The 102,400-nt window shown below is 47.7% G+C and carries 90 protein-coding genes (1 of these 90 cut by a window edge); 45 read left to right on the top strand and 45 right to left on the bottom strand.

The features are described from left to right. Window positions 1-301 precede the first annotated feature (301 nt). Window positions 302-850, top strand: coding sequence for a cytochrome b (locus tag L8G48_RS09835; protein ID WP_248264435.1), 549 nt, complete (start codon window positions 302-304; stop codon window positions 848-850). Between the two features lie 2 nt (window positions 851-852). Further along, window positions 853-1,434, top strand: a complete 582-nt coding sequence (locus L8G48_RS09830; protein ID WP_248264439.1) for a YceI family protein — start codon at window positions 853-855, stop codon at window positions 1,432-1,434. A gap of 18 nt (window positions 1,435-1,452) precedes the next feature. Here L8G48_RS09830 and L8G48_RS09825 read toward each other — a convergent pair whose 3' ends face one another. The 4 genes from L8G48_RS09825 to hemC are packed head-to-tail and all read right to left on the bottom strand — an operon-like array spanning window position 1,453 to window position 5,416. Then, complete coding sequence (locus tag L8G48_RS09825) at window positions 1,453-2,616, bottom strand: heme biosynthesis HemY N-terminal domain-containing protein (protein ID WP_248264434.1); 1,164 nt, start codon at window positions 2,614-2,616, stop codon at window positions 1,453-1,455. After that, entirely contained in the window at window positions 2,613-3,749 is a 1,137-nt protein-coding gene (locus tag L8G48_RS09820) for a uroporphyrinogen-III C-methyltransferase (RefSeq protein ID WP_248264433.1), read from the bottom strand. The genes L8G48_RS09825 and L8G48_RS09820 overlap by 4 nt, the downstream gene beginning before the upstream one ends. Then, window positions 3,742-4,500 (bottom strand): uroporphyrinogen-III synthase, encoded by a 759-nt coding sequence (locus L8G48_RS09815; protein ID WP_248264432.1) that lies wholly within the window; start codon window positions 4,498-4,500, stop codon window positions 3,742-3,744. The genes L8G48_RS09820 and L8G48_RS09815 overlap by 8 nt, the downstream gene beginning before the upstream one ends. Continuing rightward, window positions 4,475-5,416 (bottom strand): hydroxymethylbilane synthase, encoded by a 942-nt coding sequence (gene hemC, locus L8G48_RS09810; protein ID WP_248264431.1) that lies wholly within the window; start codon window positions 5,414-5,416, stop codon window positions 4,475-4,477. The genes L8G48_RS09815 and hemC overlap by 26 nt, the downstream gene beginning before the upstream one ends. Window positions 5,417-5,507: 91 nt before the next feature. On the opposite strand from hemC, the gene lptM reads away from it, so the two are divergent. The 8 genes from lptM (at window position 5,508) to L8G48_RS09770 (ending at window position 12,828) form a co-directional block, all read left to right on the top strand. After that, window positions 5,508-5,654 carry an LPS translocon maturation chaperone LptM gene (lptM, locus tag L8G48_RS09805; RefSeq protein WP_126783178.1) on the top strand — a complete coding sequence of 49 codons (147 nt, stop codon included), beginning with the start codon at window positions 5,508-5,510 and terminating at the stop codon, window positions 5,652-5,654. Beyond that, window positions 5,651-6,910 carry a diaminopimelate decarboxylase gene (gene lysA, locus L8G48_RS09800; protein ID WP_248264430.1) on the top strand — a complete coding sequence of 420 codons (1,260 nt, stop codon included), beginning with the start codon at window positions 5,651-5,653 and terminating at the stop codon, window positions 6,908-6,910. Before lptM ends, lysA begins: the two co-directional genes overlap by 4 nt. 5 nt (window positions 6,911-6,915) lie before the next feature. Then, window positions 6,916-7,743, top strand: coding sequence for a diaminopimelate epimerase (gene dapF / locus L8G48_RS09795; RefSeq protein ID WP_248264429.1), 828 nt, complete (start codon window positions 6,916-6,918; stop codon window positions 7,741-7,743). After that, the gene (locus tag L8G48_RS09790) at window positions 7,740-8,435 is read left to right on the top strand and encodes a DUF484 family protein (protein ID WP_248264428.1); all 696 of its coding nucleotides are present in this window, start codon (window positions 7,740-7,742) and stop codon (window positions 8,433-8,435) included. The genes dapF and L8G48_RS09790 overlap by 4 nt, the downstream gene beginning before the upstream one ends. Further along, window positions 8,422-9,324: a tyrosine recombinase XerC gene (locus L8G48_RS09785; protein ID WP_248264427.1), complete on the top strand. Its 903-nt coding sequence runs from the start codon at window positions 8,422-8,424 to the stop codon at window positions 9,322-9,324. Before L8G48_RS09790 ends, L8G48_RS09785 begins: the two co-directional genes overlap by 14 nt. A gap of 26 nt (window positions 9,325-9,350) precedes the next feature. Next, window positions 9,351-10,061, top strand: coding sequence for an HAD-IA family hydrolase (locus tag L8G48_RS09780; protein WP_248264426.1), 711 nt, complete (start codon window positions 9,351-9,353; stop codon window positions 10,059-10,061). A gap of 97 nt (window positions 10,062-10,158) precedes the next feature. Then, a complete protein-coding gene (uvrD, locus tag L8G48_RS09775; protein WP_248264425.1) occupies window positions 10,159-12,330 on the top strand; it encodes a DNA helicase II in 2,172 nt (723 codons plus the stop codon). A gap of 75 nt (window positions 12,331-12,405) precedes the next feature. After that, window positions 12,406-12,828, top strand: a complete 423-nt coding sequence (locus tag L8G48_RS09770) for an OsmC family protein (RefSeq protein ID WP_248264424.1) — start codon at window positions 12,406-12,408, stop codon at window positions 12,826-12,828. Here L8G48_RS09770 and rarD read toward each other — a convergent pair. Both rarD and L8G48_RS09760 read right to left on the bottom strand, forming a co-directional pair. Continuing rightward, entirely contained in the window at window positions 12,805-13,740 is a 936-nt protein-coding gene (gene rarD / locus L8G48_RS09765; protein WP_248264423.1) for an EamA family transporter RarD, read from the bottom strand. The genes L8G48_RS09770 and rarD overlap by 24 nt on opposite strands. A 24-nt stretch (window positions 13,741-13,764) precedes the next feature. Then, entirely contained in the window at window positions 13,765-14,229 is a 465-nt protein-coding gene (locus L8G48_RS09760; RefSeq protein ID WP_443986722.1) for a thioesterase family protein, read from the bottom strand. A gap of 60 nt (window positions 14,230-14,289) precedes the next feature. Here L8G48_RS09760 and recQ point away from each other — a divergent pair, with 60 nt between their 5' ends. Genes recQ through L8G48_RS09745 form a run of 3 tightly spaced genes read left to right on the top strand, consistent with a single transcriptional unit; the run spans window position 14,290 to window position 19,189 of the window. Further along, a complete protein-coding gene (recQ, locus tag L8G48_RS09755; RefSeq protein ID WP_248264421.1) occupies window positions 14,290-16,134 on the top strand; it encodes a DNA helicase RecQ in 1,845 nt (614 codons plus the stop codon). A gap of 9 nt (window positions 16,135-16,143) precedes the next feature. Beyond that, the gene (locus L8G48_RS09750; RefSeq protein ID WP_248264420.1) at window positions 16,144-16,404 is read left to right on the top strand and encodes a DUF3630 family protein; all 261 of its coding nucleotides are present in this window, start codon (window positions 16,144-16,146) and stop codon (window positions 16,402-16,404) included. Further along, window positions 16,397-19,189, top strand: a complete 2,793-nt coding sequence (locus tag L8G48_RS09745; RefSeq protein ID WP_248264419.1) for an EAL domain-containing protein — start codon at window positions 16,397-16,399, stop codon at window positions 19,187-19,189. The genes L8G48_RS09750 and L8G48_RS09745 overlap by 8 nt, the downstream gene beginning before the upstream one ends. A gap of 27 nt (window positions 19,190-19,216) precedes the next feature. On the opposite strand, the gene L8G48_RS09740 is transcribed toward L8G48_RS09745, so the two are convergent. Together L8G48_RS09740 and L8G48_RS09735 are read right to left on the bottom strand one after the other, a co-directional pair. Further along, window positions 19,217-19,690: an Hsp20 family protein gene (locus L8G48_RS09740; RefSeq protein ID WP_248264418.1), complete on the bottom strand. Its 474-nt coding sequence runs from the start codon at window positions 19,688-19,690 to the stop codon at window positions 19,217-19,219. Between the two features lie 189 nt (window positions 19,691-19,879). Next, on the bottom strand, window positions 19,880-21,712 hold the full coding sequence (locus tag L8G48_RS09735) for an ABC transporter ATP-binding protein (RefSeq protein ID WP_248264417.1): 1,833 nt from the start codon (window positions 21,710-21,712) through the stop codon (window positions 19,880-19,882). Between the two features lie 114 nt (window positions 21,713-21,826). Between L8G48_RS09735 and L8G48_RS09730 the strand changes: the two genes are divergently transcribed. After that, window positions 21,827-22,243, top strand: coding sequence for a DUF6746 family protein (locus tag L8G48_RS09730; RefSeq protein WP_248264416.1), 417 nt, complete (start codon window positions 21,827-21,829; stop codon window positions 22,241-22,243). Window positions 22,244-22,247: 4 nt separating this feature from the next. On the opposite strand, the gene L8G48_RS09725 is transcribed toward L8G48_RS09730, so the two are convergent. Continuing rightward, window positions 22,248-23,354 (bottom strand): threonine aldolase family protein, encoded by a 1,107-nt coding sequence (locus tag L8G48_RS09725; RefSeq protein ID WP_248264415.1) that lies wholly within the window; start codon window positions 23,352-23,354, stop codon window positions 22,248-22,250. A 7-nt stretch (window positions 23,355-23,361) separates the two neighbouring features. Then, window positions 23,362-23,613, bottom strand: a complete 252-nt coding sequence (locus L8G48_RS09720) for a hypothetical protein (protein ID WP_248264414.1) — start codon at window positions 23,611-23,613, stop codon at window positions 23,362-23,364. Between the two features lie 94 nt (window positions 23,614-23,707). Between L8G48_RS09720 and L8G48_RS09715 the strand changes: the two genes are divergently transcribed. Together L8G48_RS09715 and L8G48_RS09710 are read left to right on the top strand one after the other, a co-directional pair. After that, on the top strand, window positions 23,708-23,965 hold the full coding sequence (locus tag L8G48_RS09715; RefSeq protein ID WP_248264413.1) for a hypothetical protein: 258 nt from the start codon (window positions 23,708-23,710) through the stop codon (window positions 23,963-23,965). A 15-nt stretch (window positions 23,966-23,980) separates the two neighbouring features. Then, on the top strand, window positions 23,981-24,847 hold the full coding sequence (locus L8G48_RS09710; RefSeq protein ID WP_248264412.1) for a tetratricopeptide repeat protein: 867 nt from the start codon (window positions 23,981-23,983) through the stop codon (window positions 24,845-24,847). Here the strand turns inward: L8G48_RS09710 and L8G48_RS09705 are convergent. Next, window positions 24,844-25,953, bottom strand: a complete 1,110-nt coding sequence (locus tag L8G48_RS09705; protein WP_248264411.1) for a sensor domain-containing diguanylate cyclase — start codon at window positions 25,951-25,953, stop codon at window positions 24,844-24,846. The two genes, L8G48_RS09710 and L8G48_RS09705, sit on opposite strands and share 4 nt — an antisense overlap. 88 nt (window positions 25,954-26,041) lie before the next feature. After that, the gene (locus tag L8G48_RS09700) at window positions 26,042-26,656 is read right to left on the bottom strand and encodes a LysE family translocator (protein WP_248264410.1); all 615 of its coding nucleotides are present in this window, start codon (window positions 26,654-26,656) and stop codon (window positions 26,042-26,044) included. 186 nt (window positions 26,657-26,842) lie between these two features. Between L8G48_RS09700 and L8G48_RS09695 the strand changes: the two genes are divergently transcribed. The 6 genes from L8G48_RS09695 (at window position 26,843) to L8G48_RS09670 (ending at window position 41,389) form a co-directional block, all read left to right on the top strand. After that, window positions 26,843-27,739 (top strand): glycosyltransferase, encoded by an 897-nt coding sequence (locus L8G48_RS09695; protein ID WP_248264409.1) that lies wholly within the window; start codon window positions 26,843-26,845, stop codon window positions 27,737-27,739. 93 nt (window positions 27,740-27,832) lie between these two features. Further along, entirely contained in the window at window positions 27,833-31,327 is a 3,495-nt protein-coding gene (gene recC, locus L8G48_RS09690) for an exodeoxyribonuclease V subunit gamma (RefSeq protein ID WP_248264408.1), read from the top strand. Continuing rightward, complete coding sequence (gene recB, locus L8G48_RS09685) at window positions 31,324-35,043, top strand: exodeoxyribonuclease V subunit beta (RefSeq protein ID WP_248264407.1); 3,720 nt, start codon at window positions 31,324-31,326, stop codon at window positions 35,041-35,043. The genes recC and recB overlap by 4 nt, the downstream gene beginning before the upstream one ends. Then, window positions 35,040-36,983, top strand: coding sequence for an exodeoxyribonuclease V subunit alpha (gene recD, locus L8G48_RS09680; RefSeq protein WP_248264406.1), 1,944 nt, complete (start codon window positions 35,040-35,042; stop codon window positions 36,981-36,983). Before recB ends, recD begins: the two co-directional genes overlap by 4 nt. Continuing rightward, window positions 36,976-40,134, top strand: a complete 3,159-nt coding sequence (locus L8G48_RS09675; RefSeq protein WP_248264405.1) for a DUF3427 domain-containing protein — start codon at window positions 36,976-36,978, stop codon at window positions 40,132-40,134. Before recD ends, L8G48_RS09675 begins: the two co-directional genes overlap by 8 nt. A 187-nt stretch (window positions 40,135-40,321) precedes the next feature. Continuing rightward, on the top strand, window positions 40,322-41,389 hold the full coding sequence (locus L8G48_RS09670) for an alpha/beta hydrolase (RefSeq protein ID WP_248264404.1): 1,068 nt from the start codon (window positions 40,322-40,324) through the stop codon (window positions 41,387-41,389). Here L8G48_RS09670 and L8G48_RS09665 read toward each other — a convergent pair. The 5 genes from L8G48_RS09665 to L8G48_RS09645 form a co-directional block, all read right to left on the bottom strand. Beyond that, on the bottom strand, window positions 41,386-41,700 hold the full coding sequence (locus tag L8G48_RS09665) for a helix-turn-helix domain-containing protein (RefSeq protein ID WP_248264403.1): 315 nt from the start codon (window positions 41,698-41,700) through the stop codon (window positions 41,386-41,388). The two genes, L8G48_RS09670 and L8G48_RS09665, sit on opposite strands and share 4 nt — an antisense overlap. Before the next feature lie 66 nt (window positions 41,701-41,766). Next, window positions 41,767-42,138: a type II toxin-antitoxin system RelE/ParE family toxin gene (locus L8G48_RS09660; RefSeq protein WP_248264402.1), complete on the bottom strand. Its 372-nt coding sequence runs from the start codon at window positions 42,136-42,138 to the stop codon at window positions 41,767-41,769. 108 nt (window positions 42,139-42,246) lie between these two features. Beyond that, complete coding sequence (locus L8G48_RS09655; RefSeq protein ID WP_248264401.1) at window positions 42,247-42,894, bottom strand: hypothetical protein; 648 nt, start codon at window positions 42,892-42,894, stop codon at window positions 42,247-42,249. A gap of 235 nt (window positions 42,895-43,129) precedes the next feature. Next, window positions 43,130-43,453: a HigA family addiction module antitoxin gene (locus L8G48_RS09650; protein WP_248264400.1), complete on the bottom strand. Its 324-nt coding sequence runs from the start codon at window positions 43,451-43,453 to the stop codon at window positions 43,130-43,132. Between the two features lie 11 nt (window positions 43,454-43,464). Continuing rightward, window positions 43,465-43,758: a type II toxin-antitoxin system RelE/ParE family toxin gene (locus L8G48_RS09645; protein WP_248264399.1), complete on the bottom strand. Its 294-nt coding sequence runs from the start codon at window positions 43,756-43,758 to the stop codon at window positions 43,465-43,467. Between the two features lie 202 nt (window positions 43,759-43,960). Here L8G48_RS09645 and L8G48_RS09640 point away from each other — a divergent pair, with 202 nt between their 5' ends. The 3 genes from L8G48_RS09640 (at window position 43,961) to L8G48_RS09630 (ending at window position 45,913) form a co-directional block, all read left to right on the top strand. Then, window positions 43,961-45,241 (top strand): anti-phage deoxyguanosine triphosphatase, encoded by a 1,281-nt coding sequence (locus L8G48_RS09640; protein WP_248264398.1) that lies wholly within the window; start codon window positions 43,961-43,963, stop codon window positions 45,239-45,241. A 71-nt stretch (window positions 45,242-45,312) separates the two neighbouring features. Further along, window positions 45,313-45,585: a type II toxin-antitoxin system Phd/YefM family antitoxin gene (locus tag L8G48_RS09635; RefSeq protein WP_248264397.1), complete on the top strand. Its 273-nt coding sequence runs from the start codon at window positions 45,313-45,315 to the stop codon at window positions 45,583-45,585. After that, entirely contained in the window at window positions 45,572-45,913 is a 342-nt protein-coding gene (locus tag L8G48_RS09630; RefSeq protein WP_248264396.1) for a hypothetical protein, read from the top strand. Before L8G48_RS09635 ends, L8G48_RS09630 begins: the two co-directional genes overlap by 14 nt. A gap of 137 nt (window positions 45,914-46,050) precedes the next feature. On the opposite strand, the gene L8G48_RS09625 is transcribed toward L8G48_RS09630, so the two are convergent. Beyond that, window positions 46,051-47,991: a S8 family serine peptidase gene (locus tag L8G48_RS09625; RefSeq protein ID WP_282444816.1), complete on the bottom strand. Its 1,941-nt coding sequence runs from the start codon at window positions 47,989-47,991 to the stop codon at window positions 46,051-46,053. 462 nt (window positions 47,992-48,453) lie between these two features. Between L8G48_RS09625 and L8G48_RS09620 the strand changes: the two genes are divergently transcribed. From L8G48_RS09620 to L8G48_RS09605, 4 genes are all read left to right on the top strand, one after another. Beyond that, complete coding sequence (locus tag L8G48_RS09620) at window positions 48,454-50,874, top strand: TonB-dependent receptor (protein WP_443986721.1); 2,421 nt, start codon at window positions 48,454-48,456, stop codon at window positions 50,872-50,874. Between the two features lie 92 nt (window positions 50,875-50,966). After that, the gene (locus L8G48_RS09615) at window positions 50,967-51,446 is read left to right on the top strand and encodes a nucleoside deaminase (protein ID WP_248264395.1); all 480 of its coding nucleotides are present in this window, start codon (window positions 50,967-50,969) and stop codon (window positions 51,444-51,446) included. A gap of 86 nt (window positions 51,447-51,532) precedes the next feature. Beyond that, complete coding sequence (locus L8G48_RS09610; RefSeq protein ID WP_248264394.1) at window positions 51,533-52,189, top strand: epoxyqueuosine reductase QueH; 657 nt, start codon at window positions 51,533-51,535, stop codon at window positions 52,187-52,189. Between the two features lie 90 nt (window positions 52,190-52,279). Continuing rightward, window positions 52,280-53,254, top strand: a complete 975-nt coding sequence (locus L8G48_RS09605; RefSeq protein WP_248264393.1) for an aspartyl/asparaginyl beta-hydroxylase domain-containing protein — start codon at window positions 52,280-52,282, stop codon at window positions 53,252-53,254. A gap of 72 nt (window positions 53,255-53,326) precedes the next feature. Here the strand turns inward: L8G48_RS09605 and L8G48_RS09600 are convergent, their stop codons facing one another. The 3 genes from L8G48_RS09600 to L8G48_RS09590 form a co-directional block, all read right to left on the bottom strand. Further along, a complete protein-coding gene (locus L8G48_RS09600; protein WP_248264392.1) occupies window positions 53,327-55,462 on the bottom strand; it encodes a TonB-dependent siderophore receptor in 2,136 nt (711 codons plus the stop codon). A gap of 81 nt (window positions 55,463-55,543) precedes the next feature. Next, entirely contained in the window at window positions 55,544-56,005 is a 462-nt protein-coding gene (locus tag L8G48_RS09595; protein WP_248264391.1) for a PA2404 family protein, read from the bottom strand. Continuing rightward, window positions 56,005-57,150, bottom strand: a complete 1,146-nt coding sequence (locus tag L8G48_RS09590) for a PepSY-associated TM helix domain-containing protein (protein ID WP_248264390.1) — start codon at window positions 57,148-57,150, stop codon at window positions 56,005-56,007. Before L8G48_RS09590 ends, L8G48_RS09595 begins: the two co-directional genes overlap by 1 nt. 109 nt (window positions 57,151-57,259) lie before the next feature. Between L8G48_RS09590 and L8G48_RS09585 the strand changes: the two genes are divergently transcribed. The 5 genes from L8G48_RS09585 (at window position 57,260) to L8G48_RS09565 (ending at window position 64,396) form a co-directional block, all read left to right on the top strand. Then, complete coding sequence (locus L8G48_RS09585; protein WP_248264389.1) at window positions 57,260-59,404, top strand: TonB-dependent siderophore receptor; 2,145 nt, start codon at window positions 57,260-57,262, stop codon at window positions 59,402-59,404. Between the two features lie 195 nt (window positions 59,405-59,599). Next, window positions 59,600-61,768: a S46 family peptidase gene (locus L8G48_RS09580; RefSeq protein ID WP_248264388.1), complete on the top strand. Its 2,169-nt coding sequence runs from the start codon at window positions 59,600-59,602 to the stop codon at window positions 61,766-61,768. A 317-nt stretch (window positions 61,769-62,085) separates the two neighbouring features. Further along, the gene (locus L8G48_RS09575; RefSeq protein WP_248264387.1) at window positions 62,086-62,295 is read left to right on the top strand and encodes a cold-shock protein; all 210 of its coding nucleotides are present in this window, start codon (window positions 62,086-62,088) and stop codon (window positions 62,293-62,295) included. A 130-nt stretch (window positions 62,296-62,425) separates the two neighbouring features. Beyond that, complete coding sequence (locus L8G48_RS09570) at window positions 62,426-63,259, top strand: putative RNA methyltransferase (RefSeq protein WP_248264386.1); 834 nt, start codon at window positions 62,426-62,428, stop codon at window positions 63,257-63,259. A gap of 3 nt (window positions 63,260-63,262) precedes the next feature. After that, on the top strand, window positions 63,263-64,396 hold the full coding sequence (locus L8G48_RS09565; protein ID WP_248264385.1) for a GNAT family N-acetyltransferase: 1,134 nt from the start codon (window positions 63,263-63,265) through the stop codon (window positions 64,394-64,396). Between the two features lie 188 nt (window positions 64,397-64,584). On the opposite strand, the gene L8G48_RS09560 is transcribed toward L8G48_RS09565, so the two are convergent. Continuing rightward, window positions 64,585-65,415, bottom strand: a complete 831-nt coding sequence (locus L8G48_RS09560; RefSeq protein ID WP_248264384.1) for a DUF4198 domain-containing protein — start codon at window positions 65,413-65,415, stop codon at window positions 64,585-64,587. 2 nt (window positions 65,416-65,417) lie between these two features. After that, window positions 65,418-66,485: a PepSY-associated TM helix domain-containing protein gene (locus tag L8G48_RS09555; RefSeq protein ID WP_248264383.1), complete on the bottom strand. Its 1,068-nt coding sequence runs from the start codon at window positions 66,483-66,485 to the stop codon at window positions 65,418-65,420. Between the two features lie 143 nt (window positions 66,486-66,628). On the opposite strand from L8G48_RS09555, the gene L8G48_RS09550 reads away from it, so the two are divergent. Then, window positions 66,629-67,411 carry a ferredoxin--NADP reductase gene (locus tag L8G48_RS09550; protein ID WP_248264382.1) on the top strand — a complete coding sequence of 261 codons (783 nt, stop codon included), beginning with the start codon at window positions 66,629-66,631 and terminating at the stop codon, window positions 67,409-67,411. Between the two features lie 50 nt (window positions 67,412-67,461). After that, a complete protein-coding gene (locus L8G48_RS09545; RefSeq protein WP_348983652.1) occupies window positions 67,462-67,593 on the top strand; it encodes a uracil-DNA glycosylase family protein in 132 nt (43 codons plus the stop codon). A 243-nt stretch (window positions 67,594-67,836) separates the two neighbouring features. On the opposite strand, the gene L8G48_RS09540 is transcribed toward L8G48_RS09545, so the two are convergent. Further along, entirely contained in the window at window positions 67,837-68,298 is a 462-nt protein-coding gene (locus tag L8G48_RS09540) for a methyltransferase family protein (RefSeq protein WP_248264381.1), read from the bottom strand. 39 nt (window positions 68,299-68,337) lie between these two features. Between L8G48_RS09540 and L8G48_RS09535 the strand changes: the two genes are divergently transcribed. Both L8G48_RS09535 and L8G48_RS09530 read left to right on the top strand, forming a co-directional pair. Then, complete coding sequence (locus L8G48_RS09535; RefSeq protein WP_248264380.1) at window positions 68,338-68,865, top strand: DUF1415 domain-containing protein; 528 nt, start codon at window positions 68,338-68,340, stop codon at window positions 68,863-68,865. A 243-nt stretch (window positions 68,866-69,108) separates the two neighbouring features. Next, a complete protein-coding gene (locus L8G48_RS09530) occupies window positions 69,109-69,318 on the top strand; it encodes a cold-shock protein (RefSeq protein WP_248264379.1) in 210 nt (69 codons plus the stop codon). Between the two features lie 65 nt (window positions 69,319-69,383). Here the strand turns inward: L8G48_RS09530 and L8G48_RS09525 are convergent, their stop codons facing one another. Both L8G48_RS09525 and L8G48_RS09520 read right to left on the bottom strand, forming a co-directional pair. After that, window positions 69,384-69,716, bottom strand: a complete 333-nt coding sequence (locus L8G48_RS09525) for a helix-turn-helix transcriptional regulator (RefSeq protein WP_248264378.1) — start codon at window positions 69,714-69,716, stop codon at window positions 69,384-69,386. A 3-nt stretch (window positions 69,717-69,719) separates the two neighbouring features. Further along, complete coding sequence (locus L8G48_RS09520; protein WP_248264377.1) at window positions 69,720-70,115, bottom strand: hypothetical protein; 396 nt, start codon at window positions 70,113-70,115, stop codon at window positions 69,720-69,722. 222 nt (window positions 70,116-70,337) lie between these two features. Here L8G48_RS09520 and L8G48_RS09515 point away from each other — a divergent pair, with 222 nt between their 5' ends. After that, window positions 70,338-70,997, top strand: coding sequence for an SDR family oxidoreductase (locus L8G48_RS09515; protein WP_248264376.1), 660 nt, complete (start codon window positions 70,338-70,340; stop codon window positions 70,995-70,997). Here L8G48_RS09515 and L8G48_RS09510 read toward each other — a convergent pair. Next, entirely contained in the window at window positions 70,971-71,828 is an 858-nt protein-coding gene (locus L8G48_RS09510) for a LysR family transcriptional regulator (protein ID WP_248264375.1), read from the bottom strand. The genes L8G48_RS09515 and L8G48_RS09510 overlap by 27 nt on opposite strands. 113 nt (window positions 71,829-71,941) lie before the next feature. Here L8G48_RS09510 and L8G48_RS09505 point away from each other — a divergent pair, with 113 nt between their 5' ends. Continuing rightward, window positions 71,942-73,951: a ligand-gated channel protein gene (locus L8G48_RS09505; RefSeq protein ID WP_248264374.1), complete on the top strand. Its 2,010-nt coding sequence runs from the start codon at window positions 71,942-71,944 to the stop codon at window positions 73,949-73,951. Window positions 73,952-73,955: 4 nt separating this feature from the next. On the opposite strand, the gene L8G48_RS09500 is transcribed toward L8G48_RS09505, so the two are convergent. The 15 genes from L8G48_RS09500 to L8G48_RS09430 form a co-directional block, all read right to left on the bottom strand. After that, the gene (locus L8G48_RS09500; RefSeq protein WP_248264373.1) at window positions 73,956-74,984 is read right to left on the bottom strand and encodes a phospholipase A; all 1,029 of its coding nucleotides are present in this window, start codon (window positions 74,982-74,984) and stop codon (window positions 73,956-73,958) included. 117 nt (window positions 74,985-75,101) lie between these two features. After that, on the bottom strand, window positions 75,102-77,714 hold the full coding sequence (locus L8G48_RS09495; RefSeq protein ID WP_248264372.1) for a TonB-dependent receptor plug domain-containing protein: 2,613 nt from the start codon (window positions 77,712-77,714) through the stop codon (window positions 75,102-75,104). Between the two features lie 689 nt (window positions 77,715-78,403). Next, window positions 78,404-80,074, bottom strand: coding sequence for a sensor domain-containing diguanylate cyclase (locus L8G48_RS09490; RefSeq protein ID WP_248264371.1), 1,671 nt, complete (start codon window positions 80,072-80,074; stop codon window positions 78,404-78,406). Next, entirely contained in the window at window positions 80,071-81,252 is a 1,182-nt protein-coding gene (locus L8G48_RS09485) for a BaiN/RdsA family NAD(P)/FAD-dependent oxidoreductase (protein ID WP_248264370.1), read from the bottom strand. Before L8G48_RS09485 ends, L8G48_RS09490 begins: the two co-directional genes overlap by 4 nt. Then, window positions 81,252-81,743 (bottom strand): peroxiredoxin, encoded by a 492-nt coding sequence (locus tag L8G48_RS09480; protein ID WP_248264369.1) that lies wholly within the window; start codon window positions 81,741-81,743, stop codon window positions 81,252-81,254. Before L8G48_RS09480 ends, L8G48_RS09485 begins: the two co-directional genes overlap by 1 nt. Beyond that, the gene (locus L8G48_RS09475; protein ID WP_248264368.1) at window positions 81,727-82,518 is read right to left on the bottom strand and encodes a class I SAM-dependent methyltransferase; all 792 of its coding nucleotides are present in this window, start codon (window positions 82,516-82,518) and stop codon (window positions 81,727-81,729) included. The genes L8G48_RS09480 and L8G48_RS09475 overlap by 17 nt, the downstream gene beginning before the upstream one ends. Continuing rightward, entirely contained in the window at window positions 82,515-82,967 is a 453-nt protein-coding gene (locus tag L8G48_RS09470) for a GNAT family N-acetyltransferase (protein WP_248264367.1), read from the bottom strand. The genes L8G48_RS09475 and L8G48_RS09470 overlap by 4 nt, the downstream gene beginning before the upstream one ends. Continuing rightward, window positions 82,964-83,836, bottom strand: coding sequence for a Dam family site-specific DNA-(adenine-N6)-methyltransferase (locus L8G48_RS09465; protein WP_248264366.1), 873 nt, complete (start codon window positions 83,834-83,836; stop codon window positions 82,964-82,966). The genes L8G48_RS09470 and L8G48_RS09465 overlap by 4 nt, the downstream gene beginning before the upstream one ends. An 81-nt stretch (window positions 83,837-83,917) precedes the next feature. Beyond that, window positions 83,918-85,501, bottom strand: coding sequence for an AAA family ATPase (locus L8G48_RS09460; protein WP_248264365.1), 1,584 nt, complete (start codon window positions 85,499-85,501; stop codon window positions 83,918-83,920). Between the two features lie 45 nt (window positions 85,502-85,546). After that, a complete protein-coding gene (aroB, locus tag L8G48_RS09455; RefSeq protein WP_248264364.1) occupies window positions 85,547-86,620 on the bottom strand; it encodes a 3-dehydroquinate synthase in 1,074 nt (357 codons plus the stop codon). A gap of 18 nt (window positions 86,621-86,638) precedes the next feature. Beyond that, window positions 86,639-87,172, bottom strand: coding sequence for a shikimate kinase AroK (gene aroK / locus L8G48_RS09450; RefSeq protein ID WP_248264363.1), 534 nt, complete (start codon window positions 87,170-87,172; stop codon window positions 86,639-86,641). A 143-nt stretch (window positions 87,173-87,315) separates the two neighbouring features. After that, entirely contained in the window at window positions 87,316-88,584 is a 1,269-nt protein-coding gene (locus L8G48_RS09445) for a type IV pilus secretin PilQ (protein WP_248264362.1), read from the bottom strand. After that, window positions 88,581-89,408, bottom strand: a complete 828-nt coding sequence (locus L8G48_RS09440; RefSeq protein WP_248264361.1) for a hypothetical protein — start codon at window positions 89,406-89,408, stop codon at window positions 88,581-88,583. Before L8G48_RS09440 ends, L8G48_RS09445 begins: the two co-directional genes overlap by 4 nt. Next, window positions 89,401-89,925 (bottom strand): PilN family protein, encoded by a 525-nt coding sequence (locus tag L8G48_RS09435; protein WP_248264360.1) that lies wholly within the window; start codon window positions 89,923-89,925, stop codon window positions 89,401-89,403. Before L8G48_RS09435 ends, L8G48_RS09440 begins: the two co-directional genes overlap by 8 nt. Then, window positions 89,913-90,737, bottom strand: coding sequence for a hypothetical protein (locus L8G48_RS09430; RefSeq protein WP_248264359.1), 825 nt, complete (start codon window positions 90,735-90,737; stop codon window positions 89,913-89,915). The genes L8G48_RS09435 and L8G48_RS09430 overlap by 13 nt, the downstream gene beginning before the upstream one ends. Window positions 90,738-90,892: 155 nt before the next feature. Between L8G48_RS09430 and L8G48_RS09425 the strand changes: the two genes are divergently transcribed. Continuing rightward, window positions 90,893-93,355, top strand: coding sequence for a penicillin-binding protein 1A (locus L8G48_RS09425; protein ID WP_248264358.1), 2,463 nt, complete (start codon window positions 90,893-90,895; stop codon window positions 93,353-93,355). 22 nt (window positions 93,356-93,377) lie between these two features. On the opposite strand, the gene L8G48_RS09420 is transcribed toward L8G48_RS09425, so the two are convergent. Continuing rightward, window positions 93,378-95,819 (bottom strand): bifunctional aspartate kinase/homoserine dehydrogenase II, encoded by a 2,442-nt coding sequence (locus L8G48_RS09420; protein ID WP_248264357.1) that lies wholly within the window; start codon window positions 95,817-95,819, stop codon window positions 93,378-93,380. Window positions 95,820-95,993: 174 nt separating this feature from the next. On the opposite strand from L8G48_RS09420, the gene metJ reads away from it, so the two are divergent. Further along, window positions 95,994-96,317 (top strand): met regulon transcriptional regulator MetJ, encoded by a 324-nt coding sequence (gene metJ, locus L8G48_RS09415; protein ID WP_248264356.1) that lies wholly within the window; start codon window positions 95,994-95,996, stop codon window positions 96,315-96,317. Here metJ and L8G48_RS09410 read toward each other — a convergent pair. Together L8G48_RS09410 and rpmE are read right to left on the bottom strand one after the other, a co-directional pair. Next, window positions 96,314-97,558 (bottom strand): malic enzyme-like NAD(P)-binding protein, encoded by a 1,245-nt coding sequence (locus tag L8G48_RS09410; RefSeq protein ID WP_248264355.1) that lies wholly within the window; start codon window positions 97,556-97,558, stop codon window positions 96,314-96,316. The two genes, metJ and L8G48_RS09410, sit on opposite strands and share 4 nt — an antisense overlap. Window positions 97,559-97,799: 241 nt before the next feature. Then, a complete protein-coding gene (rpmE, locus tag L8G48_RS09405; RefSeq protein WP_248264354.1) occupies window positions 97,800-98,018 on the bottom strand; it encodes a 50S ribosomal protein L31 in 219 nt (72 codons plus the stop codon). Between the two features lie 164 nt (window positions 98,019-98,182). Between rpmE and priA the strand changes: the two genes are divergently transcribed. The 3 genes from priA to L8G48_RS09390 form a co-directional block, all read left to right on the top strand. Further along, on the top strand, window positions 98,183-100,393 hold the full coding sequence (priA, locus tag L8G48_RS09400) for a primosomal protein N' (RefSeq protein WP_248264353.1): 2,211 nt from the start codon (window positions 98,183-98,185) through the stop codon (window positions 100,391-100,393). A 92-nt stretch (window positions 100,394-100,485) separates the two neighbouring features. After that, window positions 100,486-102,228 carry an arginine--tRNA ligase gene (argS, locus tag L8G48_RS09395; RefSeq protein WP_248264352.1) on the top strand — a complete coding sequence of 581 codons (1,743 nt, stop codon included), beginning with the start codon at window positions 100,486-100,488 and terminating at the stop codon, window positions 102,226-102,228. 6 nt (window positions 102,229-102,234) lie between these two features. After that, window positions 102,235-102,400 carry the beginning of an SPOR domain-containing protein gene (locus tag L8G48_RS09390; RefSeq protein ID WP_248264351.1) on the top strand. 401 nt of this gene lie beyond the right edge of the window, so the window shows 166 of its 567 coding nt (coding positions 1-166); the start codon lies at window positions 102,235-102,237; its stop codon lies off the right edge, out of view.

Genomic DNA, 102,400 nt, shown 5'->3' with positions numbered 1-102,400 from the left:
TGAAACACACCAGCGCCGATGGTAGTGTGGGGTCTCCCCATGCGAGAGTAGGTCACCGCCAGACTTTAATTCTAAGAAGCCCTCAGCTGACGCTGGGGGCTTTTTTATGCGTGCGCGGAAATAACGCGCCTCTGACACTTTTCATTACGGGACATCGTATCTTCCTCCGGCACCCCACCTGATGTGAACATCAGGCTAAGATTTACATTCCAATTAATAGAAATTATTGTCCTATATATACATTTTTTTATTCTATTAAGATGAACTAATATAGAAGAGTCTAAGATTCGGGAACACATTTATGTGGCGAAATACTTCAGAAAAATATGGTTTAACCGCGGTATTAATCCATTGGCTATCGGCTTTGGTGATAATTGGACTGTTTGCGCTGGGCTGGTGGATGCTCACTCTGACCTATTACGATGAGTGGTATCGGTTGGGTCCCTGGTGGCATAAATCGTTTGGTATTACATTGCTTATCCTAACGCTTTTACGAGTTCTCTGGACTTTAGTAAATACTAAGCCTAAACCTTTAGGCAATAAGCTTGAAAAAATAGGTGCTAAAACAGGTCATCTATTGCTTTATTTACTGCTTTTCACCGTAATGGTAAGCGGGTTTTTAATTTCTAGCGCCGATGGCAGTTCCATTAGCGTATTTGGTTGGTTCTCGGTACCGGCCGTATTAACCGACTTACCAAAGCAGGCTGATATTGCCGGTGACGTACATTGGTATTCAGCATTGGCTTTAGTGATTATAGCCGGCGGTCATGCTCTGGCGGCATTAAAGCATCACTTTATTAATAAAGACAGTACCCTTATTCGAATGTTTGGAAAAACTAAGAGGAAATAATGATGAAGAAGACATTAATCGCAGCCGCTCTGGCGGGTAGTGCATTATTTACGTCAGCCGCTATGGCTGAAGACTATAAAATTGATATCGAGGGCCAGCATGCCTTCATTCAATTTAAGATCAGTCATTTAGGTTATAGCTGGTTATATGGCCGCTTCAATGATTTTGAGGGTGAGTTCAGTTACGACGAAGACGCCCCGGAAAAGGCGTCTGTTAACGTAACTATTGATACGTCCAGTGTTGATACCAATCACGCTGAGCGCGATAAACATTTGCGTGGCGATGACTTTTTAAGTGTTTCAGAGCATCCTACGGCCACTTTTAAAAGCACCCAATACGTACCGGATGATGACGATAAAGGTGAAGGGACTCTGCACGGTAACTTCACGCTTAATGGTGTAACTAAAGAAATTGCTATCGACGTTGAGCACGTCGGCGCTGGTGAAGACCCCTGGGGTGGATTCCGCCGTGGTTTTGAAGGTGAAGTTGATTTAACCTTAGCCGATTACGGCATCGACTATAACTTAGGCCCTGCCGCTAAAGAAGTTCAGCTGACGCTGTCAATTGAAGGCGTACGTCAATAATTACAGCGCCAACGTTATCTAGTGAGCTAACGCCTCTTTATAGGCGTTAGCTGCTAGCTGGCTGTCACCAAGCGCATGATAGGCATCGCCTAATAAACGATAAACATGACTACTTGGCTCTATCTCCGTTAATTTCTTTAACGCTCTCTGCGCTAACGAAAAGTCCTGATTATCCATAGCAATTTGTGCCAGAGCGTATAAATAGTCTCTGCTTTCAGGGTTCTGTTTCAACTGAGCTTGCACAAACTCCAGTAACTTTTCTGATTTGGCAGTAAATAAACGCAGTGAGTTAACGGCAGCGGGTTCTAAGTCACCCCGTTTAAGCCCTTTTAAAATGACTCCTGCGGATATTTCATGATCCCCCAAATGTTTTAGCGCAGCTGCATAACTCAAACGAATAGTTGCATCAGCGCGCTTTTTGCCGGGTAAGCTGCGCCATTCGTTGTATAGCATCTCGTTACTTTTGCGACCTTCGGCGACAAAGCGTTCAAAATAAACCTGATATTCAAGACGCTCAAACTCGGCAGGCGCCAAATCGGTCACTTTACGCAATTCCGGCAGTAAGTCTTTTAACTGTTGCCAATCGCCTGAGGCCTTAAATACTCTGTAAGCCAACTTAAGAACGCTAGCAGAATGCGGCTTGCTATCCAGTAGGCTCCGCATCTTCTTATCGGCTTTTGCCGGGTCTGTCTTAACGTGTTGCTCAATGACAACCAATTGCAGCAATGTATCTGCGTTCTCATAAAACTTATCAGCCTCTTCCTGCCAGTAAGTTGCTTTGGCGGCGTCTTTATTAAGACATGAGGCAAGAGTTGTTAACGCAGCAAGGTTATTGTCGGGTGACTTTTTATAAGCTTTAGAGAAGCTTTCAGCGGCTTTATTGGGCTCATCATTCAGCAGCTCACGTATGCCCTGCTGAAATATTGTCTGGGCTTTACGTTCGCTACGATTAGCCAGCCATTTTCTGCCCTGTCGGGTTTTACTGAGCAGCCTTTGCAGTATAGACACAACAATAGAAAGCACCGCAACTGCGACAATAGTAACGACAAACAGGCTAACCACGGTTGTTTCAATTGCTACGCCGGCAAACTGAACTAAAACATAACCTGCGTTACCCGATGCTAAAGGGCCAACAATGGCTCCCAAAATGATGATAACGACCAGCGCGATAATCCACTTCATGAGGCATCTCCCTGCTCAATAGCCTGAGCAATGAAGTCCAGCGATTCGAGTCGCTCTAAACTTTGTTGCTCAAAGTCGTCTGTGCTGAGTGACTGAATACGAGAGATAACATCTTGCGTGGCAACTTTATCCCCTTTTACTTGTAAGATGAGTTCAGAAAGCTGCTGCAGGTAGCGCTGCCATAAAGCTTCATTATTTTTTACCGCGGCTTGCTGAGCCAGAGTGAAAATTAACTGAATACGTTCATTGATTGCCGTGCGCTGAGTATGGTTTAACAACGGCTCGGGGTCACTTTCTGCCGGTTGAATACGGATAAAGTTATCAAGAAAAGACTGCCAGTTAGCATTTAAATTTGTTTGCCAGTCGCCAGCATCAGCGCTTACGTCCTGAGTGTCAGAGCTTAATCGTTGCTGGGTGTTGTTCACCTTGTCCGGCAGGTCAGAAACACGCTGCTGCAGTCCTGCCAATTGTAAAGCGAGGTCAGTGTTATCTGCTTTAACAACGGCGTCAACCCGCTCAATATCACCCGCCAGTTTCTCACGGGTACGAAGAGCATCGCGGCTGTTGATACCAACTAACTGTTGGTCTGCCAGCCTTAAAAGCTGCAGAGCCGCTGGGTAATCGTTTTGGCTCCACATCATCCGTGCGGCTGCAGATAAGGTTTGCTTTACCTCAACTAAACGCCAGTACGCCGCTTTTTCGGCCGGGGTTTTACGCATATCGTTGCGCAAATCTTCGAGACTCTGACGCAAATTTGTCAGTTTGCGCTGTAACTGTTGGTCGGTGTTACTGAATTTATCGAGCTCGCGAGCCTGAACGGTGCTCTGCAGTTGTTGTTCTAAACTTGCCAGAGAACGGTCTAATTGATTAAAACGGGTTTCAACCGGATCTTCTTTGGGTTGTTCCGCAACCGGTTTGGCGCCACTGTTAAACAAGGCCGGAAAGCGGGTATAGCCCCAGTAGGCGGCAGCGACTATAGCGACGAGGATAATAAGCCATATTAAGCGCTTAAAGAATCGCCCACTACTTTTCTGTGCAGTGATAGTTTCTTCTTCAGGTTGATCGTTGCTCTGGTCATTATTGTGGCCATCATTTTGCAACTCATCGTTCTTTACTTTATTTTCTTCAGTCATGAGTTTTTCCATCCGCTATTAGCGCATTCATTAATATGGCGTCCGTTGCACTGCCTGTTACTTTGATATTGTCTGATTGTCCAAAAGGAATCAAACCTTTCAGGCGGTGACTTGGCACTATCCATTGACAGTTATCCAGCCATGTCCGTGTCGAGTTTGGCATGGATGACAAAAAATATCCGAGTTGTTCAGCGCTGGTCACAACAACAGTGTCAACCGATTTTATCCACTGCTGAATCAATTCCGGGTCGTTCATTGTGAGTTGTTTGCGGCGATAAACTTCCCAGTAGTCAACCGATGCTCCGCGGGCACGCAAGGCATCAGCGAGTAACTCACGCCCCCCTTTTCCGCGAATAATCAACCAGTTTTGCTGTTCCGGTTTTTGCAGTTCTGATAACTCCAGCAGCCCTTCAGACTGATGCGTAAAGGTTGGGCAGCTCACCGGCACGTTTAAGTTTTTTGCAGCAAAAGAAGCGGTACCCGGGCCAACAGCATAATATTTAGAAGGAACAGGGTTAAAGCCAGCCGCCGCAGCATAATGTGCGGCGTTTTTACTGACAATAACAATACCATCCCAATGTTTTTGTTTAAGCTTTTTTAACTGCTCTTTATTCACAGTTAAAGGTTCAATTTCAATAAAACTGTGAACAAAGCATTCTTTGCCAGCTTGTTGTAGCCGCTGGGTGAATGCGTCTGGAGTATTCGGACGTAGCAGTAAAACCGCCTTATGAGAGATTCGATTCACTGTCATAGACTGCGCTCAGAATTTCTGCTGCCCCTTGTTTAAGTAACCGCTCAGCAAGCTCTGAACCTAACTTCTCAGCTTCAGAGGCGGGACCGAGAACTTCATCACGAAGCACTTTTCCGCCATCGGGCTCACCCACCAAACCGCGCAAATAAAGCTGGTCGCCTTCAAGTTCGGCATAGGCACCAATAGGCACCTGACAACCACCATCAAGCCCACGGTTCATTGCGCGTTCGGCCAGAACCCGAGTGCGTGTTTCCTGGCACTGCAAGGGAGCCAGTAACGCTTTCATTTTGTCGTCGTCGCTGCGGCACTCAATGCCCAGCGCACCTTGACCGTTAGCCGGTAAAGACTGCTCCACCGGAATAAAGGAAGTAATACGATCGCCCAGCTCCAGACGAATTAACCCTGAAGCTGCCAGAATAATGGCATCAAACTCACCGTCGTCCAGTTTGCGTAACCGAGTTTGCACATTGCCGCGTAAATCCTTTATCACTAAATGCGGAAACTGTTCTTTCACCTGACAGCGACGGCGTAAACTACAGGTTCCGACCACCGCACCTTCCGGTAGCTCATTCAAGTTTTTATAATTATTCGACACAAACGCATCGCGCGGATCTTCGCGCTCGCAAATAGTGTGTAGCTCAAGCCCCGGCGGGAACTCAACCGGTAAATCTTTCATGCTGTGTACGGCGATATCGGCACGCCCTTCCAACATCGCGACTTCCAGTTCTTTGACGAATAAACCTTTACCGCCAATTTTCGCCAGCGGTGTATCCAGAATGACGTCACCTTTGGTCGACATGGGAACCAACTCAACTGAAAGCCCCGGATGCAGTTGTTCCAGGCGTTGTTGAATGTGTTCAGCCTGCCATAAAGCCAGCTTGCTTTTGCGTGTTGCAATTCTAACGCGTTGGGTCATTCGTTTTCCTTACGACGATTAATGACTTTTTAGGTATCTGGTGCGATGATAGGCACCAGAGAAACCCAAACGGAATACCTATAGTTTAGCGATGTTTAGTCGAATTGTAATCAAGACGCTGGTGCTATCAGCCATTTTAATGACTTTAGTTGGCTGTGGTCAGAAAGGACCACTGACGCCTGAGCCTATGCCAGAGCAAAACACACCGGCAGAGCCGCCGGCGGAAGACAAAGAATGAGTGAGTTAATTGACTATAAAAACGGCCAGTTTCATATTGAAAACTGCGACGCCGAGAGTCTTATTGAGCGTTTTAGCTCGCCTTTGTACGTTTATTCCAAAGGGCAGATTCTAAAAAACTGGCGTGAGTTTCAGCAATACTGGCCCGCACCTCACAAGCTGTGTTACGCGGTAAAGGCCAACAGCAACTTAGCTATTCTGCAATTGCTGGCTGAGCACGGAGCCGGTTTCGATATTGTCTCCGGTGGTGAACTGCAACGAGTATTGCTGGCTGGCGGTAAAGCCAAAGACGTAGTTTTTTCCGGCGTGGCTAAGTCAAAAGAAGAAATCATAATGGCGCTGGAAGCGGGCATCGGCTGTTTTAACGTGGAGTCTGAAGCGGAACTTGAACGTATTCAGGACATAGCCGCCGCCATGGACAAACAGGCACCGGTGTCGTTAAGAGTGAACCCGGATGTTGATGCCAAGACGCATCCATACATTGCTACAGGGATGAAAGCCAACAAGTTCGGTATTAGCATGTCATTGGCCAAGCCGGTTTTCCTGAAAGCGCACAGCCTGCCTAACATTAATCTGATAGGTGCTGACTGCCACATTGGTTCGCAAATAATGACGGCGGAACCCTTCCTTGATGCTGCGCAGCGCATGTTTAATGTGGTTTCGGAACTGGAAAAAGATGGGATCAAATTAACGCATCTGGATTTAGGTGGCGGCTTTGGGGTGGCGTATCAACCGGAAGAACCGCTGGATAAAGCCTTTTATTTAAAAGCGTTGGTTAAGTTAGCCGAGAATTATCCGCAAATTACATTAGTGCTTGAGCCTGGGCGGGCAATTACGGCCGATGCAGGCGTTTTACTGACAACGGTGGAATACATTAAGCCCTCAGAGGATAAGAACTTTGTGTTGGTTGATGCCGGTATGAACGACTTATTGCGTCCGTCTTTGTATCAGGCCTGGCATGATATTCTGCCGGCACACGAGAACAAATGTGGCGGCGACCAATTGAATGATGTGGTCGGTCCAGTGTGCGAAACCGGTGACTTTTTCGGACACGCCCGACATTTAAATGTGAAGCAAGGCGATGTATTGGCAGTTAAACATGCCGGTGCTTATGGTTTTACCATGGCGTCCAATTACAACAGTCGTGGTCGTCCGCCCGAGGTTTTGGTTTCGGGTGATAATGCGACACTTATCCGCGAACGTGAAAGCTTTAACGACCTCGTCCGTGGCGAGCATTTGTTATATCAGGAAGGCTAATAAAGATGTTATTACATTTTTCCAAAATGCACGGGCTCGGCAACGACTTTATGATGGTGGATAACGTCACTCAGAACCTTTATGTAAACCCTGAGCAGATACGTCGCTGGGCTGACCGGCATACCGGTATTGGTTTCGATCAAATGCTGTTAGTTGAGCCACCCTATGACCCCGATCTGGATTTTCACTACCGCATTTTTAACGCAGACGGCAGCGAAGTTGCGCAATGCGGTAATGGTGCCCGTTGTTTCGCGAAGTTTGTAAAAACCAAAGGTCTGAGTAATAAAAACCACCTTAAAGTTAGTACCAAAGTGGGTAAAATGGTTTTGCATTTGGAAAAAGACGGACAAGTGACGGTTGATATGGGTGAGCCCTTATTCGAGCCGGCAGCCGTGCCCTTTAAAGCACAAAAAGCGGAACAGACTTACGTGCTGCGAGTAAAGGACGAAACGGTTTTGTGCGGCGTTCTGGGGTTAGGAAATCCACATTGTGTCGTTGCTGTCGATAATGTTGACACAGCCCCTGTAGCAACATTAGGGGCTGACTTAGCGGCACACGAACGCTTTCCCGAGAGTGTAAATGTTGGCTTTATGCAGAAAGTCTCTGCGGACGAAATTAAACTGCGTGTATTTGAACGCGGGGTTGGTGAAACCAGAGCCTGTGGTAGTGGTGCTTGTGCGGCAGCTGTGGCTGGTATTCAACAAGGGTTATTGAATGAACGAGTAAAAGTCAGTTTACCGGGCGGGGACTTAATTATTCGTTGGCAGCAGGGGCAGCCTGTAAAAATGACCGGCCCTGCGGAATTGGTTTACGATGGACAAATGGTGTTATGAGTAGCGAATCAAAAGTGATAGCAAACGAGCGGTTGGACGACAGTTTGATCCGAGAATATTTACAGGAAAATCCGGATTTTTTCACAAGAAATGACGACTTACTGACTCAGCTGCAGTTTCAACACAGCGAAAAAGGCGCGGTGTCGTTAATTGAACGTCAGCAACAAAAACTGCGTTTACGTGTGCATCAGCTGGAAGAAGAAATTACCGAACTGATGATCAACGCAAGGCGTAACGAGACAATATTCTCTGCTTACAGTAACTTATACGTTAGCCTGTTGCGTTGCCAAAGCCTGACTCAGATATTGGAAGCGCTACGAAAGACCTTTGAGAACGAACTGGAAATGCCAGCTTTATCCGTTAAATTTTTTGACAGTCCGGTAGAGCTCGACGATCAATACAGCTTTGCTTCCGATACTCATAAAAAGCTACTCAGCAAGCGTTTTAATGAAAGCTCGATTTATCTTGGACGTTTAACCGAGCAGGAGCATAAGCTGCTGTTTCAGGATGAGAAAATTGCCTCAGTGGCATTGCTGTTGCTGGGCGAAAACGGTGAGCTGGGCATGCTGGCGGTGGGTAATACCAATGCCAGTCATTTTGAGCCGGCCATGGATAAGTTACTGATCAATCAGTTGCAGGCGTTGTTAAGCGCTTTGTTACCGGGGTTATTGAAACAACATGACGCTGCATGAGTGGCAGCAAAAATGGATGCAACAATTGCAGGGAGAGCGAGGTCTGGCAGAGCTGACGCTGAAAAACTATCAGCGTCTTATTGCTGCCGACCTCGCTGCTCTTGAACAGCAAAAAATAACCGAACCCAAAGCATTGCGTATACCTGTTATTGAACGCTTGCTGGTAGGCTGGCGCCGCAACGGACTGGGTGAACGCAGTATTGCTTTAAAATTGTCGGCATGGCGTACCTTTTGCCAGTTCATGGTGGAATCCAATACCATGGACGATAACCCCGCCATGTCGGTATCGGCGCCTAAAATTCCCAAACGTTTACCCAAAAATCTCGATGTGGACAGTATTTCTCATTTGCTGGATTTACCCACAGACGACGACTTAGCGATTCGCGATGCGGCTATGATGGAGCTGCTCTATGCCAGTGGTATTCGTCTGACCGAGCTGGTCAGTCTTGATCTGGACCAGATTGAACATCGTATGATGCAATTAAGAGTGACAGGTAAAGGTAACAAGACTCGCATTGTTCCCTATGGTCGTTGTGCTGCAAAAGCGTTAAAGAAATGGCTGCCGGTACGTCAGGCATGGCTTAATGAAAAGCCAGAGCTGGCGCTGTTTGTCAGTAAAAGGCTGCAACGCATCAGCCCCAGAACGGTGCAGCAACGGTTGAATTACTGGGGCAAGCAGCAAGGTGTGGTCGGTGACTTGCATCCGCATAAGTTACGACACTCTTTTGCGTCTCATATGCTGGAATCCAGTGGTGATTTACGTGCTGTGCAGGAAATGCTCGGGCACGCCAACTTATCCACAACGCAGGTGTATACGCATCTGGACTTTAAGCGCTTAGCCAGCGTTTACGACAGCGCTCATCCGCGTGCCCGAAAAAAATCGACCTAAATTTAACCCAATAAGAGTAACGCTTTATGCAGTTTCATCGCCGTTGGCATGTACCCAAAGTCATCAGTTTTGATTTAGACGACACGCTTTATGACAACGTGCCGGTTATTCAGCGTACGGAAGAAGTCGCCCATAACTATATCGCTGAGCACTACCCGCAAACCGCAGAGTGGGATATGCACCACTGGCGGCGCTTCCGTGAGGAGGTTAGTCGTGCCGATGAAACTCTCGCCAGTGACATGACCAAGCTGCGTTTAAAGTCTCTGGAATTGGGATTAAAAAAATTCGGTGTTGATAATTCGGCGCGGGCAGCGAACACCATCATGGATGTGTTCTTGTCTGAACGCAGTAACTTTGAAGTGCCACAAGAAAGCATAAACTTGCTGGAGGCTCTGTCGCAGCAATACAAACTAATAGCACTTAGCAATGGCAATGTTAATGCCGATAAAATTGGTCTGGCTCAATATTTCGACCGGGTTATTCAGCCCGGCGACGGCATTCGCGGTAAGCCTTTACCTGATATGTTTGCTGCCGCCCATCAGCAAATACCCGGGTTAGAGCCGTATGAATTTCTGCACGTTGGCGACCACCCTTATTCGGATATCCTTGGCGCACAGCGTCATGGTTGGCAGTCGGCCTGGCTGACATCGGGTCTTGGAACTAAAGAGCACTTGTCGGTATTGCCAACCGTTACCCTGCACAACCTTTATCAGCTGCAACAGCTGTTATTGGATTAAAGCACACAAATAACTACTGGTTGCTTATACAGTGATGCACTATTACACTGGCGCAATAACGCAACACAGTTCCCAATAATGAGTTAGGTGACCACAGATGAGTACACACCCGCTTCTGGCAGATTTAAACGAACGACAGCAGCAAGCCGTGTCCGCAACCGACGGTCATATGCTGGTTCTGGCGGGGGCTGGTAGTGGTAAAACCCGGGTGTTAGTGCATCGCATTGCCTGGCTTATTCAGGAGCGGCAATATTCGCCCTTTAGTATTTTGGCTGTTACTTTTACCAATAAAGCGGCGGCTGAAATGCGCGGGCGGGTTGAACAGCTGGTGGGCAGTTCGGTGCGCGGCATGTGGATTGGTACCTTCCATGGTCTGGCACATCGCCTGTTACGCGCTCATTATATGGATGTGGGACTGCCGCAAAACTTTCAGATTATTGACAGTGACGACCAGCAACGGTTAGTTAAACGTTTAATTAAGAGTTTAAACCTGGATGATAAACGCTGGCCCGCCAAGCAAGCGCAGTGGTACATCAACGGCAAGAAAGATGAAGGTTTGCGTCCGCGGCACATTGAAACCTATGACCCTACCGAACAGACCTTAAAAGAGATTTATACCCTGTATCAGGAGAGTTGTGACCGGGCTGGTTTGGTCGACTTTGCGGAATTGTTGCTGCGCGCGCATGAATTGCTGCGCAATAACCGTATTGTCCGCGAGCATTACCAAAACCGTTTCCGGCATATTCTGGTCGACGAATTTCAGGACACCAACTCCATTCAGTACGCCTGGGTTCGGCTGTTAGCCGGTGAGCAAAACAGTGTGACCATTGTCGGTGACGATGACCAGTCTATTTATGGCTGGCGTGGTGCTAAAGTCGAGAATATTCATCAGTTTTTGTCAGATTTTGAAGGCTCTGAAACCATTCGTCTGGAGCAAAACTACCGTTCCACCAATACCATTTTGCAGGCTGCGAACTCGGTTATTTCGAATAACTCAGGGCGTTTGGGTAAGGATTTATGGACCGATGGCAACGACGGTGAGCTGATTAGTCTGTATGCAGGCTTCAATGAAATGGACGAAGCCCGCTATATTGTGGCGCGTATTGAAGAATGGCGAGATCAGGGTGGTTCATTGCAAGATACCGCTATTTTGTACCGAAGTAATGCACAGTCGCGTATTTTAGAAGAAGCTTTCCTACATGCGCGCGTCCCCTACCGTATTTATGGCGGCTTACGCTTCTTCGACCGCCAGGAAATAAAAGACGCACTGGCTTACCTGCGAATTTTGGGTAACCGTGATGATGACGCCGCCATTGAACGAGTAATAAATACTCCGACCCGGGGTATCGGTAACCGCACCATGGATATGATCCGCCAGGCCGCTCGTGAACGCAGCGAGTCTTTATGGCAGGCGTCAAAATATATGGTTAACGAAAAGCAATTGGCCGGTCGGGCACGCAATGCCGTGGGCTCGTTTCTGGATTTTATCGAAAATTTAGACGACGAAACCGAAGAGTTTTCGTTAGGCCGCCTGAGCGACGAAGTGATTAAGAAAAGCGGCCTGATGGCCATGTACGAAGCGGAAAAAGGTGAGAAGGCCGAAACCCGAGTGGAAAACTTAAAGGAGCTGGTTACTGCTTGTGAAAACTTTACTCTGGACGATGCAGAAGAAGACATGACACCACTGAATGCTTTTCTTGCGCACGCCTCGCTTGAAGCCGGTGAAGAGCAAGCTGACGAGTATCAGGACGCGGTGCAGTTAATGACCCTGCATAGTGCCAAAGGCCTGGAATTTCCGTTGGTGTTTATGACCGGTGTGGAAGAAGGTTTGTTTCCGTCGCAGCAGTCGATGGATGAGCCGGGAAGGCTGGAGGAAGAACGCCGGCTTTGTTACGTAGGCATGACTCGTGCAATGCAAAAATTAGTGATGACTTACGCTGAGCAGCGCCGAATTTATGGTCAGGAACTGTTTCACAAGGTGAGTCGTTTTATCGGTGAAATTCCCGCGGACACTCTGCATGAGGTTCGGTTGCAAACCAAAGTTGAAAAGCCTGCCAGTTACGGCCGGTTCAATAATGCCGCCAGCCATGAAGCCTTTGAGCAAACCGGTTATTCACTTGGACAACGCGTTAGGCATCCAAAGTTTGGCGAGGGTACCGTGCTGAATTATGAAGGTACCGGTCCGCAATCCAGAATTCAGATTAATTTCGATAATGTTGGCAGCAAGTGGCTGGTGGTTGGTTATGCGCGCCTGGATCCCGTTTTCTGAAGTGTAAATTGTTGATCAAAAATTGCGTTTATCGACTATGTTTAAGGTACATACAGACAATGTCGGAGGCATTTTATGAAACGCACGGCAAATGCACAGTGGAAAGGCAGTATTAAAGAAGGTTCAGGCGTTTTATCAACCAATAGTGGTGTTTTAGATAGTACTCAGTACTCCTTTAAAAGTCGGTTTGAAGACGGTAAAGGCACCAACCCTGAAGAGCTTTTGGGTTCGGCGCACGCTGGCTGTTACGCCATGGCGTTTTCGTTGATGCTGGGTGAGTCAGGCTATGAGCCCGACAGCATTGACGCTAAAGCTGAGGTCTCTTTAGAAGAAGAGGGCGATGGCTTCAGCATTGCTAAAATTCATTTAACGGTTAAAGCCAGCATTCCGGATATTGAAGAGAACACATTCCAGAAACTGGCAGAAAAAGCCAAAGAAGGCTGCCCTGTCAGCAAAGTGCTCAACGCTGACATTTCAATGGATGCCAGCCTCAGCTGAAGCTAACTTTTTCTTCGCTTTACGATCACGCTGGCGCTGTAGCATAGAATCGAAACTGTACAGTGCCAGCGCACTCCAGATAATAATGAAAGTGACCAGCTTACTTTCTTCTAAAGGCTCACCGTAAACTGCTACCGCAAGCGTAAACATTAGCGTGGGTGCTATGTACTGGAAAAAGCCCAATGTCGCGTAACGTAACCGTTGTGCTGCTGCAGTAAAACACAGCAATGGAATGGTGGTTACCAGCCCGGCTGCAAGCAGTAATAGGTTTAGCGTCCATGGGTTAGCGGTTAAATCACTACTGGCTGATTCCGCAAAGCCAAATAAGTAAATCAGCATGACCGGTAACAGAATAGTCGTTTCCAGCCATAACCCGCTAATGGAATCCACCAGCAGACGTTTACGAATAGCGCCATAAATGGCAAAGCTGGACGCTAGACCCAGTGCAACCCAGGGCACAGCGCCAAAGGTAACAATCTGAATGGAAACGCCGACTACCGCCATACCAATGGCAACCAATTGCAGCCGACGCATACGCTCGGCAAAAAAGGCCATACCAATCGCTACATTCAGGAGTGGGTTAATGTAGTAGCCGAGGCTGGCATCCAGCATATGGTCGCTGTTCACCGCCCAAATAAATAAAAACCAGTTACCGCCTAATAGGCAGGTGGCAAAAGTAAGACGCAGCATCATTTTGCGGCTTTTCAAAATGGGGCGAATACGATTCAGTCGCTTCATAGCAACTATCAGTACAAACACCATTAAGAAGGCCCAGATAATTCGGTGGGAGAGTATCTCTAATGCAGGCACCTGCTTTACCAGTTTGAAATAAACCGGTGCAATGCCCCAAAAGGTATAGGCAGCAAGCGCGAAAAAAACGCCATGTCGCGTCCGGACTGCTTCATCGGACATAGTAGAATCCTTATTTTATCTGCGCTAACCGACCAGGTAAGTCCCGGTGCCGAACGCTATGTGCGTGCCGTCTTGGTTATGTAGCTCCATACGCGCTACCGCCACTTTGTTGCCTGAACGAATAATGGTTGCGCTGGCAATGAATTCAGTACCGCGGCCGGGACGGAGGTAATCAACCCTAAGGTCAATGGTACCACAACGGCTTAGACGCTCCATTAAATAAGCTTCGGATGGTGCCTCCAGCCTGTCGACCATGCCGGCAATAGCGACCAGGCCGCCGGCGGTATCCAGTGCCGTAGCAGTAACCCCGCCATGTAAAATGCGTTGTGGCACATTACCCAGTAGCTGATCCTGCCATTTAAATCGAATTTCACCACGGTCAGGGCTAAACTCCGTAATTTCCAGACCAAGCAGTGCCTGGAACGGAACCTGAGTGTTCATAAATTCGGAAACTTTTGTCAGTATTGTTTGTGTATTCATTTTCGGCATGGTGATTAGCGAATAGGACGCTTACAATAAGAGCATGTTACTCGGGAAGTCAATATAACCATGCAAAGCAGTACCGCCGAAAAAACACAATTCGATCCACTTCAGCAGCAGCTTGAGTCTACTTTTGGCTACCATCAGTTCCGCGATGGTCAGCAAGATATTATGCAGGCCGCGATGCAGGGGCGTGATACTCTGGTGCTGATGCCAACTGGCGGCGGAAAATCGCTCTGCTACCAGTTGCCGGCTATTTGTGGCGAAGGACTTACTCTGGTCATCTCGCCGCTGCTGTCGCTAATGCAGGACCAGGTGGAAGCGCTTAAAGCGTTGGATATTTCAGCGGCAACATTGCATTCAGGCGTGTCATCGCAAGAATCTATGGCAACCATGCAAGGCCTGCAAAGCGGCGATATCAAATTGTTGTACGTGAGTCCCGAGCGAGTTTTGCAGCCGACTTTTATTGAACGCCTGCAATCATTAAAACTCAACTTTATTGCGGTGGACGAAGCACATTGTATTAGTCAATGGGGTCATGACTTCCGGCCTGAATACGGAAAGCTGGGTGTGCTGCGTAATTACCTGCCCAATGTGTCCTTTATGGCATTAACCGCAACAGCAGACTCGGCGACACAACACGATATTATTGAGCGGCTTTGCCTGCGTGAGCCTTTGGTGCACCGAAGCTCTTTTGACCGCCCCAATATTCGTTATGTGGTGCAGGAAAAGTATAAGCCGCTAAAGCAGGTGCGTGACTATGTTAAAAAGCAAAAAGGTGCTGCCGGTATCATATACTGTGGCAGTCGCAAAAAGACCGAAGAACTCTCGGAGAGTCTGCAACAAGCCGGCGTGCGTGCAGCGCCTTATCACGCCGGAATTGAACATCAGGTAAAAGAAAGCACCTTACGCCAGTTTCTGCGCGACGATATCGATGTGGTGGTTGCCACCGTTGCCTTTGGTATGGGTATCAATAAGCCTAATATTCGCTTTGTCATTCATTTTGATATCCCCCGCAGTGTCGAGTCTTACTATCAGGAAACCGGTCGTGCCGGACGTGATGGCCTGCCAGCCGAGGCGTTAATGCTTTATGACCCACGCGACGCGCAATGGATACGCCGGATGATAGAAGAGCAGGAGAACGAGCAACGCCGGTTGGTTGAAGCGCAAAAGTTCTCCGCTATGCAGGCCATGGCTGAGGCCCAGACTTGCCGCCGGTTAGTGGTGTTAAACTATTTTAATGAGTATTCTGATAAAGAATGTGGAAACTGCGATTTGTGCCTCGATCCACCACAGCGTTACGATGGGCTGGAGGACGCTCAGAAAGCGTTAAGTTGTGTGTACCGGGTTGGCCAGCAATTTGGTATTAATCACGTGGTGGAGGTTCTGCGTGGTTCAAAAGCGCAACGTGTTGTGGAACTTGGACACGACCAGTTGAGTACCTATGGTCTGGGTAAGTCAGAAACGCAGGAGCATTGGTTTTCGGTACTGCGGCAGTTAATTCATCGTGGCCTTATTCTGCAGGATATTCGGCGTTTCGCTGCGCTTCAGCTTACCGACGCAGCGCGTCCTGTTTTGAAAGGCGAAATTCCACTGGAGCTGGCCAAGCCGCGAATAGAGTTAACCGCCACCAAAACCCGTATTACTGACCGTGGCGACTATAATAAAATTTTATTCCGGCGTTTGCGCAAGTTGCGTAAAGACATTGCTGACCGTGATCAGGTGCCACCCTTTGTTGTCTTTAGTGATGCGGCACTTGTTGAAATGTGTGTGCACTACCCGACAACAGCTAAAGATATGTTAGAAATCAATGGTGTTGGGGACGTTAAGCTGGCACGTTATGGTAGTGAGTTTATGCAAGCGGTTGAGGCTTTTTTGTCGGGAGCCAGTGAGCGACAATTATTTAATGGGTAAAAAGTAACAATGGAAGACAACATCATTACGCTAACAAGTACGCCACCAGAAGCTGAACTCGAGCTCTGGGTTGAGGAGCTTTGCGAGTGTATTGGTGCTACTGTCCGCGAAAAGGAACAAGCCGCCGATCAGTTTTGTTGGCGTTTAAGTGTAAACCAGCGCCACTGGTTGCTGTTTTACTCTGAAATTTGTGATGCCGTTTGGCTGCAGGCATTAGAAGAGCCAGAGCCTCTAGTCGAAGAGCGTTTAGCGGAGTTTGGCTATGTTTAAGTTCTGGTTCGTCGGGTTAGTATTGGCTTGTAGTGTGTTTCAGCCTGCCCTGGGTCAGAAACCCTTGACGGTTTCCGGACAAACGACTCGTTTAATGCTGAATGAGCATTTCAGCTACCGGGTTGTGAATACTGAACTGAACGTTGAGAACATCGCTATTAATGAACCGCAACGCTGGTTGAGTCCGCAGCAACTGCAAGACCATAACTATGCCGGGGAACGTCCCAATGTCTGGGGCGTGGTACCGTTATTTAATCGCAGTAATGCACCTCTTACCTTCCATTTAAAATTCAGTGACCCCTATTTAAAACATGTGGGGGCTTATCTGCTCAATAAACAGGGGCAGGTCACAACCAGTAAAACCAGTATTTTTTCTACACCGTTATTACAGCGTCAGTATTTGTCACATGAGCATGTTTTGCCAATTACCTTGCCGGCTAATGAGATAGTCTGGTTGGCTGTGTCTGTGCAGCAATGGCCGGAACAAATGCCCTCCATTAGTTTCTGGCAACCCGGTGATTCACAGTTACGCCTGCAGCAACAACAAACCGCGTTGGGTGTTAATGCGGGAATTTTGATTCTGCTGGCGCTGGCTGCCGTTGTTTCCGCGCGGTTATTCGGCAGTCGTTTGTTGGTTTCTTTTGGTGTCATGACAGTAGTTTTTACGTTGAGTCTGCTACTTCACAGCGGTATCTGGAGCACTTATTTTACCCCTTATTCACCGGATGTCGCTGCGGGCCTAAACGTCTATATAAGCCAAATTCTTATTGTTGCGCTCAGTTGGTTTATCTGGGAATGGTCGCGTTTCCGGTTTAAATTATCGAGGTTTAACCGAATTGGCTACTCGGTAATGATGACAGCGATAGCCCTGACAATTTTGCTGCCTTGGTTATCAGAGCCCTGGAAACTCGCGTTGATATCCTGGCAGATTAACGCGCTATTACTTTGGGGCGGAGTTATTGTCGGACGTAGTCTGCAGAAACAACCGGTTATTGGGCATAAATGGCAAACGGTATTGATGGTGCTCACTGTTTTATCCGCCTGGTTATTAGTGTCGCCTCGTTATAATCCGATTTGGGAAGGGCTTTCCGGATTGCTTTTATACAGCGGACTCACGCTGGTAATCACCATGTTCTTATTGGCTCTGGAGCGCTATAGGCTCAGCCGGTTGATACGACGTATCAGTAACTTAGAGCGTAACCGAAAATTTTTGAGACGCCGTTCATGGCGATTTCTAAGGCGAACCGGCGAGGGCTGGTTCCGGGTCAATGCCGATGGCAGTATCAAGCAAATTAACCGGCAAATGATAAACATTCTGGCGGCTCATTCACTGGAACAGATTCAGGCCCATTGGCCGCAAGGGTTTAAAATTAACGGCGCACGCCAACTGGTTGCTACTGAACGGCTCGATGGCCGTAAAGTGTGGCTGGATATTGAGTTGTTCAGTGATAATACCGGGCGTATAGCCGATGTTACTAAGCGCATGGAAGCGGAAGTTCATCTTAATTTTTTGGCACACCATGACGCGGTAACGGGGTTGTTAAATGTACGGGAATTTCGACGCTTATTACAGGAAAGGCTGGATAAGAAAAAAAACGTCAGCGTTATCATTATTCGGCTGACAGGTTTGCAGGTTATTGCTGATCAGGTAGGTTCTGATGCACGCGATCAGGCAATACTGCAACTGACATTATCATTGCAGCAGAAAGCGACAAAAAGCGGGCGAATTGCCCGGGTCAGCGAAACAGAAGTTGCACTACTGAGCCATGAAGATGAGCAAGCGGCATTTGCTCAGGCGCATCGTTTGGTTCAATTTTGTCGTGAGTTTCGCTTTAGTAGTGAGAAGCGTATTTTCCAGCTTACCACCCATGTGGGAATTTCTTACAGTACCGACGAAGGAGTTGCTGCCAGCACCTTAATGCGACAGGCTCGCGAAGCGGTTGAGTTGGCTATGCAGGAGGGTGACTATCGTGTGCACTCATACAGTGAAGCTGATCAAAAGCGTTTAGTCGGGCAGGCCGAAACGGAGTGGGAAGCGCGCTTGAAAAAAGCGTTAAGAGAAGAGGACTGGAAGTTGTTCTCTCAGCCTCTTGTCAGTGCGTCAAAAGATGAAGACAAACATTGTTTTGAAGTGCTGTTGCGACTTCCCGGTAGCGGTAAGGACGAAGCGATAGCACCGCAACAATTTCTGCGCGCAGCCCTGCGAGCAGGCGTTATGGGGAAAGCCGATCGCTGGCTGGTCCGTGAAGTTATTCAGTACTTTAACGAGCAGCCATTCGAGGCAAATCGTACCTGGCGCTGTCATATTAATTTGTCCACACAAAGTCTTGAGGACATTGACTTCATTCGCTTTGTAGAGCAAATCCTTAAGCAGTCTGTACTACAACCGGAACAACTGGTATTTGAAGTGGCAGAGCCGGACGCCGAAAAATATTTTGATGAAACGTACCGGTTATTTACAGAGCTGCGGGATGTAGGCATTGGCACCGCGTTGGATCAGTTTGGTACTGGCTTCAATTCATTCCGACTATTGCGGCAGTTGCCATTAACCCAAATTAAAGTCAATCGTTTTTGGGTGCAGGATATGCTGGTGGATGCCGTTGATGCTGAGCTGGTAGATAGTTGCGTGCGTATTGCTAAAGTGTTGGGTATTGAAGTTTGCGCGGTTGGCGTAGAGAGTGATGAAGCCCGAATTAAGCTCACTCAGCTGGGTGTAGACTATGTCCAGGGGTTCGTCTGTGGGCACCCAGTAGAGTGGCAACGTCCGGAAAAACAGGGCGGCTAATTGCCGCCCCTCATCCAGTGCTTAAGTTTAAGCAGCATTTTCCTTACTTTTGGAACGATTATCCAGCAGGTCTTTCGTCGAGCTGTCAATGTTAATGCGTTTCGGTTTCTTGGCTTCAGGAATATTCTTCACCAAGCCGACCGTTAACAGACCGTTCTTCAAAGCTGCGCCTGTGACTTCAATATGTTCAGCCAGACTGAACTTACGTTCGAAGGCACGGTTGGCAATGCCGCGGTGGAGATACTCGCGTTTTTCGTTTTCTTCGGCTTTGTTGCCGGTCACACGAAGTACACCGTTCTCTACCTCAATTTCCAGATCATCCTCTTCAAAACCTGCAACAGCCAACGTAATGGCGTATTGGTTCTCTGCCACCAGTTCAATGTTGTAGGGAGGGTATCCGGTTGCACCAGTATCTGAGCGTAATGCCGAATCCAGCAAAGATGCCATACGGTCAAAACCTACGCTGCTACGATATAGAGGGCTTAAGTCTATAGTTGCCATAATAGTCATTCTCCTAAGAAGCAATAACGTTAAATGTATTAAACATGTGACACACCATGTGTCGGTTTAAGGCGGCTCTCTCAGAGACACCAACCTTAACTTCTATATGTGTACTGCTTAAATTGGTTTCAAGAGCTTTTCTGAAAATTTTTCATATGGCTGGCGTAATGAAAAATGTGGCGACCATGATTAAGCTTCCTCAGCGAGGAAGCCGCCGGACTGATGGCGCCATAATTTAGCGTAAAGACCATTCTCAGCGAGCAGCTGTTCATGGCTGCCCTGCTCAATAATTTCGCCCTCATCCAGCACCACCAGCTTGTCCATTGCTGCAATAGTGGACAGCCTGTGGGCAATGGCGATAACGGTTTTACCCTGCATTAACTGGTATAAGTTTTCCTGAATGGCATTTTCCACCTCGGAGTCGAGCGCCGAGGTAGCTTCGTCCAGAATCAAAATAGGGGCGTCTTTTAACATGACCCGGGCAATGGCAATACGCTGGCGCTGCCCGCCTGAGAGCTTAACGCCGCGTTCACCGACATGCGCGTCCAAACCAGAACGGCCTTTACTGTCGGTTAAATCCGCAATGAAATCCTCACAGTGTGCCTGACGCACCGCATCCATTAAGTCATCTTCGCTGGCATCGGGGCGACCATATAATATGTTGTCGCGCACGGAGCGATGCAATAACGACGTGTCCTGTGTGACCATACCTATATTAGCGCGCAGACTGTCCTGCTGAACTTTATGAATGGCTTGATCATCTATACGAATTTCACCGCCTTCAACGTCAAAAAAGCGCAGTAAAAGATTGACCAGTGTAGATTTACCAGCGCCGGAGCGACCGACCACGCCAATCTTTTCACCCGGTTTTATGTGCAGGTTAAAATCTTCCATCACGCCGTGACCTTTGCCGTAATGAAAACGAACACGGTCAAAATTAATATCACCGGAATCAACCTGCAAAGCCGGTGCCTTGGGCTCATCTACAATGCGTTGCGGCACGGCTATAGAGCCAATACCATCCTGAACGGTACCGATGCTTTCAAATAAGGTCGACATTTGCCACATGACCATTTGCGACATACCAAACAAACGCAGAACCAGCCCTATAACCACAGCAACAGCACCCAGGGTTACGGCGTTATCCATCCACAGCATAATGGCGGTAGCTGCAGAGCTAAATAACAGCGCGCAATTGATAAAGTACAGAAAACCATAAAGCTGAGTGACCAGACGCATTTGTTTGTGCACGGTGCCCAGAAAAGTATCCATGCCGTCGTGGGCGAACGCCGCTTCACGCTGTGAATGCGAGAACAGTTTCACGGTTTGAATATTGGTGTAAGAGTCGACAATACGGCCAGTCATGTTGGAGCGGGCATCGGCCTGTTCGGCAGAAACTTTCCCAAGCTTAGGCACAAAATAACGCAGTAACAGTGCGTAAAGAATCAACCAGCATGCCAGCGGCAGCATCATGCGCCAGTCGGCACTGCCAATAATGACGAACATGCCCAGGAAGTAAACGATCACATAGTTCACTATCTCAATAAAGGTCATGATGCACTGGCGCAGGGCAAGCGAGGTTTGCATGAGTTTGGTGGCAACCCGGCCGGCAAATTCATCCTGGTAGTAGCTCATGGATTGCTTCATCAGGTAACGATGTCCCAGCCAGCGGATACGCATGGGAAAGTTACCCAGCAGCGTCTGGTGGGTCAGCAGAGAATGAAACCAGACCAACAACGGCAAGCCCAGTAATACCAAAGCACTCATACCCATTAGCGGCCAGAACTGGTCGTTTAATAACGTTTCCTTGTCCTGCGCTGCCAGCCAGTCAACAATTTGACCTAAAAAGCCAAATAACCAGACCTCTGCTACCGCAATAGCGGCCATAAGCACCGCGGTAACCGCAAGAAAGGGTGTTGCTCCTTTCGTGTAGTGCCAGCAGAAAGCAAAAAATCCGGTAGGCGCCTGACTTGGCTCCTCCGTCGGGAAAGCGTTTAATCGGCGCTCAAACCAGGAAAACATTGCGTCACTCCTTGCGATACATCAAGCTAATAATATCAGGTTCGCACTGATTCAGCTTGTAAAAAATGGCTATTTGAACAATAATGAGAACTATTAACAAATAAAGAGGTTTTTATGAAATATTTGACGATGTTAGCCGCCGCTGCGGCACTACTTTTTAATGTTGCGGTATCGGCCAGTGACGACGAGCGCTATGAACACTTTAAACCCGAGCCTGCGGAAAACTTAGAGCAGGCGATTATGAACCTGACAAAGTATAACGCCGAGCTACAGGAAATTATGAATGGCGACTTAGACGCGCAGGATATGACGAAAGTGCATGAGCTAACCTATACCTTAGAAGTGGCTTTAGCCCGCTTAAGTAAAGAGCTGGACGTAGCTGCAAACTCACTTGAAGAGGTGCACTTAGGCTCCGAGCAAATGAATAAACAACGGGTTAAAGGTTTTGGTAAAAGTTACCTGGACACTTTAAATCATGTGCTGGGTGAGCACAGCAAGCATCATGAAAATGATCACAAAGAACACCACTAATAGCCTACAACGTTTCTAAAAACGCCTTAAAATGTCGTAGCCAATAGCTCTGTGGCTTCGACATGGCGTTTCTGCCAATTGAAATCTCACAAATAGCTTCTCCGTCCTTTTCAGCTCTTGGCAGGGGTAAAATTACAACGCCCGTATTGCCGATGTAGTTTGTTACTTTTGCACTGAGTTGCTCGGCGGTGAGTTTAAAGTGCAGGTGAAACATGGCTACTTGCGGTGTTTCGGGGTTAACCCGTATATCATCCAGGTCGTTCAAAGCTTTTCCCAGCGTCTTCGCGTAATGCACAGCGTCCGGCAGCACAGGCAGGTTCTCTCTTAAACCGTAGTGGGCCGACAGAATTTGAGGGTATTGAGTAATGATGTTGCCACCGGCGCGGCGAGCCCAGATTTTAGCCTGCTCAATAAAGGCTTCCGAACCCGCCAGAACAGCTCCTGATAACGCACCTAAATCTTTATAAAAACTGACGTATACAGAGTCAAACAGCTCACAGACTTCGGTCATTGAACAGTCATAAGCTGTCGGTACTTGCCACAGTCTGGCACCATCTAAATGCATCGCAATATTGTGCTGGCGCGCCCATTGCGACTGCTCAACCAAATCATCCCATTCGGGTAATTGGCCACCTATTTCACGCATCGGTAATTCCAGTAAACAGGCGGCTAAATCATTGCTTTGTACTGATTTTAGGTCGCTAAGGGTTAGGGGCTTCTCGGCAAAACCGGTGGTTGTGCCGTTGAGCTGCCATAGCGCCTCAAACCCCATCTGTTCGTGCAGCATGAGGTGCGAGGTTGGGTGTAATGCGACCCCATTTTTCTGGCGGTCATCGGCATGTATGCGCAAGGCCAATGGTTGTGCCAGTGTTCCGGTTGGCAGAAACAAAGCCGCCGGTTTGCCCAGCAAGGTTGCAACGTCGTCTTCAAAATCGTTTATCAGCTTACCACTGCCGTAGGTGTCTCGTTTTTCATTCTGCTCAAGTTGTTCTGCTAACAATCTGAGTTCATCAGCCATACTGAGTTGAGGCTGACGCAAGAGCGACGCATTGGCTTGCTCCGCCGCGTGGTGATAAGCCTGTTTGGTTTTTGCCGAAATAGAGAGTGTCATGGTAAACCTATTTTGAGTGGACTTTACCGCCAATAATTTTGTAAGCGGGCGTGCCACGTATCATTGTCTTGCGAGCAAACTCCTGTCCACAGCCGGGGCAATGGCATGGCGTTGTGGTGTGGTCTTCAACAATTCGCTCAATAAAGCATTTTACCAGAGCGCCCTTGCCACCTTTTCTATATTTAAATATGGGCGTTTTGCACTGCAGGCAAGAAATCTGCACGGTGCGGACCGGCCCTTTCTTGTTCGGTTTCGCCATAAAATAGTCGGCTACAATTTAAGCATTTCCCTTAGTGTAACAAGCACGCTATAGTTTTTCTTCCTGTATCAAAATAAGAATAAAGGACACTGCTATGCGTTACTCTCTTGTCGCCCTTGCGGTTTTGGGCTTATTAACCGCTTGCGGCCAGCCGCAACAGAACAACTCTGCACAAAATTCCCAAACAACTGCTGAACAAACCGCGCAATCAGAAACCGAGCGTCTGAATCAGTGGTTTGAAGAAAAGTACGAAGAACAACTGCAACAAAGCCCCATTCAAATGACTTTCCTGGGCCGAAAAGATCGCAATGGCGATATTGACCAAGGGGTTAAAGAGCAGAAAAGCGTTTAACTAAGGAGAGTTATTATGAAATGGATTGTATTACTACTAACGGCGACTTTTTTTCTCCCTGGTGCTTTTGCTGTGGATTCAACCAAACAGATTATTCAACAGCATTTATCTGAGAAGCAGCTGGATGATGCAGAAGACGTTGTCGAAAACTGGGTCAAGAAAGAACCCGAAAATGCAGCCGCCTGGCATACTCGAGGTATTGTCATGGCACAACAGGCACAAGATGCGTTTTTTAGTGCCTTAAGTTATGCAGGAAAGTCAGTTGATTCGTTTGAGAAGGCGGTAAAATTAGCACCAAATAACATTAAATATCGTACTGCTCTAATGCAGTTTTATTTGATGGCACCCTCAATTGCCGGAGGTGATGACGAGAAAGCACTCGCTGAAATTGAAGCCATTGCTGAAATTGATGCGGTGCAAGGTGCGTTAGCGAAAATTGGGTATCTTAAAAAGCATGAAAAGGACGAACAAGCGGAACAGTTAGTCGAAGAAACTTTGGCTGACTATCCTGATAATGCTGACATTCTTGTTTATGTTGGTTTTCAGGAGCAAAGAACCAAAAACTACGAAAAGGCATTCTCCCTTTTTGAACACGCGGCTCGTGGTGAATCGGCAGAAGGCGATGCTTCCGTCATAGCGTTATACCAAATTGGGAAAACCGCAGTTCTGGCAAAAGCTCAAGTGGACGAAGGAATTCATGCGCTCAAACAGTATCTGGCAGCGGAATTACCGGATAACTCGCCCGGCTCTGAATGGGCGAACTTCAGACTGGCTCAGTTATTTGCATTGAAGGGTAATGATGCTGAATCGGAGCAGCTATTAGCCAGTCTCACCGAGGTTGATGATAAAGAATTACAGAAGCAGATATCCGACTGGAATTAAGTATCTAAATAGCCCCGGTTACGGCCATCAGACTTGGCGCGGTATAACGCTGAGTCTGCTTTTGAAATCATATCGGCAATTAAATCTTCGATGTGTTCATTAGCCCTGGGGGTATGAATATAACCACCAATACTAACGGTTAGGCAAGGTGCGACCTCTGACTGCTCATGTTCCATATGTAAATTCCGCACGGCGTCTAATAATTGTTGAATGCTGTCTTTGGTTCTTTGCTCGTCAGTTGCGGAAATAACGGCAGCAAATTCTTCACCGCCATAGCGTGCAATAAAGTCTGTATTGCGTTGCAGCTGATGAAACATGGCATCGGCAACAGATTTCAGCGCCTGATCGCCCTGCAAGTGACCATAATGATCGTTGTACGGTTTAAAATGGTCAATATCGATTAATAACAACGCTAGTGGTGTTTTGTGACGCATAGCACGTTGAATTTCGTTATTAATGCGCTCATCAAAGGCGCGACGGTTTGCGATACCTGTTAGCCCATCCTGAGCGACTTGAGCCTGCAATAAACGGTTTGCTTTTTCCAATGCCCGCTGGGTATGTATGAGCTCTGCATAGGTTCGTTGGCGTTCCAGCGTATTAGCTATCATGTCCGCGACCAAACCCAGACGGCGAATATCTGTGGGTGTCCACTGACGTTGTTGACGCACCATATCGCAACCCACAAAACCTAAAAGGTGTTGATTAGCGACCAGGCCAATACAAATAACCGACTTTATTTGCTCCCGCTCGAACTCCGCTTTTTCTGCGCTTGCTTCCGCAGGCAACTGGTTAATATCGTTAATAATGAATTTATGATGGGTTTTAATTTCTTTAAAAAACCAGGGTAATTCTTTTAGTTCAATAGCTTGTAGATCAGCAATGTGTGCGGGGTAACCGTTGCGAACCCACTCATGGGTATTGGTCATGTGCTCAATGTTGTCGTCAAACTCAAACACGTAACAACGATCAGCATCGGTGTAGTCGCCAATAGCTACAATGACTTCTTCAATGCATTCATAAGTTTCTGCAGGCTCACTGTTAATCAGGCGAGTCGACAATTCTGAGATGAGTTGATCAAAAGATACATGCGCAGTTTTTATGTCCATGGCTCACCTGTCTTATCTTTATGGTTAATAGTTAACCACATCGTCAGTTTAGCGTAAATTGTTGTTTTTATGTTGTTTGCCGTTTAATTTAACTAAAATAAAACTGCGATATGTCCAGTACGACGGGAAGCACAGAAAAGACCAGCAATAACGCCATGGAAACATTAAAAATTCTTTGGGCCGTGTGGTTAGTCAGTAACTGTCTTAGCCCGGCACCGGCTACAAGCCAAATGCCGACACAGGGGAATGCAACTGCCAGAAAGGCGGCTGTTATTTCTATTACCTCTGACCATAGTGCGCCAGCTACCGTGGTAAATGCCGCAACCGCACCCGTAGCCATGACCCAGGCTTTGCCATTGACCCATTGAAACAACACGGCCTGCCAGAACGTTAGCGGTTTTCGGTCACCTTTTTCGATGGCTTTTGGGGTTTGTGAGCCGATAACCCAGGCCAGCCAAAGCAAATACAGGGTACCGGCAATTTTTATCATTTGGTGTAGTAACGGGAATTGCTCCAGCACCGAGCCAAAGCCCATACCAACCACCAACACCATAGCCGGGAACCCCAAACAAATACCGAGAAAATGAGGTAAGCTGGATTTAACCCCATAGTTCACACCGGACGACATGATCATAATGTTGTTCGGACCCGGGGTTATGGTGGTAGAAAAAGCAAAGAAAAATACCGCGATAAAAATTTCCATGGGAAAATCCTGTTGACTTTGGTGCTGCTCATTTGCGGCGCTTAAATTAAAGGTGGTAGTTAATAAAAAATCAATACTTAAATGCTACATTAATTCTATAAAGGTTATAAATTGAACTATTGTTCTATAACCTGTGTCGAAAATACTACAGTCTATTTATAAAAACGAAAATGAGGCAGTAACTTAATGGCGACACAACCTTGGCTACAGCAGAGTAAAGAATTCGTTTTGCGATTTGCAGTTTCCAGCCCGTTTCCTGCTAGTTGGTTTTACGATGTCCCTAAATCTACAGAAATTGATGATATCACCAGCCCTCCCGAGCACATCGAAATTGTCAGTCATTGCTGGAACTATTCGCATTTGTTTGTTTACCAGTTGAAGTCTCTGGTTGATAGCGCCCCTAAAGATCTTAAAGTGACGCTTACCGGTTTTTACTGCCCGCAAGACAAAGATACCTTGGCTTTAATAGAGGAATACTCCAGCAAGAAAATTGACAATATTGAGTGGAACTTTGTTGCGCTTAAGAAGAACGACTTAATGCGACGCGCTATTGGTCGTAATAAGGCCGCAAAAGAAACCAAAGCCGACTGGATATGGTTTACCGACTGCGATTTGATGTTTGGCGAAAATACTTTTCCGAGTCTGAAAAAATCGCTGAGTAAAGAATCCTGTATTTTGGTATTTCCTGAAAAAGTAGCGCGCACAGAACTATTGAGCAAAGACCACGACGTTTTGTGTAACGGCAAAGAAATTTCAGTCGATGAATGTCTGGAAAAAGCGGGTTACAACTACCATTCGTTCAGCAAAGCAACGGGATCAGTACAAATTACTCACGGGGACACGGCCCGCCGCTACGGTTATTGTGAACAGACAAGCTGCTACCAGGAACCAAAAGACCATTGGGCTAAAGCCTATGAAGACAGAGCTTTTCGCTGGTTACTGGGTACGCACGGGAAACCTCTGGCTATCGACGATGTATCCATAATTCGGCATGTAGAAAAAGGTCGCTACCGTAAAGACTCGACCTTTTCAGAAATGCGTAAAGCTAATCGCCAGACGAAAGATAAATTACTGGGAAGATAAACCAGTCAGTCGATAAGTTGCTCTATAACTAGTAAGATAATTCGCTATTGATTAGGATGGATGTCTTACAGGAACCCATAGGGAGAGCAGCGAGTGAGTGAATTGACCCCCGGCTTTATTGTCGCGCACGGACATCGGCTGGAAGACTTAACCGATGTGGCGGTTACATTCACCCAAAATTACCCGCTGGCGCCGCTGGAGCAGGAAACCGTGCTGGTGCAAAGTAACGGTATTGCCCAGTGGCTGAAAATTAATTTAGCCCAGGCCAATGGCATTGCCGCCATGATAGACGTCACCCTGCCGGCGCGTTTTCAGTGGAAAGCCTACCGCTCAGTGCTGGGCAATGATATTCCCAAAACCTCTCCTTTTGATAAAGACCGTCTGACCTGGCGACTAATGCGTCTGCTGCCCGAACTGATTGAGCATAATCCGCATTTTGCACCGCTCAAGCACTACACTTCCGATGACGCCGACGGCCGTAAGCTGTATCAGCTCAGTGGCCGTTTGGCCGACTTATTTGATCAGTACGCCGTGTACCGGGCTGACTGGCTGGATAACTGGGTAAAAAGTCAGGATGTACTCGAGCAGAATCAGCCGGTTGAACCGGAACAGTTATGGCAGCCGGAGCTGTGGCGGGCGGTCAGTAACGATATTGGCATAGACGACTACTGGAACAACCGTGCAGAGCTGCATCAGCGCTTTATTGATACCGCCAAGGCGTTAACTGAGCGCCCGGCAGGGTTGCCGCCACGGGTGGTGGTGTTTGGTATTTCCTCGCTGCCGCAGCAAATGCTGCAGGTGCTGGATGCCATTAAAGGCTATACCCAAATTCTGTTGTGCGTACATAACCCCTCGCAGTACCACTGGGCCGATATTGTCGACGGCAAAGAAGCTCTGCGGCAGGCGGTGCAAGCATCCTCGCGATTAAAGCATAAACCCGAACTGCCGGATGCCCCCGACGATGACGAACTGCATCAGCTGGCGAATCCGCTGCTGGCGTCCTGGGGTAAGCAGGGGCGCGACTATATTCGTCTGCTGGATCTCTACGACGAAACCCTGGCCAAGCAGGAAGCTTTTAATACCATTAAGCTGGAGCTTTTTGAGCCTCATTCAACGGGCCATTTACTAGCGCAGCTGCAGGACGATATTTTAAACCTGCGGCCGGTGCATGAAACCCGTGAACTTTGGCCGACGCCGGCTGCCACCGATAAGTCACTGCAGTTTCATGTGTGCCACAGCCCGCAGCGCGAGTTAGAAGTGCTGCACGACCAACTGCTGGATGCCTTTGCCAATGACCCGGACTTAAAGCCGCGCGATATTATGGTCATGCTGCCGGATGTGAACACTTACGCACCCTATATTGATGCGGTATTTGGCCGTTACCACAACCGCTTTGGCGAACGTGACCCGCGCGCGATTCCTTACACCATTGCCGATCAGGGCGAGCGTCATCAGCGGCCGTTAATGATTGCACTGGAGTTACTGTTGCAGGTGGATCAGCTGCGTTTTACCCAGACCGATTTATTCAATTTACTGTCGGTGCCGGCGGTGCAGCAACGCTTTGGTATTGGCGATGACGACTTACCGCAACTGAAACGCTGGGTAAAAGAGGCTGGTGCGCGTTGGGGATTAAGTGCGCAGCAACGCTCGCAGTTCTATATGCCCGAAGCGGAAGAAACCAACAGCTGGTGGTTTGGCTTAAAACGCATGATAGCCGGTTATGCCATGGGCGAGTTGGCGGAAAAGGAGTCCTCAGGCGATAGCCCCTGGGCCAACGTTGAGCCCTATGCCGAAGTCGCCGGGTTAAGTGCTGCACTGGTCGGTTGTCTGGCCGATGTGGTGCGCACACTGGAACAGTGGTGGCAACGTGCGCAGGGTGAACCGACGCTGCCGCAGTGGATTGCTCAGGGAGAGTGGCTACTTGAACGATTTTTCCAGGCGGAAGAAGATAGTGATCGCTTACTTCTGGCTAAGTTAGGTGATGAGCTTTATCAATTGCGCGATATTTGTCTGGAAGCGGACAACGAGTCGTTGCTGCGCTTACCCATATTTAAAGACGCCTGGCTGGAGCGTGTGGATCAGCAAAACCTGAATCAGCGCTTTTTAGCTGGCGCGGTCAACTTCGCCACCTTAATGCCCATGCGCGCCATTCCGTTTAAATACGTGTGCGTGCTGGGTATGAACGAAAGTGATTACCCTCGTTCGGTGCCGCGGGTGGACTTTGATTTAATGACTGACCGTTATCGGCCCGGTGACCGTTCCCGTCGCGACGATGACCGTTACTTGTTTTTAGAAGCCATGCTGTCGGCGCGTGACTGTTTTTACCTGAGCTGGGTCGGTTACAGCGCGAAAGACAACAGTGAACGCACCCCATCAGTGCTGGTGGCGCAACTGCGTGACCATCTGCAGCAGGGCTGGGGTGTGGATATTAAACAGTGGACCATTGAGCATAAGTTGCAGCCGTTTAATTCTGCGTATTTTACGTCTGATGCTGATGACCAGCCCTATTTCACCTACGCCAGCGAGTGGGCGCAGGCGCATCGGGGGTCGGTTACTTCGGAAAAGTCGTCGGCAAAGTCGTCGGAATTAGCCGGGTATGACGAGCTGGAACGCACACTGAGTATTACCGACATTAAACGCTTTATTGAAGAGCCCGCGCGGCTGTATTTCAACTGGAAACTGGATACTTATTTCAGCCGTAACAGCGAAGACCTGGATGACAGCGAAGCCTTTGTTATGGATAACCTGCAAAGCTGGGCATTAACCTCCCGGTTGATTGAGTCCGGCAAGCGCGCGCTTTCATTCGCTGGAGGCACAGCCGGCGGTGGCATTGAAGCCGCGCTGATAAAAGAGCTGAACCGCATTAAGCGCGAAGGCGCGTTAGGCATTGGCGCAATTTCCGAACAAAACACCCTGCAGTTACTGGAGCAGACACAGGACATACTCGACGTTTACCAACAGAGCGTAGCGGGCTATTCCGGCGTGAATGAGTTTCCGGTCGAAGTGGGTTTTGAGCATGCCGGGCTGGTTATTGATGACACGGTGACCGGCTTGCACACCAACGAAAACGGCGAACGTCTGTGGGTCGTTACTTCGGCAAGTAACATTGCCGCCAAAAATGGCAAAGGCATTAATGGTGGTGGCTGGAAACATGCCAGTGCTTATTACCTCGGTTTGTTATTGCTGAATTTGCAGCAGCCCACGCGCTTGTTAATTGTGTCCAAAGGCGGATGCCAGTTGCAGGTTGCCCCGGTGCCGGCGGAATTAGCAATACAACAATTAGAGCAAATTCTGGAATTGGTAGCTCTGTCGGCACAGCAGCCACAGCCCATGCATTTAGACGTTGCTATGACCTGGTTAAGCTCGCTGGATAAAAAGGAAAATGACGAATCGCTGGCGCACGAAGCTGCCCTTCAGGCGTATGAAGAAGGTGGCTTTAACGCCGCTGCGCTGCTGACCTCCAGCGATTATTGCGGCCGGGTAGCGGAAGACTATAGTGCTATTCAAACATCGCCGCACTTTCGGCGTTTTATTAACGAGCTCTATGACCCCATGCGCTTAACCTTAGTACCGGAGGGGCAATTGTGAGCCACTTACTGTCAAACCCTCTCGACTTTCCGCTGAACAGCAGTCGCTTAATTGAGGCCAGTGCCGGTACCGGTAAAACCTACACCATTGCTGCCTTGTATGTGCGCCTGGTGATTGGGCATGGCGTTCAGAATGAGGAAAAGAACGAACAAGAAAACACCAGCTTTGGGCGTGAACTGGTGCCGAAAAATATTCTGGTCATGACCTTTACCAAAGCCGCCACCGAAGAGCTCAGCGACCGTATTCGGGCGCGGTTAGCCGAAGCGGCCGCCTATTTTCGTGATCCGGATGCAGTTGAAGGTGACCCGTTTTTAGCCAGCCTGCGCGACGACTGCGTAGCGCAGGAACAGAACCTGATGCATCTTGCGCGGCTGCTGGACTTAGCGTCGCAGTCCATGGACGAAGCTGCCGTAAAAACTATCCACGGCTGGTGTCAGTCCATGCTGAAAGAGCACGCCTTTGCCAGCGGCAGCTTGTTCAGTCAGAACGTCGAAACCGAAAACGAAGAGCTGCGGTTGCAGGCCGCCGAAGACTATTTCAGACGTTTCATTTATCCGGCCGATGCCGAGCTCAGCGCCCGGCTGCTGGAAGACTTTAAGTCACCCGAGGCATTACTGGGCTTAACCCACAGCCTGAGTAAAAGCGCTAAAGCACCGGTCAGCGGTGATCTGCATGCCTTACTGAGTGACGCTGAAAACGCGCATAAAGCGCGAATGGCCGTTATAAAGCAGGAAATTGCGCCTATTGTGCAGGATATAGTCGATAAAACCTCACAAGCCAAGGGCGCAGCCACCAAACTCAAGCAATTTCAGAAATTTGCCGACTGGTGCGCCGACCCAGACATGGTGGAGCCCGATGCCACCGCTGCCAACTGGAAAAATATTGGCGCCGATGAGCTGCAAAAATTCGCAGAAGCTAAGCTGGGCGGTATGGTTGACAACTGGGCAATATTAGGCCAACTGCAGGAACGCATTAAGCAAAGCAAAGTGCAGCAGCAGGAAGAACTGGCCAAAGTAAAACAACATGCGGCGTTCTGGGTCAGCCGCCGTTTTGCCGAACTGCAAAATCAGCGCGCCGAAATGGGTCATGACGATATGCTCACGCGGTTGCGTGATGCGCTTAAAGGCCCCAGTGGTGAAGCTTTAGCGGCGGCCATTCGCAAACAATACCCCATTGCCATGGTGGACGAATTTCAGGACACCGACCCGGTTCAATACGAGATTTTTAATCGTATTTATCACTTGGCCGAGCCCCATGAAGGCACTGGCGTTTTCCTGATTGGTGACCCCAAACAGGCTATTTACAGCTTCCGTAACGCTGATATTCACACCTATTTGAAAGCCCGGCGCGATACCGAAGGCCGGCATTATAATCTGGCGAAAAACTTCCGCTCGTCGCAGGCCATGGTGGATGGCGTTAATGCCTTGTTTGAGCGCGCCGAAGAACTGCCGCGCGGGGCTTTTCTGTTTAAAACGGAGCAGACTAACGAGCTGCCGTTTAACCGGGTAGAAGCCAACGGATTAAAGAAAACCTTTAAGCATTGCCTGCTTTCCAGCAACCTGAAAACCGCCCCGGCACTGCTGTGGTCGGTATCGGGTGAAGAAAAGCGCAACAAAGACACCTTCTTCCGGGCGGCGGCGAACCATCATGCTAATTTAATTGCCTCGCTGCTGAATGACCCGCAAGCCGGCTATTACAATGAAGACGACAACCTCGAACAGCGGGTCAAAACCAGTGACATAGCGGTACTGGTGAATAACTTCAGTGAAGCCAATGCCATTAAAAAAGCGTTGAGCGATCGCGGCCTGAAAAGTGTGTATTTGTCGGACCGGGAGTCGGTATTTGCGCAGCGCGTGGCCAAAGATCTGCTGACCTTAGTCAGCGCCTGTGCCGAGCCGCGTGACCCGTCGTTAATACGCAGTGCGTTAGGCACTCAGTTACTGGACTTACCCCTGGCTGAGCTGGAGCAGATTCACAGTAATGAGCAGGAATGGGAACGCCGCGTAGGTCAGTTTCTGGATTATCACGATCAGTGGCAGCGACAGGGTGTGCTGGCCATGTTGCACAACCTGCTGCATGAATATCAGGTGCCCGCCAAGCTATTGGCCGATACCATACAGGGCGAGCGGCAATTATCGGACGTGCTGCACCTTGCCGAACTGCTGCAACAGCAAAGTATGGTGCTGGACGGTATTCCGGCGCTGGTGAACCATTTTGCCGAGCAGGTGAACGAGCGACACGGCTTTGGCAGCAACAGCCGCACCCAGAGCGACGAGCAGCAACTGCGCTTAGAAAGTGACGCCGAGCTGATTAAAATTATCACTATTCACAAATCCAAAGGTTTGCAGTACCCGCTGGTGTTTATGCCCTTTGTGGCGTACACCCAGGCGGAAGCCTACCGGATTAGGCCGCCTGCCGTGTATCACGACGAAAACGGCGAGCTGCAAGTGCTGTGGTCAAAAGACGACGACAACAAGCAGCGTTTGAGTGACGAAATACTGGCCGAAGACCTACGTAAAATGTACGTGGCCGTAACCCGTGCCCAGTACGCCACCTTTATTGCGCTGGAAACCGTTAAAGAGCACCGGAATAACCCGTTGTTTTATCTGCTAAACGGCGGCGATTCGTTAACTGATGAGCTTTATAACGAAGTGAGCGAACGCTGGCAGCAAACACCGCATACCCAGTTAACCCGTTTAGAAAGCGACGAACCCCTGGTGCGCGCGCTGGAGCAGGAACAAACCCGGCCCAAACTGAACCCACGACACATGCCGCCGGGCAGGAAACTCGAGCGTTGGTGGGTGGCCAGCTACAGTGCGCTGCAATACTCTGGTTCGACTCAGCCTGGCGCAAGCACCACCAGCGTACCCGCGCCACAATCGCCGGATGAAATGAACCTGCTGGACGAGCGTGACGACGAAGACGAAACACAAATAGCCAGCGCTGCAGAGCCCAGCCCCGACAGCATTCATCACTTACCCAAAGGCGCCGGGCCGGGAACCTTTTTGCATAACTTGCTGGAAGAGTCGGCGAATATTGGCTTTGCACAGGTTGCGGATGATGCCGCCGAACGTACCGGACTGGTGCAGCGGTTTTGTGTCAGCCCGTTCTGGCAGGAGCATGAAACCAGCATAGACCACTGGTTAAACGCTTATTTGCACAACGAGTTCCCCATTAACCGCCAGGGCGACACCATTAGCCTGCAGGCGCTGAAACAATATAAAGCTGAGCCGGAATTCTGGTTTGGTGCCAGTGAGGTTCACGCGCAAAAGCTGGATGCCGTAGTGCGCGAACACATTCTGCCCGGGCATGACCGCCCGGCGCTGGAACCCAATGTGCTGAACGGTATGCTAAAAGGCTTTATCGACTTAGTGTTTGAACACAACGGGCAGTATTACGTGGCGGATTATAAGTCGAACTGGCTGGGCGAAGACGACCACGCCTACACCGAGCAGGCCATGCGCGAAAAAATTCTGCACAGCCGTTATGACTTACAGTATGTGATTTACACCTTAGCGCTGCATCGTTTATTAAAAGCGCGGCTGGGCGAGGCTTATGACTACGACACCCACGTTGGTGGCGCGGTGTATTTGTTTTTACGCGGGCACAGAGCCGAAACCGGCGGAGCGTTTTGTGACCGGCCGTCACGGGCATTAATTGAACAGCTGGATGAGCTGTTTGCTGGAAAGGACTTTTCTAATAAGGAGCCGACATGAGCGACGTGACATCGAACACCTTATTTGATGCCCTGAGCCAGTGGCGCGATACCGGCTGGATACGCTCCATTGATCTCGCCTTTGTTGAATTTTTGCAGCAGGCCGGCGAAGCGCGCGACGAGGTATTATTCGCCGCTGCTTGTGCTTCACACCAGGCCGGGCGCGGACACACCAGCCTTGATATTACGGCGTTGCAAAGCGACCCCGAAACGGTACTGAATTTACCGCCCGAAAACCGCTATTCGCCGGAGTGCTCACCCCCCGGTGCATTGTTACGCCAGTTCGGAGCGGATTTAAACAGCGCCTTAAACGCCTGCTCTTGTGTGGATACCAACGGCAATAGCAACGAGCCATTGGTGTTTAACGACGGCAAGCTTTACTTGCGTCGCTACTGGCAATACGAAACCTTTATTGCCGAAAACCTGCACGCAAGAATGAACGACCGGCCGGTGACCAACGACGACCTGCTAAAAAACACCCTGGCCAAGCTTTTTGATCAGCCTGGCAATGATAAAAGCGAAGATGGTGAAATTAACTGGCAACGGGTGGCTTGTGCCAATACCGTGCGCAACCGCTTTAGCGTGATAACCGGTGGCCCCGGCACCGGTAAAACTTATACCGTAGTGCGGTTGTTAACCGCGTTGCAGCATCAGACATTAACCCTCGGCTTACCGCCATTGCGGGTGTCACTGGCAGCGCCCACGGGTAAAGCCGCGGCGCGACTCACCGAATCCATAGATACCGAATTAGAGACGTTAAAAAATAACCCGCAGCTGGCAAACTTACTACCGGCGCTGGACTCGATAGAGACAGAGGGCAAAACCCTGCACCGGCTGCTGGGCGTAAAGCCAAATTCACGCGCTTTTAAGCACCACGCAGACAACCCACTGCGCACCGACGTAGTAATTGTCGACGAAGCCTCGATGATAGACATTGAAATGATGACCGCGCTGCTAAAAGCCACCCCAAAACACGCGCGGCTGGTGTTAATTGGCGACAAAGATCAGCTAGCCTCGGTAGAAGCCGGAGCCGTGCTGGGTAACCTATGCGCCGGCGCGGACGAAGGCCATTACCACAGCGCAACCGCACAATGGCTGCAGCAAGTTGCCGACACACCCGCCTTGCCCACAGAGCTCATTGACGATAACGGCGAAGAGCGCCTGCAGCATGTTGTAAAATTCCGCAAAAGCTATCGCTTTAAAGGACCCATTGCTGAGCTGGCCAACGCCATTAACCGACAAGATAACGCCGCCGTGCAAAAGGAGCTTCAGAAAGCTAAGGATGCTGAAGGCGAATACCCAATTAATGTGTACGAAGTTAATGGTCTGGATGACTCAGCATTTGTGAGCCTGGTTAAACAAAACCTGACAGCCAGTAGCCTGACGTTACACGTCCGGAACAATACCGAAATCACCACCGACGCCGGCAATATCAACAACATAGCCCACGAAGCTCTGCAAAACCTAAGCAACTTCCAAATTCTGACCGCCCTGCGCGAAGGCCCCTGGGGCATGAAAGCCGTCAACCAAAAAGTCGGCGACATACTCGGCGTAAATGCTAACACCTGGTACGAAGGCCGGCCCGTTATGGTCACCAAAAACGACTACGGCCTCAAACTAAACAACGGCGACATTGGCATTACCTTAAAAGACCCCGAACAAGGCCACCTGCGCGTCGCTTTCCCGGACCAGGCCAATCAGTCTGAAAATAAGGGCGTGCGCTGGGTATTGCCCAGCCGCCTAACCCATATAGAAACCGTGTACGCCATGACCGTACATAAATCCCAAGGCTCCGAATTCAAACACACCGTGATGGTGCTACCCGACCACGACAGCCCTGTGCTAAGCAAAGAGCTGTTGTATACCGGCATTACGCGGGCTAAAGAGCGGTTGAGTTTGGTTAGCAACAAACGATTAAGCTTAGGGGGCGGTAATGCCTAATTTGCACCGAGGCATTTATGATTTACTTCAAACCTCAGCAGTGGAAAATGAGCTTTTCACACAGGACGATAATCTTGTTGCAGAACTCGAGAATTTAAGCCTAGAAAACAGTCATGAGAGGTTAGTTGAAGCGCTTTCGGAGCAGTTGTCTAGGCTACTAGCCGCAGTTGGTGAAGGACAAAAACTCACTGAAAATGAGAAGTTAAGCCAGCAGGTCGAGCTTTTAAATAGTTTACTCCAGCACTCACGCAAACAATTAAAAGAACATAAAGCGGAAGCCATAATTGATGAATTTATATCGCCTCCTAAAGTGCTGCGTTCAGTTTATCGAAGAGGCGAGAAACCAGAACTTCCACAAATAGGGTTAGCTCAGCCGTGGTTGTTTACCGCAGGAAAAGACTCTCCTGCGTTATTACATGAGTTAATTGCAGAGTTATCTTGCAGTGATCATGTCGACATCTTAGTGAGCTTTATCACCGTTTCCGGAGTGCGCAAAATCTATGATGTTTTGAAGCAAATTACTGCGACTGATGCTCAGGGTAATAGCAAAACATCAATTCGAGTATTAACCACAACTTATATTGGCGCTACCGAGAAGAACGCGCTGGATATGTTAGCGCGGCTACCCAATTGCGAAGTTCGCGTCTCATTAGATGGTCGTCGCACTCGATTGCACGCAAAAGCTTGGATGTTTGAACGTAAAACCGGTTTCGGTAGTGCTTATGTCGGCAGCGCGAATTTGTCTGGCGCGGCGTTAATGGGCGGCTTAGAGTGGACTGTTAAATTTACCGAACGCGGGCAACATAACCTTTACTCGCGAGCAAAGGCTCATTTTGAAACATTGTGGGAGGACGGAGAATTCCAGCCGTATGACCCAAATGACATTGAGCATGTAGCGGCATTAAAAGAGGCACTAAGCAGAGAGTCAGGTGGTAGAAATTTGCCTGATCACATAACAACCACGTTTTTTGACATTACGGCTAAACCTTTTCAAGCGGATATTTTAGAACAGCTGGATAATGAACGCGCACATGGACGTTATAAAAATTTACTGGTCGCCGCTACGGGAACCGGCAAGACGGTTATGGCAGCCTTCGATTATCGCCGTATTTGTGAGTATGAAAAAGGACGTCCTCGGTTATTGTTTATTGCCCATAGAGAAGAAATCCTTAGCCAATCTTTGACTACCTACAGGCAAATACTTAAAGACGCAAATTTTGGTGATTTAATGACTGGGCGTCATGACCCTAATCAGTATGATCATCTGTTTGTCACGGTTCAGAGTATTCGGTCTAGAAAACTTTTGGACAGATATCCAGATAGCCACTGGCAAGTGGTGGTGGTTGATGAGTGCCACCACATCGCCGCTCGAAGCTTCGATGAAGTTGTTTCACGAGTCGAGCCTAAATACCTTCTTGGGCTAACGGCGACCCCTGAGCGCGGCGATAATAATAATATTCTGTCCTATTTCGATTGTCGGCCGGACGGTTCACCCTCCGTCCAAATGCGACTTTGGAACGCTGTATATCAGCAATTATTAGCGCCGTTTGAATATTATGCGTGCGATGATGGTCAAGACTATCGGCAGGTTAACTGGACAAACGGTGACGGGCGTAGTGATCTTAGCGATATTCTTTCCGAAAACGATGTTCGCGCCCGAAATGTTGTTAGGGCTTGGGATGAAGTGGTCAATAACATAAGGGATTCACGCGCTCTGGCGTTTTGTGTGGATGTTAATCATGCGCGGTTCATGACTAAAAAGTTTAACGACGCAGGAGTTCCAGCGGCATTAATATATGGCGAAAGCTCGGATGATGAGCGGACGTCTTTGCCAAGAAAACTGGAAAGCAAAGAAATTAATGTTCTAGTTACCGTGGACCTTTACAACGAAGGTGTTGATCTGCCTTTTGTAGATACTCTCTTATTGCTGCGCCCTACTCAAAGTGTCACCTTATTTCAGCAACAAATTGGCAGAGGACTTCGGTTACATCCGGAAAAAGAAAGCTGCTTAGTGCTTGATTTTGTCGGCCAGCACCGCGCCGGATTCCGTTTTGATGTTTTGTACGGAGCAATAACAGGCCTAACGCGAAAAGAAGTTTTTGACGGCGTACAAAATGGCTTCGGAAAGCTACCGAGTGGTTGTTATTTGCAACTTCAAAAAGAGGCGCGTGAATCGATATTGGGGAGTTTGCGCCAAGCAATCAATCAACGATGGGATCAGTTACGTAACGAGCTCAATCATTTCGCTCGTATTAAAGGTAGTAATAACGTCTCATTACCTGAGTTTCTTAATGAGCAGCAACTCGAACTGACAGATATCTATCGTGGGAGCGGTAATAACACAGGGTGGACGAATCTTAAACGTGCGGCCAGTTTAATTGCAGGCGATGCAACTGACGAGGAAGTCTATTTTAGTAAGCGTTTTATCGGTTTGTTGCATATCGATGACCCGGACTATTTGCACTGTATCAAGGAAGCTACTAGCAAAATCGAATCTATTGAATGGAATGACAAAGCGAAGCAGTACGCACTGATGCTGGCATACCAGGTTGACTACCAGAATGAACGTGTGGGTAGTGGAGTCGGTTTTATACATCGCTTGCACAAGGAACCTGAAGCGGCGAAAGAGCTCAATCAGTTAGCGAGCTTGCTGGACGCGAAAACAAATTATGTTTTTGAGCCATTACCTGGGTTAGAAAATACCTTATTAAAACTTCACTCCTCATACCAAATTCGCGAAATACTGACTGCGGTTGGTTTTTTGAATGAGGATGAACGTAAAGTATTTAGAGAGGGAGTGTTGCGCTTTCAGAACCAAAAACTCGAGTTACTTTTCGTTACTTTAGATAAAGCTGATGCTGTGCACGAAGGTGTTGCTTACAACGATTATGCGATCAGTCGAGAAAAGTTTCATTGGCAGTCGCAAAATACAGCATCTCCTCATACCCCGACAGGAAAGCGTTACATTGAGAGCGACACTAATGGCTGGCAGTTCCAATTATTTGTTAGAGAGAACAAGCAGTCTGCTTACAAAGCTTGTGGTCCTGTTAAATTTATCGATAGTCATGGAGAGCGGCCAATGAATATCACCTGGCAGTTGGAGCATAAACTTCCTACGAGGCTTTATCAGGCATTTAATGTGTTGCGGTAAGGGAACCTTCCGCAACATCTAAATTCAGTTAATGCTAATTGCCACCCAACCCAAATAGCACTAACATACCCCCACTACCCAGTAACTTACTGATCTCATGCCCTTTTCCTATCTAAAACTAACTCAAGCACTCACCTGTCTATTATTCCTTTTTACCGTCAGCATCCAGGCTTCCGAACTCTTCACAATGCAATCTAAACTCATTGATGAGGGCATAACCGCGCGAGTTGCATTGCCGGAAAGCTATGGTCATTCCGACAGTTTTGAGTATCCGGTGCTGTTAGTCATGGACGGCTCGACGCAGTTTGAGCATATTGCCGGTAATGTGAATTTTCTCAGTACGTTTTCTATTGTGCCGGAAATGATTGTTGTTGGGGTCAGTGCAAGAAATCGCTTAAAGCGTTTTACTCACACAAAAATGGAAGCTTACGCTGAACGCTCTGGCGGTGCTGAGCAGTACACCCGCTTTTTGCGTGATGAATTCCTGCCTGAGTTAGAGAAGAAGTACAGAGTAGCGCCTTACACTGTGGTTACCGGTCACTCGCTTTCGGGGCTCTACACCAGTTATTTGGCGACGCATCATTCTGATTTTATCAATGCGGCAATATCGGTGAGCCCAAGCCTTTGGTGGGACGATTTTGTACTGATTAAAGAGCTAAAAACCGCGACGCAAAATAGAGAAACACTACCGTCGCGTTGGTTTATCAGTATGGCTAACGAGCCCAACGAAATGGCGGAGAGCTTTGAGCGCGTGTTAGAGGTGCTTAAATCCATGCCGGAATCGCAGCTTGACTGGGAGTCAAAGCGGTTCCCTAATGAAACTCACGACAGCACGCCTTTAATTGGCAACGTTGAAGGGCTTAAATCGATTTTTCGTGGCTTCAATGCGGTGCCGAATATTGAAATTAAATCGCTTAAGCAACTGCAGGAACACTATAGCGCTTATGCAAAAACCGTTGGCCATAATTTCCCTATGTCGGTTCATCAGTACAATGTGTATGGCTTAAAAGCGGCCTATGAAGACAAATTGGAATGGGGCGTGGAAATTCTTGCAAAGGGCGTTGAGGTATTCGACCAGTCCGAAATTCTGTGGGACAGCCTGGCAACGCTGTATTCAATGAATGACGACAATGAAAATGCGCTAAAAGCGTCGAATAAGGCCATTAAGCTGGCGCGTGAGCATGGGTCAAAATACATCAGCGAAATTGAAGCGCAGAATGCGGATTTGGAGGCAGCCGTTAAGTCTATTGATTAGGCCACCTTATGTTTTACAACATCAACTCTTAGTGTTTGTTCTTCGTATTTCGGTCGTAGAACAAACCCGAGTTGGCCCAGACACTTAAGTAAACGGTCAGAACGAAATTTTTCTATACGCCCGTTAACTAGATCGCTTACTTGTGGCTGAGTAAGACCTAGCTGCTTGCTTGCCACTTTTTGCGGCCATTCTTTTTCAGCAATGATATTTCTCAAAACGAGCATTAAGTCAGAGCGGGTTTGCAGCTCTAAAGCTTCTTCCGGCTTGTCTTCTAAGCCAACGGAAAATATATTGTCGTATTTTAAACTCATAGTGTGGGACTCTTTTACTGATGAAGATGGGTAAATTTTATATCTCTACTGATATATTTGCAATTGCTAAATTTTAATGCTTAATTTACTTCTTAGTTCTAGTAGCCGACCTTTTAAAGTGGTCATCGCCTTTCTATCTGTTTTCTCAGAGGTTTTTGTCCAAGAGTGTAAGATATAAACGGTGTTATTAAATTTTGCGCAATATACGACGCGATAAGCTGGTTTGCCATTTATGGAAAGCTGAGTTATTTGAGAAAAAGCCCCTTTTAAAACTTTTGAACGGACAGCATCACCTTCACGGTAGCTTTCTGGAGTGAGATCGCCCTGATCACCAGCAATAACGTTCAACGAATCAGAAAAGCGTTTTCTCTTTTCGACGGGGAGCTCCAAAAACTCCTTTTTTGCTTGCTTATTAATAAATGCGAATTGCTTAGCCATGCCTAAAACCCAGTCGATTTGTAAAGAGGCTAATACTAGAGGTGGATTTTGGAAGTCTCTATCAGAAAAGTCGTTTAATCCATGTCATCTATTTAGGGCAAGTTTGAATTAAACCTGCCGTAACACATCCAAAATACCTTGGTCTTTCGCTTTTTCTTTTGGTGATACATCAAAAGAGTCGTTGGCTTTTACGCGACTCTGCCAGTGCTTTACAAAATCCATAGGCTCATCCGGGTCTATTTGCTGAGATTCCGGCGTATAGGTTTTGTGCAAACTGGTTTTGGAAATTTGAAAGCTCATTGCACTACGTTGCTGATTGGTAATGACGCCGGCATCAAACAGCTGGCTGGCCAGTTCACTCATATCGTTGGGCGAAATCTGGCGCGGATTAAAGGTCTCAGTTATTGCTATGGGAATGCCCGACTGCTTGTCATTATTGCCTTCTTCGGCCTGGCGGCGCATAGCATCTTCAAAAAGCTGGTCGCGGGCTGCCATTAAACTTTCCAGCTTGTCTTTTTCTTCTCTATTCAGGTTTTCTTTACTTTCCAGCTCTTCTATCTTTTTCTCAATTTCTTCGAGCTGTTCGGTATCAACACCCATGCGGTTCAGCAATATGCTGCGATAGGCTTGGTCTATCAGCGATTCTCTGTCTTCGCCCGGAGCTGTGTCTTTGCTGACAGGCTCTTTAGCTTTGTCATTTTGCGTTGCTATTGTTACTGGATAACTCGCGTTATTACTGACGGGGTTAATGTCCATTTCTTTCTCCTCACCAAAAGTTGCCGCCAAGTGGCAAAGGCTTGCCTGTTTAAAACGCAATTAGTGCTTTTGATCAGGAAGTAGCAATGAGTGTGCCAGCTTTCAGTCAGTGGCAGGCACGCTAAAGCTGCGCGATATTCCCGAGAGTGAAATTGAGCTGGCGAAAGCTGCTATGAAGCTTAATTACGAGCAACAAAAGCAGCGGGTTTATTGAATTGTTAAAGCCGTCGCTCCATCAAGCCTGCTGGTAAGGTTTAGCTTGGGGTTTCAAGCGTTTTACATTTTCAGCTTCTTGTTCGTATGCCCGGTGACGCACGTCCCAGATTTCGACGGCGTGCTGAATGTTTAACCAAAACTCCGGGGTGTTACCCAAAGCGGCAGCTAATTTAATCGCCATAGGTGCGGTCAAAGCTCCTTTGTCATGAACAATTCGGCTGAGCGTGTTTCTGTGTACTCTCATGGCATCAGCGAGCTCTTTTATTTCAATGTTCATCGGTTCAAGAAACTCGGTTATTAGCATCTGGCCAACGGATACCGGGCGACGTTTTGTGTCTCTCATAATTATCCTTTTTAACTTTGGTAAACGTGTGGATCCAGGTACGTATCTTGGGCGATACCGTTTCCCCAGCGGAAAATAAGTCGATACTGTTTGTTAACCCGGATAGAACAACACCCCGAAAGTTTTCCTTTTAAATATTCGAAGCGATTACCCGGGGGAACCCTTAAATCTGATTCCTGCGTTGCAGCATCTAAAATTTCGAGCTTCCTGAAGAGCGCTCCTTTGATGATCTTTGGTATTTTCTTGTGGCTGATATTATCTTCGTAGAATCGCTCTAGCCAGTCGTCCCTGAATTTTACAGCCATGGTTCACTGATCACTTTGCATTTATCTTATGCACAACAGCGTTGTGCGTCAAGTTGGTGTAGTTATACTAAATTTGAGCTCTTAAACTATCAATTGGTAAGGCATTGATATAAATGTCTTACATTGGCGGTATTAAAACTGGGCAAACCGACAAAAATTTGTTTTGCTGTGGTTATAGAAAAACAAACTAAGACATTTTGCTATGCTCCAACGCCGCTCAGGGAAAACCACAAGTTTTAATGCCGCCACACCCAACAGCGATGCTCAGCGCGACAGAGCGCGTATTATTCATTCGTCGGCGTTTCGGCGCTTGCAGGCCAAGACTCAGGTGCTGGGCGTGGGCGAAAGTGATTTTTACCGCACGCGGTTAACGCATTCGATGGAGGTGGCACAGATTGGATCGGGCATTTGCGAGAAGTTAAAGCAAAAGTATGCCGATAACGACGCTATTTCGACGCAGATACCGTCCTACTTCCAAATTGAAGCCATTTCTCTGGCGCACGATATTGGTCACCCTCCGTTCGGGCATGGTGGCGAAGTGGCGTTGAATTACCACATGTATAATGATGGTGGCTTTGAAGGTAACGGGCAGACGCTGCGCATTATTTCAAAGCTGGGGGAGTATTCCGACCACGATGGTCTGGATTTAACTCGTCGCACATTACTGGGCGTGCTCAAGTATCCGGTTCTGCATAGCGAAGTTAGTACTCGCTCACTTTCAGTTAAAGACCATTTAAGCGCTTTTAAGCCACCAAAGTCTATTCATGACGATGAACAGGACGTGCTGGACTGGGTACTGGAACCGCTAACCGCCAAAGACAAAGCGACTTTTCGCTCCACTAAATCAAAAGACGGCAAAACCAAAGCGCAATATAAAGCTTTTGATACCTCAATTATGGAACTGGCAGACGACATTTCCTACGGCATACACGATTTGGAAGACTCTCTGGCGCTGAACCTGGTTACAGAGAGGCAATGGCGCGAAGATGTTCTGAACAAGGTGCTAAAAGACAGCATTATTGCCAAAAATGCCGAGTTCTATACCGAAAAGCTGTTTTCAGGCGAAAGTAAACCACGTAAGCACGCCATTAGCCTGCTGATTGGTCATTTTGTGCCCTGCATTGAGGTGGTTGAGCAACAGATATTTGAATCGCCCTGGCTGGATCTGCAGGCCCGCTTACCTGAGCATATTGAACATACCCTGCAGGTGTTAAAAGACTTTGTGTTTAAGCATGTTATTCGCAGTTCGTCGGTGCAGGTGCTGGAGTACAAAGGTCAGATGATGATTCTGAAGTTATTTCAGGTATTGAGCGAGAACCCGGAACGATTGCTGCCTGAATCCACTTTGAGACAATACAAAAACTCAGACAACCCCAAACGCGTTATTTGCGACTATATATCGGGCATGACCGACAATTACGCGACTAAGCTTTATAGTAAGTTATTCAGCCCCGATACAGGTTCGGTGTTCGATAAGGTCTAAATTTGGCCTTTATTTGGACTTTCACTGTTTACCGTCTACAATTTTAAATCCAACGCAATAGGGTTCAGATAATGTATCAAACTAAACAATCACGCATTACAACGGTTTCAGAATTTAAAAAAGAACTGGCCTCAATGAATGTTGAGGAGCCTGTTATCGTCACCCAGAATGGGGAGCCGCTCTATGTGGTTCAGGACCCTGCTCAGTATGAAATGCAGCAAGAACAAATGGCTTTTATGAAGTTAATGTCATTTGCGGAAAAAGACCGGGAAGCTGGGCGGACTTTATCTTCAGGTCAGCTCCGTTCTACGCTTGATAGAGCGCTGACGAATGAAGGTAATTAGTATTGAATACACTGAAACATTCGAACGTCAAGTTAGCGCCTATAGTCAATACTTGGCGAGGTATGTTGGTACGTCGCAGGCAAGAAGTTTAATATTTAGCTTTATAGAGACTCTTGAAAAAAGAGTTACCCAGTACCCCGAGAGCAGCCCGCTTTGCGAAGAAGCATCTGACTTAGGTTTCACCAATTATCGTGATTTTATTTTGCCTGCCCAGCAATTAAGAGCCATTTATCGGCTTGAAGACGAAAAAGCCTACATGATGCTTTTTATAAAATCTCGTCAAAGTATTAGAGAGGCACTGGTGCAATATTGTTTGCGGATTGAATAATGAGAATGACTTTAGCCGCTTAAATCAAGGATAGGCCGGAGTTGGTTCATTGACAGAAGACTGCGGTGGTTACTCGCACAAATGAAAAAAAGGGCGCCAAAAAGGCGCCCTCGCTTTAGTGACTACCAATTAACGGCTTATTCCCATTCTACTAATAAGTCGACGCCTGAATAGTTAGTATAACCTTTTATACTGACGTACCAGCGGTCTTCTGCCGGGTTGTCGATATCACAGCTTTCGTTGTTACCTGAAAGATAAGGACGGCACTCGTAGTTAGCCTCTGTAGGCTGGCTACCCTGACGAACGTACAGGTCAGCGTCGCCGCTACCACCAGACATTGTCACGTTAAGTGACGACATGCCTGCAGGAAGGTCGACATAATAGTGCGACCATTCGTTACTGGAGCCAGACAAGTCAGTCGCTGAGGCAGATCCGCCTTCGCCACCACCGCCAGAACTTGGTTCAGTAAACGAACCGGTTAAGTCGACGCCCGAGAAGCTTGAGTAAGCGTTAAGCATAACGTGATAAGTACCGGCTTGTACGTCAGAGATAGTACAAGTTTCGGTATTACCGCTCTCGTAAGGGCGGCAATCATAGCTTGACGTAGTTGGTTGAGAACCGAAACGGACATAAAGGTCAGCATCACCTGAACCACCGTTGGTGCTGAAGCTAAGGTCCGTTGCACCGGCAGGCACATCCAGAGTGTAGTACAGTGAATCGCCAGTTGTGGTCGACAGATTGCTTACGGTCTGACCGTTAGTCAGCTCGTTGCCTGTTGGTGGCTCTGGGTCTCCACCGCCGCCTGAACCGTCACAGCCGTTAGCATCAATGTAATCAACGGCGTCTTTGGCTTGCGCTAAGCCATAACCGAATTTAACGTCACGACCAGCAGCACCTAAGTCCTCGGCTGTTTCATTCAGCACGCCGCGAATTTCTTGCGCGCTACAAGTTGGATGATGTGACCAGACCAAGGCCGCAACACCAGCAACGTGTGGTGATGCCATTGACGTACCGCTCAATGAACTGTAGTTGCCCTGGCTGCCTGTACCTTCAGGATAGGTTGAAAAAACGTCAACACCTGGACCGGCAATTTCAACCTGGCTGTTTTTCTGCGAGAAAGACGCCAGTTGTTTACTGTCATCAATGGCAGCGACTGACACAACGGCGTTATAAGAAGCCGGATACGACAGTGCATCAGTATCGCTATAGGCTGAACCGTCATTACCGGCTGCTGCAATAAGCAAAACGCCGTCGTTATAAAGGTTTTGCATAGCGTTGGCTTCGGTCTGGTTTGAACCACCACCACCTAAGCTCATGTTAACCACATCGGCACCGTTGTCGGCACAAGTTTCAATGGCTGAAACCAGTGAAGATGAGTAGCCCCAGCCGTTCGAGTTAAAGACTTTTACAATGTGAAGGTTCGGGTTACTACCAATAACGCCGCGAACGCCTAAGCCGTTATCTAAAGCGGCAATGGTTCCGGCTACGTGTGTGCCGTGCGGACCGCCGTTGTCGTACCAGTTGCCAGTACCGCTGTCGTTCGTACCATTAATGGTACCGCCCCGGATTCCCATATCTTCATGCGGAAGCTCAATACCCGAGTCGATAACACAGATTTTTTTACCGCCGGCAGCGGCTGCTGCCACGCTGTCGTCAACTAAGTCAGCCTGTACCTGGCTAATGCCGTAAGGTACGTTCTGAGCCATGAAACGGCGCTTGTGGTCAATTTCTACGTATTCAATGTTAGGGTTTTTCTCAAGACGTTTTTTCTGTTTTGCACTAAGCTCAGCTGCAACTGCCAGGTTGTGACGCATGCTGACTTTAACTTTACCACCTGCTTTTTTTACCGCGTTATTTGCCCGAGATATTGCAAGTTCGGAACGACCTCTCTGGTTGTTCTGGAAAACCGCGTTACCATTATTTTTAAATTTTATGATGTAACGCTGAGGCGCTGAGCTTTCTACTTGCTCTTGTGGCTTTAGCAAAGAGTGCGCTTGAGAATGATCGGGAGGTTTTGCAAAAGCAGAAGATACTGATACTGCCAAAGCCGTCAGAGTAAGATATTTGAGTTGTTTCATAACTGAGTAATCTCTTTTTGTTTTTATTTAAGACTGTAGAAAAGTCTTTTAAAGAAGGCAGCAGGGGATACGGCGCTTGGCTGCGGGAAATAACGTTCTTTGACGTCATTTGTTGCATTTAATAACAATTTTTAACAAATTTAAAGGGAGGAAGTGTAAAGAAAGCTTAATTCTTTACATTTTTTAAACAACCCTAAATGGGTAGGAATGAGTTTTCCGCAGGCAGGCTTTTCTATTGAGTGTTTCAGTAAATTGCCCTGAGGTAAAAATGCGTTGCCATTGGATACCGGCATGGTCGCATTGTCAGGTTTTATTATTGACATTATAAAAAGCCACTTGGCTCAAACGCAAATAGAAATGGTTTTCATTTACTTTTTGTTTTGAGTCGTATAAAATCCTGCCCGCTTTAAGTTCTTATTATTATTGGATAAAACAAACGACTCAAAAAAGCAGGAATTTCAAATGACGTTATCATGCCGTAAAAAACGTTCGCTGTTATCTCAGTCAATTCAGTTTGCCTTATTAATGGCGGTGGTCAGTGTGCCCGCTGTTGCTAACGAGAAAGCAGAAGAAGAAATTGAACACATCAGTGTTTATGGGCATCACAATCAACTGATATTAGATTCAGGTACCGCCACTAAGTCTAAAATGGCGTTAATGGAAACGCCCGCTGCGATTGTGGTTGTCGATAAAGAATTATTGAATGAACAAGCTAGTGACAGTTTGCAGGAAAGCATACGTAACATTAGTGGGTTAACTCATTCGGGTAATAACTATGGTGTTGGCGATAACTTGATCATTCGGGGATTAGGTGCCAATTATACTTACGATGGAATGTACGGTGGTGCGGGTTTGGGAAATACCTTTAACCCCACCCGCTCCATGACTAACGTTGAAAGCATTGAAGTATTGAAGGGCCCTGCAACCGGGCTTTACGGGATTGGCGCCGCAGGCGGTGTGATAAACCTGGTAGAGAAAAAGCCACAGGACAAACCTGCTTACACGGTAAAGGTAAAAGGCGGACAATGGGACACCTATGGCTTAATGTTGGATGCCACTTCTGCTATTACTGATAAGCTGGCTTATCGACTGGTCGCTAATCACGACAGCAGTGATGGTTATCGAGGGTTGTCAGAGGAACGCTCAGAGCTTTATGGCTCATTAAGATATCGCTTCAACTCTGACCACAGCGTACGTTTATCTACAGCCTGGATAGAGGATGAGTTACAGGTCGACTCAGTCGGCCACCCAGTCAGAATTATAAACTGGGACAGCACGCCGGGTACTCCGGGAAATGTGACAGGCGATGACTTAGCTAATGGTACAGACGATGATAACGACGGTATGTATGGATTGCAGCTGACTCCGGAACAGCGTCAGCAACTGGCCGATTCACTGTCCACTACCGACGGGCTTGAGCCTCACGATTTAGGTGAACAAGGGTTGATTTCCCCACTGTCTGAGCCGAATGACGGTTCAGAAAAGCGTATTAAGTTGCGCTATGATTTGCAATTCGGGCAAACCGCGAACTTAACTCAACAGCTTCAATACCGAGAATACGATTCAGATTACGTGCGTCAGACGGGGGCGTACAATTACGTATACTGGAACCGCCGTGGTGAAATCAATGCGAATCCTCGTGCCCCTCTTGTTGTCGATGGTGAACTGTACCCCTTTTCGGCGAGAAGACAGGAATACCGTCGTCAGATTTCTGAAGAGTCCAGTTGGCAGTATTTTGCTGATTTACGTCATGACTGGCAGTTGTTCGGTTTGAATGGTGAGCAATTGGTCAGTGTTAACTACGAAGACCGGGATATGTCTGTTAAAAGCTGGTCTGCCTACGATGCCGACGGCAATGACTCGGCAAACGCACTTCCTTACATTCTGGATATTCGCAACCCTAACTGGGGCAGCGGAAGTATTATGGATTACGACCCTACTTTGCGTTCAAACTACGATAAATCGGTCAGTGCCTGGGGTGTTAGCCTGCAAGAGGTCATTTACTTCACACCGAAACTGACCGGTCGATTTGGCGGTGCGCACTCAACAATAGAACAAAGCTATCAACACAAAGGAACCGATCGTGCTCCGGGCATTAGTGACGAAGCAGATACAGATGACTCAGGTTACACCTATAATGTTGGTTTAAACTATCGCTTTGTGGATAATATTGCTGGCTTTGTTAATTTATCCAAAGGTAGAACGGCATACAGTATTTTAGGTGGTATCAGCGGCGAAAACGACCGGCCCGATTCGGAATCTAAGTCGTTTGATGTGGGGGTTCGTTTTACTGCTTTTGAGGACAATTTATTGGGCTCTTTAGTCTGGTTTGAAACCCGGCGCACCAACTTACGTTACGCTAACCCGGACTTTAACGATAACCCTGAAGACCCTGAGTACAATATTGATGTACCTCAGTACTTCTATGACGACGAAGACAATACCGAAGGGGTTGAGTTTGATTTAAATTTGTCGTTAAACAAACGTTGGTCAATGAATGCAAACGCAACCTATCAGGACGCGATTAGCATTCGCTCAGGCGAACATTCAGCGCAATCTAAGGGGGTACCGAAAAAGTTTGCAAGCTTATGGACGAGTTATGACTACAGCTTTAGTGCGCTACCAGAGCCACTTAAGTTAAGTCTTGGTGTGACTTACGAAGATGAAAGAAGCATTAACTCCACTGCTTTTGGTCTGCCAGATTCAACAGTAGATTCTTATGTAGTTTGGGATGCAGCAGCGGCTTACACCGCGGGTAACTGGAACTTCCGCTTGAACGTGCAAAACTTACTCGATGAAACCTACTATACTAAAGCACTGTTTCTGGGCGGTTTACCTGGAGAAAGCCGCAACGTAGAATTCAAGGCAGTGTATAACTTCTAAAATCGGCTGAGCAGGCGGATAATTCAGAGGCATCTGGTTTTATCCGCTTGCGGTAGAAAAAAGCGTGACCTAACTGGAGTAAAGGAGCAACCATGACCCACATAAATTCCTATTTGTTACGCTGTGTTGAGTTGGCCGAGGAGGCTTTAATGGCCGGAGATGCTCCCTTTGGTTCGGTTTTAGTCGATGAACATGGGCGTGTTTTAAAGGAAGACAGAAACCGTGTTAATTCAGTCGATAAAACCTACCATCCCGAAATTGAACTCGCCCGATGGGCTGCACGAAACCTGTCGTCAAAGCAACGACAGAATACGATAATGTACACGTCTGGAGAGCATTGCCCAATGTGCTCCGCAGCACACGGCTGGGCCGGTTTGGGCCGAGTCGTTTTCATTCATTCAACTCAGCATTTGGTTCGCTGGTATCAGGAGTTTGGACGTAACCACTCTCGTGTTAATCAGTTGCCCTTTAATTCGGTGGTTCCCGAAATACAAGTCGACGGGCCTGTAGAGGCCCTGTTACCAAGAATGTATGAGCTGCATAAACGCCACGTAAAAAAACAATCCGCTTAACCTGCCGTCGCTCGAAAAGTTAGTCGTGATCCTCAAGGCCGGTTTGGGTTATAATTCGCTCAAATTTCAGCCGGCAAGAGAGAGTTATGGGCAGAAAGAAAAAAGAATCCATTGTTTTAGAGACCCCGACGGGGTCTGATCACGTGCTGCTGCACTCCTGCTGTGCGCCATGTTCGGGCGAGGTAATGGAGCGTATGGCGGAAGCCGGCATCAAGTTCACGATTTTCTTCTACAATCCAAATATTCATCCGGAAAAAGAGTATTTGCTGCGTAAAGAAGAAAATATTCGTTTTGCTGAAAAGCTGGGTGTCGACTTTATTGACTGCGATTACGACTCAAAAAACTGGTTTGAGCGGGTAAAAGGTTTGGAATGGGAACCCGAGCGTGGCGCGCGTTGTACCGAGTGTTTTGATATGCGCTTTGAGCGTACAGCGTTATACGCGCATGAGAACGGTTTTGACACCATTACCAGCTGTCTGGGCATTTCACGCTGGAAGAACATGGAGCAAATTAACGACTGCGGCAAGCGTGCGGTAGCACCCTATGAAGGTTTACATTACTGGACTTTTAACTGGCGTAAGCAAGGTGGGTCTGCCCGTATGGTGGAAATTTCTAAGCGTGAACGTTTTTACCAGCAGGAATACTGTGGTTGTGTGTACTCATTAAGAGACATGAACCGCTGGCGCCTGAAGAACGGCCGCGACCGTATAGAAATAGGCGTCCAGTACTACACCAACGATTAAATTAGAAGCCGTTACTATGAGAACTCTCATACTGACGGTTTTTTACATAACCTTTACCCTGCACCTATTTCTACAAAGAGTTTGTTAGCAATGGCAGAGACGGTTTTGGTTGTGGTCACTCTACTGGTGGTCTTAAGCTTAAAATATGTTTACAGTTGGCGGGGTAACGAGCGTTTTGATTCTGTCCGCGAATACATGCGTAAAGGCTGGCCAATTTTTGCGCCACTGAACTGTTTGCTATATGCATTAACTAAGCCCTTCGCTCGTCGGTCATTTGTTGATGCTGAAAGAATTGCTGATCTCAAGGTTATAAAAGACAACTGGGAAACCATTCGTGAAGAGGCAATCGGCCTGTATACTCAAGGCGAGTTTGATAAGACCACCGATAAGTCCAATGCCGCCTATTATGACGTTGGTTTTCGCACCTTCTATAAGTACGGCTGGAGCAAGTTTTATCTGAAGTGGTATGGCTCAAATCACGCTTCAGCGAAGCGACTTTGCCCAAAAACAACGGAAATACTGGCGCCACTGAAGTCGATTAATGGTGCTATGTTTTCACTGCTGCCCGCCGGCTCCCAATTAACGCGGCATTTGGATCCGGTTGCCTGCTCGCTGCGCTACCATCTGGGGCTGTCGACACCAAACACCAACAGCTGCTTTATTAACGTGGACGGAGAAGACTGTTACTGGCGCGACGGCGAGCATTTCTTGTTTGACGAAACCTACCTTCATTTCGCCCGAAACGACAGTGACACCGATAGATTGATCCTGATGTGCGATGTTGAACGCCCAATGTTCTTATTTGGTGGGGGGATTAACTGGCTTTATAAGCATGTAATGAAGATGGCTGTTGTTCCGAACACAACAGAAGATAAGCCGGGTATCGCGAATCGAATATTCGCAACAGTAGCCCCGCTTCTTGAACGTTCGAAGGCGCTTAAGAAAACTAACCGAAGAAAATACAAGTTCGTCAAATGGAGCGTTAACCTGAGTCTTATGTCTGCTATGTTTTTTTTGGGCTGGGGCACGGTTGAATTGATTGAGTGGCGTATCAGCGATAACTAGTGTTTTAAAAAGCCCCGGACGCTGGGAAGAGAGGCGCCCGGGGCTACACGTGAAAGTTACACTCAATAAGCCTTAAAAGTTATAGCGTAGGTTCGCCATAATTGTGCGTTGCTGGCCGTAGAAACAATCTCCACGAGCCAGACACGAAGTTAGCACTGTTTTGTCGGTTAAGTTGTCGACATCCAGGCTCAAACTGTAGTTATCCCAGTCGTAACCGATCATTGCATCGAACACGGTATAGCTAGGCGTTTCCAGCGGGTCATTTAGCACCACACCGTTTTGCTCGACGTAAGCACTGCCATCGGAGGTGTTGCCAACATAGCGAACGCCAGCACCAATTTTAAACCCGTTCCAATTATCCGGACGGTAAGTAGCCCAAACAGAAGCTTGCTGATCAGGTGTGGCCGAGAGCGTAGCTCCCTCTTCTCCTACAGTGTTACTTTCGCTGACTACAGCATCGGTATACGCATAGCTGGCGTAAACGTCCAGAGACTCCCAGGCTAGCTGAGCTTCTAATTCAACACCTTCAATTTCAACTTCACCAACCTGAACCTGACGATCAGGGAATGGAGCATCTCCGTCATTAGAAGGGGTGGTTCTGTTTTCCTCAGTAATTTTATAAACGGAAGCGGTCAGTAAATGTTCTGTGCCTTGTGGTTGGTATTTCAGACCCGCTTCCCATTGCTTGCCTTCTATTGGGACATACTGATTGTCATAAGCATCTCTACCAATCAGTGGAGAGAATGACTCACTGTAGCTAACGTATGGTGAAACACCTCCATCCATTAAGTACATAAAACCCAGTCGCCCGGTAGTTGCGTATTGATCAGTAGCGCTGCCATCTTCAGGGTTACTTGTTGCGCGATCTCTACGCATAGCCGCTGATACTAGCCATTTGTCGGTAATACGCATGTTGTCCTGTACATATACACCAAGCTGGTAGGTCGTGCTGGAAGCCGCGTCTGAAAGATTAGCTTCTGTCGGTAAGCCGGTCGCTTGACCATATACCGGGTTGTATAAATCAAGTGTATTCATTGCGCCGTAGGCAGTGTCGTTATCAGTGTAGGCATCCTGAAAATCAATACCAAAAACTAAATCGTGTTCGACTGCGCCAGTATTTAGGTTGCCGTGGAGCTGTAAATCCGTTGTCCATGCTCTGGCATCTGCACGAGACAGGTAAGATACACGATTAATGGTGCGGTTATCTTCAGCAAACACGGGCGGCCAACCGTACATTGTGTTGTACTCAGAACTGCTGTCACTATAACGACTTGCTAAGCGAACTCGCCAATCTAAGTTAATGTCATGTTCGGCAATAACGGTTAACGCGTCCTGCTCAGTATCGTATTTATCAAAGCCAGGCTCTGAGACAAAAGTGGAGCTGTCAATTTGGCCAAATTCGTTTGGAAGAATAGTGCCTTTCCATGGGAAGAACTGAGTACTGGAGCCTGACTCGTTGCGTTGAATATTACCAATAAGGGTAATTTTTGTATCATCGGAAGCGTGCCAACTTAATGAAGGGTTTAGCACCAGGCTGTTATCTTGCACAAAGTCGGTCTGTGTGTCGCTGTCGCGGTATAATCCAACAAAGCGACCGGTTAATGAGGCATCGTCATTCAATGCGCCAGTAATATCACCGGCAACTTGCTTACGGGAATAATTACCTAACTGCGCCCAGAACTGACCTTCAGTCTCTGCTTTAGGACGTTTACTCACCAGATTAATAATACCGCCGGTGGAACCTTGTCCGTACAGAACTGAACTGGGTCCTTTTAAAACTTCAATTTGGCCAAGGGAATAAGGGTTAACGCGAACGTTATTGTAATTGCCAAACAGAGATTTCAGACCATCGAGGTATTGAGCTGGAGCAACACCACGGATTTTTGCCCAGTCACCGCGAGTATCGACACCAAACGGGCCATTGTATAAACCGGCAACATAACCGATAGCGTCCTGTACCGTAACCGCGCCTAAGTCCTGGATACGAGCTTCTGTCAGAACCGAGACGGATAAAGGCGTTTCAATAATAGGCGTATCAGACTTGGAACCGGTGGCACTAACGTAAGAGATAAGCCCACGAGAGCTGACCTCGATGGTCTCCATCACCTCGTCTTGTTTTTTCTCTTGTTCTTCGTCTTGTGCGTAACTGTTGGTAGTGGCTAAGGCGGCCAGAATGCTAGCCGCCAATACAGTCTTCTGAATGTTCATTATTTCCCTCGAATTTTAGATGGTGTCTAAATCGAGATGGATCGTAAATGAAAACAATTCGTGTTTAAAGTTTTATTTCACCTAGTTCTCAGGAAGTTCCCAATTTGCCCGGTGCACTTCGCCATTCCAGGTTTGCAAAGTGACCCAAACGCGCTGCTGAGGGTCAAGTTTTTTTGGTGCTATGGCGTGAACATGTTGTAATAACTCACTGCCGTGCAGAATGCCAACATCGTCTTGTTGCAGCTTTTCCAAAGCAACCGACTCTTCGCCAATATTCACATAACCCTGGCGAATATCGCTAACTTTGCCTTCGTTAACGTACGCCGAAAAGTCTTTCACCCAGTCTTCATGGTGAGCATATGGGGCATCATTATTTGCCGGTTGCAGGGCTACCTTAAACGGACCCACTTCTTTTTCGTCCCATACCGGTGGCAGTTCAGGTATTTGCAACTGCTGATACAAAAAGTAAAAAGGCAGAATAAGAATTAAGCCACTGAGCTTAAATTTGTTTCGATTCCAGAAAGTATTTTTACGGCGTGCCATTAACCTGCTCCTTCATTTTGCAACGACTCTTGCAGCGGTGTGCGCTTAGTTTTTGCTGCCTTTACTGTGCGAGAGCCCCAGATTAAAAAGCCGGTAATAGACATGGCTGACAGTATCAGCCCGAAAATAAACCATATAGCCTTGGTCCAGAGACCACCAATAGTGCCGTAGTGGAGTGGGTCAACAATATGTTGAATGGTTTGCAGGGTGTTCATATTATCTGGTGATATGGCACGTGCAATGTCGCCGTTCCAGGGGTTAATATTCAGCCGGTAAGAGTACTGATCGTAGAAGATAAAATCACCGCCGCCCATAATCTTAAACATGTCGCGATTATGCTCCGGCATCATCACATAGCTGGGTCGTATATCCGGAAAGCGCTGCTCCGCTATAAGCAAAGCATCCTCAATAGAGACCGGTGGTTGCGCTTTCTCGCCCATGGGTATTTCAGACGCTTCCACCAGTGGCGGGTGCTCTTCAATATCGATATCGGCGTGCCACATAACTTGCTGAGTGAGATACCATAGACCGGTCAGGCTCATAATAATAAGAAACCAAATAGACCAGGCACCACCGTGTTTATGTAAGTCGGTTAAGAAAGACTTTTTGCCCTGTTTCGCGCGGATTTTTGGCTGTGTGTAAGCCCGCCAGAACTTTTTGTAAATAACAAGGCCGGTAATTAACGCTCCAATCATCACTAAAGACATGGCTGACACTAAATAATAGCCAACGCTGTAGCTGCCCTGCCAGGGGAATAGCAGCCAGCTGTGCAATGAACGCATGAAGTTAATAAAAGTAATGCCCTGGTTCACTTCCTGAATTTCGCCGGTGTACTGGTTTACATAGGCAATAGCGGCCGGCATGTTCTCAGTTGAAAAAATAACGGCATTAATAACGTAAGGCTCGAATGTCATTACGGTAGTGACATTAGCCTCGGGGAACTGGCTTTTTACCGCAGCAACAAGTTCCGAGATAGGCTGGGCTGGTAAACCTTCTGGATTCAAGGCTCGTGCATTTTCATTAAATAGCCAGGTTAATTCGTGACTGAATACTGCGATGGTGCCGGTAATGCAGATAAAGCAAAACAGAATCCATATCGGTAGAGAGCACCAACCGTGTAATTTAAACCATTGCCTTTGCGTCATTTTTACTCCCCCAAGAAATTTCTTGAAATGATATTGCAAATGCGAACAATTATCAAATACAATGAATCGCTAACGATTCTCATTTGCATACTTATCCGGGAGGCAATTCATGCAGACATTTGGCAGAAATTTTTTAGCAACAGCGGTAGCGTCCGCGCTGTTGAGCTCCGCTGCAGCAGCGGCTCAACCAGAAGACGCTGCTGCAACAGGCGAAAAACAAGCACAAGCGCAGGAAAAAATCTTTGAACACATTAAAGTGACCGGCAGTTCCTTGGATCAGGCAACTACCGCAACGGGTTTGCCGTTAACCTTGCGTCAGACGCCACAGTCCATCTCAATAATTGACCGTACCTTTATGGACAGCTTCTCGCTGGACACCGTTGCCGATGTTATGCAGTTTGCGCCGGGTATTCAGGCTCAGCAGGCCGAAACTGACCGCTTCTTTTTCCGTGCTCGTGGCCGTAACGTGACGAATTTCCAGTTCGATGGTGTACCCATTGCTTACAACAGCTTCTTTAGTGAAGCTCTGGCCGACTCGGTTATTTTTGAACGGGTTGAAATTGTGCGCGGTGCAACGGGGCTGTTAACCGGTGCGGGTGAGCCCTCAGCTGCTATTAACCTGATTCGTAAGCGGCCCAAGGCGGAAGATGGTGGCTATGCCAGTGTCGGTGTTGGCTCGTGGAGTAACTATCGGCTTGAAGCTGACCACTCTCAAACCCTGTCAGAAAGTGGTAACGTTAAAGGACGGGTGGCTTTGGCTTATGAAGAGGGTGACAGTTATGTCGACTTGTCGGAAAAAGAAAACGCACAAATTTATGCCGTAGTTACCGCGGATTTGACCACGCAAACGCGTTTGACTGTGGGTGCTGATTACAGCGAGCGGAACCCGAAAGGCAGTATGTGGGGCGCACTGCCACTGTTTTATTCAGACGGCACACAAGCTGATGATTTACCCGTAAGTACGACCACAGCATCGCCTTGGAACAAATGGGACAGGGAAAGCACCAACGTTTTTGCTCAGTTCGAACATGCTTTTGATAATGGTTGGGACGTTCAGCTTGATGTTGAGCGCCGCGAAGGTGAGATGGATGGTTACCTTTTATTCTTCCCCGGGTTTCCTGACCCAGATACAGGATTGGGTCTTAATCCTTCTCCAACTCATTACGTTTCAGACAGAGAACAAACCTCGTTTCGTTTGTTAGCTTCAGGTCCTTTCGAGCTTTTTGGTCGTGAACACCAGTTAACAGCTGGGGGGCTGTATGCAGAACAGGATATTGCCGCAACAGCTTTTGGAATTACCGATACTATTGTCGTTCCCAGCCTATTTGAGTGGGGTAATGGTGTACCTCGCCCGGACTTCTCTGATACGCCAAAGTATAAAACAACTGAATCGATAACTCAGAAAGGTGTTTACGCTGCGGCTCAGTTCAGTGTGACCGATGAGTTAACTGCTATTCTGGGTAATCGGATAACGACTTATGAGACTCAAGCAGCAGCGCCCTGGGCGACCAGCGATTATAAAAACTCGAATGTAAATACGCCTTATTTGGGCCTTGTCTATGACGTTACGGATATTATCTCAACCTACGCAAGCTACACGGAAATATTCCAACCACAACAGGCACGTGACGTTAATAATGAGTTGATTGGCCCGGTGGAAGGTTCCAACGCAGAACTTGGTGTAAAAGGTGACTTCTTTAATGAAGCACTTACGGCCAGTTTTGCAGTGTATAAGGTCAAGGAAGATAACCTGGCCATCAACGATCCTGATAATACAGACCCTCTACCGGGAACTACAGTTTTTCCTTCCATTGGCGTTGATGGTGCCGAAAGTGAGGGCTATGAGCTGGAGTTAAACGGTAAACCAACCGATTCAGTGAATATTTTCTTTAGTTACACCCACAATGAGTCGACCGATCGTGATGGTTCTAATTATGCACCCTATTTACCGGAAGATATGGTGAAAGCTAGTGTGCTTTATTCAGCAACGGATGCTTTGAAAGTTGGTATCAATGCCAACTGGCAAAGTGAGATATCAAATCCGGGGGCGGGGCCAAATGGTGAAACCTTTACTCAGGACAGCTACACCTTAGTAAACGCAATGGCGAACTATCAATTGAGCCAAAACTGGGATCTCAGCCTTAACGTCAATAATTTGTTCGATGAGAAGTATTATTCGAGCATCGACTTTTATAACCAAGGTTTTTTCGGCGCTGAGCGCAATGTTGAGCTGAGTGTGAAATACGCCTGGTAAAGGCTGGAACGTTTACTTTGTAAGAGGCGGTGTTTTTGGCACTGCCTCTTTTTTGTGCCTGATCGTTCTGAAATAAGTTTACACTGTTATTTTGTAACATTACTTGTCTGAATATTGACAAGTCACCCTCCTACTATAACTATAGTTTTTATTAGATACTAACCTTTCCACATAAACCCAAAAAAAAGAGACACTATGAAAAAGCTAATACTTGCATTGTCTATGGTCAGCTGTTTCGCTGCCGCCGATGAAGGCATGTGGATGCCAAAACAATTGCCGGAAATTGCCGACAAACTGAAGGCCGCCGGTCTGACCATTGACCCCAATGATATTTCTAAATTAACTGAGTTTCCGGCTGCGGCTATTGTCAGCCTGGGCGGTTGTTCGGCTTCTTTTGTATCGCCGCAGGGCTTGGTAGCAACCAACCATCATTGCGCGTACAACAGTATTGCTCATAACTCGACACCCGAGAACGACTTGCTGGCTAATGGTTTTTTGGCCAAAGACTTAAGTGAAGAAGTGCAGGCAGCGCCGGGCAGTCGCATTTTTGTGACCAAAGCGGTCAATGAAGTGACTAATAAGGTAATAGATGCCAAAGCTGCAAAACTAAACGGTAAAGCCCGGCTGGACGCGATAGAAGCTAATGAGAAAGCTCTGGTAGCCGAGTGCGAAGAGGACGAAGGCCATCGTTGTTATGTCGCTGCTTATTACGGCAGCCTCGAGTATTACCTGATTAAGCAGCTGGAAATTAAGGACGTTCGCTTAGTGCACGCACCGGCAAGTGGTGTCGGTAAATTCGGTGGCGATACAGATAACTGGATGTGGCCGCGCCATACTGGCGATTACAGCTTTTTACGCGCTTATGTCAGCCCGGAAGGCGAATCTGCCGATTACAGCGAAGACAACGTGCCTTACGAACCTGACTACCACTTGACGATAGCCAGTGAAGGTCTCGAAGAAGGTGACTTTGTTATGGCTCTGGGTTATCCGGGGCGCACTAACCGTCATCGTTTACCGTCTGAAGTCAAAGAGACCTTTGAGTGGAGCTACCCTAAAACAGTTGAGCAATTCCGGGACTCGCTGGAAATTATCGCGCGGGAAACAGCCGACGATAAAGACGCTGAGCTCAAATACGCCAGCCGTGTCGCTGGTCTCAATAACTATCTGAAAAACCGTCAGGGTATGCTGGACAGCTTTGCTAACAGTGACTTATTAAAGCGTAAGCAACAAGAACATAAGGAACTGACTGCCTGGGTTAACAGTGACCGGACGAAAAAGGCTTTGTACGCTGATGGCCTCAATGCCATCGACACGTTATTGCAGCAGAGTCATGCCAAAAGTCGTGCTGACTACTTGTTGAATAATGCGACACCGCGTTTGCTTTCTGTTGCCCGTGCCGTGCATCGCCTGGCTCAGGAAGGTACTAAGCCAGACGCAGAGCGTAAAGCCGGTTATCAGGAACGCGATATTCCGCGTTTTGAGTCGTACCTGGCGGGTATGGATCGTAACTTCGACGCTAAGGTTGAGAAAGCGTTAGACCTGCACAACCTGAGCAGTTACATGGCTCAGCCTAAGTCAGGACGTGATGCCGCTTTCGATAAAGCGTTGGGTTTACGCGACGGTATGAGCAAAGATGAGCTAAGCGCTTTAATTGACCGTTGGTATGAAAACACTAGCTTACTTGAACGCGATAATCGCATGGCGTTGCTGGAATTTGACCCGGAACAGTTTGAGCAAAGCGAGGACCGTTTTGTTAAAGCGGCTGTTGCACTTTACCCTTCCGATTTAGAAGATGAGAAAAAGAGCGAAGAGCTTTCCGGTAACATTCAGCAGGCCTACGCTGACTATATGCGTGCAAAAATTGCCTTTATGCAAAGTAAAGGAGAAGCGGTATACCCCGATGCGAACAGCACGCTGAGAATTACATACGGCAACGTTGCGGGTCGCGCGCATGGTACGGAAGACGGTAACGCCTGGGCACCTTTTACCACGTTGCGTGGCGTAACCGAAAAAGCCACTGGTGAAGGCGAATTTAACGCCCCGGAAGAGCAGCTTAAGGCGATAGAGTCGGGTGATTTTGGCCCTTATGAAAAAGCTGAGTTAGATTCTGTACCAGTGAACTATCTGGCTACTCTGGATATTACCGGTGGTAACTCAGGTTCTGCGGTGCTGAACCATAAAGCGGAATTTGTCGGTCTGGCTTTCGACGGCACTCTGGATTCAATCATCTCTGACTGGGATTTCAATCTGGAAAACACCCGCTCTATTCAGGTAGATACTCGCTATATGCTGTGGCAAATGGAGTATGTAGACCACGCGGATAACCTGCTGAAAGAGTTAGGCGTTAAAACCACTCGTCAGTAAATAACCTGCTTGTAATGGGTGCCACTTTCGCTGATTTTCTGGCGGCGGTGGCATTTTCTATAAGGAGTAATAACCGATTACTTTTGCAAAGAATGAAAATAAATTCAAATGAGTATTTGACATGGCTCAGAATGCGTGTAGAGTACTCGGCGTTGGATAAGAAAAAGTTAGTTAAACACTCCTCTACGTCGCTTTATTTTTAGTAGTAATATCTTCGTCCTGTAGTTTTAAGTTTCATTTTTTACCCGCACGATCATCGCAACTGGGAACGCCCGGGGCGATTACTTATTATTTTTAAAATTTTCAGGATATTTATTATGTCTAATTCAGTAAACGGTATTGTTAAGTGGTTTAACGAAGCAAAAGGTTTTGGTTTTATCGAGCAGCAAGGTGGCGCAGACGTATTTGCTCACTTTAGCGCAATTGTTGGCGATGGTTTTAAAACGCTGACCGAAGGTCAAAACGTTTCTTTCTCAATTACTCAGGGTCCTAAAGGTCCTCAGGCTGAGAACATTCAAGCGGCGTAATCCGCATGAATTGAGCTTTTAACTAAGCTAAAAATTATGAAGAGCAGCTTACGGGCTGCTTTTTTTGTGTCTGAATTTTGGCGTGAAACCGCGTAGAATAACTACAAAGCGAAACCAAACGGAATGCAATGTGACTGACCCGTTAACCCACCTTATTTGTCCGCTGGATAGCTTGCCTCTTCATTTACATGAGCGTAGCTGGCGCTGTGAAAATGGCCATAGCTATGATGTCGCGAAACAGGGTTACGTGAACTTACTGCCGGTACAAAATAAGCGCTCAAAAGATCCCGGTGACAGTAAAGCCATGGTGCAGGCTCGTCGTGACTATCTGGAACAAGGTTATTACCAGTCACTGGCGCAAGTTTTAGCTGATACGGTTCTGGCCCATAGTAACCAGTCGTTGTTAGATGCCGGTTGTGGTGAAGGTTATTACCTACGGTATTTGGTTGAGCAGGCTGAGCAAAACGACGTGGATTTAAGCATTGCCGCGCTGGATATTTCAAAGTGGGCAGTGCAGGATGCGGCAAAAAAAGACAAGCGTTTGAGCTGGATGGTGGCTTCCAATAGTGCTATTCCACTGGCAGACAATAGTGTCGATACTATTTTGTGTGTATTCGGTTTCCCGGTAGAAGCAGAGTTTAAACGAGTTCTCAAACCCGATGGTCGGCTGATTATGGTGGACCCTGCCAGGGACCATTTAAAAGAGCTGAAAGCCATTATTTATTCTGAACAAAAAATTAAAAAGGAAACTTTGCCGGTTACCTCCCCCGAGTTTAAACTGATCTCCGAACAGCGAGAGACTTTCCCGGTATCGCTGACATCAAATCAAGCCATAAAAGACCTACTGACCATGACACCGCACCTCTACCGAAGTAGTGCTGAAGGTCGTGAAGAAGCTTCGAAACTTGATGCTATTGCTTTGACGGCGGATATTTGGGTGCGTGTTTTTGGTTTAAGTCACTAACACATGCAAGCACTAATTCATTCAACAATAACGACAATACCTAAAGCTGACTGGAACCGCTTATATGGTAGCGATTACCCTTTTACTCGTTACGACTTTTTGCTGGCGCTGGAACAAGGCGGTAGTCTTGGACCGCAGCGCGGCTGGTTGCCTCAGTACGTTGCGGTACATGGTGATGACGACACATTGCTCGCTCTTATGCCTTGGTTTAAGAAAACACACTCGTATGGCGAATACTTGTTCGACTGGGCATTTGCTGAAGCTTTTGAGCGCTATGGTTTTCAGTATTATCCCAAACTGATCAATGCGATACCTTTTACACCTTGTCAGGGCCCGCGACTGGCTACCGCTGAAGGCGTTAACGCCGGTGATGTGCTTGCAGTGATTGAGTCAGGGCTGATACAGGCCCATCAAGTTAGTAACCTGCAAAGCTTGTATGTTGAGCCTGCTCTGAGTAAAACGCTTACCGAAGCAGGCTGGTGGCAGCGTTTTGATATTCAGTTCCTTTGGCAAAACCGCAACTACAGCAGTTTTGATGACTTTTTAGCGGCTCTGGTGTCGCGTAAACGTAAGTCGATTCGCAAAGAGCGTCGCCAGGTTTCTGAGCAAGGTGTGCAAATGCGAACCCTGCAGGGTAGCGAACTAACGGCCGAATTCTGGCAACAGTTCACCTTATTTTATCAGCGAACTTATTTAAAGCGCTCGGGCCATGGCGGCTACTTAACGCCTGCTACGCTTAAATTATGGGGTGAACATTTAGCCGATAAAATCGTTGTTTTTGCGGCCTACCGCGATGAAATAATGCTCGCCGCTTCTTTATGCTTTAAAGATAAAGACACGCTTTACGGGCGTTACTGGGGGTGTCGGGAAGAACTGGAGTTTCTGCATTTTGAGGCCTGCTACTACCAGGGTATTGAGTACTGCATTAATCATGGTTTGAATGACTTTGATGCCGGCGCACAAGGTGAACACAAGTTACATCGCGGTTTTGAACCTATATTGAGGGAAGGGTTTTACCGGTTTAACCTCTCCCCGCTTAATGACGCTATTGATCAATACTGCCGGGATGAACGCACGGCGTTAAGTGAACATTTAACGACTTTACAAGAATACTCGCCTTATAAAGTTAAAAATTAATAAAGCGGCCACACCAATAAAACCATAACCAAGGCAACAGCAGAAACAACCAAGGACAGAGGCAAACCCAGCGTACAATAGTCGCTGAATTTGTAGTCGCCCGGACCCATGACTAAAATATTTGACGGGCGACTGATAGGCGTTAAAAAGGAAACCGCAGCACCACTGCGCTCCAGGAACCTAGTGGGTTACATAGGCAATACTTCCAATACCGCAACGTAAGAACCTTGGCGTTTTTTCGCCGGAGCTTCACCGTTTTCATCGGTATATTCAGCTTCTAACCAGTACATGCCGGGTTCATCCAGAGTGAAAGTAACTTCACCTTTCTTGTCAGTAGAAAGCTTAGTTGGCTGTGACTGGTTGCGATAGCGTTCACCGCCTTTAACTAACACAATTTCAGTGCCGGCAGCGGCTTTGCCATTGATATTGAATTTAAAGGTAATGTTTTCACCGGTGTATAAGTCGTTCGGATGGGTCACTGGTTCAAGTTCCAGACCGCTACCGGTTGGACCCAGAGTGTCATAAGTTGGCGCACCAGAGGTAACAAAAGTCTCTAAACGACGTGAGCGCTCACTCACTTCCAAGTCTTTGGCGTCTTGAGGCACTTCCTTATAGAAGTCTTCTTGGGTTTTTTGAGAACCACGGGGTGGCCAGTATTGGCGTTCTCCCTGATCGTCCACCCAACGTGCTGACAGCCCCGAGCTGGCTGAATAAATGGTGTAAGTGCCTTCTTTTTCCAACTCAATATCAAATACTGAGCGGTATTTACCTTTGTGCCCATTTTCCAGAGTTACTGCTGAGCCGTCCGGGGCCATGGCTTTAACGTGATCTAACCCAAGTGGATAATGGTCGGGATAAAAAATACCATTAGCAATGGCGGCGTCAAAAGTTATCCACTCGGAATCGCCCGATACGACGGTTGCGCTTGGTTTTATCCAGACGCGGTGAGCTTCACTGCTGGTGCTGGCAAATAAGGTCAGAACCGCCAGGCTGGTGGTCAGTACAGAAGATAATTTCATGATTAAGGCTCCAGTGTTAATGATACTCGGCCAAGCTCGTGCTCGCCGGTTTCTGAGATGGATATTGGGCTTTCAATGGGTAAAGATAATGGCAGCCGCAGCATTTCGCGGCCGCCGACTTCACGCGCGGCTTCTACATATAAGTAGTATTGACCGGGGGCAAGTTCAGGTAATTTGGTTAATAAAGGCGTTAAATCGACCCGGTGAGTTCCGGGACGGCGCGTAGCCCCTGAAACACCGTCAATGGGCATGTTTGTCATGCGGCCACTGCGACGCCACCACTGACGCATGTCTTTTAGCCACTTTTCACCTTCATTGTTTTTCAGGTTTACGTCGTACCATACCGCAATGTCGGCGACTCTTTGATTGCGTTTGTTAGCCAACCACACAGCAAGGTAAGGCGCGTGATATTCGGCAACCGACAAACGGGGGATTTCAACGTTAAGTTCATTTTCCGCTGCGTGTGCCGAGCCCATAATAGCAAATAAAGGAATGATGAATCCGGCCAGAACCAGTGGCCAGGTAGACTTTCGGCCTTTGCTGTATTTTTTCAAAAGTAATAACCCCGTAATAGTAAATAAAATGCTGGCAATGGCAAATACATCAATGAATAAGCTCCAGAAAAAGCCTGTATTTCTGGCTTTATGAAGGTCATTGAAGTAAGCAATCCAGCCGCGATCGGTGGTTTCAGAATAAAAAGCACCGCTGCTTAAATCGACACTAAACCAGCTATCCCCACCCGGGCGCGGCATGGCGACATATAATTCGTAGTCGTTCCATTCGATTTCAGCATTTGAATGAATGCTATTTTGCGTCTGGTCTTCGTACCAGTGATGAAAAAAGGTTGGTAAAACATCATTCCCTGATGCATTCGCCAACCCGGTCAAATCCGTTTGTGGGAGAGAACTTTCATGGCTTTCAACACTGGGGGCAGACTCTATCCAGCCAGCATGATTAAGGGTAATTCCGGTTACTGAAAAAAACAGCATACCGATAAGACAAACGGCTGAACTTATCCAATGCCAGTCTTTTAAAGACCATCCTTTACGTCTACCCGAACCTCGAGCCATTCAATTTATTTCCCTTACGAACAATAGTGTATGTATATTATATGAAAGTAATTCTCATTTTCAACTCTTAATGATATAAATTCTCATTTAGGTTTAATTTGTTTATGTTATAATGCATACAAAATCGCCAATGAGGAACAATTATGAGAAGTATCATTGCGGAAAAAGTCACTCAGGTACGCCACTGGAACGATACCTTGTTCAGTTTTAAAACGACTCGCCAGCCGAGTTTTACCTTCGAAAATGGTCAGTTTGTAATGATGGGGCTGCAGCTGGAAGATAAACCGCTGCTCAGGGCCTACAGCATTGCCAGCGCCAACTACGAAGAAGAACTGGAATTTTTCAGTATTAAAGTACCGGACGGAGCGTTGACGTCGCGCCTGCAGCATATTCAGGTCGGCGATGAGATTGTATTGTCAACACGCCCGACAGGAACCCTGGTGAACGGCCACTTACTGCCGGGTAAGAATTTATATTTATTAAGCACAGGAACTGGTTTAGCGCCTTTTATGAGCGTGATTAAAGATCCGGATATTTATGAACAATACGACAAAGTTGTATTGGTTCACGGCGTGCGCTGGGTTTCTGAGTTAGCGTATCAGAAAGAGATTGGTGAAGACTTACCGAATAACGAGTACTTTGGTGACTGGGTTCGTGAAAAATTAATTTACTACCCAACCGTTACCCGCGAGCCGTTTCGTGATGAAGCTCATCAGCAACGAATTACCGAGCTGTTGAAATCGAATACTCTGACAAAAACGATTGGCTTACCGGACATTAATCCAGAACACGACCGCTTTATGTTATGCGGTAATGACGCTATGCTTCAGGATCTCATGGTGATTCTCGATGAACGGGGTTTCAGCAAAGCAACATCGCGTAAGCAGGGCAGCTACGTGATAGAGCAGGCCTTTATTGAAAAATAAAAAGTATTGAAAAATAAAAAGTATCGAAAGGTAGGCGTAACGGAGAATGAATGCAATCTTGGCCGCAAGTTTTACCGTTACCCTACCCAAGTCCGCGCAATCATCTCTGGTTGAAGCGTAACCCCTGGTTTGAAAATGAACTGATCCCAGAATTAAAACAGCGAGTGAACGAACTGCTTTGACTTCTGACAGGCAAGCCGATAGCTTTAGCTGCTTATAACAATTACTAATAAAAAATGGGTACGGATAGCCCTTTATGAACCCACGAAAATGGCGAGTATGGCACCGTTGGCTATCGCTTATTGTCGGCTTGCAGCTGTTGGTATGGAGTATTGGCGGTGCCTAAAGCGTAGTATTATGGTTCAGCTTATCGGGGCTGATTTTATTAGGTAGAAGCCTAAAGCGCTGGCAGTTGTTTTAATTTTTTACCACCACCGCCCCACTTCTTGGCAGTAGTCCTTATAAGCTTCACCAAAAGTTTCGGTCAGAATGCGCTCTTCCGGTATGATTTGAAAACGGGTCATGTAGCCCATGTACAACGCCAGCCCCCACAAAGAAAACACACTCCCCAGATAAACACCCCAGGCCATCAGCAAAAAGAAGAAACCTAAATACATCGGGTTACGAGTTCGCTGGTAAATGCCGCTCGTGACCAGTTCTGTACTTTTGGTCGGGTCTCGTGGGTCGACTGTGGTCTGGGCGCGACGAAAGCCAATAATTCCCAGTAAGGGCAATAAAACCCCTAATGCCAGGAGAAAAATGGCCGCGGCGCGCTGACCGACATAAAATTGATTAAAAGCTTCGGTATAATGAGCCGTTAACCACATTAGGCCGGCAACGACTGCAACAACCAGCACCGGCGGTACTTTGAGTTCAAGTGATTTCATGGCAAAGTGGCTTCCTTTTCGGCAAAGATACGAAAAACGATGAGTGATACCTCTAAGATTATTGAGCAAACACAATGCTGGGTGCAACAGCTGATTGTAAAGTACAACATCTGCCCATTTGCGCGACGCGAAGTTGAGCGGAAAAGTATTTGTTATATTGTAGCCGAACAGATTAAGCCGCAGGCTGTTCTGCAGCAGCTTCTGGATGAGGCTGAACACCTGGATACGACACCCGAAACTGAAACCACACTGCTTATTCTGCCGTCAGGGTTTGAAGGTTTTTATGATTTCCTGAACCTGGTGGATATTGCCGATGCTCTGTTTATAGATGAAGGGTATGAGGGTGTTTATCAGTTGGCACACTTTCATCCCGATTATTGTTTTGACGGCGAACCGCAGGAAGACCCCGCAAACTATACTAACCGGGCACCTTATCCCACCCTGCATCTGTTGCGGGAAGCCAGCATTGAACAAGCGTTGGAAGACTACGATGACCCCGAATCGATCCCGGAGCGCAATATAGAATTTGCGCGGCGTAAAGGAACTGAGTTTTTAAATCAATCTTGACTGTTTAGTCTGGGCGGATGAAAGTCATAATTGGCTTGTTTTAAAAATAAGTTCATAAATGGTTTGACTCACTGTGGAATGAGCGTACACTCCAAAGTGTCGGATAGAAAGACAGTTAGTTAAAAAACTCCACTTCGTTGACCTATTATTAATAATACCATCGTCCTGCAGTTCTAAGTTCTTGTTTTACCCGCACCATCGGTCTAAAAGACCACTTACTTAAAATTTACAGGAAGATATATTATGTCTGATAAAATTATTGGTTCAGTAAAATGGTTTAACGAAGCAAAAGGCTTCGGTTTCATCGAACGTGAAAACGGCGCAGACGTTTTTGCGCATTTCAGCGCTATTTCTAGCGACGGTTTCAAAACCTTAACTGAAGGCCAGCGCGTTGAGTTCGCAGTAACTCAAGGCCCTAAAGGTCCTCAGGCTGAAAACATCGTAGCGCTGTAATAACGCGCCTCGAAGTCTAAAAAAGGGCAACCCGAGGGTTGCCCTTTTTTGTGCCTGTTTTTTTACTAACGGTTGGTTAACCAGAGTGTTAAGCCAATTCCAATGGCCATGCCCAGTAACAATGTAACTAACATGGGTAGTGCATCCAGCCAGCTTGGCGAACGCTGTGGTTTTAATGTGTTATTAGTGCTTGCCTTAGCGATAGTATCCAGTTCGATAACTTGTCGTTCAATTTCGTACACACTGCACAAAGCCGCAACGGTTTCCTGGGACGCAAAGCCGTCTTTTTCCACGCGCTGTATTGTGCGTAAACTCACGGCGCAGGCGTCTGCCAGGTGTTGCTGAGTCCAGCCCCGGCTACTTCGTAATTCTATGACTTTAGCGGCATCAATTTGCATAGCTTACCCCATCACTTTTAGTGCTATGGTCGCAGCTACATAACCAAAAGCCATGCCGGCCAGAAAAAAGATAACAAGGTTACGAATAAAAACTTTTTTATTATCGAATGCTGAACGACTTTTGGTTTCTATGATCTTTCCATTCGTCATCAGACTGCATTCCACTTTGCATAAAAGAAAGCCTGTAACGTTAAAGTGCAGTTCATAGTGAGTGTCGTCAATAACAAACTTATGGCGGCTGGATAAACCCAGTTTGCGCTTTTTTGATACGCATACCTCGTCGACTAGAATCTCTTCTTTACCGGTAAGGCTGGAGGCATTGGCGGTAATAGTATGGCTATTATGCTCAAACTCGAAGTGATAAGATAAATACAGTTTTTCACTCAGTGATTGCTTCATCAAATTTTCCTTTTCATTTTATATAAAGAGTACACCGTTCGTGTGGTGAATAAAGCTACCAGTTGCAGAAAAATAGCGTGACGTCAGTTTTGAGTCTGTCATATGACAATGGCCTGTCGTATTGCTCTGAGGTCTTTTGTAACGTGTAAATGCGAGTAAAGCCGCGATCTAAAATAAGCTTTTGTTACGTAAACTCAGGCAACAAAACGCTCAAGGAGGTCGATGATGAAAGTTGCAGTAATAGGCGCTAACGGAAAAATTGGTCAGCATTTGGTTGAACAGATGCAACAGGCAAAAACACATGAGGTTATTGCGGTGGTGCGCAAGGAAGATCAGCAAAAAGCCTGGGAAGGCCGGGGCGTTACTGCCAAACTGGGTGATTTAGAAGGCCCCGTTTCACAACTGGAGGAACTGCTTCAGGGCGTTGATGCCGTGGTCTTTACTGCAGGCTCAGGTGCCAACAACGGTGATGATAAGACGCTGTTGGTAGACTTAGATGGCGCCGTAAAAACTATGGAAGCTGCTGAAGCTGTGGGGGCTCAACGTTTTGTTATGGTCAGTGCCTGGCAGTCTAATAACCGCGAGAACTGGGCTGATGCTTTATTGCCTTACTATGCAGCTAAACACTATGCCGACCGAGAGTTAATGCGCACCAAACTTAACTGGACTATTGTTCGTCCTGGCGCTTTAACCGATGAAGCAGCCACTGGTAAAGTCGTTGTTGGTGAGTCATTAGCGCCTGGCTCCGTGCCCCGCGAAGATGTGGCCAGTGTTATACGTCGTTGTCTGGATGAAAAAGGTACCGAGCTCAGAGCTTTCGACTTAATGTCGGGTGACAGTGAAGTAGAGCATTCATTACAATCGATGAAAGAAATGGCTTAAAACTTCGATAGTCCGTTCAGTTTTCACCGGTATATTGTCTTTAATGGGTAACACCGCGTGTACACTGTACGGACTGCCTTCCCACTCTGGTAACAAACGCAGTAAATGCCCGCTTTCAATATAATGCTTAATTTCCGCCTCCGGGAGTAGCGCATAACCGACTCCGTCGAGGGTTAACTGGACAACGGTCTGCATGTTGTTTAACAAGATTTTAGGTTTTGGAAAATCTTGATTTGGTAAGCTCGATATATGTCCAATAAAACAGGCTTCAGGTAATTCTTCAAAGGTATTAATTAAACGCTTGGCGGCGGAATGCTCAGCCGCAATGCAAGGCACCATATGCCAGTCAGCCAAATGTCTTGCGTATAAGTTTGAATCAGCCAATGGGCCAATACGAATCGCAAGGTCAGCTCCGGCTGTGATCAAATCGATTGGCTCATCGGTCATATGCAGTTGAAAGCTTACGTTAGTAAATTCTTGCTGCAGTTGCTTTAACGGTTCGCTGAGCAAACCGCCACCAAAGCCTACCGGGGCAATAATCTTTATTTTTCCTTGAGGCTGGTTTGTCAGCTGGTCCCAACGCTCTTGATTTTTTTCAGCAATAGAGAGCATATCCAGACAAGACTGGTAGAACACTTGGCCCGCTTCTGTCAGTGATAGCGAGCGTGTGTTGCGATGAAATAACGAAATACCGTTGTCATTTTCCAGTCGTTGTAGCTGCTGGCTAATAGCCGATACTGTCATATGTAGTTCATTTGCTGCGGCGCTCATGCTGTTCAGTTCTACCGTACGAGTAAAAGCTTTTAATGAGCGAATCATTTTAGGATTCATGGGTTAAGTCCTGCTAAAAGAGCTTTCAATATTTTTGAAATTGCTGTTCGCATAGTAACAGTTAAAATCGCCAATGAAAATAATTCGCATTTAATATTCATTAGGGGATGGACATGAATCGCAGTACCAGCAGCTTGAAATTGAGCATTTTAGCATTAACGGTAGCATCAGCTGTAGGAGTTGCTCAGGCTCAGGAACAGGAAAAGTCAGACAGAAAGCATCATAAGCATAAAGATATGGAAGTCATGGTGGTCACTGCTTCGGGTGTTGCCCAGCACATTAAAGAGGCCCCGGCGTCCATCTCTGTTATTGACCGAAAAGACCTTTCCCAGCGTTTTTATAAAGACTTAACCGACGCAATGACTGATGTTCCGGGGGTTATTGTGACCGGTGGCGGCGACCGTCAGGACATTAGCCTGCGCGGTATGGGTGCCGATTATACCCTCATTTTAGTCGATGGTCAGCGTCAAAGCTCGCGCGAGACTCGTCCAAACAGTGACGGTCCCGGCGTTGAAGGGGCATGGACACCACCATTGGCAGCTATTGACCGTATTGAAGTGATTCGTGGACCCATGTCGTCACTTTATGGCTCGGATGCTATCGGTGGCGTTATCAATATTATTACCCGTAAAACACCGGAAAAATGGCGTTCCGAAATTCGCATCGATGGCACCCTGCAGGAACGCTCAGAGTCGGGAAACAGCTATCAGACCAACTTATTTACCTCCGGCTCGTTAATTAAAGATACGCTTGGCATTCAGTTGTCCGCCGGTTATACGCGCCGTCTGGAAGATGAGATTGTGTCTGGCTACCGGGATAAAACCGCAGAAGATGCTGACGTAAAATTGGCTTACACACCCAACCGAGATCATGAAATTTTGTTTGAGGTGGGTACCGCTAAGCAAAGTATCGATGCTTCTGTCGGCAAAACTATCGAGCCGCTTGCGCCAGGCGAAGAATGCGGGCGTTGGGGGTGTCCTGAGTCATCATCGACAGAGTACGATAATAACAGCGTATCGGTTGCGCATAATGGGCAGTGGGGACTGGTTGGCGCCCGCAGTTACCTAAAACGCGACAAGTATGAGAATAAAGCGCGTCTAATGACCATTACCAATACCGACTTTCAGAGCCACTGGAACGTACCCTTGCTGGAAGAGAGTTCAATGAACCTTGGTGTGGCTTATCAAAAAGAAGAACTGGAAGATTTAACCAGTAATCAGGTCAGTGATCGCACTCACATTGAAGGTTCTCAATGGTCTGCATTTGCAGAAACAGCCTGGCCGATATTTAATGACTTTAACCTGACTACCGGTGTTCGTTACGATGACGATGATATCTTTGGTGGGCATTGGAGCCCGCGTGTTTACGGCGTGTATACATTAAGTAAAGCAACCACCATTAAAGGGGGTGTTTCCACCGGATTCCGTGCGCCGGGTTTGCGTGAAACAACAGCTGACTGGGGTCAGGTCAGTCGTGGCGGTAATATTTACGGTAATCCTCAGTTGGAGGCTGAAACCTCAACCAACTACGAGCTGGGTTTATACACGGACTGGGGGCGTCGTAGCTCAACCTCTATAACCGTTTTCTATAATGAATTTAATGATAAAATTACTCGTGTTGCTTGTCCTGAAAGTATTTGCGATGCAGGGGCTAACCAATTTGGCTCTTTACCAACCACGCGGGTGAATGTTGATGAAGCTTTTACCCGGGGCATTGAAATGACACTAAGCACGCATTTCAGCAGAGAATGGTCACTGAAAGGTAACTACACTTATACCGACTCTGAGCAAAAATCGGGTGAGTACAAAGGCGAACCCCTGAATCAGTTACCTAAGCACCTGGTACAGACCTCAATTAACTGGAAGCCAAATAAGCGCTGGAACAGCTGGTTACGCGTGCATTATCGTGGTGAAGAGAGCCAGCCGACGACCGGACCGTCGCAGGGCTCCCTGGTTGCTCCTTCTTATACACTGGCTGATCTTGGTGTGAATTACTTTGTTACGCGTGACTTAAAGCTGGCGGCGGGTATTTATAACTTATTCGACAAGGAAATTGGCGTAGAAGAGTACGGCTATGTCGAAGACGGCCGACGTTTATGGTTGTCAGCCGCCTACAGTTTTTAAGCCGCTATAAAATGTTGTTTAAGGCTATGCCAATACCGAAACGAGTCTGTTTGTGGTTGTAATCAACCAGGCTCTCTCCGTAACCGGTAAATATTGAGGTATAGCCAATAAACTTACCGCCAAGAGGGAAAGTCCAGTTGAGTTCGGCTGACCCTCTGCCAGTATCAATGGCGTGGCGGAGCTTTAGAATGTATTCGAAATCACCATCGTTATAAGCGGTGGTGAATTCATAGTCGCCAACGTAATCGGTAATATTTGGGTTATCATCTCCGCTGGACTCCATTGGTTCGGTTTTCTCATCTTCCTGAAACCTTAGCCAGGGTTTTAATGAGAAAACGAAGCGGCCTTTTTCTACCACAAATTGCATATAACCACGGTTCCAGCTACGAGACAGAGGCTGGCTGCGGCCATTAGATAGATGCTCTATACCAAACGCCAATCCGGTATTGGTGCCAAAAGGGTGCCAGCCGGTTGGTGTGGCATAAAAAAGCTCGGGCATGTAATTGGTTTCGCGGAAGGGCTTAGAAATATCATCGGAATACACCTGCCACCAGGACTGTATGGTTAAACCGAACAGCAGTTGGTCGTCCTCAAACAGTAAGCTTTCTTTATTAAAAGGTATTTTAAAACTGACCTGAAACTTAGCTTCATAGTCTTCCAGATTTTCTTGGTAACCTTCAACGTCTGCGTACTGTAAGCTATTAATATTGTTGCTGGTAATAACCGGTAACAAATAATTACGGCGGTGCGGCGTTAAAACGTAGGGGTCAAACTGAGTGACTTGCTCGCTTTTTAAGCGGTTGGTTAAAGCGCCGGGTTTTTCAACAGCATCGACCTGAACAATGTCTTCGTTGTCGGCAGAGCCCAGTTGTTGCTTACACTGAGAGCGGATGTCTGCAATGGTGGTGTCGGCTTTGGTAGTGTTCAGTTTATCCAGCAGACATAGCTGCCTCTCAGAAAGCTCCTGCGCCTGGACATTCACCGTTGCTATGGCGGTAACTCCCGATGCAATTATCCAATTCCATTTTTTCATAGCGTAAGGCTCCTTAATTGAGAACCCTCGTACTATAGCGTAATCAGAGGTGTTAGATCACTTGTTTACAAATCAGAGCCCGAAGAAAAGTCTTTGGGCTCTGCAGTCATTTGCTCTTTAGAAATTATGGACTACGGATAAATTAGCGGTACGACCGCGCAGGTTGTATTGAGTCATATCGTAACCGTAAGCCCCGGCAGAAGGGTCAAAAGGCGGCTGCTCATCGAACAGGTTGCTAATATTTAACGTTAACTGAGTATCACTAAAGCCTTGATAAACCAGTTGTGAGTCAACTTGCCAGTAACTGTCAACTTTTTGGTCTAAGCCCGGATTACTGCTTTGGGTTGCCACTTGTTGCTTATAGCTGCTGGTGTAATTGAGGCTGACGCTCCACTGCCAGTCACTGACAAGCCAACGCGCCTGGTTATTGCCTTTCCACTTAGGTAGCGCACCGTGAATATTACCGGCGGCACCATCAACCGGTTCCTGACCGGCTATTAAGGCTTGCTCATATTCCAACAGCCGTGACCAGTTGCTCTGAAACTGGAGCGTTGACTGATTTAATGCCAGTTGGTATGTGGCATCAATATCAAACCCACGGGTAGAACGGGTGCCCTGGTTCTTATATTGATTACTGATAATTTGCAGGCGTCCGGCGTCGTCGCGCTGGATGCGATCCGCGTATTGGTCTTCATTATCGACAATAAACTGTGCGTTATCGGGCGCTATAATGTCGTCTTGTTCAATTTCAAACAAGTCCAGCGCAATACTGGCACCTTTTTGTGGCGACCAGATAATGCCGGCATTAATATTGGTTGAACGTTCGGCATCAAGTCCGGAGTTGCCGCTGCGAATTTGAGTAAAGCCGCGGCGCACACCCGGGTCGATGGGGTCATTAGGGTCAATAACCGAGCCGTAGCTAATGGTGTTACTTTGCGCTATTTCCGGCAGTGACGGCGCGCGGAAGCCCTTTGACCAGGAGCCCCGAAGCAGCCAGTCGTCGCCCAAAACATAGTGGAATGCCAGTTTCGGTGACCAGGCTGAACCAAAATCATCATAATGATCGTAGCGGCCAGCCAGGTTCACGTTTAGGTTCTTTATAACCGGAACGTCCAGCTCGACAAAGCCCGCAGCCACCTGTCGCTTGCCTTTAACCAGATTGATAGCGGGGCGCAGTTCGGTACCTGATAACACCTCGGGCGAGGTTCCTGCATCCATCTCTTCTTCACGCCAGTCCGCGCCAAAGGCAATGCTTAACGGGCCGGTGTCCAATTCGGTTAGGACGGTGCTGGCATTAGCGTTAATACTGTTAAGTTCATAAAAGCCCGGACGACGGGTATCGATACGTAATGCGTCAATGGTTTCCGGGTCGTTGCTGCCGTTAAAGAAGTCATACTCGCCGCTGGCCAGAACGTCTTCAAAACTGTAGCGATTAATAAAGTTGTCCACATATTCGCGCTGGCGGCTTTGTGAATTCAGCACATTGACCGACCAGTCCCAGTCTAGCCCCCGGTAGTTAACGCCGGCCAGAAAGCGATGAAAGTCCTGCTTGTTGGCTTTTACGCGCTCACCTACATCAAAGAAGGTGTACTCAAAAGGTAAAGGTTGCGCGCCCGGGTTGTCCGGGTGCCCAACCGGCAATTCGACCGGAATATCAACTAAGCTGCCGGTGCTCTGGTCATAAGCTCTTAACCCTGCACCAACGCTCAATGGTGCGCCAAATACATGGCTTGAACGGTTATTGCTGTATAAAAAGTCGCTGTAGGCTTGCAGGTCATTAGTTAGCTGCAAGGTGCCCTGTAAAGAGAACTGATGCCGCTCAACTTCTGGCTGTAGCGTGTTGTAGGGCTGAGCGTTAAATGCACAGACCTGGCCTTCGGCACCGGGGGTAAAGTCGCTTCGGTCTCTTTTATCAGACTCGCCAGGGCAGTTTTCAAACGCCTGAGGGTTTTGTGGGTCACTTAAATAATTGCCACCCTGCGACGACCAACCCGCTAAACGCCCGCCTGGCTTATTGCGAAAGTCACCCGAGCGGGTAAAGTCCCTGTCACTGGCGTTCAACCGTTCGCGGGTCAGATAGTCGTAGCTGAATGTCAGGTTGTAGCCGTCGTCTGCTATATCGCCAAACCCACTGATAACGCCCGCACTGTATTGCGTTAAAGAGCCTTCGCTGGCGCCGCCTATGCCAGCACGGAACTGCGTGCTTTGTACGTTATTGCGCAGAATAATGTTGATAACGCCAGCAATAGCATCCGAGCCATAGACCGCAGATGCACCGTCTTTTAATACCTCAATGCGCTCTACCGCGCCTAAAGGCAAAGCGTTTAAGTCAACGAAAGTGTCCTGAGTACCCAGTGCAAAGCCGTAGTTAGATACCCGCTGGCCATTCACCAGAATAAGCGTGTTTTTTGGGCTTAGTCCACGTAAGCCAACCGATGCCGACCCCGCCGAAAAACTGCTGGTGTACTGCTCATCGTAACTGTTTCCGGTATTCACCGTTAAGTCGCGCAACAAATCCGTCAGCGTAATTTCACCGCTGGCAGCGATGTCACTGGCGTCAATAATTTGTAATGGTGTGGCGTCTTCGCTTTGAGCTCGTTTGATGTAAGACCCGGTTACACTAATGCGTTCCAACTCGGAGCTAGCATCGTTGGCTAACAGAGTTGGGGATGCCGATGCAGCGATAAGCCCAGCGGCAACAGTTGATAACTTAAAGAGCTTTGATTTCATTAAATACCTCATAGATTGAATGAAAAGACGTTTGGACGTCTAAACGGCCATTTAGCATAAATGAGATGAGTACCTGAGGTAAAGCGGAATTTTGGTTTGGGGGAATTATCGATTGCTCGATGTTCTGTGAGTTGTCTATGTATTCGCAATTCAGTAGTTATTTTTTGTTGACGTATTGATAATTATTTAGGTTTAATGTTGAAATATTGTTTTGGCTATTGTTATCGTAATTTCAACAAACGGCTGGAAGTAATAAGTCATGAGTAACGAAGGGCTTTTTCGAAGCAATGCTATAAAAGCACAAGCCAATCAGCTGGATGGTGATGTAATAGTCGCTGAGCCGGTATACTTACTTCATATTTATTAGCTGCTTGAGGTTTTTATGAAAATTAAATCAATTCTAGTATCTTTGATTGTGCTTGTTCTTATAGCCGTGTTAATTGTTGAATCTGAGATCTTTTTTGATCGTGACCTTTCTTACTATTGGTTTGGTGCCATTTGTGTAATTGTATACATTTTTACCAAACGCTGGTTAGACAAGGAGAAAGAATAAAGCTCTCAAAGGAATAACGTTTAATAATTCCTGAATTCTAAAATGGTTCGCTTGCGCTTACCCCGAGCTCGAAACTGTTGGGCTAACGCCGTTTTAGCCACTCAAGTGGTTTAATCAATTCGGGTTCTTCGTACCTCTAACCAACCCAGACTTTAACCCTATTCCGACCGGACTCTTTAGCCTGGTACATTGCTTTATCCGCTTTGTTTAAAGCAACCTCTCCATCAGCATCTTCTAATTGCGAGGTTGCGATGCCTGCGCTTATTGTTACTTGACCAGCTTTGTGGTGATCGAAATCGGCAACAGCCGTTTTAATTTTCTCGGCAACAAGCACCGCGTTTTCAGATGTATCGGGTAATAAAACAACAAACTCTTCACCGCCTAAGCGTGCTACTAAATCGGTTTCGCGCATCGTTTTTTTCATGGTGGCTGCAATTTGTACGAGCACGTAATCTCCTGTGCTATGCCCATAGCTATCGTTTATCTTTTTGAAATGGTCAACATCCATCAGAATAATCGAAAATGGGTTTTGAGAGCGTTGCATGCGTTTAAATTCTTTACTTAATGCCTCGGTAAACGCCAGACGGTTGAATATTTTGGTGAGAGGATCGTGTCTAAGTGAATGCTCCAACTCTTGGTTGGCAATAGCGAGTTCTTCGGTTCGTTGCCTAACGCGCTCTTCAAGTAAACGATTACTTTCTTCAAGCTTTTGCTTTCGGCGAATTAAGGTATCGGTCATACCCCTTAGTGAGTGACTTAACTGCTCCAGCTCGTAAAGACCTGTATTCACTTGAATAGGGGTGGCTTCTTCTCCTTTTTCTATTCGGTTTGCAACGCTGACTAAATGTGCAATGGGCTGACTGAAGCGATTAGCTAACCCATAGGAGAGAAAAACGGCAATGAGTACCACCACTAAGCCCGCAATGATTATTGTTCGTTGCAGATCGTTGATACTCTTTAGCGCAATTTCCTGGGGCTGTCGGATAACAATTTGCCAGCCTAAACCCTTTTCGTCGTTACCATCGACACTTTCGACACTGGTTAAGTAAGATTTACCTGACCAGAATAGCGATGAAAATTGACCTGCCTCAGGCAAATCAGTAGGTAGCGTAACGTCTTCAATCGCATCGAACGGATGAATAATTTGCCCTTGCCGATTTAAAATGAGTGCTTCAATGGATTGGTGAGCGTTATCGCCGGGTAAAAAGTTTTGCACAACGTTATGTACCCAGGACCATGAAGCATGAGTTGCGACTACACCGCGGACATCGCCATTTTGGGAATAAATAGGTGAGGCGAAGTCAACAAAGCGAAGAGGTTCGTCAGGCGTTTCATTAGAAAGTTCTTTTGCCAGAAAAACGGCTTCGTGAGCATCACCGATGTAATCGCCTTCAAGCCCTTTATTAAACCATGGACGTTGCGTTACAGACTGACCTTCAAGTAGGCCATCGGCTGTTGCGGTTACTTTGCCATCAGCATTGGCAATTCCAATCCAGGCATAGTAAGGGTAGTTTTCTTTAACTAAGTTTAACTGTTGCTCAATAATCGGGGCATTGAGTTCGGAGTGAACTAATTCACTGCGCTTGCTCAGTAAACGAACTTCGCGCATCCGTTCGTCTAAGGTTTGGCCTAAATTGTGGGCTAATCCTTTGCCTATAACGCTGAGTTCTTTACCTCGTTCCTGAACGATTATTTGTGTAGCAGCATGACCGATATATAAAGCCACAGCTATTGCAACTATCAGTACCAGCCCTCCGAACAAAGAAGTCAGCCGGTTCTGCAGTTTAGAAAACCACTGAATATTCACACCTCCGACCCACAGGCAAAACCGCTACTCCAAGCCCACTGGAAATTAAAGCCTCCCAACCAGCCGGTGACATCCAGCACTTCACCAATAAAGTATAGACCGGGTTGCTTCTGGCTTTCCATGGTTTTAGAGCTGACTTCGTCTACGTTTACGCCGCCTAAGGTCACTTCGGCAGTGCGGTAGCCCTCGGTGCCGTTGGGTTTTAGTTGCCAGTGGTTAAGGTTATCGGCTATGGCCTGAAATTGTGCATTAGAAGTATCGGCCAGTTTGTTGCTCAGCGGCCATTGGTGGTGCTCGGCTAGTGCGGTTACTACCCGCTTGGGGAAATGTTGCTGCAATACCGTATTGAGCTGGGTTTTGGGTTGTTGCTGCTGTTGCGTTTTCAGCCACTCAAAAGCGTTTGTGTCGGGCAGTAAGTTAATGGTCACCGCTTCGCCGGGCTGCCAGTAGGAAGACACCTGCAAAATAGCCGGGCCGCTCACTCCGCGATGGGTAAACAGCATGGCCTCACGAAAGTAACCGTCGTTGGCTTCAGCGGTTACCGGCACGGCTACGCCGGAAAGCTCTGCGAAACGCGCTTTTTCGTCTTCCTGCAGGGTAAATGGTACTAATCCGGCTCGCACTGGCACAATGGAATGCCCAAACTGCTCGGCAATTTGATAACCCAGTGGCGTAGCACCTAATTTGGGCATGGATAACCCACCACAAGCTACCACCAACTTATCGCAACGGTATTCGCCCTTGCTGGTTTCTATTCGGTACTTACTGTCATGTTCGACCGAAATAACCTCGGTGCGCAATTGCACTTTGGCACCATGACGGTCGCATTCACTCATTAACATGCGCACAATATCTTTGGCTGACTGGTCGCAGAATAACTGACCTAAAGTTTTTTCATGGTAGCCAATGCCGTGTTCAGCCACTAGGCCAATGAAATCCCATTGGGTGTAGCGACTGAGTGCCGACTTACAAAAATGTGGGTTAGAGGAAATAAAGTTTTCCGGAGCGGTGTGCATATTGGTGAAATTGCAGCGCCCGCCACCGGAAATTAATATTTTTTTGCCGGCCTGTTTGGCGTGATCAATGACCAGTACCGACTTACCTTGTTTGGCAGCGTGAGCAGCGCAATGCAGACCCGCCGCGCCGGCACCGATAATAATCACATCCCAGTTCGACATTATTTTTGCAATTGCTCCAGTACGTACTCGGCCTTGCTCACTTCAAAGGTTTTATCATCTTCTACAAACAGCTCTTTTACGTTGCCGTCGGAGATAATCATGGCGTAGCGCTTAGAGCGAATGCCGCCAAAACTGCCGGTATCCATGCTAAGGCCCAGCATTTGGTTATACGCGCCATTGCCGTCGGACAATAACCGAACCTTTTCTCCGATCCCTAAGGACTCGCCCCAGGCTTGCATCACAAAAGCATCGTTTACAGCCACACAATTAATACTTAAAACGCCTGCCTCAGACAGTGCTTCAGCGTGTTCTACATAACCCGGGAGATGTTTCTCCGAACACGTCGGAGTAAAGGCGCCAGGTACCGAAAACAGTACGTGTGTGCCCTTGGCAAAAATTTCTGCCGGATCGTAGTTTTGAATGCCAAGGTCACCTTTGCTGGTGAGTGAACCTGATGGAATTTTATCGTTTTCTTTAATTTGCTGACTCATTGAACCCTCGTTTTATGTAAACATCGAAACGATGCTTTTTACTCTTAATTTGACTGTTTGGTTCACGCCCGGCCAGAAAAGGTGCGCTATTCGGACGTTTTACCACCACCCGGTATTTGGCCAGAGCCATTGCTGGTTCCAGCAAATTATCGGCGTCTTCGTCACTGCCGACCAGCTGCTGGAACATTTGCATATCTTTTTTGACTTGTGCCTTTTGTTTACCGGTTTTTGGGTACATCGGGTCTAGATAAACCACATCCGGCTCATGGGTGAACCCCTTGCCCGTCAGCAGGTTGTCGGTGCCGATTAAATGCATACGCTGGCAGGTTTCGCCAATAAAGTCAGCTTCTTGCTGTGCACGTTGTAAGCCATTGTCGAGCAGAGCCGCGACAACCGGGTGGCGTTCTATCAATTGTAAGTTACAGCCTAACCCGGCGAGTACAAAAGCATCCCGACCCAGTCCTGCAGTCGCATCCACAATCGACGGCTGAAACTGTCCGCTGACACCAACGGCTTTGGCGATGGCTTCATTTTTTAATTGAGTATGCTGTGCCCGGTAGGCTGCTTTGCCTTGATGAAAGTCGACCACCAATGGTGACATTTTCTGTGGGCTTTGCAGCCAGTGTAGCTCTAATATGCCGTCGTTTAACCAAAGCTGGAAAGCATCGTTGTCTGCGGCTTCAGAAGTAAGCCCCCAACGGCCGGCAATTGTCTTCGCTGCGATGTTGTCAGCATCGCTGTTAGCCAGAACGGGAACGCGAAATTTGGCTGTCACTGCGCGGCCTTACGTTGCATATCAATGTGTGGAATATCGTCTTCCAGATATTCTTCACTTATGGGTTCAAAGCCAAAACTCCGGTAAAACTTCAGCAAGTAAACCTGAGCGCCGACGTGAATTGGCGCTGTTGGGGCGCATTCTTCCAGGTAATCAATACTGCGCTGCATGACTTCAATACCCAGTTTCTGGCCGCGCACGTTTTCGTGTGTTATTACCCGGCCAATACGCGAATAGCCGGTGTCTGCCGTTGCCAGATATAAACGGGCATAAGCGACCATCTCACCGGCGTTATTGCGGGCGTACAAATGCAGGGCTTGCTCGTCCGCGCCGTCGGCGTCCAGGTAAGGGCAGGTTTGCTCTACCACAAAAACTTCCTGCCGAAGTTTCAGCAAGTCGTAGAGATCATGCAGCGAAAGGTTATTAAATGCTTTTAAGTACCAGTTCATGTGCCTACTTTCTTCAATGAGTTGCTAAGAGAAACCACGTTACTTTTATTCATTTCAGTATCGTATAACGCCAGTAATTCGGCTACTGGTTTGCGACCGTCGCTCTTTTGACTGATGCTGCGCGACACTGACAAGCTGCTGATATCGGCATGCTTGTACAAGGCGCGGGTAAGCTCGGTGTCATGGTTGCTGATCAGTACCGGAATTTTTCGTTTTTGAGCAACTCTTTTAGCGCGGCGAGCCAGTTCGCCCTGATCCGTCAGGCCAAAACCGCCGGTGGCGTAGCTGGTAAAGTTAGAGGTCTGGTCCAGCGGTGCGTAAGGCGGGTCACAGTAAATCACATCACCCAGACGAGCGCGGCGAAATACCTGCTCAAACGGGCGGCAAATAAACTTAGCTTTGCGGGCTTTCTCGGCAAAATGCTCGAGTTCCTTTTCCGGAAAATAGGGTTTGCGATAGTCACCAAACGGCACGTTGAAAATGCCTTTGCTGTTATAACGGCACAAGCCATTGTAGCCGTGGCGATTCATATACAAAAACAGCAAAGAACGAAAATAAGGGTCACTACTGGCGTTAAAAGCCGCGCGCAGAGCGTAGTATGCATCGGCTTGATTATTTCGGTCGACAAACAGCTTGCGGGCGTCCTGAATAAAGGTTTTCGGGCGTCGCTTTACAAACTGATACAGGGTAATGAGGTCCTGATTAATGTCATTTAGCAGGTAGCTGTCGTAGTCGGTATTCAGAAACACTGAACCGGCACCAACGAAAGGCTCGATGAGCTTTTTACCTTGCGGCAAGCGTGCTGTTATCGGCTCGATAAGTGAGTACTTACCGCCTGCCCATTTTAAAAATGCCCGATTCTTCTTCATGCGCCGGCCGTTGGTTTATCCTTAAGGGATTGTAACCCAAAGGCCGGCGCATGAAAATTACTGACTGCCCGATTCGTCAGGCTACTCAGCAGAGATATCGCTTTGCACACTGGCAAAGGATTTAGCCCAGGGTTCCATTTGTTGCACGGCAGCAGGTAACTGAGTGGTTGCTGCCCGCGCTTCGCCAATGCTTGGGTAGCTGCCAAAAATAACCACATAGCGCTGGTCGGCACGCTGGTAAACCTGGGTATTGTCCATAATATTGTAATCATTACGGAAATCACGCAGTAACTGTGGGTCACTGATAATACTGATTTGCAGGGTGTAGTTGCTGGTGCTCTGCTCCAGTGCCCATTGTGTCTGAAATGGCAGTGTGCGCTGAGGTTGTGGTTCAGGTTGTTCTGCTTTAGCTTGCGGTTCTGGTTCAGCGACAACGGTTTTAATGCCAGCTTCAGCCGCCGACGGTTGGTCAGATGAACCAATGGGCTCTGCTTCCCGGAGTTGCTGTTGCTTCATAAACCCGAGTGAAATTTCTCCTTCTGTCACTTCAGAAGCCGCGACAGTATTTAATGTGCCTAAAGCATTACGATAAGAGGCTGCTAACTCCGCCGGAACGAGTTCCAGTGAACGTTCCGTTAAGGGCTCAAAGCTTGGCAGACTGGAGGTTTGCTCGTCTTCTTTGGGTGCCGTCGGAATAGCGGTCTCAGCCTCGTTATTAACTGTTTCTTTGTCTGGCGCTTCTACTGCAGAAGCGGCCTCAGGATTCACTTGCTGCCAGTAAGCGGTTAGTTGCTCCTTATTCAGAAAACCGACAAAAGCCAGGCTGATAACAGCCGCAATCACCATGATAGGCAAGACGCGCATTTTGCGTTGTTCGCGAGATTCTGACTTCGCACTTTGCTTGGTTTTTTCCGGCTCGTTATGGTCGACAGCACCTTCTACATGAGTATCTTCAGCATTTGTATCGCGGTAACGAGCTGCCTGCGTAGTCAGTGTTAACTGCAGGCGTTGCTGAATTTCACCGGGAAAACCGTGAATGGAGTTCAAAAATTGCTGAATGCGCTCTAAGTTCCAGAAACTGCGTTGTTTTTCCGGCAGTAAAGCCTGCACAAAACGAATTTGCTCGTCGTGGCTAAGCGGCTGGATCTCAATCATGGTTGGTCCCTGCACACGTAAATGAGGTGCCGGACGCTGCTGTTGCGCCCAGCGACTGTCGCCGGTAACAATAATGCTGGTGCGCTGGCCTATAGCGCTTAATTGGGCAACCGTTGAAATACATTCCGCTAAAAAGCTTTCGGACAGTTGCTCGCCGTTATCAATAACAATAATGGCGTGACTAAGGGGGCGTTGACGCTGCATCTGACGGCTAAGTGACTCGTCGTTAATGCTGATAGTACCAAACAGTTGATTTAGAATTTGAGCACGAACGCGGTCGTTAGTAGAACGTTGGTTGGCATTGATGAAAGCGACCTCAGCGTAGTCTGACGCCTGTTCAAGAAAGACTTCCGCAATAGTGGTTTTGCCGCTGCCTTCTTTGCCGTGCAACATAATAAGCGACAGGCTTTGTTGGCAATGTTGGTGGAGCTGGTCAATAACCTGCTGTTGGCTCGGTTTGGTTTTTACCGGCGCAGCAACAATATGTTGTGTGGTTGCAAGTGCTTGCATCTGTCTGTTCCTGTCTGTCAGCCGAATAGAGATAACGCTCAGGCGTTAGCAACATTCAGTGATCACAGCAGCAATGGTATGGTGTTCTATGGCACTGACAACTTCAGCTTTGCCAATAGCGACCGGAAGAACAAAATGCAGCTGACCGTCTTTAACTTTTTTGTCGCGCTGCATGTAGTCTAACCAGTCCAGCCAGGGCATTTGCGGGCCCTGAGTCGGCAAGCTAAGTGCCAGCAGTAAATCTTTAATGCGTCGAAAATCTGACGAATCGAGCCGCTGTGTCACTTCTGACAGCTTAGATGCAATTATAATGCCAGCAGCTACGGCTTCGCCATGTGTCCAGGCGCCATATTCGGTCGCGGCTTCAATAGCATGACCAAAAGTATGGCCTAAATTCAGCAATGCCCGCAGCCCTTTTTCGCGCTCGTCCAGCGCGACAACTTCGGCTTTAATTTCGCAGCTGCGTTGAATAGCGTAGGTGAGTGCGGCCGGGTCTTGCTGGTTTAATTCCGCGGTATGCTGCTCCAGCCACTGGAAAAAATCAGTATCGTAAATGACACCATATTTAACGATTTCAGCTAAACCGCTACGGTAGTCACGGTCGGTCAGTGTTTGCAGACAGTCAATATCAATAACCACCGATTTAGGCTGATAAAAAGCGCCAATCAGGTTTTTGCCCTGCGGATGATTTACCGCTGTTTTACCGCCAACGGACGAATCAACCTGAGACAACAAAGTGGTCGGAATTTGGTAAAAGTCGACACCGCGTTGAAAGGTTGACGCCACAAAACCGGCTAAATCACCTACCACGCCGCCGCCTAAGGCAATGATGCCACAGTCGCGGTTAAAGCCTGCGTCTATCAGAATATCCATGGCCTCGGCGTAGCTGTCCAGGCTTTTGAACTGCTCTCCGTCGCGCATTTCAAACACTTTGACCTGATGACCGGCAAGTGTATTTAATAGTGGATCTAAATAGTATTGGCTGACGGTCGGATTGGTGATGACCAGTAATTGCTGATTAAGCTTATGCGGAAGGTTTTCTACATAGTTTGATAACAGGGCGTTACCAATGTAGATGGTGTAGCTGCGTTCACCTAAAGAGACGTTAACCTCAGCCATGAACGCAGCTCCTGATAATTACCCGAGACCGTTTATGGATTCGAGCTGAGCGATAATGTCGTTGACCACAAACTTTGCACTTTGCTCATCGGTTTGCACCGTAATGTCAGCAATTTCTTCGTACAATGGGTTACGTTCTTGTGCCAGTTGCTCAAGAACTTCACGTGGGTCTTCAGCTTCGGCAATTAAAGGCCGGCGTTTATCGCGCTGAGTACGAGCCAACTGTTTCTCAATAGGTGTTTTTAAATAAACAACAACACCCCGGGCCGACAAGCGATTGCGACTTTCTTTGCTAATGACCGAGCCGCCACCCGTTGCTAAGACAATACCTAAGTTCTCGGTGAGCTCTTCGATCACTTTTTCTTCACGTGCGCGAAAGCCTTCTTCACCCTCAAGCTCAAAAACCCAACTGATTTCGGCACCGGTACGGCGCTCAATTTCAGAGTCTGAGTCGTAGAACTCTAAATGTAATTGTCTGGCGATTTGACGGCCAATCGTACTTTTGCCAGCCCCCATGGGCCCAACAAGAAAAATATTACGTTTCTCAGCCATATTCCTGCTTACATCATTGATTAAAATTAGCTGTAAATCACGAATCCGGAGTGTCTGGAGACGCTCCCCAACTCAACGAAAAGAAGCGCGATTATCGCAACTTGAGTTCAGTTTAGCAATAGTAATCGGCTTTTGGACTCAGTTTACGGCAATATCGTCGGTGTGACAAAAATCATCAGCTCCCGCTTTTCATTGCGTTGCTGTTGATGTGAGAACAAACTCCCAAGTAACGGCAACGAACTTAAAATGGGGACGCGACTGTCATCATTCAAGCTGTGTTCCTGAAAGATTCCTCCCAGAACGATGGTTTCGCCATTTTTTGCCAGTACCCGGGTCGACATTTCCTGGGTGTCGATAGCAACGGCCGGGCCGGTTGGTGTAGCAATGGTATCACCGCGGGTGTTCTGAGTAATGGTTAATTCCATTAAGACATGATTATTGGGTGTAATTTGCGGTGTCACCGTTAAGCCCATAACGGCTTTTTTAAACTGTACAGCCGTTGCACCGTGGGCGGCAGTTTCGACATAAGGTATTTCTGTGCCTTGCTCTATATAGGCCGGTTGTTGATTCGAAGTGAAAATTTTGGGGCTGGTGATAATTTCCGCTTTGTTCTCCCGCTCTAAAGCCGTTAATTCAAGATCCAGTAAAATGTCATCGCTTAACCTGGCCAGATTAGCTGAGAAGGTGCCGGCCGGATTTGTTGCGGGCAGATCGACCTGCATCCCTTTGATAAAGCTACCCGCATCTTCGGGAATTGCTAACCCATATTCGGAGGCTCCCCAGCGAACACCAAGCTCTTTACTCACATTGGCTTTTACCGTCACCATGCGCGCTTCAATCAGCACTTGTTTAACCGGTACATCCAACTCATTGACAAGCTGCCGAATGGTCTCTAATTGTTCAGGCGTATCCCGTAAAATAAGCGTATTGGTGCGCTGGTCGACACTGACCGCGCCATTTGGCGATAAAAAGCTTTGCTGTTCATTTTTTAATAATGAAGCCAGGTCACTGGCGTTAGCAAAGTTGACGCTCAGTAAAATTGAGCGGTGGCTGCTGTTATCTGTGACGTTTTTATCGGCGACATCAATGCGCAACATGGAGCCTTGCACGTTGATATTTAAACCATGACTGGTAAGCAGCGTTTCAAAGGCGTTGTGCCAGGCAACATTGTTCAGTTTAAGGCTCGACTCACCACTGACTTTATCGCTGATAAAAACGTTCAAATGGTGCTGATCAGCCAGTAATTGTATTAACTGACGTAATGGCATTTTGTTGGTGTTGAGTGAAACCGGCTGTAACCTCTGTTGTTCGCTAAGCAAACTTTGCCAGCTGTTATCGGTTGCATGGCTTTGCTGTAAGGGCAACATGAGCAGAAAACTGAAAATAAAAAGAGAAAATCTAATGTGAGTCATTGCGGGTTATTATCCTGAGTTAGAGAGAGTGTTAGATTTTTCGCCGACCAGCAGCCAGCTTCTTTTTGCCAGTGTTTAAACGTTACGTAGTTGTGCTCAATTTTGCGCAGTTGCATTAACGGACTGGCTAACCAGCTATTTTCGGTCAGTGTCAGTACTGGCTGTCCGGGAATTTGCAGTAAAGCTTTTTTAAGCGGTGAAGTTTGAGTGCCCAGTAGTTGCACAACTGACCAGTCACTGACGTTAATGTCACTCTGTGTATCGGGTTTGCGCAAACACTTAAGAGGTTCAGCAAGAACCGGTGGAAATTCAGTTTTAAACAGCGGGTTGCCATTTAAATTTGATGGCATTGGCGTTTCAGCCGTTAACCAAAGAAACTGCCAGTTGAGCTTACCGCCGTTCTGGTCGTTGTCTTGCCATTTTAGCGTTTGTGTAAAGGGAAAGTGCTGAAGCGAACCTTTCTGAGTTTGCAAAATAGAGGCAATAAAGCGAACAGCGTTTTGGTAGCTTCCAGTAATGCCCACCAGCCATTGATCTGAGCGTTCCGAGTTTTGCTGATAATATAAATCGACATGTTGCCGCTTTGCCGCCTGAGTCAGTAATGAGGCGACATCAACCCGCTGTAGTTCCGGCAAAATGGTGCCACTGTGTTCAGGAACTTGAGGCGCCGGTTGCCGCAGTTGCTTATGCTGGTTTCTGAGGGTGTTATTCAGCTGCTCTGCCTGGTAACCGGTCAGAAAATAGCTGACACTGACAGCTATTAACGTAAATAACAGCAGGCCGGCGAGCCAACACCAGACGACATTTGGTATGAGTTTAGCCATTGCTTCCGGCCTTATTCAATTTGCCAGTGTAAAGGAACTGTACGCGTTGCTGCGGTAACAGTTGCTGTTTTATTGCTGTCGTATTCAACTGATGTTCTAACCATAAATAGTGGTCATTAACGTCTTGTATCTGTTGATACGCGGCTGTCAGTTTGAACTGAGAACCGGTCAGTATTAGCTCGCGCTGATGAAACAACGTTTGGGTCTTATTAAGTAAAGCGTATAAGGTATCCAGCCTGAGTTGATCATTGTGCTTTTGCTGTTTAAAGGCCTGCCGCGATTTCTGTTGTTGTTGATAGGCTAACCAGCGTTGTTGTTGATGTTTGCGTTGTTCTAAAGCGACACTTTGTTCAGTGACCTGCTGATGCAAATGGCTAAGATATTCGCTGTAAGAAGTGACCCATTGCACGGCAAAAAAACTGACAACGAACATCAGCAAAATACCCAGGCTGTGCAGGCCCCGGTAACGCCGCCATAGGCTTTTTTCACGCCACTGAAGAAGGTTTAGCGATGCCATTGACTGAACCCCCGCAATGCCAGACCTAATAACACCATTTCGTTATCTAAAGCAGAAACAATGGGGGCTATGTTGTTGCCGAAAAAAGGTGCCGTTGAGAGTACCAGATGTCTAAGATGTTGTTGCTCTGCAAGTTGTCGCCCGAGCGATGATTGCATGGCCTTGTCGCCAAAACTCATGATCCAGCGAGATTGAGTTGCGAACTGAGCAGACAGCAGGAAAGGTATTAAATTGGATGAATTAACATACTCTAACCGTTGAAAAACACCACTTTCACAATACAGCAGAATAGATTGTGGCTGACGAAGCTCGACAATGACCCACTTCATGGACTCTTCAAAAACGGTATTATCCGGCCAAAGGTAAGGAAGAACCGCATTAGTGGCACGTACCACCGACTGATAAACCGGTTCTACCACCTGCACCGGCATTTGCAACGGTGCCAGCAATGTCAGCAAGTTTTCCAGAGCAGAGCGTTGACCAATAACCGCTTCTGCCTCCTGCTCACAGCTATGGGTAAAATAGTCGTAACTTATACCGGTATTCGCTTTCAATTGTGGCGGCAGTTTTTGCAGTAATTGCTCTTCCACTTGCTGGTCTTTCTCTAAAGGAATTTTTTGATAGTGCGTTGCGCTGTAATCCAGCGCCGATACAATGCTGTCTCGTTTTAATCCCTGGTCGCTTAAGCTGCTTTTGTGCTGTTGCGAAAAGTGTTCGACAACAAAGTGCTGACCTTGTCGCGATAACTGTAAAACTAAACAACTTTCACGATTAATTTGCACCGCAAGCGGTTGCTGGCGAAGTAATGACATTAGACAATATCCTTATTGTAGAAAAGCCAGATGCAAGCGTAGTGTTGTGAACAAAAATCCGCCATAATAGTCAGTAAGAGTTAAGAGCTGATTTATGTCGGTTATTGCAGCTTAAGTGAACTGGCGTAATAAAAGTGCAGTTATGGAGCAGATAATTGAAGTGGTTTAAGCGGCTAATCTACACCTTGCTGGTGTGTCTTGTGCTTGGCGGGGTAACAGTTGGCAGCCTCTATCTATACGTAAAGCCTGAATTACCCAGCGTGGAAACCTTACGGGATGTTCGTTTGCAAACGCCAATGCAGGTGTTTACAGCAGACGGCGAACTGATTTCACAGTTTGGCGAGAAGCGTCGTATTCCGGTGGAACTGCACGATGTACCTCAACCTCTTGTCGATGCCTTTCTGGCAACTGAAGACAGTCGCTTTTATCAACACTTTGGTGTTGATCCTATCGGCGTCGCGCGTGCGTTTAGCGTGCTACTGACGACAGGTGAAATTCAGGAAGGTGCCAGCACCATTACCATGCAGCTGGCGCGTAACTTCTTCCTGAACTTTGATCGCGCCTGGATGCGTAAGATTAAAGAAGCTTTTATAGCGGTTCACATTGAACAGCTATTAAGTAAGGATGAAATCCTTGAGCTTTATCTGAACAAAATAACTTTTGGGCACCGCGCTCATGGTGTTGGTGCAGCGGCGCAGGTTTATTATGGCAAGCCGCTGTCGGAGTTGACTTTAGCTCAGATGGCAACCATTGCGGGTTTACCTAAAGCACCGTCAAACCTTAATCCTATTTCAAATCCGGTTGCTTCAAAAGCGCGTCGCCGGGTCGTTCTGCTGCGTATGCTGGACGAGAAGAAAATAACCCGCGCCCAATTTGAAGAAGCTTCAAATGTTGCGGTGACCGCCCGTCGTCACGGTGCTGAAGTGACGGTTAATGCGCCTTATCTGGCGGAAATGGTGCGCCAGGAAATGGTCGACCGTTATGGCGAAGAAAAAGCTTATAACGAAGGCTATAAAGTTTATACGACCATAAGAAGCGACGTGCAGCTGGCGGCGCAACAGGCCATTTGGGATAATCTCCATAGCTACGATGAACGCCATGGTTATCGCGGCCCGGTCAGTTTGTTGTGGTCTGCCGACAAAGAACAAGAACCGGTTGGAGAGTCTGCTATCCGGCAATATCTGGAACAGCTGCGTGTCATTGGTGCGGTAAAACCCGCCGTTGTGACAGCGGTTGATGAACAGTCTGCAGAAGTGATAATTAAAGGCGCAGGAGCAATTACTTTACCCTGGCAGGCGATGCATTGGGCTCGCGACTACCTTAATGAACAACGTCAGGGACCACCGCCTGAAACCGCCGCCGAGATCATGCAGCCGGGGCACGTTATTTGGTTACGTCGGGTCAATAACAATAGCGCCTGGCGCCTGGCGCAAATACCGGAACCGAGTTCGGCGATTGTATCGTTAAGGCCCGATGATGGTGCCGTAGCCGCCGTAGTTGGAGGATACAGTTTCCAGTTGAGTCAGTACAACCGAGCGCTTCAGGCTGAGCGACAGGTAGGTTCAAACATAAAACCTTTAGTTTACTCAGCGGCTTTTGAAGCCGGCTTAACGTTGGCAACTTTGGTTAATGATGCCCCTATTAATCAATGGAATCCTGGCTCCGGTATCGCCTGGCGACCAAAGAACTCGCCGGAAGTGTATGAAGGCCCTATTCGTTTACGTAAAGCACTGGCTAAATCAAAAAACGTGGTTTCTGTTCGTTTAATTCGTAAACTGGGCGTTAAAAATGTAGCGGATCACTTGGCTAAGTTTGGTTTGGAACGCTCGAAAATTCCGGAAAACGAGTCACTCTCGCTGGGTTCTCTGTCAATGACTCCTATGCAGGTAGCCAGAGCTTTTGCAACTTTCTCAAATGGCGGCTTTTTAGTAGAGCCGTACTTCATAAAGCGTATTGAAGATGCCGACGGCAATGTCATCGAGGAAACGACGCCGGTGCGTGCCTGCTTTGACTGTGATAAGCCGGCTCCGCAAGTTATTAGCGAACAGAATGCATTTTTGGTTGAGCAGGCAATGAACTCTGCCGTCTGGGGCGGTGGTAGCTGGGCTAATGGCACTGGCTGGAATGGTACGTCCTGGCGTATTCAGCGCTCCAAACCGATTAGGGCGGCCGTTGGTCGTAACATTGCCGGTAAAACCGGTACGACTAACGATGTTCGTGATACCTGGTTTTCAGGTTTTACATCAGGCTTAGCAACTGCTGTCTGGGTTGGTTTTGACGATGTTTCCAGAAAATTGGGTCGTACTTCGAAACACCCTGAAGTTGATTCCAGTCAGCAAGCAATAACGGGTGGTGAAGCGGGTGCAAAAACGGCGTTACCGGGTTGGATCTTGTTTATGGAACAAGCAGTGCCGCTTTACCCGTCACGTGAATTTGGCATTCCGCCGGGGGTGGTGAATGTCCGCATTGATTTAGAAAGTGGCAAGCTCTCGCACAAAAGTGATTACACAACGCGCTTTGAATACTTTATTCGGGGAACAGAGCCGACAGAGTACAGCCGTGGCAACGGTAACTCGAACGGTGATATTTTTGGGGACGATGACGACGGCTTGTTCTAGTCAGAAAAAACGAGTGGGAGCGTTAGGCTCCCACCGCCAGTTTACTCAGCAACTGGTTTAAGTCGGACTGCACACCGCCGGCAGTAACGTGTTTACCGGCACCCGGACCACTTATCACTAATGGCATTTCAGAATACCAGTCGGTGTAAATAACGAAGATATTCTCGCCGGGTATTAAGTTTGCCAGCATATCCCCTTCTGGAATGTACTCAATGCCAACCTGAGCGGTCACCCGTTGCTCATCATTCACTGTAAAGCTGGCCAGTAGTCGTGGCACTTTGCCGTCTTTGGCTGCCTCGTCAAGCATGGCTGTCATAGGCTCATCAAGTTCTGATAAGCGCTGCATAAACTCGCTAAGTGGCAGGTCACGTAAATGCTCCGGCACCAGACTTTTTACGTCAATGTCCTGCCAGTCCAGTTTTAAGCCAATTTCGCGTGCAAGAATCAGCAGTTTCCGGACGAGATCCTGACACGAGAGATCTTCACGCGGGTCAGGCTCACTGTAACCTTGTTCTTTGGCTTCCTTTACCAACGAACTGAAAGCGACACCTTGGGTAAAACTTTCAAACAACCACGACATGGTTCCGGAGAAAATGCCGGAAATACTGCGAATCTCATCACCAGAATTACGTAAGTCATTAATGGCGTAATTTAACGGGAGCCCTGCACCAACAGTGGTGTTGTAAAGCCATTCACGCTCGTATTCTTGCTGAATGGTACGAATTTCCCGGTACAGTGCCTCATCAGCCGAGCCTGCGCGTTTGTTGGCGCTGATAATATGCAAACCGTTTGCGAATAAACTGGGATACAGCTGCGCTATTTGTTTGGCATCGGTTAAATCAATAACCACGAGTTCGTCATAGGGTGCATTGGGCAGTTCCCGCAGTAACTCGGTCAATACATAAGGCCGCGCAAGACGACCGAAATCATTCGCCCATTGGCTGAGCTCAACGCCGTTGTAGTCCAGCCATAAACGGCGCGAGTTGGCTATACCAATAACGCGAACATCCATTACTTGGTTTATACGGTCGCGCTGCTGTCTGAACAACTCCAGCCAGGCTGAACCAATATTGCCACGTCCAATAACCAACACACCCAGGCTGCGGCGATAGTTAAACATCTGACTATGCAGGCGGTTAAGCAAACGGTTGTCGAGCTTTTGCTCCAAAATTGCGATTGCGGAATCACCATTTTGCGTCAGAGCAAAGCGCCGCACTTTCTGCTCTGAAAGTTGCCGTTTAAAGGTAGAGAACTGGTCCGTTTCCTGAATACGGTTACCGACAATGGCGACCATAGAATAACCACGCATCTGGGTAATGGCATTACCCGCGTCCAGACTGTCCAGCCAGCCGGTCAGATACTCCAGATGATTCTGGTGAAAAACCAAATATTGCTGATGATTTTCCGGTTCGGTCCAACTGACCAGCGGTTCCAGCTCAAGTTCATCCAGCCGCTTAACTAAGTTTTTGTCACGCAGTTCAACCTTAAACAAGACAACCTCGGACAATGAGGTGAAGACTTTTCCACGAGGCTGCGTATTCTGAAACTGACCAATACAAGTTTGCTGATTTTCAACTTTTAAGCTGGAGCGCACAGAAATCACCATGCGTTGACGGTCGACCGGTTGAAAGGTTCTGGGGTGTAATACCGGGCTGCCAAGCCGGGCTAATTCTTCGGCTTCGGTCCAGTCCAGTGTGGGTAAACTGACAACGCGCTCAACCTTACGGGGGTCCGCCGAATAAACACCGGCAACGTCTTTCCATATGGTAACCTGGCGAGCGTTCAGCAGGCTGCCAACTAATGTTGCAGAATAATCACTGCCGTTGCGGCCCAGAGTTAAGCTTTCACCCTTTAAACCGCGAGCGATAAAACCAGTGACAATAAAACGTGTGCCAGAATGAGGAGCCACTCGTTGTAATAACTTTTCACGCGAATGTGCTACTTGAATATCGGGTTCGGGAGCATCGGCGGCCAATAAAAAGTCACGGGCATCAATGTAGTCGGCGCGGGTGCCTTGTTTTTGCAGTAGCGCTGATAACAAACGTGCAGACCAAAGCTCACCATAAGCGAGTAGTTCGGCATTGTGAGTGATTTTCTCGTGACCGGCCAACCAGTCACGCAAACGTTTAAAGTCTTGCTGCAATAATTGCAGTAACCGTTGCTGTAGGTCACCACTGAGAAGTTCAGAGATTAACCCTTGCTGAAATTGTTCTAACTGATCGAGCAGAATACTGGCGGTATCGCCGGGCTGAGTTTTCGAATTAATAATGGCCAGAATGCGGTTGGTGGTATCTCCGGCGGCAGATACCACCACCAGATCGCTGGCGCCGGCATACTCGGTCACAATGCGCGCCACGCGCCGATAACAAAAGGCATCGGCCAGGCTACTACCGCCAAACTTGTGTACCTGAACACTGTCGGCAACAGCCTGTTTTTGCTCTTCAGTGAGCTGGATTGTTGTCATTCCGCCTTCCTTAACTACTCGCTTGAACTGGGTTAGTATTACTAAGGCTAAAATATTGTTGGGCAAATGTCAGTAACTTTTAGCCATCTAGACGGATAAAATTTGACGGGGTCGCTCAGTCGGGTACAATTCATTATAACTTATGTGGTTTTGTTATATAGCAGGACAATAACAATGAAATGGAACGGCGAATACATTTATCCTTATGCTGAACATGGGCGTAAGAGTCAGCAGGTTAGAAAAGTGACGGTTTCAATTCCGACTCGTGTGCTTAAAGTGCTCACCGATGAGCGAACCCGTCGTCAAATTAATAATTTGCGTCATGCTACCAACAGCGAACTTCTGTGTGAGGCGTTTTTACACGCTTTTACCGGTCAGCCGCTGCCGGAAGATGAAGATTTACAGAAATCGAATCCGAATAAAATACCTAAGGCTGTGCGGGAAGAGCTGGAAGCACGAGACTTGCCCATCCCGACGGACGAAGAGCTGGACGATTAATCCTGCATATAATTTTCCGGTAAATCGATTTTAGCGGTGCCGGATTTTACTGCTGCTTCAGCAACTGCCCGCGCTACCCGCTGGCATAAACGCGGATCAATTGGCTTAGGAATAATATAATCGCGGCCAAATTTTAATTCCTGGACACCGGCCGCTGTTAACACTGAATCAGGCACGGACTCTTTTGCCAATTGACGAATCGCTTCCACCGCGGCTACTTTCATTTCATCGTTAATAGCCGTAGCGCGAACATCCAGCGCCCCGCGAAACATAAACGGGAAACAGAGAACATTGTTTACCTGGTTTGGGTAATCGGAACGTCCGGTTCCCATAATCAGATCACTGCGTGTTGCCATAGCGACTTCCGGTTTAATTTCCGGGTCCGGATTAGAGCAGGCGAAGAGAATCGGGTTAGCTGCCATCAGTTTTAACTCATCTGCGCTAAGCAAGTTTGGCCCTGAAACCCCGACGAAAATATCCGCGCCTTCAATCACATCTTTTAACGTACGCTTATCGGTGTTGTTCGCAAACAGCTGCTTATATTCGTTCAAATTGTCGCGACGAGTGTGAATAACGCCTTTTGAATCCAGCATATAAATGTGTTCACGCTGGGCGCCGCATTTAATCAGAAGCTCCATACAGGCAATAGCGGCGGCGCCGGCACCCAGACAAACAATGCGTGATTCAGCCAGGTTTTTACCTTGAATTTCCAGTGCGTTCAGCATGCCGGCTGCGGTAACAATGGCAGTACCGTGTTGATCGTCATGGAATACCGGCACGTTGCAGCGTTCTATTAGGGCCTGTTCAATTTCAAAGCACTCCGGCGCTTTAATGTCTTCTAAGTTAATACCGCCAAAGGTATCAGCAATATTTGCGACCGTATTGATAAAGTCCTGCGTGGTGCGGTGACTGACTTCGATGTCAATGGAGTCGAGTCCGGCAAACCGTTTAAACAACAGCGCTTTACCTTCCATGACTGGCTTTGATGCCAGTGGTCCCAAATTACCCAAACCCAGAATGGCCGTTCCGTTGGTAATAACCGCCACCATGTTGCCTTTGGCGGTATACCGGTAGGCGTTATCCGGGTCCTGTGCAATTTCACGTACGGGGTCTGCTACGCCCGGACTGTATGCCAGAGCCATATCCTTGCTGGTTTCTGCGGGGGTGGTAAGTTCGACCGAAATCTTACCCGGTGTTGGGTATTCGTGGTAGTCCAGTGCCTGTTGGCGAAAATCTTTCATACAGTGATACCTGAGTTTGGTTATCAGAATGCTAATCAGTCTATCGCTTTTATGTGAATAAAGAAATCTTACCTCCTCGGTCAGAGCTTTTAAGGTAATATAAATTTAAAGGGTGTTTAAAAAAGCACCGGGTAACTTTTCTTTAACAACAGGCCTTTTAGAGAAACAGGCACAAAAAAAGGCGCTGTTTAGCGCCTTTTTCTTAAAATCTGCTGTTAAGCAGCGTTTTCTATAGGTTTTCTTAAGACTCTTTCTTGCCCAGAGCACCAAAACGCTTCTTAAATTTGTCAACACGCCCACCAGTGTCCATAACACGTTGCTTACCAGTGTAGAACGGGTGGCACTCTGAACAGACGTCCAGGTGTAAATCTTCTGAGCGGGTTGAACGTGTTTCAAACGTGTTACCGCAAGAACAGCTGACTTTTAAAGTCTCGTACTTAGGATGAATACCTTGTTTCATGGGGTTACCTCAGTTATGGGCCGCATCGCCATTCGATCCAAAGCCGAACACCATGCGTAAAACAACAATGATTTAAGAGCCGAATATTTTAAGCGATATTAATGTTGTGATCAAGAACAATCTACTGCCTTGTAATCTGCGCGGTAGCGCTCCAGAATAGAGCCATGAAGCAAGCCAATACGGGCAGTGAACGACGTTATAAAGTCGCACTGCCTTTACCGCTCAGACAAACCTATGATTACCTGTGCAAAAGTGTCGAACCACTGTCGCAGGGAGTGCGCGTGCGCGTGCCTTTTGGGCAGCGTCAGTTAGTCGGATATGTGGTTAGCGAGGCTGCTGATGCAACGCCTGAGTTTGAGCTGAAGTTGGTAGCATCGGTACTGGATGAGCAAAGACTCTGGCCGGATGATATCTGGCAGCTGGTGCGCTGGTCAGCCGACTATTACCATCATTCACTGGGCGACGTTGCGGCCAATAGCCTGCCGGTATTACTGCGCAAAGGCGATGCACCGGAATATTTGACCGAAACCTTTTATGCGCTGACCGATTTAGGCCGGACGCAGTCAATTAATGAGTTAAAAGGAGCAGCACGACAGCAGCAAGTTCTGGCAGCGCTCAAGCATAAGCCACTGAGGCGCAGTGATTTAAACGATATTGGCGTGACCTCGGCAGTGCTTCGTACCTTGCAGGATAAAGGCTGGGTTGAAGTCCGTGAGCAGCAGCCGGCGAAGCCGCAGAGCTGGCAACAGCAAAGCTCGGTATTGCGAGAGGAAGGTCATGCATTAAACACCGAGCAGGCGGTAGCGGTTTCCACCATCAGTCAGCAACAGCAACACAGCACTTTGTTACTGGAAGGCGTTACCGGCAGTGGTAAAACGGAAGTGTATTTGCAGGCCATGGAGCCGATACTGGAACGCAGCGAACAAGTATTGGTGCTGGTACCGGAAATTGGGCTGACCCCACAGACACTGCAGCGTTTTGAAGAACGCTTTGACGCGCCGGTGGTGATGTTGCATTCGGGCATGAGTGACCGCGAACGTCTAAACACCTGGCTGGATGCGAAACATGGCCATGCCGCCATTATTATCGGTACCCGCTCGGCGGTATTTACGCCCTGTCAGAAACTCGGTTTGATTGTAGTAGACGAAGAGCATGACTTGTCTTATAAGCAGCAAGATGGTTTTCGTTATCATGCCCGCGATATTGCTATTAAACGGGCTTCGTTACTGAATATTCCTTTGGTTCTTGGCAGTGCAACAGCTTCGCTGGAAACACTGAATAATGCGGTCAGCAAACGTTTTCATTGGTTAAAGCTGGGTCAGCGTGCCGGTGGCGCGCAAATGGTCAAACACGAACTCATTGACCTAAAACAACAGCCGGTAAAAGCGGGTATTTCTAAAGCGCTGCAGGAACAGATTCAAGTGGAGATAGAGCGTGGTAACCAGGTGCTGTTGTTTCTTAATCGTCGGGGGTTTGCCCCAGCGTTAATGTGCCACGAATGCGGTTGGCTGGCACAATGTCATCGCTGTGACGCTTATTACACTGTGCATAAAGCTCATCAGCAGCTGCAGTGCCACCACTGTGGTAGTCAGCAGCGTATACCTAAGCAATGCGGCTCCTGTGGTTCCACGCACCTAATTTCGCACGGCGTGGGCACGGAGCAGCTTGAGCACAGCCTGCAAGAGATGTTTCCGGGGCGTGGCGTACTGCGCATAGACCGCGACTCGACCCGCCGCAAAGGTCAACTGGACGATTATCTACAAAAAGCCACCAACAATAAGTACCCGCTGTTGGTGGGGACGCAAATGCTGGCCAAAGGGCATCATTTTCCACATGTAACGCTGGTGGCGCTGCTGGATGTTGATGGTGCACTTTATAGCGCCGATTTTCGGGCCGCAGAGCGATTAGGCCAGCTGTATACTCAGGTGGCCGGTCGCGCCGGGCGGGAGCACAAAGCGGGCAAGGTGGTACTGCAAACGCACCATCCGGAACACGATTTAATTCAGGATTTGCTCAATAACGGGTATTCACATTTTGCCTTAACAGCGCTTGCTGAAAGACAGCAAAGCGAATTACCCCCGTTTTCCTACCTGGCATTATTCCGGGCTGAAGCAACGGACAAAGACTCGGTGGTGCAGGCAATGACTCAAATTCAGCAATTAATGCCACAAGTAGAGGGGGCGTTTTTGTTAGGGCCTATGCCAGCATTGATGGAGCGTAAAGCCGGTCGTTACCGCTATCAATTGCTGCTACATTGTCAGTCACGAAAATTACGTTTTCAGTTGATTGAACACTTGCTGCCGCAGATTAACGCGTTGCCACTGTTGAAAAAAGTGCGCTGGTCGTTGGACATTGACCCTCAAGACTTCAGCTGATTAACACTTAAGCGGTTTTTTTTATCGGGCGGAGCGATTAAACTAAGCGGCTTGAATTTCTTCTTCGATGTTTCATACAGGTAGTCGCATTAATGAAAGAACAACTTGAACAGTTGCTGGCCGAAGCCATTGGTCAACTTAAAGCACAGGGTAAAATTCCGGCGGATCATTCAGTCAATATTCAGTTGGATCGACCACGAGACAAATCGCACGGTGACTTTGCGACTAATCTGGCGTTGATGTTGGCAAAACCGGCCAAATCGAACCCTCGTCAGCTGGCTGAGGCTATTGTTGAAGCGGTTCCTGAGAACACTCTGTTAGCGAAAATGGATATCGCCGGGCCGGGCTTTATTAACTTTACTATTTCGCAGGATCAGCTCAAAGATCAATTAACAGCGATGTTGAACAGTGACCGGCTGAATGTTGATAAAGCGGACCAGAGCAAAACCATCGTCATTGATTACTCCTCGCCTAATCTGGCCAAAGAAATGCACGTAGGCCATTTACGTTCCGCTATTATTGGCGATGCGGTATCACGTGTGTGCGAGTTTTTAGGCCATAAAGTGGTTCGCCAGAACCATGTGGGTGACTGGGGTACGCAGTTCGGTATGCTTTTAGCGTATATGGAAGCGCTGGATAATCAGTCGGCAGAATATGAGCTGAGCAACCTGGAAACCTTTTATAAAGCCGCTAAGCAGCGTTTTGATGAAAGCGAAGAGTTCGCTGACCGGGCGCGTCAGCTGGTGGTTAAGCTGCAGTCGGGCGACGCGTATTGCCTGAAACTCTGGAACCAGTTTATTGATGTCTCGCTCAGCCATTGCCAGGACGTTTATGACCGTTTAGGCGTTAAACTGACTCGGCAAGATGTGATGGCAGAAAGTGCCTACAACAACAAATTACCGGGCGTTATTGAACACTTGCGTGAGAAAGGCCTGCTGACCGAAGACCAGGGCGCGCAGTGCGTGTTCCTGGAGGAATACAAAGGTAAAGAAGGCGAGCCGTTGCCTATTATTGTGCAGAAAAAAGGCGGTGGTTACCTTTACGCCACAACCGATTTAGCCGCTATTGAATACCGTCAAAAAGAACTGGGTGGTGACCACCTGATGTATTTTGTCGATGCGCGTCAGGCCCTGCACTTTGACCAAATTTTTACGCTGGCGCGCAAAGCCGGTTTTGTTGAAGGCGACATACAACTGAACCACTACGGGTTTGGCACGGTGATGGGGAAAGATGGTAAACCTTATAAAAGCCGTGACGGTGGCGTAACTAAGTTGGCTGATTTGCTGGATGAAGCGGAACGTCGCGCACTAGAATTGCTGCAACAGAAAACGACAGATTTGACCGATGAGCAACAGAAACATGTTGCTGAAGTGATCGGTATTAGCTCGGTCAAATACGCTGATTTATCGAAAAACCGCACCAGCGATTACATTTTCGACTGGAACCACATGCTGACTTTTGAAGGCAATACCGCGCCATATCTACTTTATGCGTTCACCCGGGTGAACAGTATTTTTGACCGCTTAGGCAACACCGCTTTTGACCGTAACGCAGACATTATTCTGAGCGATGAGCGTGAGCTGGCGCTTGCGAATCAGCTGGTTCGTTTTAACGAAGTACTGCATCAGGTTCAGGATAAAGCCATGCCGCATTTCTTATGTGGTTTTGTGTTTGATTTGGCCGGTCGCTTCTCCAGTTTTTACGAAGCCTGCCCAATTTTGAACCAGGAAGACGAAGCGCTTCGTAACAGCCGCCTGAAATTGTCGATGTTAACGGCTAATGTGCTGAAGCAAGGTCTGGAATTGCTGGGCATTCCAACTCTGGAGAAAATGTAACGGACTATGGATTACGCGAATCGTAAGCCAAAGTCGCCCAAACGTAAGCCGACTAAAAAAAAGGGAAGCAATAAAAAGCAACAGCGTGGTGCAAAACCCGTCGCTAATCGTAAACCCGTACCCTGGTTTGTGGTTGTCATCGCGGTTGCCTTAATCGCCTTATTTACTTATA

Origin of the sequence: Idiomarina aminovorans, assembly GCF_023155095.1 — a bacterium.
GTDB lineage: Bacteria > Pseudomonadota > Gammaproteobacteria > Enterobacterales > Alteromonadaceae > Idiomarina > Idiomarina aminovorans.
This window is presented reverse-complemented; position numbering and strand designations above follow the sequence as displayed.

Coding starts and splice junctions, on each gene's coding strand:
- L8G48_RS09835 (WP_248264435.1), top strand. CDS start 302: ATGTGGCGAAATACTTCAGAAAAATATGGTTTAACCGCGGTATTAATC.
- L8G48_RS09830 (WP_248264439.1), top strand. CDS start 853: ATGAAGAAGACATTAATCGCAGCCGCTCTGGCGGGTAGTGCATTATTT.
- L8G48_RS09825 (WP_248264434.1), bottom strand. CDS start 2,616: ATGAAGTGGATTATCGCGCTGGTCGTTATCATCATTTTGGGAGCCATT.
- L8G48_RS09820 (WP_248264433.1), bottom strand. CDS start 3,749: ATGACTGAAGAAAATAAAGTAAAGAACGATGAGTTGCAAAATGATGGC.
- L8G48_RS09815 (WP_248264432.1), bottom strand. CDS start 4,500: ATGACAGTGAATCGAATCTCTCATAAGGCGGTTTTACTGCTACGTCCG.
- hemC (WP_248264431.1), bottom strand. CDS start 5,416: ATGACCCAACGCGTTAGAATTGCAACACGCAAAAGCAAGCTGGCTTTA.
- lptM (WP_126783178.1), top strand. CDS start 5,508: ATGTTTAGTCGAATTGTAATCAAGACGCTGGTGCTATCAGCCATTTTA.
- lysA (WP_248264430.1), top strand. CDS start 5,651: ATGAGTGAGTTAATTGACTATAAAAACGGCCAGTTTCATATTGAAAAC.
- dapF (WP_248264429.1), top strand. CDS start 6,916: ATGTTATTACATTTTTCCAAAATGCACGGGCTCGGCAACGACTTTATG.
- L8G48_RS09790 (WP_248264428.1), top strand. CDS start 7,740: ATGAGTAGCGAATCAAAAGTGATAGCAAACGAGCGGTTGGACGACAGT.
- L8G48_RS09785 (WP_248264427.1), top strand. CDS start 8,422: ATGACGCTGCATGAGTGGCAGCAAAAATGGATGCAACAATTGCAGGGA.
- L8G48_RS09780 (WP_248264426.1), top strand. CDS start 9,351: ATGCAGTTTCATCGCCGTTGGCATGTACCCAAAGTCATCAGTTTTGAT.
- uvrD (WP_248264425.1), top strand. CDS start 10,159: ATGAGTACACACCCGCTTCTGGCAGATTTAAACGAACGACAGCAGCAA.
- L8G48_RS09770 (WP_248264424.1), top strand. CDS start 12,406: ATGAAACGCACGGCAAATGCACAGTGGAAAGGCAGTATTAAAGAAGGT.
- rarD (WP_248264423.1), bottom strand. CDS start 13,740: ATGTCCGATGAAGCAGTCCGGACGCGACATGGCGTTTTTTTCGCGCTT.
- L8G48_RS09760 (WP_443986722.1), bottom strand. CDS start 14,229: ATGCCGAAAATGAATACACAAACAATACTGACAAAAGTTTCCGAATTT.
- recQ (WP_248264421.1), top strand. CDS start 14,290: ATGCAAAGCAGTACCGCCGAAAAAACACAATTCGATCCACTTCAGCAG.
- L8G48_RS09750 (WP_248264420.1), top strand. CDS start 16,144: ATGGAAGACAACATCATTACGCTAACAAGTACGCCACCAGAAGCTGAA.
- L8G48_RS09745 (WP_248264419.1), top strand. CDS start 16,397: ATGTTTAAGTTCTGGTTCGTCGGGTTAGTATTGGCTTGTAGTGTGTTT.
- L8G48_RS09740 (WP_248264418.1), bottom strand. CDS start 19,690: ATGGCAACTATAGACTTAAGCCCTCTATATCGTAGCAGCGTAGGTTTT.
- L8G48_RS09735 (WP_248264417.1), bottom strand. CDS start 21,712: ATGTTTTCCTGGTTTGAGCGCCGATTAAACGCTTTCCCGACGGAGGAG.
- L8G48_RS09730 (WP_248264416.1), top strand. CDS start 21,827: ATGAAATATTTGACGATGTTAGCCGCCGCTGCGGCACTACTTTTTAAT.
- L8G48_RS09725 (WP_248264415.1), bottom strand. CDS start 23,354: ATGACACTCTCTATTTCGGCAAAAACCAAACAGGCTTATCACCACGCG.
- L8G48_RS09720 (WP_248264414.1), bottom strand. CDS start 23,613: ATGGCGAAACCGAACAAGAAAGGGCCGGTCCGCACCGTGCAGATTTCT.
- L8G48_RS09715 (WP_248264413.1), top strand. CDS start 23,708: ATGCGTTACTCTCTTGTCGCCCTTGCGGTTTTGGGCTTATTAACCGCT.
- L8G48_RS09710 (WP_248264412.1), top strand. CDS start 23,981: ATGAAATGGATTGTATTACTACTAACGGCGACTTTTTTTCTCCCTGGT.
- L8G48_RS09705 (WP_248264411.1), bottom strand. CDS start 25,953: ATGGACATAAAAACTGCGCATGTATCTTTTGATCAACTCATCTCAGAA.
- L8G48_RS09700 (WP_248264410.1), bottom strand. CDS start 26,656: ATGGAAATTTTTATCGCGGTATTTTTCTTTGCTTTTTCTACCACCATA.
- L8G48_RS09695 (WP_248264409.1), top strand. CDS start 26,843: ATGGCGACACAACCTTGGCTACAGCAGAGTAAAGAATTCGTTTTGCGA.
- recD (WP_248264406.1), top strand. CDS start 35,040: ATGAGCGACGTGACATCGAACACCTTATTTGATGCCCTGAGCCAGTGG.
- L8G48_RS09675 (WP_248264405.1), top strand. CDS start 36,976: ATGCCTAATTTGCACCGAGGCATTTATGATTTACTTCAAACCTCAGCA.
- L8G48_RS09670 (WP_248264404.1), top strand. CDS start 40,322: ATGCAATCTAAACTCATTGATGAGGGCATAACCGCGCGAGTTGCATTG.
- L8G48_RS09665 (WP_248264403.1), bottom strand. CDS start 41,700: ATGAGTTTAAAATACGACAATATATTTTCCGTTGGCTTAGAAGACAAG.
- L8G48_RS09660 (WP_248264402.1), bottom strand. CDS start 42,138: ATGGCTAAGCAATTCGCATTTATTAATAAGCAAGCAAAAAAGGAGTTT.
- L8G48_RS09655 (WP_248264401.1), bottom strand. CDS start 42,894: ATGGACATTAACCCCGTCAGTAATAACGCGAGTTATCCAGTAACAATA.
- L8G48_RS09650 (WP_248264400.1), bottom strand. CDS start 43,453: ATGAGAGACACAAAACGTCGCCCGGTATCCGTTGGCCAGATGCTAATA.
- L8G48_RS09645 (WP_248264399.1), bottom strand. CDS start 43,758: ATGGCTGTAAAATTCAGGGACGACTGGCTAGAGCGATTCTACGAAGAT.
- L8G48_RS09640 (WP_248264398.1), top strand. CDS start 43,961: ATGCTCCAACGCCGCTCAGGGAAAACCACAAGTTTTAATGCCGCCACA.
- L8G48_RS09635 (WP_248264397.1), top strand. CDS start 45,313: ATGTATCAAACTAAACAATCACGCATTACAACGGTTTCAGAATTTAAA.
- L8G48_RS09630 (WP_248264396.1), top strand. CDS start 45,572: ATGAAGGTAATTAGTATTGAATACACTGAAACATTCGAACGTCAAGTT.
- L8G48_RS09625 (WP_282444816.1), bottom strand. CDS start 47,991: ATGAAACAACTCAAATATCTTACTCTGACGGCTTTGGCAGTATCAGTA.
- L8G48_RS09620 (WP_443986721.1), top strand. CDS start 48,454: ATGACGTTATCATGCCGTAAAAAACGTTCGCTGTTATCTCAGTCAATT.
- L8G48_RS09615 (WP_248264395.1), top strand. CDS start 50,967: ATGACCCACATAAATTCCTATTTGTTACGCTGTGTTGAGTTGGCCGAG.
- L8G48_RS09610 (WP_248264394.1), top strand. CDS start 51,533: ATGGGCAGAAAGAAAAAAGAATCCATTGTTTTAGAGACCCCGACGGGG.
- L8G48_RS09605 (WP_248264393.1), top strand. CDS start 52,280: ATGGCAGAGACGGTTTTGGTTGTGGTCACTCTACTGGTGGTCTTAAGC.
- L8G48_RS09600 (WP_248264392.1), bottom strand. CDS start 55,462: ATGAACATTCAGAAGACTGTATTGGCGGCTAGCATTCTGGCCGCCTTA.
- L8G48_RS09595 (WP_248264391.1), bottom strand. CDS start 56,005: ATGGCACGCCGTAAAAATACTTTCTGGAATCGAAACAAATTTAAGCTC.
- L8G48_RS09590 (WP_248264390.1), bottom strand. CDS start 57,150: ATGACGCAAAGGCAATGGTTTAAATTACACGGTTGGTGCTCTCTACCG.
- L8G48_RS09585 (WP_248264389.1), top strand. CDS start 57,260: ATGCAGACATTTGGCAGAAATTTTTTAGCAACAGCGGTAGCGTCCGCG.
- L8G48_RS09580 (WP_248264388.1), top strand. CDS start 59,600: ATGAAAAAGCTAATACTTGCATTGTCTATGGTCAGCTGTTTCGCTGCC.
- L8G48_RS09575 (WP_248264387.1), top strand. CDS start 62,086: ATGTCTAATTCAGTAAACGGTATTGTTAAGTGGTTTAACGAAGCAAAA.
- L8G48_RS09565 (WP_248264385.1), top strand. CDS start 63,263: ATGCAAGCACTAATTCATTCAACAATAACGACAATACCTAAAGCTGAC.
- L8G48_RS09560 (WP_248264384.1), bottom strand. CDS start 65,415: ATGAAATTATCTTCTGTACTGACCACCAGCCTGGCGGTTCTGACCTTA.
- L8G48_RS09555 (WP_248264383.1), bottom strand. CDS start 66,485: ATGGCTCGAGGTTCGGGTAGACGTAAAGGATGGTCTTTAAAAGACTGG.
- L8G48_RS09550 (WP_248264382.1), top strand. CDS start 66,629: ATGAGAAGTATCATTGCGGAAAAAGTCACTCAGGTACGCCACTGGAAC.
- L8G48_RS09545 (WP_348983652.1), top strand. CDS start 67,462: ATGCAATCTTGGCCGCAAGTTTTACCGTTACCCTACCCAAGTCCGCGC.
- L8G48_RS09540 (WP_248264381.1), bottom strand. CDS start 68,298: ATGAAATCACTTGAACTCAAAGTACCGCCGGTGCTGGTTGTTGCAGTC.
- L8G48_RS09535 (WP_248264380.1), top strand. CDS start 68,338: ATGAGTGATACCTCTAAGATTATTGAGCAAACACAATGCTGGGTGCAA.
- L8G48_RS09530 (WP_248264379.1), top strand. CDS start 69,109: ATGTCTGATAAAATTATTGGTTCAGTAAAATGGTTTAACGAAGCAAAA.
- L8G48_RS09525 (WP_248264378.1), bottom strand. CDS start 69,716: ATGCAAATTGATGCCGCTAAAGTCATAGAATTACGAAGTAGCCGGGGC.
- L8G48_RS09520 (WP_248264377.1), bottom strand. CDS start 70,115: ATGAAGCAATCACTGAGTGAAAAACTGTATTTATCTTATCACTTCGAG.
- L8G48_RS09515 (WP_248264376.1), top strand. CDS start 70,338: ATGATGAAAGTTGCAGTAATAGGCGCTAACGGAAAAATTGGTCAGCAT.
- L8G48_RS09510 (WP_248264375.1), bottom strand. CDS start 71,828: ATGAATCCTAAAATGATTCGCTCATTAAAAGCTTTTACTCGTACGGTA.
- L8G48_RS09505 (WP_248264374.1), top strand. CDS start 71,942: ATGAATCGCAGTACCAGCAGCTTGAAATTGAGCATTTTAGCATTAACG.
- L8G48_RS09500 (WP_248264373.1), bottom strand. CDS start 74,984: ATGAAAAAATGGAATTGGATAATTGCATCGGGAGTTACCGCCATAGCA.
- L8G48_RS09495 (WP_248264372.1), bottom strand. CDS start 77,714: ATGAAATCAAAGCTCTTTAAGTTATCAACTGTTGCCGCTGGGCTTATC.
- L8G48_RS09485 (WP_248264370.1), bottom strand. CDS start 81,252: ATGTCGAACTGGGATGTGATTATTATCGGTGCCGGCGCGGCGGGTCTG.
- L8G48_RS09480 (WP_248264369.1), bottom strand. CDS start 81,743: ATGAGTCAGCAAATTAAAGAAAACGATAAAATTCCATCAGGTTCACTC.
- L8G48_RS09470 (WP_248264367.1), bottom strand. CDS start 82,967: ATGAACTGGTACTTAAAAGCATTTAATAACCTTTCGCTGCATGATCTC.
- L8G48_RS09465 (WP_248264366.1), bottom strand. CDS start 83,836: ATGAAGAAGAATCGGGCATTTTTAAAATGGGCAGGCGGTAAGTACTCA.
- L8G48_RS09460 (WP_248264365.1), bottom strand. CDS start 85,501: ATGCAAGCACTTGCAACCACACAACATATTGTTGCTGCGCCGGTAAAA.
- aroB (WP_248264364.1), bottom strand. CDS start 86,620: ATGGCTGAGGTTAACGTCTCTTTAGGTGAACGCAGCTACACCATCTAC.
- aroK (WP_248264363.1), bottom strand. CDS start 87,172: ATGGCTGAGAAACGTAATATTTTTCTTGTTGGGCCCATGGGGGCTGGC.
- L8G48_RS09445 (WP_248264362.1), bottom strand. CDS start 88,584: ATGACTCACATTAGATTTTCTCTTTTTATTTTCAGTTTTCTGCTCATG.
- L8G48_RS09440 (WP_248264361.1), bottom strand. CDS start 89,408: ATGGCTAAACTCATACCAAATGTCGTCTGGTGTTGGCTCGCCGGCCTG.
- L8G48_RS09435 (WP_248264360.1), bottom strand. CDS start 89,925: ATGGCATCGCTAAACCTTCTTCAGTGGCGTGAAAAAAGCCTATGGCGG.
- L8G48_RS09430 (WP_248264359.1), bottom strand. CDS start 90,737: ATGTCATTACTTCGCCAGCAACCGCTTGCGGTGCAAATTAATCGTGAA.
- L8G48_RS09420 (WP_248264357.1), bottom strand. CDS start 95,819: ATGACAACAATCCAGCTCACTGAAGAGCAAAAACAGGCTGTTGCCGAC.
- metJ (WP_248264356.1), top strand. CDS start 95,994: ATGAAATGGAACGGCGAATACATTTATCCTTATGCTGAACATGGGCGT.
- L8G48_RS09410 (WP_248264355.1), bottom strand. CDS start 97,558: ATGAAAGATTTTCGCCAACAGGCACTGGACTACCACGAATACCCAACA.
- rpmE (WP_248264354.1), bottom strand. CDS start 98,018: ATGAAACAAGGTATTCATCCTAAGTACGAGACTTTAAAAGTCAGCTGT.
- priA (WP_248264353.1), top strand. CDS start 98,183: ATGAAGCAAGCCAATACGGGCAGTGAACGACGTTATAAAGTCGCACTG.
- argS (WP_248264352.1), top strand. CDS start 100,486: ATGAAAGAACAACTTGAACAGTTGCTGGCCGAAGCCATTGGTCAACTT.